This window comes from Albibacterium sp. (genome assembly GCF_035514885.1).
Lineage (GTDB): Bacteria > Bacteroidota > Bacteroidia > Sphingobacteriales > Sphingobacteriaceae > Albibacterium.
On the sequence record NZ_DATJCH010000012.1, the window covers coordinates 173,014 to 288,356 of the forward strand.

A 115,343-nucleotide genomic window follows, 5' to 3' on the forward strand; every position below is an offset into this window, starting at 1 on the left:
TAGCAGGGTTTTTAAACTGTTAGCGGATATTTATAAGCTGTCACCTGTACATATTTTTTTACATAAAAGAATACCAATCGGAGCAGGTTTGGGCGGTGGTTCGTCTGATGCAGCTTTCCTGATTAAATTAATGAATGATTATTTCAATCTGCAGTTAAGTTCTGATCAGATGATCGATTACGCGCGTACTTTGGGTGCAGATTGTGCTTTTTTTATTAATAATAAGAGTGTCTTTGCAGAAGGGATTGGGGATCGGTTTTCAGAACTGGAAATAGACCTTTCAGCTTATCATTTAGTCGTAGTTAAACCTCCTATTCATATTAATACGGCAGAGGCGTATGATGGTGTTTTGTTGACTGAGGGAGGAAGAGGTTTGAAACAGGCAATTCTTAAACCAGTTACTAGCTGGAAAGAGTCTGTGTTCAATGATTTTGAAACTACGATATTCAAAAAATTCCCTGCTATTGGTCAGATAAAGCAAGATTTATATGATGCCGGAGCTGTGTATGCAGCAATGAGCGGAAGTGGCTCTTCGCTTTTTGCTATATTTGAGCATGCTGTTTGTTTGTCGGAATTAGCTAAATCAAACCAAGTGATATATTGTTGATTTTTTAATAATCTTAAAACCAGTCTTTAAAACTAATCTTTGAAATGGAAAATAATTCTTTAAATAATCCTATTTGGGTGATGAGTTCAGCTTTTGATCAGTTAAATCTTGATCAGTTAATTGAAAAGGCTGTGGAGGTAGGTGCACAAGGACTTGACTTATGTGTGTTTAGAAAAGATGGTACCCGGGAGGATCATACTGCTACACATCTTGAATACGAGAATTTTGGGGTTGAAGATGCGAGAAAGCTGATTGATCAGTTTAATCAAAATAAGTTGGGGCTGTCTTTAGGAGCCTTTGAAAATATGATTGGTGGAGATGAAACTGAACGTATTAAAAACCAGAACCATTTATTGAAATTAATTCGAATTGCCTATCTGTTGGGTGGAGATGAGAATAATGTAAAGGTGGGAACCTTTGTTGGTTATAATCATGAGCTGGGAAATCAAGAGAATGGTTTCCAAAAGAATTTGGATGAATATTATCGGGTATTTAAGCCGATCATAAAATATGCAGAGGATTTGGGAGTGACAGTGATGTACGAAAACTGTCCGATGGAGGGTTGGCGTTCACCTGGTTTTACGAATACATTCAATAATTTACCGGGTGTTTTAGCCGCTAGGAAATTAATGTACGCGATGATACCAAGTAAGGCTCATGGAGAGATATATGATCCTTCTCATGATGTTTGGCAAAATACCGATCCAGTTGATGTAATTGCTAATAGTGATATTGATCGTATACATCGTATCCATGTTAAAACAACCCGAAATATTAAGAGTAAGGCGCGCACCGATTGGGGTGGAATGTATCCGATGCAAAATGTTAATGAAGATTTAGCATTGAAAGCTAATGTATCAGTACCTCAAAATAGCTGGGATCGTCATCATTACGAGGCAATGTTGCCTGGTTTTGGTGGATCTGATAGTATGGATTGGCGCGCTTTTGTTGATATATTAAAGGAAAAAGGTTTTGTAGGTGCTTTCGAAATTGAGAATGAAGCGTTGAATTCGAAGGGTACAGGTAATCTTACTGCAATTACGCAAGGATATGAGGCGGCTATCAATTTCTTACGTCCTATGTTATGGGATTTAAGACAAGACGGCTATCAGTTTAATAGCTACCATGCACTTAATCAAACACAAAGAAAGGATATTGCTGTGGCTGATATAAAAGGATTGAAATAAATTTTTATAAAACAAAACCTTTTAAAGCGTGTTGATCTTATTATGAAAAGTGATATAAAAATGAAAACAGCATTAAAAAAATCATTAAATAAAAATAAGATGAGTAAGAATTCAAGTTTATTAGGATTTGCTTTGGCAGGTATGGCGGCTGGTGCTGCTGCATGGTATTTATTTGGTACTAAAGATGGGCGTAAAAACCTGAGTAAAGCGATTGATGGTATTAACGAACTATCTAGCACTCTCAAGGAAAAAGCCAGCGAAGGGTTAGAATGCGCATCTGAATTTGCTGAAAAAGCAAAGGATAAGGCCAAGCGAAAGTTTGAAGAAGGTAAAAGTAAATTTTCTGATATCTCCGATCAGGTATCTGATGTTGCTGATGAAGCTAAGAAAAAGGGAAATCGTTTAAAGGATGATGCGGAAGATCTTAGTAGAAGAGCTGCTCGGGGTGCAGAAGATTTGGCAACTGATGCAAAGAGTAAGTTCAAAGACAATTTATAATATTATTCTTTAATTCATTAGTCACTAAAGAGACCGAATCGTATCTTTGATGTTAATGAGTTTTTTAGAACAGGTACGATATTTAGTCTATAAAGAAATGCTGTTGGAGTGGCGTTCAAAATACGCCTTCAACAGCATTTTACTTTATGTAGTTTCAACAGTTTTTGTTTGTTACCAAGCTTTTCGAAGTGTTGATGGGGCTGTGTGGAATGCGTTATTCTGGATTATACTGCTTTTTGCCTCTATTAATGCTATTTCAAAAAGCTTTGTGCAGGAAAGTAGAGGAAGGCAGCTATACTACTATACGTTAGTTAGTCCGAATGCGGTTATTTTTTCTAAAATAATTTATAACATCGCTTTGATGTTAGTGCTTTCCCTGATAGCCTTACTTACTTATTCTGTAATCTTTAGAAATCCAATTGGAGATCCTTTTCTTTACTTAGTTTCGGTGGTGTTAGGCAGCATCAGTTTTGCTACCGTCTTTACAATGATTTCAGGAATTAGTGCAAAAGCTAATAATAACGGTACATTAATGGCCATATTGAGTTTCCCTGTTATTATCCCTTTGTTGATTGTTTTAATTAAATTATCAAAGAATGCAATGGATGGATTAGACAGGAGTGTCAGCTACGATGAAATCTTTGTATTATTAGCTATAAATGCGATTGTAATTTCCGTTTCTTTATTGTTATTTCCTTACATTTGGAGGGATTGATGAATCTCCCTTTTAAAGGGTAATTCTGTAGAAACGATTATTGATCTCTTAAATATTAATTGATGAAATCCTATTGGTGGAAATTTCTGGGTGCAGCCATCGTGATATATACGATCATAGCTGGTCTATTGGGTGAAGTTCCTGCTTTACCAATCCTACATGAGAGTATTCGTACCGTTTATTTTCATGTTCCGATGTGGTTTGCAATGCTTCTTATGTATTTAATATCGGTTGTTTACAGTATTAAATATTTAGGTTCAGGAAAGCCAGAAGATGATTTTATTGCAGTTGAAAGTGTGAACGTGGGTTTGATATTCTGTCTATTTGGTTTATTGAGCGGAATGTTATGGGCGAATATAACATGGGGAGATCCTTGGCCAAACGATCCTAAATTAAATAGTTCAGCCATAGCTTCCTTAATGTACTTAGCCTATGTTGTTTTGCGGAATTCGCTTGACGAAGAACAAAAGCGCGGTAAAATATCAGCTATCTACAATGTTTTTGCTTTTCCTATTATGATTGTTTTGCTATTTGTTTTACCGAGGCTTACGGATTCTTTACATCCTGGCAATGGAGGCAACCCTGGTTTCAGTGGTTATGATATGACAGGAAGCATGAAATGGGTATTTAGACCTGCTGTTTTGGGATGGATGTTGATCGGTTGTTGGATAATGACGTTAAGATATCGGATAAGAAAATTGGAGTATCATACGGATGAAACTGGTAATTAATTATTGGTTTTAGTTTAATAACTGATTTAATAGATTCAAAATGAAAAAAATATTTCTTTTAATAATAATGAGCTGCTTTAACTTCTTGGTTACGTTTGCTCAATCAAATAACGGCGTTGAAATGGCTACAGGTTTACGTAGTTCAGGAAAAATTTACGTTGTTGTAATTGTGTTGTTGATTATTTTCATAGGTTTTATTATTTATTTATTTACAATAGATAGAAGAATCGGTAAGCTGGAAAATAAAGACAAGAATATCAAATAAGAGTATAATCTAAATTTTTTAATTTTATTATTATGGCTAATCCAATAGCTTTGTCTGACAGCGCGCCTCATTTTTTCAAAGATATATGTGAATTCTTTGATCAGGCTGCTCAATTTACAAAACATGATGCTGGTTTATTAAACCAGATTAAGGCATGTAATAGTGTATATCGTTTTCAATTTCCTGTTCGGCGTGAGAGTGGTAAAATTGAAGTTGTTGATGCCTGGAGGGTACAACATTCTCATCATAAATCGCCTACCAAGGGTGGTATCCGTTATAGCGATATGGTGAATGAGGACGAAGTAATGGCATTGGCAGCATTGATGAGTTATAAATGCGCAGTTGTTAATGTTCCTTTTGGAGGAGCAAAAGGAGGGATCAAAATTAATACAAAGGATTATACGGTTGGTGAGCTTGAGAATATAACCCGTAGGTATACTGTTGAACTAATTAAGAAGAATTTTATTGGTCCTGGTATCGACGTGCCTGCACCTGACTATGGTACAGGTGAGCGGGAAATGAGTTGGATTGCGGATACGTATATAACTATGAATCCGGGTCAATTAGATGCATTGGGTTGTGTAACTGGAAAGCCTTTATCATTAGATGGTATCGCAGGGCGTAAGGGTGCAACCGGACGCGGAGTAGCTATTGCAATTCGCGAGTGTGTAAGTTTTGCTGAGGATATGAAAGCTCTGGGCTTAACACCGGGTATAAAGGGCAAGAAAATTATTGTGCAAGGCTTAGGAAATGTAGGTTATTTCTCATCGAAAGTATTAATGGAATTTGGTGCAATAATCGTTGGAGTTTGTGAATATGATGGAGCACTTTATAATGAGGATGGCTTAGATCCTGATGAGATTTTAGAGCATCGTAAAAATACAGGTAGTATATTGGGATTCCCAGGTGCAAAGGCTGAATTTAAGTCATCTGCTGAAGGATTGGAACAACCTTGTGATATATTAATCCCTGCCGCTTTAGAAAATCAGGTTACTGAAGCGAATATTCAGCGTATTCAGGCGAAAATAATTGCAGAGGGTGCCAACGGACCTACTACTCCGGGAGCTGCTGCAGCATTTATTAAGAATGGTGGTTTAATTATTCCGGATATGTATTGTAATGCTGGAGGTGTTACTGTATCGTATTTTGAATGGCTAAAGAATCTTTCTCATATTGCTTTTGGACGTATGGACAGAAGATACACAGAGACTGCTAATCTGAATATTGTAAATATGGTAGAGGCAGTGACTGGTGGTTCATTAACTGAGGCACAAAGAAAGATTATTGTGAAAGGACCATCGGAAGCAGAATTGGTTAATTCTGGATTGGAGGATACGATGATTCGTTCTTACCATGAAATCCGGGAAGTATTTGTTAGTAATCCGGATATTAAGAGCTTGAGGACATCTGCTTTGGTGAGCTCTATAGATAAAATTGCTGTAGCTTATCAGAATATGGGCATTTGGCCGTAATCTTTATTATCTTTAAAAGGGAAGGCCGGTTTAAGAATTCTTAAACCGGCCTTCCCTTTTAAACTTATTTATTTCTTAGAATTTATTTCTTTTGGACTAAGATCCAGAGGTTTGTTAACCTTTTCCTTTAACAAGGCTAATTGAATCACTTCATTCATCTCTGAAACATAATGGAAGGTCAGGTCTTTTATATAACTTTCCTTAATTTCTAAGATGTCTTTCTTATTAGACTTGGATAAAATGATTTCTTTGATATTAGCTCGTTTTGCTGCAAGTATTTTTTCTTTAATTCCTCCAACGGGTAGAACTTTTCCTCTCAAAGTAATTTCTCCGGTCATTGCAAGATTATTTTTGACTTTTCGTTGAGTAAATAGAGATGTTAATGCCGTTAACATAGTTACACCCGCTGATGGTCCATCTTTGGGAGTTGCACCAGCTGGAACGTGAATGTGTACATCCCATTCATCGAAAACGTGAGGGTCAATACCAATTGTGCTAGAATGAGCCCGAAGATAGGCCATAGCTATTGATGCAGATTCTTTCATTACATCACCAAGGTTTCCTGTAAGAGTTAGTTTTCCTTTACCGGGACTCAGACTGGATTCGATGAAAAGGATGTCGCCACCTACCTGTGTCCAGGCTAATCCGGTTACCACTCCTGCTACTTCATTATTTTCATATAAATCTTTGTCATAAATAGGAGGGCCTAGAATTTCTTCTACATCTTTATTTGAAAGGGATGGGCCGATCGGTTCTTCCATAACAATATGAGTGGCTACTCCTCGGATTACCGAACCTATTCTTTTTTCTAGTCCACGCACTCCTGATTCACGTGTATAGTCTTCAATTATTTTCTCAATTACAGAAGGTTTAAGCGTTACTTCTTTTGATTTTACACCATGCTGTTCTTTCTGTTTTGGTAAAAGGTGAGTTTTAGCTATCTCTATTTTCTCTTCAATCGTGTATCCGTTTACCTCAATAATCTCCATACGATCTAATAATGCGGGTTGGATGTTATTTAAGGAATTTGCAGTTGCGATAAACATTACATTAGAGAGGTCGAAGTCTACTTCTACATAATGATCATAAAATGCGTTGTTTTGTTCCGGATCAAGCACTTCTAAAAGAGCAGAAGACGGGTCGCCTCGGAAATCGCTTCCAACTTTGTCAATTTCGTCCAATACAAATACCGGGTTAGCAGTATTTGCTTTTTTTAATGATTGAATAATTCTACCAGGCATTGCACCTATATACGTTTTCCTGTGACCCCGGATGTCTGCTTCATCATGAATTCCACCTAAAGCAATTCTAACATATTTTCTTCCTAAAGCTGAGGCAATTGATTTACCAAGCGATGTCTTTCCTACACCCGGAGGCCCTACTAAGCAAAGAATAGGAGCTTTCATGTCTTGTTTTAATTTTAAAACAGCTAAGTACTCTATAATCCGTTTCTTTACTTTGTCTAAACCATAATGATCTCGGTCAAGAACCTTCTTGGCTCTCTTGAGATCAAACTTATCTTTGGTAAAGGAGTTCCAAGGAAGATCTAGCAATACTTCCAAATAGTTTAATTGTATTGAGTAATCTGCTGCAGCCGGGTTGATTCTAGCAAGTTTATCTAACTCCTTTTTGAAATGGCCTGCAACCTCTTCACTCCATTTTTTACCTTTAGCTCTTTTCTGTAGTTCCTCAATTTCAAGATCAGGAGTATTACCTCCAAGTTCTTCTTGAATTGTTTTTAACTGTTGATTTAGAAAATACTCGCGTTGCTGTTTATCTAAATCTCCTCTTACTTTATTTTGGATTTGATTTTTTAGTTCAAGCAACTGTAGCTCAACCATTAACTGTTCAAGAACTTTTTGCGCCCGCTCTTTTAATCCGGGAAGCTCTAACAAGGCTTGTTTAAAATCTAAATCAGCATTCATGTTCGAAGAAATGAAGTTGATTAGAAAGCCTGGACTTTCAATGTTCTTAATAGCTATTCCTGCTTCACTTGGCAGATTAGGAGAGAGCTTTATTATATCAAGCGCTAATTCTTTTATAGATGCTAATAAAGCATTGAATTCTTTATTGTTTCTATGTTTTGGTTCTTTGAAACGTTCAACCGTAGCACGAATGTAAGGTTTAGTTTGTACGGCCTCTTTTAGAATAACTCTTTGTTTTCCTTGAATAATAACGGTTGTGTTACCATCAGGCATTTGAAGAATTTTGATGATGCTGGCTATTGTTCCCACTTTATTCAACTCATCAAAGGTGGGATCTTCTATGCTCATGTTTAATTGAGACACAACACCAATTATCTTATCACCTTTATAGGCATCTTTAACTAATTTGATTGACTTATCACGCCCTACCGTTATAGGAATAACAACACCTGGAAATAATACTGTATTTCTTAAAGGTAGTATAGACAGTACTTCTGGCATCTCAGCAGCGCTCATTTCGTCTTCATCATGTTGTGATAGTAAAGGAAAAAATTCTGTCTCCTCATTTATAATGGGTAGAACTTGACTGAAATCAAAAGGATTGTAATTGCTCATTTATTTTAGTTTGTTCCTAAATGTTATGCGCCATATTGACAGCAGAAACATCGGATTTTATTCAATTCATATAGTAGACGTAATATGTGCAAGGCGTATGCCAATCTCTGCAGATGGTTAAGTAGCGACAGAATTTCTGTTTAATTGTATTTTCGGTATCGTTTTTGTATTAACCCATAATAAAAAGAGAAGAAATGAGTTTAAGTATTGTTAACAAGATTTCTTAACTTTATATTTATTATCCGAAATTAGAAATGTATATGAGAATCAAATTGAATAGAATGCACCTAAGTGTAAAAAAAGTTGTAATAGCAGGATTGTTTATTGTTGGAAGTATTCCTGCGTTTGCGCAGAGTGCGGATAATAATGTAAATCCTTATGTTAGGCTTGGCCAAAAAGCATTAATTGATGGGGATTTTAAGGTTGCTGTTACGAATCTTGAAAAAGCGCTTCCTTCAGATCCGCAAAATTTAGATATCCTTTATATGTTGGGTTATTCGCAGTATCAATCAAATGATTATACGGGAGCTGCTAAGTCATTTTCTACTGTTATTAAAGGTAGACCAACAGACGTATCTGCATACTACTATCGTGCAAAAGCTCAAAATACACTTGCAGTTGATCCTGATTCAAAGTTAAACGATGGTCAACGGAGTGATTTGTTACAGGCAAGCATTAGCGACTATACTAAAGCTATTGAAATGAATGATAGCGATGCTAAACTTTATCAGAATAGAGCGATGGCTTACAGAGATCTTGGGAATTTAATTGGTACAACTTCTTCTAAGAATTATAATAAAACTTCAGCGATTGAATCATATGACAATTGTATTAAGGATTTAGAAACTGTGTTGAAGAGAAATCCAAATAGAAAGGATCTTGATTTAGAACTGAAGAAAGTTAAGGTTTATAGAAGCAGTTTATAAGAAATCATTATAAATAAAGAAAGGGCCTGATAGCATAGTTATCAGGCCCTTTCTTTATTTATAATTTCCTAATCGGTAAAAATTCCTGTTACGCTATATTTATTCTCGCTTAGAAAGCGTACATACTGTTCTTTTTTAATTATATAAATTGAATCTGGGTAATAGAAAAGAGTTTCGTGACTTTTGTAAAGTTTGTTCAGTGATTTGTTGCTAATTGATATTGACTTTATATTCTTACCCTCTTCTTTAATTATCTGAATTAATCGAGTTCGTAAATCGGGGGTTAAGGCTCGATAAAAGGTAGTATCCCCGTTAGTCTCTACTTTATAGCTCGAAGTCCAAGATGGTTTATTAATATCAGATTCGATAAAAAGATCAAACTCCTTTGTCCAATCATTTATTAGGATGACCTTGCTCTCCTTCTCGCCGTTCCTACTGACCTCTTTACGAACAGATTGTTGCATCGAGGTTAATCTGGCTGCTTCATTTGAAAAATAACCTTTAAGGTCAAAATAAACGAGATCAACTGATGTCGTATTTTTAACCTCTGAACAGGAGCTAAATAGAAATAGAATTAGGTAAAAGCTATATAATAAAGTTTTTAACATTAGTTTAGCTACTTCTTGATTAAACTAATGTCAGTCCTGTCATTTTTTCGGGTATTGGAACATTCATAAGTTTTAATATTGTCGGTGCAATATCACCTAACTTTCCATCAGCTATTGATTTGTAATCTTTATCTATTAGAATACAAGGTACCAAGTTAGTAGTATGAGCAGTATTAACCGTTCCGTCGTCGTTAATCATATATTCTGCATTTCCATGATCTGCAAGAATAATAAAGGAGTAATCATTTTTCAGACCGCACTCAATAACTTGTTTACTGCAACGATCAACTGTTTCGACAGCTTTAACTACTGCTTCGAATACTCCGGTATGACCAACCATATCAGGATTTGCAAAGTTAAGACAGATAAAGTCTGGTTTATTAGAATTTATGTCTTCACAGATTTTATCTGCAATTGTATTAGCACTCATTTCCGGCTGCAAATCGTATGTAGCAACTTTTGGTGAAGGAACTAGTAGGCGGCGCTCATTAATGAATTCTTTCTCTCTGCCTCCTGAGAAGAAAAATGTTACGTGAGGATATTTTTCTGTTTCTGCTATTCTAACCTGAGTTTTTCCATTCTGCTCTAAAACTTCCCCAAGTGTTTGTGCGATATCATCTTTTCTAAAAATAACATTCACATTTTTAAATGTCTCATCATATGAAGTCATGGTCACATAATGAAGATTTAGTGGGTGCATTCCGAATTCCGGCAGTGGTTTTTGTGTTAAGGCTGTTGTGATTTCTCGGGCACGGTCTGTTCTGAAGTTATAGCATATAACAACATCTCCATCTTTTATAGTTGCTATTGGCTCGCCATTACTATTTACTTTTACTATTGGTTCTATGAACTCGTCTGTTGTTCCGGCATCATAAGAATCTTGAACAGACTCAATAATATTCTTTGTTGTATGACCTTTCCCATTCACTAATAAATCATAGGCCTTCTTTACTCTTTCCCAACGATTATCACGATCCATTGCATAATATCTGCCAACTGCTGATACTATTTCACCCACCCCACTCGAAATCTTTTCTTCTACGATTTGAAGAAACTCTTTTCCTGAATGTGGATCTGTATCTCGTCCATCAAGAAATGCATGAACATATACTTTCTTTAAGCCTGCATTTTTAGCTATATCACATAAGCCTATAAGATGATTGTAATGTGAATGGACTCCTCCATTAGATAATAATCCAATAAAGTGGATATTAGCATTGTTTTTCAATGCATAATCAAATGAATCTATTAAAACCTGATTGTCTTTTAATTCATTATCAGTAATGGCTTTGTTTATTCTTCCTAATTCTTGGTAAACAATTCTTCCTGCACCTAAATTCATATGGCCAACTTCTGAATTACCCATTTGTCCATCCGGAAGCCCAACAAATTCACCAGAGGCCTGTAAGCGAGAATTTGGATATTCTTTTAATAGAGAATTGAAGAATGGGGTAGATGATGCCTCTACAGCATTGCTTTTATCATGCTTGCCAAATCCCCAACCATCAAGAATCATTAACATTACTTTTTTATCTTTTTGCATTAAAGTCGTATTTTTTTTTGTCTAAGAATTATGCTTATATCCAAGTGCTGGATATATCAATTATACAAATTTAATAATAATTAGAAGACTATTATAATGGTACATTTTGAATCTTATAAAAAATATATCTTTCTTTAAATGGGCTTTATATTCTATATTTGATTTCTCGGCATCCTTTTAGTTATGATTATGATATATTAAAACTGAGATCAAATAATTAAATGAAGAGTTATATTCTTTCAATAGCGTTTATATTTATCTGCATTTCGAATTCGTTGGGAAAGGATCTGATAGCAGAATTATCTGGTCAATTTCGACAAGGAAATGCCAAGGAAATATCTAAATATTTTTCTCCAACTGTTAATTTGTCGATTTTAAATGACAATAATGTATATTCCAAAGTACAGGCAGAAATTATTCTTGAATCATTCTTTAAAACAAATTCACCTACAGGCTCTAAGATTGTTCATCGTTTAGATAGTAATCCTAACTATCAATATGCAGTAATTGAGCTAAATACAATAAAGGGATATTTCCGGGTTTCATATTCTATTAAAATCAATGACAATCAAGCTCAGATTGTTGAAATCAGGATAGAGAAAGCTATTAATTAGTTAACGAGTTTTTGAAAATATTTAAGGTATTTCAGGGCAAATTCTTACTTTTGGAGGGAAAATTAACGGTATGGATCAAATACAGAAAAGTGCTTTGCATCAATTTATTCAATTAGCAATTCGAGAGGATGTGGGTGATGGAGACCATACTTCATTGTCTACTATTCCAAAGGGTGAAAAGGGTAAAGCACATATTCTGATAAAAGAACATGGGATCTTGGCTGGGATAGATGTAGCAGTAGCTATATTTAAAGAATTAGATCAAAACCTAGAATTAACTCAATTTTTTGAAGATGGCCAAGAAGTAAATCCGAGTGATGTAGTTATTGAGATTTATGGGAGTATACATAGTATTTTATTAGCTGAACGATTAGTTCTGAATGTTATGCAACGTATGAGTGGTATAGCAACCGTGACAAACAAAGTGGTGAAGCTGCTTTCAGTAACCGGCACAAGAGTTTTGGATACACGGAAAACAACTCCCGGAATGCGTTTCTTAGAGAAAGAGGCAGTTCGAATAGGTGGGGGTGTTAATCATCGATTTGGTTTGTATGATATGATTCTTATCAAAGATAACCATGTGGATTTTGCTGGTGGTATAAAGAATGCCTTGGATGCAGCAAATACATACTTAGAAGAACATAAGAAAGATATTGATATTGAAATAGAAGTTAGAAGTATTCAAGAGTTGAATGAGGTGTTAGAACATGGCGGTATACAGCGTATACTTCTGGATAATTTTGATATTAAAACATTGAAGGAAGCTGTTCAGATAGTTGGAAATCGATTTGTAACTGAAGCATCAGGGGGAATTACCTTCGAAAATGCTTTAGAATATGCTTTATGTGGAGTTGATTTTATTTCTATGGGGGCATTAACACATTCCGTGAAAAGTTTAGATATAAGTCTTAAAAGTGATTTGACAAAGAACCTTTCGAAAAAGTAGTATTAATGATATCTATTTCTTCTATTTTAGCTTTGATAGCGGCTTATTTATTTGGTTCAATACCTACTGCGGTTTGGTTGGGACAATCTTTTTATCGGATTGATGTAAGAGAATTTGGTAGTGGAAATGCCGGTGCAACCAATACTTTTAGAGTTTTAGGGGCTAAAGCAGGAACTGCCGTCATGGTGATTGATATATTGAAGGGATGGACTGCCACTAACCTTGCTTATTTTATTGGTATATCGGTTACCGGTCCGCAAAGTTCTATTCAATTTATAAATTATCAACTTATTTTAGGTGTTATCGCAGTATTGGGTCATTTGTTTCCAATATTCGCTGGCTTTAGAGGGGGTAAAGGAGTAGCAACTCTATTTGGAATGATACTGGCTATTCATTTTGAAGCAGCAATGGTTTGTGTTGCGGTATTCGTCATATTATTACTGCTTTTTAAGTATGTTTCGTTAAGCTCAATTTGTGCAGGCTTTGCGTTTCCTTTTAGTGTTTCGGTTGTATTTCATACGCCCATAAAGTCTATTCTGCTCTATGGCATATGTATCTGTATATTAGTTTTGATAACACATCAGAAAAATATTGAACGTTTATTAAAAGGGAAAGAATCAAAGGTTCATCTATTTAAACAAAAATGATACAGCAATTTGTTGTACTGGCATGTTAATTGCTTTTTTGAAAGTAATAAATAGATGACCAGATGAAAAATTTACATAAGATAATTTTCGGCTTACTTTTAATAAGTTTCGTAACAGCATGCTCTACTGTGCCTTTTACTGGTAGAAAGCAATTGAGTTTGATAGATGACAGCAGTTTGAGACAAGATGCCGCACTTGCTTATACTCAATTTTTGAAGAGTCCGGAAACTACTGTTATTACAGGAACCGCAGATGCAAATGAAGTTCAGAGGGTTGGACAAAGAATTTCACGTGCCATCACCACTTATTTTAATAATAATGGATTGGGTAATCAATATAATTTCGCTTGGCAGTTTGCGTTGATAAAGGATAAAAATATAAATGCTTGGTGTATGCCTGGAGGGAAAGTTGCTGTATTTTCTGGTATTTTGCCCGTTACAGCGAATGAAAGTGGATTAGCTGCAGTTATGGGTCATGAGATTGCCCATGCTATTGCTAAGCATTCAGCAGAAAGAGCTTCTCAAATGGCTTTAGCACAAGGAGGGGGTTCTCTTATCGGTGCTGCTTCATCGGGACAATCTCAAGCTGCTCAAACAGTTATTAATCAACTTTATGGCATAGGAGGTCAATTAGCTATTTTAAATTATTCACGCAATCAAGAGTCTGAAGCTGATAGAATGGGTCTCATCTTTATGGCAATGGCTGGATATAATCCAAATGAGGCTGTTAATTTCTGGACCAGAATGATGAATGCAAAAGAGGGTTCTGGAACTCCTCCTGAATTTTTGAGTTCACATCCAAGTGATGCTCGTCGAATAAACGATATTAAGAAGTTAATTCCGGAAGCGATGAAATATTATAAAGCTAATTAATGCATTTGTTGAGGTGATAACATCAGGATAGCAATTTATTTATTGCAGAAGCTTTTAATAAACATTCTTGATATTCATCATTTTCATTTGCATAGGCTGTAATGGCACCGCCAACATGGAAAGATAAGTAGCCGGTCTTAGAGTTATATATTATTGTTCGAATAACAACATTAAAGTCGAAATTGTCTTTTCCATGAAAGTATCCGATAGATCCAGCATATAAACCACGATTCCCCTTTTCGTATTGATTTATTAAATTTATTGCACTAATTTTCGGTGCTCCAGTCATTGAACCAGGAGGGAAGGTATTCTGAATTGCAGTTGTTGCGTCTATGTCCGGTTTAATGATGCAGCTGATTGTTGATATTAATTGATGAACTTGTTTGAAACTGTATACACCAAGTAATTCTTCGACCTTAACTGTTCCCTCTTTAGCGCTTCTGGTTAGGTCATTTCTGACTAGATCAACAATCATAATATTCTCGCTGATTTCTTTTGGATTATTTCTGAGTTTGTTTCTTATTTCATTATCCTCGTCTTGTGTTTTTCCTCTTGGTGCAGTTCCTTTAATAGGTTGAGATATTAGTTTTTTACCTCTCTTAGAAAGGAAACGTTCTGGTGATGCAGATATAATATAAGTATCTCCATGTTTTAAAAAGCAGGAAAACGGGGTGGGAGATATAGTGTTTAATTCTTTATAAGCAGCGAAGCAATTTAGCTTTGCATTCTCAGAATAGAACTCTTGGCATAAATTAACTTCGTATATATCTCCTTTAAAGATATGTTCTTGAAGTTTTTGAAATGCAGATTTATATTCTTGGCGGGACATCCGACTTTTTATTTTGCCCTGAAAATTAATGGCTTCGTTCTTGATTTCTACTAATTCTATTGCCTTAATGATGGCATGTGGATTATCAGCTTTTATTTGTACGCTATTTTTGTCAAAAGATAAAAGATAATCAGGTACAAAGAAGAATGCATTAAAGTCATACGTTAAATAGCCGGGAATGATTTCTTCCGGATATTTATTCAGGAAGCTCTGTAAGTCTTTGAAGTTCTGTAAGCTGTCGGATTCAAATTTGGATTTTTCTCCAACCGCAATCATTAGAGATATTGAACCAAATGGATCGTAATAATTATTTGAATTTAATATACAAAGGGTAGAAAAAGAAGAAGCCCATAACTGGGCTTTTTCTTTAAATAGATCGATATTTATAGGTTCGTAAATCACGAAACTGTATTTATTTGTTGAATTATTTTAATATCAAAGTTTGTACACGATCAGGACCTACTGAAAGGTATTTTATAGGTACATTTAATTTTTCTTCTAAATAACTAATATAATTTTTCAGCGCCTCTGGAATTTCCTCTGTTGAAGTTATTTTAGTTATATCTTCTTTCCACCCAGGTAGATTTTCAATTACAGGTTCTGGTTTAATAGAAATAATATCATAAGGCATGTAATCAATTTTTTCTCCATCCTGGATATAATGTGTGCAAACACTTATTTCATCAAATCCACTCAATACATCAGCTTTAGTCATTACTAATTCAGTAACTCCATTCAACATAATGGCATATTTTAAAGCAGGAATATCGATCCAGCCTGTACGTCTGGCTCTACCAGTAGTAGCACCAAACTCATGGCCGATTTGTCTTAGGTTTTCACCGATTTCATTGTCTAGTTCTGTAGGAAATGGTCCACTTCCTACACGTGTACAGTATGCTTTAAAGATTCCAATTACGTTGCCAATCTTTTGAGGTGATACTCCCAAGCCAATGCAAGCTCCGGCAGAGGTTGTATTAGATGACGTAACGAATGGGTAGGATCCAAAATCTATATCAAGCAAAGTGCCTTGAGCACCTTCTGCCAAGACTTTTTTACCATCTTGTAGTGCTTTGTTTATTAAATGTTCACTATCCACATGTGGAATTGTTTTTAGGAATTCTATAGCTTCGAAGAACTGTTTTTCTTTTTCACTAAAATCAGGGATATCTCCATAATGAGATAAAATAGATTTATGTTTTTCTACAAGCTTGTTATAGCGTGCTTGAAAATCAGGTAATGTAGTATCTCCAATACGTAAACCGTTTCTGCCGGTTTTATCCATATAAGTAGGACCTATACCTTTTAATGTTGAACCAATTTTTGCATCTCCCATTTTAGATTCTGAGGCTGCATCTAATAGTTGATGAGTAGGCAGAATAAGATGTGCTTTTCTAGCAATTACCAATTTACCTTTAGATACAGGATCGAATCCATTCTTTTTTAGACTGTCGATCTCTCTTTTTAAGATAATTGGATCAATTACTACTCCGTTGCCAATTACGTTTAGGATTTTGTCATTAAATATTCCAGACGGGATGGTGTTTAATACGTATTTCTGTTGGTCGAATTCCAACGTATGGCCCGCATTTGGACCGCCTTGAAAACGTGCTATCAGGTCATATTGTGGACATAGAACGTCAACAATTTTTCCCTTACCTTCGTCGCCCCATTGAAGACCCAAAAGTATATCAACTTGCATAATTTTTTTTATAGAAAGTGAAATTAATTATTTAATAGTATTTGCTAATCATTTTAATGATTAAAGAGAACCTTTACTTAGAAGTGATTGTTCTTCTTTATTACGTTTTGAAGCACAAGCACTACAAATACCATATAGGTTTAATGAGTGATGCTTAATATCGAAATTTAATAGTTCACCAATCATAGATTGGATTTGATGGATTCGGGGATCACAGAATTCTACAACTTTACTGCATTCGATACAAATAACATGATCATGCTGTTTAAAACCATATGACTTCTCAAATTGAGCCATATTCTTCCCGAATTGATGTTTTTTTACTAAATCACATGAAACCAAGAGCTCAAGAGTATTATATACAGTAGCACGACTAACTCTGTATTTTTTATTTTTCATGTGGATATATAATGATTCCACATCAAAATGATCGTTTCTTGAATAAATTTCTTCAAGTATGGCAAAACGTTCGGGCGTTTTCCTTAAGCTTTTATTTTCAAGGTAAGCCTCGAAAATTTTCTTTACGACTTGAAATGAGTCTTGTACAGTCATTTGTTTTTCTTAAAGGAACAAATTTACCCAAAAAAATTGAAATGCGGAAAATTCAATGAATTGATATCTTTTTAGATAAATGATCTATAATTAGCAGTTTACGATACTATTTCTGATTCAAAACGGTTGACCCCAGTAATTCCTTTTATTTGTTTTAGTCTTTTAATTAGTCTTTCCAGATGATCAGTGCTATTAACATAAACCATAATACAGCCTTCGAAAATGCCTTCATTGCTAGAGATTGTAATTGATCGGATATTGATTTTGAAATCCTCTGAGATTACCTTTGTAATTCGGTTTACTAAACCAACATCGTCGATTCCTAGTATAGATAAGCCTGTTAAAAAAGCAAGTTCTTTTTGTGATGTCCACTTCGCTTTAACAACTCTATAGGCATAGTTTGCCATTAATGAAGCTGCATTTGGACAGTTGTTCCGATGAATTTTAATACCGTCATTTATAGTTACAAACCCGAATACATCATCACCTGGAATTGGGTTGCAGCAAGGAGAAAGGGTATAATCTATCTTTTGAAGGTCGTCTCCGATTAACAATGTTTCTTGATCCCTTTTGTTAATCTTTCTAACTAATCCTTCAACATGAGAATCGAAATGATTGGAACTAACAGCATCTGTAGATTTCTCGGCTAAGGCAAACTCTCGTAAATCTTTTAGATCAATCTCTCCTTTAGCTATGTTGTAAAATAGATCTTGGGTAGAAAAGAGTTTAAAGAACTGAGTGAGTTTATTTAAATTGTCTGTGTTATAAGTTACTTTTAAGGATTTTAATTTGCGCTCTAGAATTTCCTTGCCATCTTCGGCTACTTTTCTTTTTTCTTCTTTTAAGGAAGACTTTATTTTAGATTTAGCTTTCGCTGTTACTACAAAATTCAACCAATCTTCTTTTGGAGACTGTTTTGTTGATGTGATAATTTCTACCTGATCTCCATTTTGAAGAATATGGGAGATTGGAACAAGCTTGTGATTTACTTTTGCTCCAATACAGCTCGCCCCCAGGTCGGAGTGGATTTCAAAAGCAAAATCAAGAGCTGTCGCACCTTGTGGTAGCTGAATTAAAGAACCCTTTGGTGTGAAGATAAATATTTCATCAGAGAATAGATTCATTTTAAAATCAGCAACAAAATCAAGCGCATTGCTCTCCGGGCTGCTTAAGATATCCCGTACTTTTTGTATCCACTGATCTAAGCCACTATCCGGGTTGGACTCTTTATATTTCCAGTGAGCAGCAAATCCTTTTTCAGCGATTTCATTCATTCGTGTTGTGCGGATTTGAACTTCTACCCACTGCCCCTTAGGTCCCATTACGGTAGTATGTAAGGATTCGTATCCGTTTCCTTTCGGAGAAGATATCCAGTCTCTTAATCGGTCTGGATTCGGCCTGTATAAATCAGTAACAATTGAATAGGCTTTCCAACAATCTGCTTTTTCAAACTCGGGTTGAGCGTCTATGATGATACGAATAGCAAATAGATCATAAACTTCTTCGAAGGGAGTTGACTTTTTGCGCATCTTATTCCAAATGGAATGAATAGATTTGGAACGTCCAAATACTTTAGCATCTATGCCTTGTTCAGCTAATATTTCCTTTATAGGTTCAACAAACTCAGTAACATAACGTTCACGTTCTGCCTTTTTCTCATTTAATTTTCGAGCTATAAATTTATAAGTATCCGGATCGGTATACTTCATGGAAAGATCTTCCAGTTCAGATTTGATGGCATACAGTCCTAATCTATGTGCAAGTGGAGCATATAGGTAGCTAGTCTCTGACGCTATCTTTAATTGCTTATCTCTGGGCATAAACTCCATGGTTCGCATATTATGCAAGCGATCAGCCAGTTTAATCAAAATAACCCGAACGTCATCTGCCAGCGTAAGCAGCATTTTTCTAAAATTCTCGGCTTGTATTGAGCTATTAGGGTCAAATATCCCTGATATTTTTGTTAGTCCGTCGATGATTTTACTAACCTTCTTTCCAAATACAAGCTCAATATCTAATAAGGACATATCGGTGTCCTCTACTACATCATGTAATAAAGCACACACGATGGATGTAGTTCCCAATCCAATTTCCTCTGCAGCAATTTGAGCTACTGCAATTGGATGATAAATGTATGGTTCGCCAGATTTTCTTCGCATATCGCTATGACTCTCTAAAGCTATATCAAATGCTTTCCGAATCATTTGCTTATCGCCTTTCTGCATAGTTGGCTTACAAGCTCTTAATAATGCGCGATATCGCTTTAGAATCTCTTTTTTTTCGGACTCTAAATCGATTACAATTTCTTTCATAAGTTATTCTCTCTTTCTATCCCTTCAACGATTAATATTATTTATTGAAACAAATTTTTCATAAATTAGTCGTGAGTTTAGCATAGTTAAATATATGAATTTTTTAGCATTTTATTTAACATTTCCGTTACTTTTTTGTGGACTTGTGCTGCACGCACAAGAAAATCAAGAACGTTTTGAAATGCCAGCGGTAGCTATTAATGTTCCAACAACATTGTTAGATGGCGAGCGTGTGCCTTGGATTCTGCTTAGGGAAGTGAATATTTATGGACGACGTACTTTTAAGACTGAAGCAGATCGATTGGCATATAATAGATTGAGATATAATGTACTAAAGGTATTACCTTATGCAAGGATTGCTCAACAAAAGTACGATCAATTATACCGGGATTTAGCTTTGACTGGTAATAGGAAAGAGAAGAAAAGATTAATAAAACAATGTGAACAAGATATTAAAAACATGTTCTATAAGGAGGTTAAAAATATGACAATATCTCAGGGAGAAATATTGTTAAAATTAATTGACCGTCAAACAGGGAATACGAGTTATGAGTTGGTTAAGGAATTAAAAGGAGGTGTCCCGGCGTTTTTCTACCAATCCTTAGCGCGAGTTTTCGGACATAACTTAAAGAATGAATACAATCGTGAAACTGATCGTGATATTGAAAATATTATCCGGAACTCTGACAGTATGTATCGATTTTATTAATTTAGACTTTCTTAATAATCGAATTCGCTTCGATACCTTACTTTAATACTATATGAATTTAGAAAACTTAAATCTTAAATTGGATTTATTAGTCATTACTGTGCATCCAGATGATGCTGAATTAGGATGTGCTGGTACAATCCTTAAACATATTGCAGCAGGCAAAAAAGTTGGAATTATTGATCTAACACAAGGCGAGTTGGGAACGCGGGGGACAGCCGAAACCCGTCGTGAAGAAGCAGCTAAAGCAACAGAATTACTGGGCATAAGTATTCGTGAGAATTTGAAAATGAGAGATGGCTTTTTTCGTAATGATGAAGAACATCAATTACAGGTGATTTCAGCAATTCGGAAATATAAACCAGAAATAATCATTTCGAATGCATTACGTGATCGACATCCAGACCATGGGCGAGCGGGTGATCTGGTAAATGATGCTGTTTTTTTAGCTGGTTTGCGTAAAATAACAACTCAAGACAATGGTGAAGAACAGGATATCCATCGTCCCAGGTTATTGTTGCAACTCATACAAGATTATTATATAAAGCCAGATATTGTTGTTGATATAAGTGATTATTGGGAGAAGAAAATAGAAGTAATACAAGCGTATAAAACTCAGTTTTTTAATCCGGAGTATAAAGAGAATGAACCTCAAACGTATATCTCTAGACCCGAATTTTTAGAAGTTATAGAAAGCAGGGCACTTGAATTTGGGAAAAACATTCAAGCAAGATATGCAGAAGGTTTTACATGTCGAAGATTACTGGGAGTAAACAATTTGTTTGATCTCCTATAAATAAATGGACCATCACAAATAATACCCTAATTATGGCTACTGCTTTTTCTAAAATTAAAAGTGCTTTTAAGTTGTTAAAGCAAATTGATTTTGATCAATTGAATAAACTGTCAGAAAAGGTAGATCTTCCTAAAGCATTGGAGGGTTTTTCGAAATTAGACGACAGTCAGATATCCGGATTGATGAAAATGCTTTACGCAAATAAAGGAAATCGCGAACTGCCAACTATTAACGGTGATTTTTATGAGGTTCACCTTCGTTTAACCGAGGAAGAGCGAGCTATTCAACTTAAGGTTAGAAGTTTTATGGAGACTGAAATCAAACCTATCGTAAATAAGTACTGGTTAAATGATGAATTCCCTTTTGAAATACTACCTAAGTTTGCTGAATTAAACCTGTGTGGTGTTACTTATGAAGGTTATGGTTGTCCCAATCTATCTTTTCTAATGGAAGGTATCATTGCTATGGAAATGGCGAGGATTGATTCTTCTATAGCGACTTTTTTTGGTGTTCAAAGTGGACTAGTTATGGGCTCCATCTATCTGTGTGGCTCTGAAGAACAAAAAAATGAATGGTTGCCTCAATTGCAACAATTGAAGAAAATTGGAGCATTCGGTCTCACTGAGCCGGAAGTAGGATCAGGAGCAGCAGGAGGGTTAACAACAACAGCGAAGAAAACAGACGAGGGCTGGGTTTTGAATGGCCAAAAGAAGTGGATTGGCAATGCCCCTTTTTCAGATGTAACTATTATTTGGGCAAGAGATTTAGATGATAATCAAGTAAAAGGGTTTTTAGTGAGAAAAGGTTCTCCCGGATATAACGTTGAGAAAATAAAGGGAAAATTATCTTTGCGCATTGTGCAAAACGGATTAATAACTCTTAAAAATTGCATTGTTCAAGAAGCGGATAGATTACCTTATGCTAATTCTTTTAAGGATACTGCTAATATATTGAGGATGACTAGGGCCGGAGTTGCCTGGATGGCTGTTGGCTGTGCGCGAGGAGCATACGAAAATGCATTAGATTATACGCGGAAGCGTGAACAATTTGGTAAGCCGATTGCATCCTTTCAGTTGATTCAGAACCATTTGGTTGAAATGTTATCTAATCTTACTGCTATGCAGACACTGGTCTATCGATTATCGGAGCTGCAAGATAATGATCTCTTAAAAGATGAACATGCTTCATTAGCAAAAGTATTTTGCACTCTAAGAATGCGAGATATCGTTAGTAGGGCACGTGAAGTTATGGGCGGAAATGGTATTTTAATGGAATACAATGTAGCCCGTTTCGTTGCAGATGCAGAGGCTATTTATTCATATGAAGGAACGAAGGAAATTAACTCTTTAATTGTTGGTAGGGCTATAACTGGCTATAGTGCTTTCGTTTAACTATTTATCCTCAGTCACTCGGCCAACAGCATTTTTTTGAAATACCCATATGGTTTTATATAATGTAGTGTCATAGTGGGGAGAGTTCATTGTTAGTTTGTCGGGTGCACCTGCTTTAGCATCGAAGAAAAATATTTTCGTTAGACCGTGTTCCGTATGTGGCATTGAGTTTCCATAAGAATCATAATCGGCAACTAAAGGACTATCTACTTTTACTGCATATACACGAATTACCGGACCTGAATTGTTTTCGTTTCTGTAAAATGCAGTTTCTGTGAACCCTCCTCGTATTTTTTGCGAATTTGTTAATAATGAAGAATCGCTAATAACAACAATCAGGATCAATACAGCCACAAAACCAAACCAAATCCATCGTTTTTTATTTACTTTACTCATCTCAAATTTAAATTAGGCTCAAAAGTACTGAAATTTTGCTTGCTGGCCTAGAAATCCCGTTAGTCCCCCGCTATGTAAAATTAAAACCCGATCCCCTTTTTTAAAGTAATCTTTTGAGATCAAGTCCATTACAGCAAAAAATAATTTCCCTGTATAAACCGGCTCAATTAGTATACCTGTTTCTGCGCAGAAGCTCTTTATAAACTCAATTAACGCGGGTTTACTTTTAGCATAACCACCAAAATGATAATTAGTATGGAGGCATATTTTTGCCTGAGGATAGAGAGCATGAACAGCCGTTTCAATAAAATCCCCTCCTTTTAATACAGGAATTCCATGGACCCGAATATCAGGCTGGTATTTGCTTGCACCTTTTGCTAAGCCAGCTAGGGTTGCACCTGTTCCACAGGCAGCAAAAACATAATCATAATTTTCTGTTAATTCAGATATAATTTCTTCGCAACCTTTGGTGGCTTCCAGAGAATATCCTCCCTCATTAATAAAAAAGGAAGATGAATCATTTTGGTGATATTTTTGAAAGAGTTCTTCTTTGTTTTTGTAGTCTTCTCGTGTAACAAAATGAATATTCATTCCAAATAGCTTACATAGATTTAAAACTGGATTATCTACTTTATCTCCTCGGACATAAGCTGTACTTTTAAATTTAAACTGTGCAGCTGCTGCAGCTGTTGCTAATATATGATTAGACCAGGTGCCGCCAAATGTTACTAGATGATCCTTATTTTCATCACCGGCTTTAATGATAAGATACTTAAGCTTTCTCCATTTGTTGCCAGAAATATAGGGGTGAATCATATCGTCCCGTTTGATAGATATTTTAATTCCTTTTTCTTCACTTAATGGTAAGGTTACGTTTTGTTCAGGGCTAGAAAAATCAAAATTAAATTCCATTCAGTCAGTATGATGTTTTTTTATAAAATTAAGTATTTCTAAGAGCGTTTGCATAACATATGCTATTTTTGCAAAATATGATAGATGAACTCAATCCACAGGATAGTAGCGATCAGGATTTATTTGAGCACTTAAGAATAATAGTGGATAAGGGTCAGACACTTCTCCGCATTGATAAGTTTTTAATGAATCGTGTTGAAAATGCTTCAAGAAATCGAATTCAAAATGCCATTGATGCAGGGAATGTGTTAGTTAATGAGAGAGAAGTTAAGGCTAGTTATAAAATAAAACCTGAAGATGTAATTTCTGTAGTGTTTCCTCATCCTCCAAGAGATACAGAAGTTTATCCAGAGGATATTCCATTAGATATTATTTATGAAGATAATGATTTGTTAATTGTTAACAAGTCGGCAGGAATGGTTGTTCATCCTGGATATAATAATTATACCGGTACACTTGTTAATGCGTTAACATATCATTTCAATTCATTGCCTCAAATGCCTGGTAATGATGGCAGACCTGGTTTGGTACATCGTATTGATAAAGATACGAGTGGTTTGTTGGTTATTGCAAAGAATGAGTGGACAATGACGAATTTGGCTAAACAGTTTTTCGATCATAGTATAGAAAGAAAATATGTGGCTTTAGTTTGGGGAGATATTACGGAAGATGGAACCATTACAGGATATATAGGTAGAAGTTTAAAAGACCGTAGAGTAATGTCTATGTACGACTCTGAAGATCAAGGAAAGTGGTCGGTTACTCATTATAAAGTTCTTGAGCGTCTTGGATATGTTACCCTGATAGAATGTCAGTTGGAAACTGGTAGGACCCATCAAATCCGTACCCATTTGAAGTCTATAGGTCATCCTTTATTTAATGATGCAATGTATGGAGGTGATAGAATAGTTAAAGGAACTGTGTTTTCTAAGTATAAGCAATTTATTGATAATTGCTTTACTCTATTGCCCAGACAGGCTTTACATGCTCAGGTAATTGGCTTCGTTCATCCATCAAGTAAAAAAAAGGTGGTCTTTGATAAACCATTACCAGAGGATTTTCGTTTATGTTTGGAGAAATGGAGGTCATATGTTCAATATGACCATGAAGGAAATAAATAGAAAATTGTTTTTTTATCAGTTATATAGAGCCAATGAATCATAGCCGTTTTTTAGATTTTAATGGTCGTTTTTATCATACAGAAGAAGCTATATTTCGTGTAACTAATCGAAGCTACCGCTATGGAGATGGTTTGTTTGAAACTATGCGATGGGAGAATAGAGAGATTCAGCTTTTGAACTATCATGTCGATCGTTTACAAAAAAGTATGGATGCTCTCAAAATGGAAGGTGGAAAATTATTTAATAGTTCCTTTATACATCAGAAGGTTACATCATTACTCGAAAAGAATCAACTAATTGAAAGTGAATGCAGAATCCGTTTTTCTGTATTTCGTGATGGAGAAGGTTTGTATACTCCACAGACTAATCAATCAGCCTATGTAATTGAAGTAAATAAGCTAGATAAGAAAGTCAATGTTAATAATCAGTCAGGCTTGATTGTTGATATTTTTCAAGATCATCGTAAGCCTCAAAATTCACTTTCTAATATAAAGTCAAGCAATGCAATATTGTATGTATTAGCAGGAATTTATCGTAAAAAGCATGGTTTGGATGATGTTTTGCTAATAAACGAAAGTGGATTCTTAGTTGAATCTTCCAGTTCAAATTTCTTTGTGTGGTACAATGGCATGCTTTATACACCTGCTTTAAGCGAAGGCTGTGTAGACGGAGTAATGCGTCGTTCTATTCTTGAATTTGCCAGAGAAAATGAAATAGAAATTATTGAAGCCCAAATCAATCCGCACATTTTAAATGAAGCCGATGAGATTTTTTTAACTAATGCGATTCATGGTATGCAGTGCGTTCTAGGCTATAAGAAAAAAAGATATTTCAACCATTTATCGAAAGATCTTTGGCAAAGATACGAACAATGGCAAAGAAAGATTGCAGAAGAATCTAACTCACTTTAATCGGAAGCCTCTTAGAAAATCAGAGATACCCATTCTTTTTTTATCTTGAATTTGTAGATCCTGAATGTGGATATATCCATTCTTACAAGCAAATTTCAAGTAGGTTTTTCCATCGCTTAGTGGTGTTCCGGGAATCTCATTAACTTGAGTAAATTCCGGCTTCGCTTTATATATTTTTAGAATTTTGTTATCAAGAAGCGTAAATGCAGTTGGATATGGACTTAGCCCTCTAATTAAATTGTAAACTTCTTGAACAGAGCGGTCCCAATTGATCCGACAGTCTTCTTTATGGATTTTTGGTGCTGTTTTTAATTGCTCGTTATTTTCGGATTGAGGTATTCCTTCAACTTGACCTCTATAAATAGAACTAACTGTTTTAACTAGTAATTGCGCACCAATGTTCATTAATTTATCATGCAGATCTTCTGCAGTATCATTTGGTAAAATAGAGGTTTTCTCACTAAATAAGACATTTCCTGTATCTATTTCATGCTGTAGTAGAAATGTACTTACACCAGTTTCTGTCTCACCATTTATAATGGCATGGTTTATTGGTGCAGCGCCACGATATTGGGGTAAAAGAGAGGCATGTAAGTTAATAGTTCCTTTCGGAGGCATATTCCATACTATTTCAGGTAACATCCTGAAAGCAACCACAACTTGTAAATCTGCTTTAAAGTTTTCTAATTGCTTAATAAAATCCGGGTCTTTTAAGTTTGTTGGCTGTAATACAGGTAAATGATTTGCTAAAGCAAATTTTTTCACTGCAGATTCATGAATCTTTTGTCCCCGGCCTGCTGGTTTATCAGGGGCAGTAACGACAGCAACAATCTTTTCTCCTGCATCCAGTAAAGCTTGCAAAGAAGCAACTGCAAATTCAGGAGTACCCATAAAAATAATTGACATAAAATAGAATTCAGAAAATTTTGGAATACATTCTTTACCTTTGCGAAGGTAAAAATAATATATCGAATTTGAATTTTCCTTTATTTCTTGCAAAGCGAATAACCACTAAAAGCAACCGTACTTTTTCAAAACTGATCGTCCGTGTTGCTATTGCTGGAATTATGTTGGGGCTTACCATCATGATTTTGGCTATTGCTGTTCTTCGTGGTTTTAAGTCAGAAGTAATTGAGAAACAACGCGGCTTTTCAGGAGATATAGTTCTTTTTCAATTTGATTTAAATCCTGCTTATGATAACACTCCTCTTTCATTAAGTGATTCAACGAAAGAGAAATTAATAACAGTTCCGTCTGTTAGAGCCATCCAACCTTTTGCTACTAAACCTGGAATTATCAAAGCCAATGATGAAATTGAAGGTGTTGTATTAAAAGGCATCGATGCCAGCTACAATCAAGAATTTATTTCCAGTATTCTATCTGAAGGGAGATCAATTGATTTCTCAGATCCGGACAATGTAAATAGTCAAATATTGATATCTAATTATCTGGCCAATCGTTTAAATCTAAAGCTCGGAGATGATTTTTTAATGTATTTTATTCAAGAGCCTTTAAGAAAGAGAAAATTTACAATAGTTGGTATCTTTAATCAGGGTGCGGAAGAAATAGACAAAACATTTGTAATTGGTAATTTAGGACTCATCCAACGATTAAATAATTGGGGTGCTGATACTGTAGGTGGATATGAAGTAATGCTAAATTCATTTAATAGCTTGAATGAAAGTAAGGTGCAAATAGACGAGGTATTGCCCCTTGAAATTAGATCGCTAAGTATTGTAGAATACTATCCGGAAGTATTTCAATGGTTAGACTTATTAGATGTCAATACAGAAGTAATATTGTTTTTAATGGTTCTTGTTGCAGTAATCAATATGATTTCAGCACTCTTGATCATCATTCTTGAACGAACTCAAATGATTGGGATTTTAAAAACACTAGGCTTTTCGAATGGTGGTATTCGACGGGTATTCCTTTATAATGCTACTTATTTAATTGGCTATGGCTTGTTATTAGGAAATTTAATGGGACTTGGATTTTGTTTTATACAAAGTCAGACAAAGTTTATTAAACTGGATCCGGCATCCTATTATGTTGATCATGTGCCTATATCTATTGGTCTATCCGATATAATTTTTTTGAACCTGGGAACTTTGGTAGTTTGTGTATTGGTTCTTTTAATTCCTTCCGGATTAGTAAGTCGTATCAGCCCGATAAAAGCAATCGGATTTAAATAATATTATTGGCAGCTATTCCAGTTTTTTGGCTTCGTTCCAATAAATATCCATTTCTGTTAAGGTCATATCTTTTAGGTTCTTCCCGTCTTCTTTAGCTTTGTTTTCTAAGTAAGAGAAACGTTGAATAAATTTCTTATTCGTTCGCTCTAAGGCATTTTCGGGATTTATATTTAGAAACCGAGCATAATTTATTAATGAAAATAATAGATCACCAAATTCGCTCTCCGCCTTTTCTGGATCAATTAAAGAAGGGTCTTGGATGTTGAATTCATCTTTAAACTCCTGAAGCTCCTCCTCAACTTTCTCCCAAACTTGACTTTTATCTTCCCAATCAAAACCAACACCTTTTACCTTGTCTTGAATTCTGTAAGCTTTAACTAATGCCGGGAGCGATTTAGGCACGCCAGATAGAACTGATTTATTTCCTTCCTTTAGTTTTAATTGCTCCCAGTTTTGTTTAACCTCTTCTTCTGAGGCTACTATAATATCTCCATAGATATGTGGGTGTCTGTTGATTAGCTTTTCACAGGCAGCATTGAGAACATCAGTAATATCAAAAGCTTTTTGCTCATCAGCAATCTTGGCATAAAATGTTAAATGTAATAGAATATCGCCCAATTCTTTTTTAATTTCAGGAAGATCGTTTTCTAAAATGGCATCACCCAGCTCGTACATTTCTTCAATAGATAGATGTCTTAAACTGAGCATGGTTTGTTTTTTATCCCAAGGACAATCAGTTCGCAAGGTATTCAGTATGGTTAATAACCGTTCAAAGGCTGCTCCTGGTGTGTGTTCAGCAGGAGGTGGTGTTTTTGACATTTTTTTTATTTAGATAGATAATGTTTTAGAAGCTAACCAAGCTTTTTCATCTTCGTTTAAAAATGGAGATAGCTTATTAAAAACTTCACTGTGATATTGATTTAACCAGTTTATATGACGCTTTTCTAAAAGCTCTTTATCAATAATAGATGTTTCAATATAACACATTGTCAGAGTTTCGAAAGTCATAAACTGTCCGAAATCAGAACCTTTACCCAAGCAACTTGCCACAAGGTTTTCGATTCTAATACCATAATAGCCTTCACGATAAAGTCCTGGTTCAATAGAAGTGATTGTATGAGGTTCAATAGCAATATCTGTGTTTGATGCATTAAATACGTGTGGACCTTCATGAACATTCAAAAAGAAACCTACACCATGGCCTGTTCCGTGCCCATAGTTTCTATATTCGTCCCAAAGTGGTTTTCTTGTTATTGCATCAATTTGATAACCTCTGGTTCCAACAGGGAAAACAGTAGTACTTCCTTCAATCATGGCCTTTAAAACCAAAGTGTAATCTTTTTTCTGATCATCTGTTAGGTTTCCTAAGCTGATTACACGAGTAATATCAGTTGTTCCAGTAATATATTGTCCGCCAGAGTCAATCAAAAGCAATCCATCCAATTCTAAGTTAACATTACTGTCAGGAGTAGCTTTATAATGGGGGAGCGCCCCATGTTCTTTATATCCGGCGATAGTATCGAAGCTTTCACCAACAAAATCCTTTTGTTCAGCTCTATATTCCTTTAATTTTTCAGCAACTGTGATTTCAGAAATAGTTATCTTTCCTAAGTTTTGCTCTAGCCAATAGAAAAAACGGCTTAATGCTATTCCATCCCTAATCATGGTTTCTCGAGTATGAGCTAATTCTGTCTCGTTCTTTATCGATTTTAAAAATGTACTAGGGTTAGTATCTTCAATTTTATTACAAGATGAAGGAATTAAAGCATAATACGAATAACAGTTCCTTTTCGGATCAATAAAAATGCTAGCGTTAGCTGGAATGTATCTTATGGCATTTTCAATTTCTTCGTACGGATGGATAGAAATTTTGGCGTTCTCTAATTCTGTTATAGCCTCGCTGTTGAGCTTTTTCGAGTCAATAAATAATTGAACTCCGTCTAAAGTGAACAATGCAAAACTAAGGACGACCGGATTGCATTTTATATCTTCACCTCGAATATTAAATATCCATGAAATGTCATCTAAAGAAGAAATTAAATGAAAGGATGCTCCTCTTTGGCTTAAAATTTCTTGAACCTCTCTAATTTTTTCAGAAATGCTTTTTCCGGTAATATTTTTATCCAGTAAATATGCACTTCCATTTGGTAGAGAAGGACGGTCGGTCCAAATTGTCTCAATCAGATCAGTATTGGTTCTGATATTAATCCCTTTCGGTTTTAGGGCAGATATTAATTGTTTTGCAACTGAAATGGAAGTTAGCTTTCCATCAAAAGCAAGCGTGTTTCCTGCAGAAAGGTCTTTAGAAAGCCAAGTTATATATTCAGCTGCTCCTTGAGTTTTTAATTTTACTAATTGAAAACCAGAGTCGTTTAATTGATCTGTTGCTTGAACAAAGTAGCGACTATCGGTCCATAATCCTGCAAAATTGGCTGTAATTACTAATGTTCCTGCCGAACCTGTGAAGTTTGAGATCCATTCTATATTTTTATATCGGTCGGGAAGATATTCACTAATATGAGGGTCTGCCATCGTAATAATATAGGCATCTATATTTTCGTTTCTCATCTTCTCTCGAAGTGCTGAAAGCTTATCTGAAGGTGTCATTTTTACTAATATTTAGTTCTGCAAGTTAGCAAAAAGGGATGAGGTTATAAATACATCTCTTATTCAACAACTAGGAATGGATTTATTATTTTGAATACAAAACAGTACATTTATTCTAAATATGGCAAATCAATTAAAATTTGAATCATCTCCATATCTCAAGCAACACCAGAACAATCCTGTTCATTGGTATCCCTGGGGTGATGAAGCCTTGCAAAAAGCCCGAAAAGAGAATAAGTTAATTATTGTAAGTATTGGTTATGCAGCCTGCCACTGGTGTCATGTTATGGAACGTGAAAGTTTCGAAAATGAATCAGTCGCACAAGTAATGAATGATCACTTTATTGCGATTAAGGTAGACCGTGAAGAGAGACCGGATATCGACCAAGTATATATGACTGCCGTACAGCTAATGAAAGGGCAGGGTGGATGGCCGCTTAATGCAATTTGTTTGCCAGATACACGTCCCATTTATGGAGGTACTTATTTTCAGCCTGAAGATTGGAAGAACGTGTTGCTACAATTGGTACACACTTGGAATGAGAAACCTGAAGTCGCTTTTGATTATGCTCAACGTCTAACACAAGGTATTCATGAGTCGGATACTATGCCAGTCCATCAGCTCGATGCACCCTTTCAGTTATCAATGTTGCATGAAATTGTAGATGCATGGAAAGTTGGTTTTGATAAAAAGGAGGGAGGCTATAAACGAGTTCCAAAGTTTCCAATACCAAATAATTGGTTATTTTTTTTACGTTACGGTTTTCTAACAAAGGATGAGGAGTTATTAGATCATACGCACTTTACACTCAAAAGGATTGCATCTGGAGGAATTTATGATCAAATAGGTGGTGGTTTTGCACGTTACTCCGTTGATGCTGAGTGGCACATTCCTCATTTTGAGAAAATGCTCTATGATAATGCCTTGTTAGTCAGCCTTTACTGCGAAGCATATATGCAAAGGCCCTCTCCACATTATAAGAGAGTAATATTCGAAACTTTGGCTTGGATTAAAAGAGAAATGACAAGCCCTGAAGGAGCATTTTACAGTTCTTTGGATGCAGATAGCGATGGTGTAGAAGGTAAGTATTATACATTTACTCAACAAGAAATTGAAGATGTATTGGGTGAGGACGCTCCGTTGTTTATTAATTACTTTCAAATAACTGAAAAAGGAAATTGGGGAGAGGAGAATACAAATGTATTGAAGCTGGTTGAAGATGCTGACAGTTTGGCGCGAGAAGCAGGCTATTCGGAATCTGAGTGGAACAATTATTTGAACGAAATTAAATCTAAGCTTTATCAATATAGGGAGAAACGGACTCGTCCGCCATTGGATAATAAAATCTTGTGTTCTTGGAACTCAATGATGATTAAAGCCTACGTAGATGCTTACCGGGTGTTTCGGGAAGAGGAGTATTTAGCTGCGGCAAAAACCGCTGCCAGCTTTATTGAAAGGGAACTTTTTAATAAAGACGGTGATTTATTACGTCAGCCCCTTTATAAAGGGAAAGAGATAATAGGTTTTCTAGATGACTATGCATTCTACATTGAAGCATTGATTGCTTTATATGAAACTACTTTTCAGATTCATTATTTGAAGCAATCCAAAGCGCTTGTAGATAAGGTATTAACTGATTTTAAACATGAAAATGATACTGCATTCAATTTTACTTCTCATAGGGCGGAAAGATTGATTGCAAATAAGAAAGACATAATGGATGATGTCATTCCATCTTCAAACTCTGTGTTAATACGTCAGTTGTTCAAACTAGGCTTATTTTTTGATGTAGATTCATATCGTTCAACTGCGATGCAGGTATTGGTTAATGTTTTTCCACAGATTAAAACGTACCCTTCTGCTTTCTCAAATTGGTCGATACAGCTATTAGAAGAAGTCTTTGGCTTAAATGAAATTGCTATAACGGGACCTGATTATCAACAGAATCAAGAAGAGCTGGATAAACATTATCTTCCTAATAAAATAACAATGGGAGGCGAAGATGAAAATCTTCCCTTATTGATGGGTCGGATAGACTCGACCAACAAAATATATGTTTGTAAAAACAAAACATGCAGTTTACCGGTAATTAATATATCGGAATTATTAAAATTAATTTTTAAACAGGAGAATGAACAGAATCCTCCAAAATTTTAACAAGATGACTATACAACCCAATAGCGTAGTTGCGCTAACTTACAAATTACACACTGTAAATAATGGTTCAAAAGAATTTGTAGAAGAAGCTGATCAAGCTAACCCATTGGTATTTTTATCAGGAGTAGGTATGATGTTGCCTAAATTTGAAGAAAATATACAAGGGTTAAAAAAAGGGGATAAAATTGATTTTGAACTCCAAGCCGTTGATGCTTATGGGGATTTAGATGAAAGTGCTGTAGCACAATTGCCTGCAGATATGTTTAAAGAATCAGGAATCCCTCCTGTAGGAGAAATTATCCCTTTGCAAGATAATCAAGGAAATCAATTTAGAGCTAGAGTAACAGAAGTGAGCCCTGAAGCTGTTGTAGTAGATTTAAACCACCCAATGGCAGGTCAAAATTTACATTTCGATATTGAAGTTTTAGATGTTCGGGAAGCTACCGAAGATGAATTAGCACATGGTCATGCACATGGTGCAGATGGTCATTCAGGTCACTAAATTTAAATTTTATTATATTCGAAGAGATTTAGGAATAATTCCTAAATCTCTTTTTTATTGAGTCTATGAATTATTTTTTAGTTAAATCTGAACCCTTTAAATACAGCTGGGAACAATTCCTTAAAGACAAGCAAACCTTTTGGGATGGCGTGCGTAATTATCAGGCACGTAATAATTTGAAAGATATGAAAAAGGGTGATCTAGTTCTTTTTTATCATAGTAATGAAGGGAAAGAGGTAGTAGGAATTGCCCAGGTAATTAAGGAATTTTATCAAGACCCAACCACTAGTGATGATCGTTGGGTTGTAGTTGATCTTGCACCTCTAGAAGCATTGAAACAACCGGTTAGTTTGTTGACTATTAAAGAGGATGAGCTTTTAAAAGATACTGCTTTAGTAAAGCAGAGCCGGCTATCAGTGATGCCTTTGAAAGCAGCAGAATTTGATCGGATTATTGCTTTAGGAAATGCTGACTAATTATTTACTTAATAGAGTTTGAGGAATCAAACACATGCATCAATTCATGAGCATCAGAAGCCCTCATCTTACCAGCTAATACAAGTCGTAACTGTCGGCGTTGAATAGCTTCCGTATAATATCTTTTTTCACTTTCAGTTTCTGGGATTAATTCGGGTACTTTAAGTGTATTGGAATTTTCATCAATAGCAACAAAGGTATAGAAGGCTTCATTGGATTTGATCTTGGTGCCTGAAGGGATGTTTTGTGCCCAGACGGTAAGCTGTACCTCCATGGAAGTATTAAAAGCGCGACTAACCTGAGCTTCGATGGTCACTACATCGCCCAGTTTAATGGGGTGATGAAAAGATACAGTATCTACAGAAGCAGTTACAACAATACGATTACAGTGCTTTTGAGCAGAAATTGCTGCTGCAATATCCATCCAATGTAATAAACGGCCCCCCATTAAACTATTTAGAGGGTTGGTATCATTTGGTAATACCAGTTCGTTCATAACTGTAAAGGATTCCTTTGCAAATTTTTTATCCATGACCTTATTGTATTACTCTTCTAGTTCTAATATCTTATCTGCTAGCTCTTCCCATTTATTTTTATAATCATGCAGTTGGCTCTTTGCTGCTTGATATAATTTTGTTAGTTCAGCTAACTTATCGGTTGAATTGTATATCTCGGGATCCGCTAATTGAAGTTCAAAATCCTTAATCTTGTTCTCTGTTTCAAGAATCTCAGCTTCTAAGCGTTCTAAATCTTTGTTCAAACTTGAAGAAGAACTCTTTCCAGTGGTCTTTTTTGTCTCAGGTTTAACTTCCTTTTTCTCTTTCTTTACCTTAGGCTCTTTAGCAGTATTTTTATTGGCTTCTTTTCGGCTGGCTTGCCAATCTTCGTATTCCTGATAGGTTCCAGGATATTGTTTGATCTTCTGGTCTTCAATATACCAAATCTTATTGGCGACATTGTCTAATAAATACCTATCGTGAGATACAACAATAAAGGTTCCCTCATATTGTTTAAGAGCCTGAATTAGAATGTTGATTGATTGAATATCTAAGTGATTGGTCGGCTCATCCAGAAGCAGGAAGTTAGCGTCTGCTGTTAAAGCTTTTGCCAATGCTACACGGGATTTCTCTCCTCCGGAAAGAACTTTAATCTTCTTAAAAGCATCATCACCTGTAAATAAAAAAGACCCTAGAATTGTTCGTAATTCCGTTTCTGTATGTTTAGGAGCAAAAGCTTGTAACTCTTGCAGAACCTCGTTTTCCAGATGAAGAGCCTCTAATTGATGTTGTGCAAAAAACGTTTGGGAAACATTATGACCCGATTCACAAGTACCTTCAAAATCAGAATCTACACCAGCGATGATTCTTAATAACGTAGATTTACCTCGACCATTCGCACCAATAAGCGCAATCTTATCACCTTTTTCAATAAGTCCATCTGTGTTGTTCAAAATAGGAACATTTGGATAGGATTTACTGATGTTTTTTAAAGTTTTAACATGACGGCCTGAAGGCTTGCTAAATCGAAAGCTGAAATTAACAGTTGGATTGTCATCATCTACCGCATCCACTTTATCCATTCTGTCTAAAGCTTTGATACGAGACTGAACCATTTTAGCTTTACTTGCTTTTGCTCTAAAACGCTCAATTAATTTTTCTTCTTGTTTTATTTTAGCTTGTTGATTTTTAAACTGATTGCCTTGAATTTCCTCTCTTAAAGACTTCTCCTCCTGATAAAAGCTGTAGTTCCCAGCGTACACATTTAGTTTGCCTTTTCTTGACTCAACTGTTTTATTGATAACACGGTCTAAGAAATATCTATCGTGAGAAACAATTACCACAGCTCCTTCAAACGCTTGTAGATAACTTTCAAGCCATTGGATGGAAGGTAAGTCCAAGTGGTTAGTCGGCTCATCCAGCAATAAGATATCGGGCGCTTGCAATAATATTCTCGCGAGCATAACCCGCATTCTCCATCCTCCCGAAAACTGAGAAAGTTTCCGTTGTTGCTGCTCTTCATTAAAACCCAAACCTGCCAATATGCCTGCAGCTCGATATTCTATATTATAACCATCAAGAGCTTCGAATTCGGCCTGCTTATCACTTAATTTATGTAAGATATCATCGCTATAATCTGTTTCTAACTTCTTAAGAAGTTCTTCGATTTGATCATGTAACTCATTCTGCCTTTCGAAAGCTTCCATGGAAACATGTAAAATGCTTTTATCAGATTGATAAGATAGTAGATCTTGATTAAGGTAACCTATTTTTAGATCCTTAGCCATAGAAATAGTACCCGATGTAGGTTTCATTTCTCCTACGATCAACTTTAATAGAGTTGTTTTACCAGTCCCGTTTGCACCGATTAATCCGGCTTTTTCTCCTGGTTTTATATGCCAGTTTGCTTCATCGTAAAGTGCACGGGCACCTATTTCGAAAGTTAAATTGTTGATTGATATCATTTCGCTGCAAAAGTACGGATTTTTAAATTAAATTGTTTTCTATCTTTGCTCTTATGTATAAATTGGTAAAACCTTTATTCTTTTCGATGGAGCCCGAAACGGCTCATTATACGGTAACTAGCGGACTTAAAAGCTTTTTGAAAGTTTGGGGCGCAAAGAAGATTATGGAGGCAGCGTTTTCCTATGCAGACCCTTCTTTAGAAAGAGAGGTGTTTGGATTAAAGTTTAAGAACCCTGTAGGGTTAGCAGCTGGCTTTGATAAGAATGCAGAATACATTCATGAAATGGCGGCTTTAGGTTTTGGCTTTGTCGAAATAGGAACGGTAACACCCAGGCCCCAGCCGGGTAATGACAAACCAAGAATGTTCCGTCTGACAAAAGATGAGGCTTTGATCAATCGGATGGGCTTCAATAATCAAGGAGTGGACGTGGCAGCTTTACGCCTGAAATATTTTACGGATAGAAACGGACTTATTGTTGGAGGAAATATTGGTAAAAATAAAACAACACCTAATGAGAATGCCGTAAATGATTACATTATTTGTTTTGATAAGCTTTTTGATGTAGTCGACTATTTCGTTGTTAATGTAAGTTCTCCAAATACACCGGGACTTCGCGATCTGCAGGAAAAAGAACCTCTTAAGCATATTTTAAATATACTTCAAAAGCGAAATGAAGGCCATGAAAGGCCAAAACCGATTTTATTAAAAATAGCCCCTGATTTAACCGATAGCCAATTGGATGATATTATAGAAATTGTTATCGATACCAAGATTGCCGGGGTTATTGCCACGAATACTACTATAAGTAGGGAAGGACTGAAAAGTGGATCTTCCTTGTTAAAGGAAAGCGGCGGCTTAAGCGGTAAACCTTTATCAGTTCGTTCAACCGAAGTAATCCGATATCTGTCGGAAAAGTCAGGCAAAGCATTTCCTATCATTGGTGTTGGTGGCATTCACTCTTCAGCTGATGCCTTATCTAAGTTACAAGCAGGAGCAAGTTTAGTTCAGGTGTATACAGGGATGATCTACGAAGGTCCTCAATTAATTAAAACAATTTGCAAGCGATTAATTAATAAAGAATAGATTAAATAATAAAAATGGCAAAGAAAAAGGAGGATATTCAATATGAATATCCTCCTTTTTTCAATCTATCGAAATAGATTATTTCTTTAAATCAGCAGATAACTGATCTAAGATCGCGTTGTTCTTAACAACCTGGTGCGTAGCTGGCAATTCAGAACGACTTCCGGTTTCAATGTTGCGACCTAATTTTAGAAATTGAACATCAAGTTTAGCAGTAACTTTGTTCTTTCTATCTTTTCTTTTTAAGCGAGTAACTCCCATTTTGTATATTTTTTATTTTAATAACGAGGTCGGAAGCGGATTCGAACCGCTGTAAAAGGTTTTGCAGACCTCTGCCTAGCCACTCGGCCATCCGACCATTCCCATTAAGGAATGCAAAAATAGTAAATTAATCTATCTTGCCTAAGTTTTTTTGATTTTTCTATTTAATTCTGAGCAAATGATTGCTGATGAGATAGCAACATTCAGCGATTCTGCTCTGCCAAATCGAGGGATTGTGATTCTTTCAGAGATAAGTGGCATCAAATCAGCCTGAATTCCACTTCCTTCATTCCCCATTAAGATAATTCCTTCATTGCCGAAATCGCTTTCATAGATAGATTCTCCATCCAGAACTGCTCCGTATATTTTAAGACTACATTTAGGGAGCCACTCTTTCAAGTCGCAATAAAATACTTTTATTCTTGCCAGGGAACCCATAGTTGCTTGTATAACTTTCGGGTTGTAAATATCAGCTGTATCCATAGAACAGATTATTGTATCCATTCCAAACCAATCAGCCGTACGAATGATTGTTCCCAAGTTGCCCGGATCCTGAATAAAATCTAAGGCGAGAGAAAACTTATTTTGTAAATCTTCCACCTTTAGATTATGATGTGGTATTCTGAAGACAGCTAAAACTCCCTGAGGGTTTGTTAAAGTGCTTATTTTGTTTAATTCATCCGAACTTATCTCGTTTCCTTTTAAAATTCGCAGAAAATTAACCACTTTTGAAGACATTTCGGGAAGATAATATATACTATGAAGAACATACTCTTCATTGATAAATTCCGTTATGGATTTGATGCCTTCTACAATAAAAAGATTATGGGTCTTCCGGAACTTTTTTAAGTGGAGAGATTTGATTAAACTTATTTGAGACTTTGAGAGCATTTACTTCTAAACTTATATCTTTTACAATAATAGCGCTTTTGCTGCTATTTATTACATCTTGTAGATCAGTTCGTTTATTAGAAGATACCGAAACTTTAGTAACAAAAGTAAAATTAAAAGGTATTGATAATGCTTACGAGGAAGATGCATCAGAATATATTCAGAAAGATATACGTCCGAATTCTATTATAAATTTGTTTATCTACAATTTTGCCAATAAACAAGGAAGCCATTACCGAACAGATAAAATTCGAAACGTTGGAGAGGCGCCCAGATTATTGGATAGCTCTTTAATTGAGATTTCGCGGAATCAAATAGAACGGTTTTTAGAGAGCAAAGGTTACTTCAATGCGAAAGTTAAAGATTCTATCAGTATAAAAAAACAAAAAGCAAGTATTACCTTTCTCGTAGAGCAAGGAGATCCCTTTTTTATTCGGAATTTGGAATATCAGATTTCAGATACTGCACTTGATAGCCTATATCGGGAAATAAGCCCTGAATTTAGTCGCCTTCATGCCACAATGCGCTATGATAGTGATTCATTGGTCTATGAACGAGAGAGCATCTATAGCTTGGCAAGACGTTATGGATATTTTGATTTTCTTCGTCAGTATGTTCGTTTTGAGGTAGATTCTGCTATGGAAGGTAACTTGGTAGATTTAAAATTAATTATTGATAATCCCGAGAATCAATCAAGTCATCCGATCTCTTATATCGATAGCAGTTTTATAGAAATAGCAAAAAGTGATGGGACAATAAATGGAGTGTCAAAGAAAGATACATTAGACCAAGCCATGTATTATACAGATTATACTGGGAAATTTAAGGCGGTACCTTTGAATCGGTATATCTTTCAAAAGCAGGGAGATCGCTATAATTATGACTATGAAAATCTCACCTACGATCGTTTATATGAATTAAACACATTCAAGAGTATCAAGGTAAATTATAGTAAGTCAGATTCGTCACATATTAATGCGCATTATGCACTCATCCCTTTAAAAAGAATGGCTAATCGCTTAGAAGGGGAATATACTTTTAATTCGGGTAGAAGCGGTTTCAATATAGGTAATACTTATACGAATAGAAATTTATTTGGCGGCTCTGAACAGTTAGAAGTGAAAGGTCAGTTTGGGATTCTTTTTGATTCTCAACTTTCAGGAAGTTTATTTAACCGTGTCTATAACCGCGACTTTCAATTTGGTGCCACGTTAACTATTCCGAGATTAATTGTTCCTTTTGGGATTCCTATTATCGGCAAGAACGGAATGCCACGAACTGTATTTTCTACAAATTGGCAAATATTCGATCAGTTAGATACCTATTCAAATCGATATTTTATTAATTCCATATCCTATATCTGGAATGAAACTCGCTATAAAGTTCATCAACTTACCCCTATATTACTTGAATATCGCATCGGGCGATTAGATGCTTCATTTAAGGAACAACTTGATAAGGAAGGTTATCGCTTATATATTGAGAGCAATGACAGAGCTTATATCGGATTGGGGAGTCAATATTCTTACACATTTAATACTTTGCGCCTGAATACCCTAGAAGATTTCTTTTATTTTAGGGGTACATTAGATGTAAGTGGGAATACATTGGGTTTAATCAGTTCAGTAGTAGATTTTAATAAGAACGAGAGTGGAGAAAAGACCCTTTTAGGAGTCCCTTATTTACAATATTCGAAAATAGAAACTGACTTCAGAATTTATAAGCATTTGGGTGGAGAGCGTCAACTGGTGTTGCGTATTAATCCCGGTGTAGCAGTTCCTTATGGGAATAATCAAAACTTGTTGATTTTTGAAAAGAACTTCTTTTCAGGAGGTATGAATGGTATTCGTGCATGGCAAGCCCGAACATTGGGTCCTGGAGGTTATAATCGTTCTGTGTTGCCAGATACATTGAGATTAAACTTACGAAACCTCGACCAGTTAGGAGAGATAAAGTTGGAAGCAAATGCGGAATACCGTTTTAAAATAATGAATAACTTCTTTGGAGCTAAATTGAAAGGTGCAACCTTTGTTGATGCCGGAAATATATGGCGGATAAAGGATGATGGTTTAAATCCTAAGGGGCAATTTAAGTGGGATAGATTTATGGATCAAATAGCAATTGGTGCAGGTGTAGGCTTTCGCTTTGATCTGGAATACTTTGTTTTCCGTTTTGATATCGCTGCAAAAATAAGAGATCCTCAATTCGAAGGTACAGATCGATGGGTGATATCGGAGATATTAAATTCAAAAGATTTTCAGGAACGCTATAATGAAACCAATTATCCCGATCGTTACAACTTCGTTCAGTATAACTTTGGGATTGGTATGCCTTTCTAATTCTTAAAAAACTCCTTTAATGCCATGTACCATTGTTTCAAAAAATGTAGTCAGATCCATCCCATGCTTATAGTTAAAGTATAGGAATATAAGGATGGCAATAACGGCGAGGCTTAGAAGCTTGCGGAACATCATTCCAATAAGTACCAATATAGCTGGAACAATAAGTAACACAACCCAGCTGATTTTTACAGGATTAAGTCCAGAGTCGCTTTTTAGTACATAAAACAACTGCCCGTGTGATCCACTCTCGTTTACGTGCTTAATAAAAACAAAGGTTGATTTTTCCACCTTATTAGGTGTAATAGCAACTCCATCATGAAATTCAAGCGGATAGTTAAAGTTATTTAAAGAAAATTGAAATGTTCCATTAATACTTTCCAATGGCTGATCAAGCGAATCAGTGGCGATAATAGCCAGTTTGTCGTTTTTTAGCAGGTTCTCTTCTACAATAAAATGATTGATTCTATTTGTAGAACTTTGTGCGAAACTTAGACCTGGTATTAAAATAAGTGCAGCAAAAATAAAAAAACGATAAATTGACTTGAGCATCCGATCCTATTATTAGACTTACAATATTAAGGAATTCTTTATAATCAAGCACATAAAAAAAGAGGGACAATAAATCCCTCTTTTAATTTAATATGGTTTAGGTGTTTTTAAAGTGCAAACCCAACTGAGAATGAAAGTACGCGGTTATTTTGTTTGTAATCGGCAATATCAGGAGCGATATCTGACAATCCCATACCGTAACCTGCACCTAGTGTTAAACCGCTTGATAACTGATAACCAGCCATTAGGTTTACACCAAACTCAGTTCCTTTTTGAGTAGCATCTTTACCAAAATCGAAATCGGTTTCATCTTCGCCCCAATCACCTTTATACGAGTTCTTGCCTGATATACCGAAAGCGGCATACGGTCCTGCTCCTAAAAAGAAATTACCACCACCTGCAGGGAATTTTACTACTGCATTCACTGGAATCTCAATCCACATAGTGTTTTGGGTCAAAGTTCCTAAATCATTATCCATTAGTTTTGCTCCTTTTCCTTGAAGAGAAATTCCAGGTTGGATAGAAAACATAGGTGATATAGGAGCGTCCATGAATCCGGTTATATGGAAATTAGTAGAAGCTTCCGTGTCGTCCGAATAATTACCATCGCTGAAATGGTAAGTAGGTAAATTCACACCAGCTTTAATACCATATCCTATTCCTTGTGTTTGAGCAAAAGCCCCAACTGTAAATAATACTGCTACTGCAGATAAGATTAACTTTTTCATAGTTTCTAAATTTGTGTTCTTTTTGTATGTGTTCTTTTAATTGTTAAACACATACTGCTTTGCAACTGTTAAGCCAAAAATTCATTTTGCTTTGTAAGGGTATGGTAATCAGCTATATATTTATTTTATATGCAAAGTTATGATTGTACTTAAACTTATACACATGAGGATATAAATCCCCAAAATCTAATTACTTTTGATGCTTATACAAATGAAAAATATGGGCGGACAAAACAGAAAGGACATATATCCGGGTTTATTGGTAGCAATTATCCTTAAAAAGGATCAACGTTCGGGCAATTTAACAGAAGGTATTGTTAAAGATATCTTGACTTCCTCAGCCTATCATTCCAGAGGTATAAAAGTACGGCTGGAGGATGGGCAGGTCGGCAGAGTAGCTGAGATTTTAGAAGAAGAGTAGATTTTATGTTTCTAATATAAATTCTTATTCAGATAATAAGAATTTAACACTATGCTAATACGAATAGACAATATTTGCCATCGTATTAAAATAGACGATTAGAAATGAAAAGAAGATCCTTTTTTAAGAAAGCATCCTTGGCAGTTGCTAGTGCGAGTGTGCTTTCTCCATTTGATTTATTGGCTTCAGAACAGAATCGAAGCATCTTAAAAAACAATGTTGGTTCTGTAAAAAATATAATTTTCATGGTAAGTGATGGGATGAGCATTGGTACACTTACCATGGCAGATTTGCTGTTGCAAAGAAGAGAAGGGCGTAGAAGTAAATGGTTGTCACTTTATGATGAAGGCAAAGTGACACGCGCATTAATGGATACGGCTTCAGCTAATGCGCTAGTTACTGACTCCGCAGCTGCCAGCTCTGCATGGGGAGGTGGTAAGCGTGTAAATAACGGTTCTTTGAATGTCAATCCAGATGGATCTTTCAATAAACCGATCCTTCAGAAATTCAAATCGGCAGGTAAATCTGTAGGCTGCGTTACGTCAGTTCCGGTAACACATGCAACACCGGCAGGCTTCTGTGTAAATAGTGCAAGCCGCGATAACCAATCTGATATTGCAGTTCAGTATTTAAAATTAGAGTTTGATGTTCTGTTAGGTGGAGGTACAGAGTTTTTTAGTGCCGATAAAAGAATGGATAAAGCCAATTTGTTTGGCCAGTTTTCTCAAAAAGGTTACCACGTAGTTCAAGATAGAAATAGTCTGCTCCAAACTTCTACTAGCAAACCCTTATTAGGTGTATTTCACGAAGACGGATTGCCTTATACCCTTGATGTACAGTTTAATAGAAAATTAAAAGCTGAAATACCGTCTTTGTCGGAGATGACTAGACAAGCCATCAACCGTTTGAAGCAAAATAAGAACGGTTTTGTTTTGCAAGTAGAAGGTGGAAGCGTTGATTGGGCTGCACACGCTAACGACGCCAGTGCATTATTATACGAGCAAATCGCATTTGATGAAGCTTTGGCAGAAGCAATATCGTTTGCAGAGCAAGACGGTGAGACACTTGTAATTATAACAACCGATCATGGAAATGCCAACCCCGGGCTTTTTTCCAGCAATGATAAGTTTGATAAAATCCAACATTTCCAGCAAACGAATAACAAGGTATTAAATAGCATTACCAGGAACTTTAATGCAAAGCAAGTAATAGATTATATTGAATCGGCTCAGGGAATTGTTATAAAAAATGAAGAAGCGAAAGATATTTTAAAACACTATAATCAACTGGATAGTGAAGGTTTATATAACCCAAATCATTTGCCCTTTAAAACTTATGCTGAGATTCAATCCAATTATACAGGTATTTCGTTTGCGTCTACCAACCATTCAGCAGACCTAGTTGAACTAGCCATGTTCGGTCCTGGCAGTGAAAGCTTACCGCAATTTGTAAAGAATATAGACCTACATAATTTCATGCTGCAAGCTGCGGAGTTAGATCGTTAAGCCAAGATTTAAGGTATATCAGTTTCTATCTGCTGTACTATTCACAAAGAAAAGTTTCTAGGAGAAGTATTAATAATCTCTATAAGAATATAAACACCAAAATTTTATAAAAAAACGCTATGAATAAAATTACAAATCCGACTAAATATGGGCTGTCGGTTATACTATTAACTGTCCTGTTAACTTCCTTTCTTGCCACTCATGCCTATGCAGGTTTAGGGAAAGTTATGATGTCCGATGATTTTAATAAACGGTCTTTACAGCAAAATGTAGTGGGTACCGTGCGAGATTCTTTAGGTAATAATATGCCGGGAGTAACCGTGCAATTAAAAGGTACAAACCAGGGTACTGCTACTGATATGGATGGTAAATATAGCATATCTGTTCCTGCAAACTCAACACTAGTATTTAGCATGATGGGTTATACCAAACAAGAAATAGCTCTAAATGGAAGAAGTATACTTGATGTTGTATTAAATGAAGATGCCTCATCATTAGAAGAGGTAGTTGTAACAGCAATCGGTATCCGTCAGCAGAAACGTAGAATTGGTTATGCCACTCAGGAGGTTAAATCTGAAGTGCTGGCAGAAGCAAAAACCATGAACCTGGGTAGTGCATTAACCGGACAGGTAGCTGGTCTTACAGTAACGAATCCAACAGGTATTTTTCAAAAGCCTTCTTTCTCGCTGCGTGGTAAAAATCCATTGATCGTATTAGATGGTATTCCTATCGAGACAGATTTTTATGATATTTCAAGCGAAGATATTGAGAATATAAATGTTCTTAAAGGAACAGCTGCTTCTGCACTTTACGGAGCTAGAGGAAAGAATGGAGCAATCTTAATTACAAGTAAAAGTGCGAAGAGTGATAAGCTGGAGATAAACATTAACACAAATAACATGGCTACTGCCGGCTTTACCGTTTTCCCTGAAACGCAAACAGAATATGGTAATGGCTCTAACGGTCAATATGAGTTTTGGGATGGTGCTGATGGTGGTATCTCAGATGGAGACATGATATGGGGTCCAAAATTTGGTACAGAAGTTAAAGTCCCTCAATGGAATAGTCCGATTAAGGATAAACAAACAGGTGAAATAATACCTTGGTGGGGAGATGTTTCAGGTACAATGTACGATGATAAATCACGTTATGAGCGTATACCAACAAATTGGGTAAGACATGATAATTTAAATGATTTCTTAGGAACCGGGCTTGTTACAGATAATTCATTATCGGTAGCATTTAAAGGGGAGAAGGCAAGTTTTTATGCTTCCGGAAAATATGCTCATCAAAAAGGGCAAGTGCCTAATACATCATTAACTACTGGGGGACTTAACTTCAATTCATCTTTTTATTTAAGAGATAACCTGCAATTGGATGCAGCTCTTTCATATAATAAAGTTACTTCTCCTAATTATCCGCGTTATGGATATGGTCCTAAAAACCATATGTATACTATTTTGATATGGATGGGAGATGATGTAAGTGGTAAGGATTTAAAAAACCATATGTATGTACCCGGTCAAGAGGGATACAGACAAGCTAATTATAATTACGCATGGTACAATAACCCTTATTTCGCTGCTTATGAACTTGAGCAAAAACTGAATAGGGATGTAATAACAGGCCGTACTACATTAAATTGGCATGTATTGCCAAACTTGAATCTTCAGGGCCGTGCCTCACTTCGTGAAAATAGAAGCTTTGAAGATATGCAGAGCCCTAAATCATATATGAATTATGGCGATTCAAGAAACGGCGATTATAAGTTGTGGAATAAAGCACAGGCAAATATTGACTTAGATTTTTTAGCTTCATTTAATCAGCGCCTGTCTTCTAATGTTGATTTAACATTAAATGCCGGAGCTTCCACACTCGATCGCACGGTTAGAGAAGATTATGAGTCTAGCGATGGACTGATTGTTCCCTATGTTTATAGTTTAAATAATACACAAGGTCCGGTACAGGCAACGAATTATTTTCAGGAAAAAGCTGTACGAAGCGTATATGGTACTGCTAACTTAGATTTATTCAGTTCGGTATTTTTAAATTTCTCCGCTAGAAATGATTGGTCTTCAACATTACCTACGGGTGGAAATTCATACTTCTATCCCGGGGCATCCATCAGTACCATTCTGTCTGATTTTATAAGAATGCCTCAGTCAGTAGATTTTGTGAAACTATATTCATCATGGGCGCAGGTTTCAAGTGATTTAGAACCTTACAGTATTTACTCTACCTACAATAAAAATGTAACATATGGTTCTATACCATCTGTTGGGTATCCATCAGGAATTATTAATCCCTATATCCAGCCAGAGAAGTCTACTTCTTATGAGCTTGGTTTAGCTACTTCATTTGCTAATAATCGTTTGTCTCTTGATGTCGCTTATTATAATATTATTGATGAAAACCAGATTATTGATTTAAGCATTTCACAAGCTTCCGGTTTCTCGAGCCGTAAGGTAAACGGAAACGTTTATAATACCAACGGCTTTGAAGTTATGGCAGGTGCCAAACCAATTGTCGGAGATCGGTTCTCTTGGGATATTGGATTGAACTGGACAAGTTATGCAAAGAAGATCAATGAAATATACGACAATCAAAAGAAATTTGGTAACCTAAAGGTAGGCGATCGTGTAGATAGCTACTATGCTACAGTTTGGCAAAAAAGTGCTTCTGGTGATCTCATCCTTAATCCAAATAGTGGTTTGCCAATCAGGGATCCGTATCCAACTTATATTGGCAATACTGAGCCTGAATGGAGGTTTGGTTTTCAAAATACATTTAAGATAAAGAACTTCACCGTTAACCTGGATTTAGATGGAGCATGGGGTGGTTTAATGAGATCAGTAACGATTGAAAAAATGTGGTGGGGAGGTAAACACCCTGAATCAGTTGAATATAGAGATCAGGAATATGCTGCAGGCCATCCGGTATATGTGCCACAGGGGGTAGTTATAACAGGTGGTGAGATTACAAGAGATGTAGATGGTAATATTTTGTCTGATACGCGTACCTACGCACCAAGTACAACAGCTGTTAACTGGCAGACATGGAGTCAGATTTATCCTTACCAGGCACAGGTAACAGAAGAGGAGAGCGAGAAATTTGCAAACGTATACGACAGAACGTATGTTAAACTGCGCCGCCTGTCGATAGGTTACGACCTAGCCAACATCATGAAAATCGGTAATGCAAAAAGTGTTAATGTGTCAATGTTTGGATATAATCTTTTCATGTGGAAGAAAATTCCTTACGTAGATCCGGATTATGGTAATGATACTGATTTACAAGATCCTTCTGCAAGATACTTGGGCTTTTCGGTAAACCTAAAGTTCTAATATTAGATTCAATAGAAGCATTAACCAATAGATTTTATAGAAAATTGTAAAAACCATGAAAAGAATAATTTATAGTGCTATCGCAATACTCTTTTGTTTAACGTCCTGTGAGCGCTTAGAAGATATAAATATAGATCCAAATCGTCCTACAGTAACACACCCGCAGTTACAGCTTACCAAAATTCAATGGGATGCTTTTCGATCTTTCCAAGGCACAGGCTCACTTTATGCTATCAAGATGCTGGTTCAAACAGATGGTGAAAATAGTAATCAATATTATCAATGGAATCGGGGAAGTTTTGATCCTTATTACAATATGCGTGATGTTACAAAAATGGCAGAAGAAGCAGCACGAATAAATGATAATAGTTATATTGCCTTAGCAAAATTTTTTAAAGCTTATTATTTTTATAACCTAACGCTTACTTTCGGAGATATACCATATTCAGCTGCTCTAAAAGGTGAATCTTCAGATGGCTATGTACCCCCGGTATACGATAATCAAAAGCAAGTCTTTATGGGGATTTTAGCAGACTTGGCAGAAGCAGATGAATTGCTGAAAGATCAGAATGAACTTATTGCCGGCGATATCATTTATAAAGGAGACAGTAATAAATGGAGAAAGCTTATTAATGCTTTTCGTCTTAAAGTATTAATAACACTTTCTCATAAAGAAAATGATCCTGATTTGAATATTAAAACAGCCTTTGCACAAATAGTTCAAAATGGCCCATTATTAGATGCTGGCGGAGTAGACGATGGTCAATTGGTTTTTTTAAATCAGGAAGGTAACCGTTATCCGGAGTTTAATTCAAGTGGTTATGGATCAGGTATGTATATCGACGAAACATTTATCAATCGTTTACAGGAACGCGAAGATCCACGACTCTTTGTATTTTTCACTCAAACAAGGCTTGCTCAGGAAGCAGGAAAAGCTATTGATGATTTTAGCTCCTACGATGGGGGTGATCCCGCTGCACCTTATGCAGAGGTAAACTTAAAAGCTGCAGCAGGTAAAACATCTAAAGTATTAGAGCGCTATCATCAGGATCCAACCAACGAACCCTTAGTTTTAATGGGTTATTCAGAACAGCAATTAATCTTAGCTGAGGCTGCAGTAAGAGGTTGGATTACCGGAGATGCTAAACAATATTACGATACAGGAATAAAGGCCTCCTTTAAGTTTTATGAGACATATGCAAAAGGGTTAGGTAATTATGTAAATGCTGATAAAGCTATAGAATACTTAGCTAATCCACTGATTGATTTATCGAAAGGGAATACCCTAGAAGAGAAAATTGAACGTATCATTATGCAGAAATATATTCGGTCCTTTTTGCAAAACGGATGGTCGGCATTTTACGATCATTTACGCACAGGCTATCCATCATTTCGCCGACCTGCGGGGGTAACTGTTCCATATCGTTGGATGTACCCACAATCAGAATATAATTACAATGCAGAGAATGTTTCAGAAGCCATCCGGACTCAGTTTGGTGAAGGAAATGATAATATTCACCAAAAAACATGGTGGGTTAAATAATATTAAAGATTAATAACATGAATACAAGACGTGACTTTATTAAACAAGCTGCCTTGATAGCAGGTTCATCCGGAGTATGGAATGCACTACCTGATTCATTGAAAAAAGCGATTGCGATTAACCCCGAGTTAGGAAGTACATTTTATGATGCTGAGCATGTAGTGATATTAATGCAGGAAAATCGCTCTTTTGATCATTGCTTTGGCAGCCTTCAAGGTGTCAGAGGTTTCAATGATCCACGTGCAATTAAACAACCCAATGGAAATAAGGTATGGTTGCAATCAGATAAAAAAGGACAAACTTACGCACCTTTCCGCTTAAATATAAAAGATACCCGTGCTACCTGGATGGGTAGTTTACCACATTCATGGTCGGATATGGTAGATGCTCACAATAAAGGAAAGATGGATAGTTGGCTAGAAGCAAAACGAGCCGGTAATAAGGAATACGTGCATATGCCTTTAACTATGGGTTACTATAACCGTGAAGATATTCCTTTTTATTATGCAATGGCAGATACTTTTACCGTTGGAGATCAGCACTTTTGTTCTTCATTAACAGGCACTACTCCAAACAGATTATATCTTTGGAGTGGTACTGTTCGTGATCCCAGAAAGCAAAATGCAGTTGGAAATGTTAGAAACTCGGATGTAACCTATCGGAGAAATGTAGACTGGCGTACATTTCCTGAACTGTTGGAAATGAATGATATATCCTGGAGAATCTATCAGAATGAACTGAGTTTGGATACTGGGTTCTCAGATGAGGAAGAGCCATGGTTAGCTAATTTTACGAATAACCCAATCGAGTGGTTTGAACAGTTTCATGTTTGGTATTCAGAAACTTACCTGGAAGAATTAAAGAGAAAGGTTAGATTATTAGAAGAAGAAATAGCGACTATTACAAGCGATACTCCAGAAAAAAAAGAAAAACAGGATAGATTAAAAACTTATCAGGAGAGTTTGCAGAAATGGACTCCCGAGAACTTCAGTAAGCTGCCTGAAATAGAGAAGAGCATCCATGCTAAAGCATTTACGACCAATAAAAACCATTCGCTTTATCGTCAGGTTGTAGATAGCACATACAATGATAACGGAGTTTCCCGCACCATGAAAGTACCTGCCGGAGATGTACTTTACCAGTTCCGCCATGATGTTGATAATGGTACTTTGCCTACCGTTTCATGGTTGGTACCACCACAGCATTTTTCTGATCATCCAGGTTCACCCTGGTATGGTGCATGGTGTGTTTCTGAAGTAATGAATATACTTACTAAGAATCCTGATTTCTGGAAAAAGACCATCTTTATTGTGACTTACGATGAGAATGATGGTTATTTTGATCATGTTCCTCCCTTTGTTCCACCTTCTCCAAATGAAGAAGGTTTACCGGGAAAGGTTTCCGAAGGAATTTCTATGGATGCTGAATTTGTGAATCTGAATGAAGAATTAAACGTAAAGAAAATCTCTAAAGAAGATGCCAGAGCAAGCTCTATTGGTTTGGGTTTCCGTGTTCCTTTGCTTATTGCATCACCTTGGAGCAGAGGAGGAAAGGTTAATTCAGAAGTATTAGATCATACCTCAATCATTCAATTTTTAGAGAACTTCTTAAGCAAAAAAACAGGAAAAGAAATTAAAGAAACCAATATCAGCGAATGGCGACGTACAGTTTGTGGCGATTTAACTTCTGCCTTTAGCACATATAATGGTGAAGAAATTCAATATCCTCAACCCGTTGATAAAGAAAAGTTTATCCAGAGTATTTACAATGCTAAATTTAAAGAGTTGCCTAGTGGTTATAAACTCTTAAACGCTGCCGAAATCAATACAATAAATCAAGATAAAGCAGTTCCTGAGGAACATATGCCAAGTCAGGAATCGGGTATTCGAGATTCTTGCGCACTTCCTTATCAGATGCATGCGAGTGGCAGTTTAAGTAAGGACAGAAAGTCATTTGCTATTAACTTTAAAGCAGGTAATCCTTTTGGGAAAAAATCTGCCGGAGTTCCTTTTCTGGCTTATGCGATTGGGAATTACAAAGGAGAGGACTTAAATGGTAGTATAGAACAGGGTAAATCATGGGCTTATGCAGTTAAAGCAGGTGATACATTATCGGAGAGCTGGGCATTGAATAAGTTCGAGACTGGTTATTACGCTCTTTTGGTTTATGGACCCAATGGTTTCTTCCGTTCTTTTGAAGGAAATTCCAAGGATCCTGCTTTGCAGATCAGCGATGCTTACCGTACAGCTTTAAGTATTTCAAAAGCCGTTGAAGATAAACTGATATTGAGAATCGCTAGTAACGAAACAGATAAGAAGTTGAAGGTTACGATTCGGGACAAAAGCTACGGCTCACCGGTAATTGTTAAGGAGATCTTAAACGGCCAAGTTATTGAAGTGGATATAGATACTGCTAAAAACTACGGATGGTATGATATTATAGTGCAAGTTGATGGTTATGAAAGCTTTAGTCAACAATTTTCCGGAAGGGTAGAGACTGGTGAGATTAGAAAGACTGACCCGCTAATGGGGAAGGTACTTAAATATGTATAACTAAGTCAGTAATTATTAATAAATATGTATAGCTATGATAGGGTAAGACACTATAAGGGATCTTCTCGGGACATTCTAGGGACTTCCTAGGGACATTGTAGGGGCAAATCCCTATAATATCCCTAGGAAGTCCTTTGTGTATTTGAAGCATATTCGAGTTATCATACTACTTGAACAATATTAGTTAGTAGGTGGGGTAAGATTACCGGCACGATTAGATTCTTCCGAGACTTTAGAAATATTTCTGAACTTTCTTTTCGTTTCAAAAAGTTCTTTAGCAGCATCAATTGAGTGAGATTTATGAATGTTGCCTTCGCTTTTAGCTAATACAGCTAATTCGCCATAAAATTTGTGAAGACTATCTAATTCTTCTTCTGTAAGATCTTCAATATCTACCATTCGGTTGCTAGTATATCGATTGGCAGCAATTAACTCATTCAATTTTAATTGAATAGCTTTAGAATCTTTATTCTGAGATTTCTGGATTAAGAAAACCATTAAGAAGGTAATAATGGTTGTCCCTGTATTTATTACCAGTTGCCAAGTTGCCGAATAATTAAATAGGGGACCACTGATAGCCCACGCAATTACAATAAAGGCTGCTAAAGTAAAAGCTGTAGAACTACCTGACCAGTTTGTGATTTTGTTCGCAAATTTCTCGAAGAAATTATGTTTCTTTTTTTCAATTTCTCTATTATCGTTTGGTATGGTTTTCATAAATTCTAAGTTTAAATTTTTTATTTGATTAAATATTAGCTATTATGAATGTTTAAAAGTTTAAGAAGTTGTTTTTCAGCCTTTTCCATATCGGATAGCTTGCCACCTTTACGCAATGCCTTTTTGAAGTAGGGATATATACTTTGATCTTCATAAGCTTTTATTAATTTGTCTGAAACATAGTATTTCTTGCATACACTGCGTGTATTTCCGAGTTTGGAGGCTACGAAATCATACATTTCAAGGATGTTATTTTTGTATTGTGTTTTATTTTCAAAAGCCCCTAATTCGCATAGCTTTCGAAATGCCCAAACCGTACCGTACCATGTTCTGAAATCTTTAGATGTAAAATCTTGTTTGGTACAGTGTTGAATGTATTCATTGAGATCTCCTGAGTCAAGTATACAAATGGATCCATCTTTATCTAAATATTGAAATAATGATTGACCCCGAATTTCCATTACGTTCTTAAGTTGTTTGGCAAGCGACCGATCACTGACCTTAATCTTATGTAACACACCTTTCTTCCCTCTGAAATTGAAAAATATTGCAGAACCGTTGATTTGAACATGCTTGTTTGTGAGAGTAGTTAATCCATAGCTTTTATTTTGTTCGCGGTAGTAACTGTTTCCGGCACGGATCAACGTTTCTTCCATTAATTGGAGCGCAATGGCAATTATTTTTTCTTTGGTGTTTTTTCTTTTACGAATATCTTTCCGAATGTTTTTTCGAATACAAGGTAATGACTTTCCAAATTCAATAATCCGTGCAAATTTATTTTCATGCTGCATCTGCTGCCATTCCGGGTGATAAATGTATTGTTTCCTGCCTTTAACATCGATACCGGTTGCTTGAAGATGACCGTTTTTTGATGGACTAATCCAAACGTTTTTCCATGCCGGAGGAATAACGAGTGAGTGGAAGCGTTTTATAAGATTTTCATCTTTAACGAGTTCTCCCTTAAAATAATAAGCAAATCTTTTGCCCTTCGATGTTCTGGTATAACCTTCTATGGTATCAGGAAGATATTTTAACGTAGAAGATAGTTTGTTTGTTGATTCTGTTTTCGCTTCCATCTTGATTATATGTCAATAACTTATATTAAAGTCGATTTGTTTGTAACCTTTATGAAATTCATTCACTCTATTATTTTATAAACAAAAATTAAAGACATGATATATATATCGATCGCATTATTTGCACTGACAGCCGTCTTAGGCTTGGGTATTTTGATTAAATGGCTTACAAATAAAGATGCTCCGCGCTCAGTAATTTATTCGCATGGTATTTTTGCTGTAATAGCACTTTTATTACTGGTGATATATTCAGTTCAGAATCCGGATAATTTTCCCAAGGTGAGTATTGTGCTTTTTATTTTAGCAGCTATCGGCGGACTGTATATGTTTGCTCTTGATCTTAAAAAGAAAAATAGCCCACTTATTATTACCTTTATACATGCGCTCATAGCATTGGGTGGCTTTGTTACGTTGCTTCTGTTTGTATTTGCTTAATAATTGAAGGAATGAAAGTATTCGGACACCCAATCCACATCATGCTAATTCATTTTCCAACGGCATTGCTTCCAATGGAACTTGTCTTTTCTGCTATTAATCATTTTAATAAGGACGCATCATTCTTAGACGCATCTTTCTATACGATGAGTGCTGGTGTGATCTTAGGTTGGCTAGCTATTGTGTTTGGGACCTTTGACTTGCTAAATATCTTTGAAAATAAACCAGAAGTAATGAACAAGGCACTGGTACATGGAGGGATTAATACGGCTGTAATAACGGCTTACACAATATTAGCGTATATTCAATATAAGAATTATCCTTCTTTGGAAGCGGATAGTATATTAATATTGATTATAAAGGTGTTAACTAATGCTTTTTTAATTCTTGGTAATTTCTTTGGGGGTGATTTAATATTAAAACATAGAGTTGCTGTTAGAGATGAATAATATAAAACAATTTGATCAATATGATGATCTGGAGATTGTATCCCGAGTTTTATTGGGGGAAGTTGCCTTGTATGAAATAATTATCAGGCGATATAATTCTTATTTATTCAGAATAGGGAGAACCTATGCCTATAATCATGCTGATACGGAAGATTTGATGCAAGAAACTTATCTCAGTGCTTATTCCAACCTTAGTAAATTTGAGAACCGTTCTTCTTTTAAAACCTGGTTAGTGAAAATAATGCTTAATCACTGCTATCATAGAAAACAGAAGTTTAGTTTTCAGAAGGAGGTTATGACGGAAAGTTTTGAACAAGAAACAGCTATACCCATGTTTGTTAACCAAAATAACGATACAGATAGAACAATTGTCAATAAGGAATTAGGACGGGTTCTGGAGAATGCGTTACAGCAAATCCCAGAAGATTATAGAATAGTTTTTTCGCTTCGTGAACTTAATGGCATGAGTACCAATGAAACATCAGAAGCGTTGAGTATTTCAGAAAGCAATGTAAAAGTACGTTTAAGTCGAGCTAAAAGTATGTTGCGTTTTGAGGTAGAAAAGATGTATTCGCCTGCAGATATTTTTGAATTTAATTTGATATACTGTGATAAGATTGTTGAAAATGTAATGAGAAGAATTGGGGAGATGCTTTAGGAAGGCCTATATTAGCAGACGATTAATATGGGTTATCGTTTGTTTATTTATATTACCGATAGACAAGGCAAGGGTAGCTACTGTCAACATTCCTTTTTATATGAAAGATTAAGAATGATAAGTGCTTGACTGCGTCGCAGATGTTTGGAAAGGCATATGGAGCTCTGATATTATAGAGACTACATATGCGATTTTGAATAAATTATTTCTGTTTTTTAACACGAACAGCATTTAGTCCCTTTTGACCCTTTTCGGTTTCAAAAGTAACTTTATCGTTTTCACCTACTTCTTCTTCTAGACTATTTACGTGTACAAAGATACTCTCTTGTGATACCTGGTCTTTTATGAAACCGTATCCTTTAGACTCGTTGAAAAATGTAATGATTCCTTTTCTAATCAGATCAGCCGGATCTGGAGCTTCTTGTTTAGAAACACCAATTTCAATATCTTCATGATTGATAATCTTTTTCTTCTTTGGATCAGGTGGGGTAAAAGTTAAGTCGCCATTCTCATCCACATAAACATACATTTCTTCAAGGCTTTTACCTTTAGATGAATTGTTTTTGCGTTCTTCTCTTTTTTGTTCCTTATCTTGTTTCTTTTTTAATCTCTTTTTTTCTTTTTCTTTTTTGTTAAATGTTTCTTGTGATTTAGCCATATTTTATTTTAGAGTTATTGTTTTGTTTTAAAAATAATGATCTGTTTTGGAGAAGATAAATGAGCGCACTTATGCGTAGAATGCAAATATACAGCTAATTATTGCTAATTACTAATGCTAATATAATTATTGTTATAAAGGATAGGGAATGATGAAAATAGTTGCTTTATTTTCGTTTTATCAATTCAGTATCTAAAACAATGGATTCAAATTCAGTTACCGGATGTTTACTTTCTATTAGTTGAACCAGCATATTCATAGCTACTCTGCCCATTTCGAATGCTGGCTGACGGACACATGAAAATCCGGGTTGAAGTAAATCTAATATATCAGAATTTGAAAATCCGGTTACTGCTGGATGTATTTGATTCGGAGAAAGTTTTTTAAGTGCAGTTAAGCAGCCAATACTGAGACGGTCACTAGCTACAAAGATTGCATCAGGCTTTTCATCCAGACTGATAAAGTATTTGATGGCATCCTCTACCTCTTGCTGTAAACGACCACCATGATGACAGTAACGTATGAGAGAATCGTCAGCCTCCATATTGTTGTCGCGTAAAGCTTCCTTATACCCGTCTAACCTTTCTTTTGTAATTGATAAATGCGGAGCATTTGCTAGATGAGCTATCCTTTTAAAGCCTTTGTCAATTAAAGCCTGGGTTGCATTTTTGGTTCCTTGCTTGTTGTTTGAGGTTACTGTGTGGGTGTCGAATACAGAAATAACCCGATCAAAGAATACAATAGGTAAACCCTGCTTATGAAGTTTTAAAATATGTGTAAAGTCTTTGGTTTCTGCAGACATGGATACAAGCAAACCATCAACTGACCGGTTTGCTAAATGTTGTATATTAATAACCTCTCGTTCATAAGAATCATGACTTTGGGAAATGATTACGTGATAACCTTTACTATATGCAATAGATTCAATCCCATCAATCACTTGTGAAAAAAAATTATTGGCAACTTCGCAAACGATAATCCCTACGGAATAGCTTCTGCGTTGTCTTAAGCTTAAAGCAATTGGGTTCTTTTTATAATTGTGTTCTTCAGCATAATTAAGAACTCTTTTTTTTGTTTCTGTATTAATTTCATAGCTGTCACTTAGTGCCCTGGATACAGTAGAAGGCGAGAGGTCTAAAGCAATAGCGATGTCTTTAATTGTAATTGGTTTGAACACTTTAATTATAATTGATTTGAGTACTTTTATGTACGTGTTATATCAAAGATAAAAAAATGATTAGTTAGTCCAACCTTTATTTTTTTTATTACAATTGCAAATATTATTGGCATCGTTTGCGTACTTTTTTATCTTAAGAAAGTCGCTTTTTAATCTGTTATGTATTAAACTTGTTTATGATATGACATAGTTCAATGTCCAAACCATTATTAATCGTTACTTATTATGGAAAAAAACAATTCAGAAAATTCAAGAAGGGATTTTATCAAGAAGGCTTCACTAGGTGCCGGTGTTCTTGGTTTATCAGCAATGGGGGTTAATGCTAAAAGCTACAGCCGTGTTATGGGAGCTAATGACCGGGTTCAAGTAGGTATCATTGGTTTCTCTAATCGTTTTCGTGGTTCCTTAGTTCCTTGTTTTATGAATCATTCAAAAGAGCTTAATTTCGAATTCGTGGCTGTTTCAGATATCTGGAATCGGCGTCGCGATGAAGCAGAAGCTTTCATAAAAGATAAAACGGGGAATACAATTAAAAAATATCGTAATAATGACGAGTTACATGCTGCTCAAGGTATTGATGCAGTAATTATTAGTACAGCAGATTTTCAACATGCTTTAATGGCGGCAGAAGCTGTTCGTAATGGCAAAGATGTCTATGTAGAAAAACCAATGGCTGAAACATTGGAAGATGCGAAGGTTCTTTTGAAAGCTGTTCAAGAAACTGGAAAAATATTGCAAGTAGGATCGCAACGTAGAAGCGCACCTAATTACATAGCTGCCAACGAATATATTAAATCAGGTAAGTTCGGTGATATTAATATGGTAGAAATGACCTGGAATGTAAATCAGCCGGGACGATGGCGTTTACCGAAATTGGTAAGTGAAATTCGTCAGGAAGATACAGATTGGGATCGCTTTTTAATGAATAGACCTAAAGTAGCCTGGGATCCACGTAAATATTTAGAGTTTCGTTTATTCTGGCCTTATTCTTCTGGTATTTGGGGACAGTGGATGGCTCATCAAATTGATACGGTACATTGGTTTTCAGGATTGAATCACCCAAGAAGTGTAGTTGCAAATGGAGGTATTTATACCTGGAAAGATGGTCGCCAAAATCCGGATACTGCAACAGCGGTAATGGACTATGGGCCGGCCGATGATATGAGCAAAGGGTTCCAGGTTCTATATTCTTCTCGTTTTACTAACTCTGCGGGAGATGTCAAAGAGTTGTATTACTCGAATGGCGGTATGCTGAATCTGGATACGAATGAAGTAACATCAACTGGTGGATTGACAGCTAGGTCGGCAGCAGAAATGGGAATGCAGGCTAACTTATTGACTCCTTTTACACTTGCTAATGCTGCAAAAATGGAGACATCAGCAAACACAGGAGGCGATCCCATGACTTCCCTTCATATGCGTAATTGGATGGAATGTGTTCGTAGTAGAAAAACACCGAATGCTTCAGTTCAAGCTGGATACAATCATTCAGTTGCAAATATTATGGCAAGAACAGCGATGGAAACTGGTAAGAAAGTGACGTTTGATGATGCGAGACAAGAAGTTATTACTAGTTAAATACACAGATTTTTATAAGCAAAAGAAATGATCAAAAATAATAAAATGATCAAACCCCTGATCTTTGGGGGCTTGATATTGTTTAATTCGTGCTCTGCACAGACGCCTAACGATGCCACTCGCTTTAATATAGTGGAGAATCAGGCAGATAAACGAGTTGATATTACAGTAGATGGTGAGCCATTTACTTCGTATATTTATCCGGATGAATTGATGAAACCTGTATTGTATCCATTGCGTACTTCAAAAGGTACATTGGTGACCAGGGGTTGGCCTATGGATCCTCGTCCGGGAGAACGTGTAGATCACCCTCATCATGTTGGTATGTGGTTCAATTATGGTGATGTTAATGGGCTGGATTTCTGGAATAATTCAACAGCTATACCTGCTGAGAAGAAAGATGGTTTTGGCACCATTAAGCATGTTTCGGTTAACAATATGACTGCCGATAATAATAAAGCAGAGTTAGAAGTAACTATGGATTGGCAAAAACCGGATGGTACTAGCCTTTTAAAAGAAGAGACCAAATATATTTTTACACAGGAAGGTGATGAACGCGCTATTGAGCTGGTTACCAAGCTGACTGCTTTAGATGAAGACGTTTCATTTATGGATAATAAAGAAGGTTTATTGGGAATTCGAGTAGCACGTGAGCTGGAACATCCTTCAGATAAGCCTGAGAAATTTACCGATGCAAATGGAATAGCTACTGATGTGGCACAGATGAATAATGAAGGCGTAACAGGCTTGTATCGCAGTAGTGAAGGAATTGAAGGTGATAGTGTTTGGGCTACCCGTGGAAAGTGGGTTAATCTGAATGGAAAAATAGGAGAAGAGCCTGTTTCATTGGTTATTCTTGATAATCCTGAAAATGTAGGGTATCCTACCTACTGGCATGCTCGTGGTTATGGACTATTTGCTGCTAACCCTTTGGGACAAAAAGAGTTTAGCAAAGGTAAAGAAGTATTAGATTATAAACTGAAAGCGGGTGAATCAGTAGTGTTTAAATATAAAGTACTTATTAATTCAGGAAGTAACCTTTCTGATGATCAGGTGAATGCAGCGTTTGATACATTTGCCACTTCTAATAACTAATTAATGAAAAAACTGAATAAAGCTTTCTTACAAGAAAATAAACTGTCGGAAGAATTAGCAAGCCCCGCTCCAGGCTGGGATCAATTACCTGAAAAGGTTTTACAGTTCGGTACCGGTGTTTTGCTTCGAGGACTTCCAGATTATTTTATAGATAAAGCTAATCAACAAGGCGTATTTAACGGGCGCGTTGTTGTAGTAAAATCCACTAATAAGGGTGGAATAAGCGATTTTGAAGATCAAGATAGCCTGTATACTATGTATATTAAGGGGATAGAGAATGGGATTGAGGTTCAAAAGTCGAAGGTGATTTCTTCTATTAGTAGGGTGCTTACTGCTACTGCTGATTGGAAAGAAATACTTGATGTTGCCATAAAAGATGAGTTGGAGGTTGTTATTTCGAATACAACCGAAGTCGGCATTGTTTTGGATACAAAAGATGATCTGAAGGCAGGACCTCCAAATTCATTCCCTGCTAAACTAACCGCATTATTATACAAACGCTTCCTACATTTCAGAGGCGATAGCAGTAAAGGTTTGGTTATATTACCCACAGAATTGATTAGTGATAATGGAACTAAGCTGAAAGAGATCATAATTGAACTATCGCGAATCCATAATCTTGGTGAAGATTTTATTGCATGGATTAATCAGGCGAATCACATCTGTAATACACTTGTTGATCGTATTGTGCCCGGAAAACTATCAAAGGAGGATCAGGAAAAAGAAGAACAGCGTTTGGGATATATTGATGATTTAGCAATATTGGTTGAGCCTTTTAGACTTTGGGCTATTGAGTCAAATAGTGACGAAGTGAAAAAGATACTTTCTTTTGCAAGTGTTGATAAGGGGATCGTTATCGTTCCCGATATTGGAAAGCTAAAAGAACTTAAATTACGTTTGTTGAATGGTAGCCATACCTTTTCTTGTGGCTTAGCCTTGTTGTGTGGCTTTCCGACTGTAAAGGAGGCTATGAAAGATAAAGACTTTGTGCGTTATATACAGCAGTTGTTGCAGGAGGAAATTATACCTGCCATTACTGGTGAAGAGATTTCTGTAGCTGAAGCACAGGATTTTGCAGGTCATGTGGTTGATAGATTTAGCAACCCCTTCCTCGACCATTCATGGAAGAGCATTTGCTTTAATTATACTTCGAAACTACAAATGCGTACGGTAGCTTTAATTGAGAAGTATACAAATAAACATCAAAGCCCTCCTCAGTATATGGCATTGGGCTTTGCTGCTTACTTGCTTTTTATGAAAGACTCTGAAGGGGATGAATCATCTTTGAATTCTTTATGGAAAGAATATACGCCAAGTGAATTGGTAAATAAGGTATTAAGTAATCAGAAACTGTGGAATGTAGATTTAAGCCAAATTCCTGGGTTTGCAGATGCAGTGAAAACGAAATTGCAGCTCTTGTTGAACTATCCGGCGCTAGATGTAATCAGACAGATGAATGATAGCCAGAATAAATAATAATCAGATTTTTTCAAATTAATTAAAAGATGTTATATCGAGTATTAAAGGTACATGCCAATGACAATGTACTAGTCGCTTTGCAAGATTTAAAAGCAGGGGAGACAGTTGAGTATAAAGGGATATCTTACCTCTTGAAGGAGGCAATTCCAGCTAAGCATAAGTTTTTTATGGAAGATATGAAGGATGGTGATCCCATTATAATGTATGGTACACTGGTAGGCAAAACACAATACGATGTAAAAACAGGTTCACGTATGAATACTGACAACGTGAAACATGCAGCCGCAAAATATCAATACCGACCTTATAGTTACCAGTGGACTGCTCCTGATGTTCATAAATTTGAGGGAAGAACCTTCAATGGATATCATCGAAGCGATGGTACGGTTGGTACAGCGAATCACTGGTTGTTTATACCCATGGTGTTTTGTGAAAATAGAAACCTGGATGTAATTCGGGAGGCACTTCATAATGAATTAGGTTATGCGGTTACAGATAAATATAAAGCTAAAGTTCATCTTCTCCGGGAACTATATGAAACCGGTAAAGAAATAGAAAAACAGGAGTTAAATATCAAAGAATCTCTTGTACCTGTTGATCGTTTATTTAAAAATGTTGATGGTATTAAGTTCCTAAATCATCAGGGAGGTTGTGGGGGGACCAGACAAGATGCTGCGGTTTTAAGCAAATTGTTAGCGGCATACGCTGACCATCCGAATGTTGCAGGAGTAACTGTAATGAGTTTAGGATGCCAGAATTTACAGGTTAAAGACTTTTTAACTGATCTGAAATTAAGAAATCCGAATTTTGATAAACCTATCCATGTTTTTGAACAACAAGGATCACTGAGTGAGGAGCAATTAATTACAGATGCTATTAAAAAGACTTTCGTAAGTCTGATTGAAGCAAATAAAATAACCAGACAAGCCGCACCTTTAAGTAAATTAACGATTGGGGTAAAATGTGGAGGGAGCGATGGCTTTAGTGGGATATCTGCTAATCCTGCTGTTGGTTATTGTTCTGATTTATTGGTTGCATTGGGAGGAAAGATTTTGCTAGCTGAGTTTCCTGAACTTTGTGGAACTGAACAGAATATAATTGATCGTACAATAGATGAGACTGCTGCCCGAAAATTCATTTCATTGATGGAAGCTTATAATGATTCTGCTGAAAGTGTGGGTTCTGGATTTCATATGAATCCTTCGCCGGGTAATATTAGAGATGGATTGATTACTGATGCTATTAAAAGTAATGGAGCTGTTAAAAAAGGTGGAACGGCACCTATTGTTGACGTTTTAGACTATACTGAGCTTGCTGTTAAGCCAGGGTTAAATTTGGTTTGCACGCCAGGAAACGATGTAGAAGCAACAACCGGTAAAGCTGCGAGCGGGGCAACACTTATTTTATTTACTACTGGTTTAGGTACACCTACAGGTAATCCAATTTGTCCGGTTATAAAAGTGTCTTCAAATAGTAAACTAACTAAACGGATGGGAGATATCATTGATATTGACTGCGGTCCGATTATTTCTGGGGATAAAACTATTGAAGAAATGGGTGAAGAAATACTTGAATATTGTATCAGAGCAGCATCAGGAGAAGTTCTTCCTAAAGCAGTACAGCTTAATCAAGATGATTTTATTCCTTGGAAACGTGGTATTTCATTATAATAGCAGTATAGCATTTCTAAAATAATAATAGATACTTTTTCAAAACCAATAACGATGAAACAATTCGTAGATGAAAACTTCTTGTTGAGTACTAAAACTGCGCAAACACTTTTTCATGATTATGCAGCTAAAATGCCAATCATCGATTACCATTGTCATTTGCCTCAACAACAGATTGCAGAAAATACTCAGTTTGAGAATATCAGTCAGGTATGGCTTAATGGAGACCATTATAAATGGCGAGCACTTCGTGCTAATGGGGTGGATGAGAGTTATATTACAGGAGATAAGTCTGATAGGGAGAAATTTCGTAAATGGGCTGAAACAGTTCCTTATACATTGAGAAACCCTTTGCATCATTGGACACACTTAGAATTGCAACGTTATTTTGATATTCATGAAGTTTTGAGTGGAAAAAATGCTGATAAGATTTATGATCAATGCCAGGAAAAACTACAAACCGAAGATTTTAGAGTTAGGGGATTGCTGAAAAAAATGAACGTGAAAACGGTTTGTACTACCGATGATCCAACAGATTCTCTTAATTTTCATCAACAATTAAAAGATGAAGGCTATGAGATTCCTGTTTTACCAGCTTTTCGACCAGATAACGCAATGAATTTGGATGATCTTAATAAATTTAATTTGTATGTAAAGAAACTTGAGTCTGTTTCAGATGTGTCAATTTCAAACTATACAGACTTTTTAAATGCATTGAAGAATAGGCATAATTTTTTTGCCAAGATGGGTTGCACAGTGTCTGACCATGGGTTAGAAGAGATTTATTGTGACGATTATACTCCAGAGGAAATTAAGGGCATTTTTGAAAAAGCAATTTCCCATAAAGAAATATCACCTTTAGAGCATCGCAAATTTAAATCAGCGATGTTAGTAGAGTTTGCCCAATGGGATGCTGAAAAAGGATGGGTACAGCAGTATCACTTAGGAGCTTTAAGAAATAATAATACCCGGATGTTGAGCCAATTGGGGGCAGATACAGGATGGGATTCAATTGGAGACTTCTCGCAAGCCAGAACATTATCTAGGTTTCTAAATAAACTAGACAGAGACAATAAGTTGACTAAAACCATATTATACAATCTTAATCCGAGTGATAATGAATTATTTGCTACAATGATCGGGAACTTTAACGACGGATCTGTAGCCGGGAAAATCCAATATGGTTCAGCTTGGTGGTTCCTTGATCAGAAAGATGGGATGACCAGACAAATTAATGCCTTATCGAATATGGGGTTGCTTAGTCATTTTGTTGGAATGCTGACAGATTCAAGAAGTTTCTTATCTTTCCCTCGTCATGAGTATTTCAGACGTCTCTTATGTGACTTGTTTGGTACTGAAATAGAAAACGGTGAGATACCAAATGATATTGAGTGGGTAGGTAAAATTATAGAGGATATTTCTTACAACAATGCTAATAAATACTTTGGATGGAACATATAAACGCTACTAAAGCCGCAGGCAATTATAGATGGACAATATGTGCTTTACTATTTGCAGCTACGACGATCAATTATTTAGATAGACAAGTTTTAAGTCTGCTTCATCCTATGTTGGAGGAAGAATTTAACTGGACAAATACTGATTATGCAAATATTACATCTGCATTTCAATTTGTGTATGCATTCTCAATGCTTTTTGCGGGACGTTTTATTGACCGCTTGGGAACAAAGTGGGGTTTTGCGATAGCAATTATTGTTTGGTCTTTTGCTGCAATTCTTCATGCGTATGCAATTCCATTAGGTGAAGGAATCGTATCTATTTTGGGTATTTTAGGAATAAGCGGTCTCTCGGTTTCTGTAATTGGATTTATTGCTGCTCGTTCTTTTTTGGGTATGGGAGAGTCTGGTAATTTTCCGGCAGCAATTAAAGCTACTGCCGAGTATTTTCCAAAGAAGGATCGCTCTTTGGCAACGGGTATATTTAATTCCGGATCGACCGTTGGAGCTATTATAGCTCCGCTAACTGTTCCATGGATGGCATTACATTGGGGATGGCAGAGTACATTTTTTGGTGTTGGTGCCGTTGGTTTTCTATGGTTAATTTTATGGTTTTGGTTCTATGAAAGACCAGAACGGCAGAAAAGGTTATCAGCTTCAGAATTAGCCTACATTCAAAGTGATACCGAAGTTGTTGAAGTATCTATAGCGGAGGAAGAAGATAAGGCTAAAAAAGTTCGTTGGACGAAGTTATTAACCTATCGGCAAACATGGGCATTTACGATCGGTAAATTTATGACCGATGGTGTATGGTGGTTTTTTCTGTTTTGGTTACCGTCTTATCTGAAGGCAGAGTATGGTATGATTGGCACCGACATTATGATTCCATTAGGAGTATTATATGGATTAACGATGTTTGGTAGTATTGGTGGTGGTTGGTTTCCAATGTATTATATCAAAAAAGGGTATAATGCATACGATGGCCGGATGAAAGCAATGCTTATTATCGCCTTCATTCCTTTATTGGTCTTATTAGCACAACCTTTAGGTCATATTAGCTATTGGGTTCCTGTAATTTTAATAGGAATTGGCGCTTCAGCACACCAGGCATGGTCTGCAAATATTTTTACTACTGTATCAGATATGTTCCCAAATATTACAGTTGGTTCAGTAGTTGGAATAGGTGGAATGGCGGGTGGTATAGGAGGGGTGGTAATGAGCAAAATGGCTGGGGCAATTTTTGACCATTATGCTGCAATAGATAATATTCATATGGGGTATTCCATTATGTTTGCAATATGTGCAGTTTCATATCTGTTTGCGTGGTTAATAATGAAAGCGTTAGTTCCAAAAATGAAGCTGGTTAATCTTGATGATTAAGTGAGATTGATGATAGGGCAGAATTGAAAGTTAGTCTGTAATAAACAATTTAGAAGTAGTAAGTTGACAATCCATTATTTTGTTTGCGTACTCTTCATTGCGTTTCCTTTTTATTCCGCCTTCTGCAAAATAATCCCATACTCCGGAATGATGCCATATATCCAAATGATCCCAATCTGGTCGGTCGATAATAGGATAGATGCATATACCCCAGAATGGGATATTTTTATCTAATACAATGTTACATTGCTCAGAAACGAAATGTATCCAGTTGGAGCGATGCTCTCCGCTATGGCTGGTTTCAGCTAGTATTATCGGGGAGTGATAACGTTGATAAACTTCTTCAATCAACGAATGTAAAGGCCGCCATCTCGGATCAGAATTCTCATTGGCCCATGGTAGAAAAATACCTTCAATGCTATTGTTGACCCATTGGTTATTATAATAAAAGTTTAAGCCAATAATGTCCACAAATTCAGGTGCACCACCTAGCTCCGGACAAATCTTTCCAGTTAACATGTCAAGTACTTGAAATTGATTCTCATGCGTGGCCTGTGCTAATTTAATTTGCTCTTCAGTTGCATTTAAATCTGGAACTATACTAACTAAAGGTTCAGTACTGAGTATTTTGAAATTAGGGTTTATATTTTTTAAACACTTAATGCCTTCGATATAAGCGTGCATAAGTTTATATTTCACGTTCCAGCCTTCTGTTTTGCAGAATGGAACGGTTCCAGCAGCTTCTCCTCCTAACCAGGATATGAAACTTACCTCATTGATGGGCGTTATGATAAGCTCCTTCTTTCCATAGTTTTCAATAAAAAAGTTAGCGAAAGCAGCACATAATCCTACAAATCGTTGAGTAAATTGAGGATGTAGGGGTGAAAGGTCGTCAGGATAACCGAAATGACATAAATCCCATAGTTGTTGAATGCCAAGTTGGTTACCTATGTCCATCATGTGTTGTACTGTATCAAAATTATAACAGAAAGGCTTTGTTTCTACAACGCTCCAACGAATCCCTTCTCTGACAGTATTAATATTTATCTGTTGAAGCATTGTGTAGTCAGATTTTAATTGGCCGATGTGATCTGTCTCCTTTAGCAAATCTACCCGGTTGCCGAAGCAATTAATTTTATCACTGCATTCAAAACCTCCCATCCAATAAGATAGAAATGGATTTTCCTTATAGCTCATAATTAGATTTTCGTTTTTATTTAGAACTGTTTTATTGACAAATTGTTTAAATCAAAAATCTTATATGGGAATTTTAAATACCGCTCTCGATTCTGCTTTTAGTAAAGGACCTATAATATCAGATTCAAATAGTTTAATTATCGGTAATTCGTTAATTTTAGTGCCTCATCCAGATGATGAGTCTTTAGCTTGCGGAGGTACGATTGCTCTATTAAGAAAAAATGGTTTTTTAGTATATCTGATCTTTATTACAGATGGTACGATGTCTCATCCCAACTCTAAAAAATATCCTGCAGAAAGATTGAGAGATTTACGTGAAGAAGAGGCAAGAAAAGCTTTAAATATATTAAATGTAAATGCAGAGGCGATTCAGTTTTTACGATTGCCAGATTCTAATATGAATAAATTAAATCCTGTCAATTTTGAGTATACTTCACGGCTACTTCAAGAATATATAATAAAAATACGGCCCACAACTATTTTTCTTCCATGGAGGAAAGATCCGCACCCAGATCATATAGCGACTTGGAATCTTGCAGTTAATGCCATAAAAGGTATTAATAAAGGTGTCTTTCAATCCAGAGTATTAGAATACCCAGTGTGGTTTTGGGAACGGACGGATGCTTCTCAATTAGCTCAGGAAAATGAAGTGAATTTATGGAAGGTGCAAATTAATGATGTGCTAATAAAGAAAAAGCATGCCATTTTACAGCATGCTTCTCAGTTAGGTCAAATTATTAATGATGATCCAACTGGTTTCACTTTATCAAATAAAATGTTAGAACATTTTTATCATAAGGAAGAGCTATTTTTTGAATATTACGATATGATCAGGAAGATTTAGAATGGATTGGCATTTCTATATTAGCAACATAAGATGTCAAATCTTTTAAGGCCTTTTCTATATCAACAGGTTCCCATTGTTGAAACCATTTTTTTCTTTCAAGTTCTTCCTCAGCTTTATCCCATAATTCCCCAAAATATTCAGAATCATCCAGCCATTTTTTAAGAATTGCCTCTTCAAAATGATACCGTAAAGCGTTCAAAGTATGTAAATAGTTTGATTTTTGCCCTTTCCAGTAGTTAAAAAGCAGCTTTTTGATTTCTATTCGCGAGATAATTGACTCAGCACATTCCACCGATTGTATCAGTTGCATGCTTCCTAAAGACTCAAACCAAGCTAATTGTTGAGATAAGCCTTTTTCTACTCTTCCTATTTTTCGAGCTGAGGTAATTACCTTTATATTTGGGCTTCTTCTGATTTTTGCATCTTTTAATTCCAGTGACTTTAAAAAAGCAACATCTTCTAGGCAAGAGACCCGAGGTAACCGTCCGGCTTTTTCATACATATGACATTTAATGGCAAAGTTTGCTCCAAAACATTGGAAGTGTGAAGGCCATGGGTTCCATGGTTTGGGATCAATAAGAGACTCCAATCGTACAATAAGGTTTTGATATTTTATATCGTTCAGGTGATACTGCCTGGTTATTGAGTCTTCTAAATTAGTAATAATTTCTCCACCAACAACATCACAGCCTTTCTTCATTTCTATTTCTATTTCATTGATCCAATGTTCATCAACCTGCGTATCACCATCAGTTGATGCTATGATTCCATTTCTATTTAATAAGGCAAATCGTGAATAAGCTATATCCATCAGGAAACGCCTTGCCGTTCCAATATTCGCGTCTTCTTTTGGAAAAGTAACTTCTTCTACCAGCAAATGAAATTCAGGATAGGTGCTTTGATATTCTTTTATATGAGAATAAGTATGATCCAGGCAATTATTAGCTAATATCAAGACTTCAAATAAATTTAAATTTAGAGGGTTGTTATCTCTGTTTTTTTGAAGCCTTAATGCCTCCAGACATTGAATAATTGTATCTTCTTCATCTTTAACAGGAATGATGACACAGATATTCAAATTAGGAGAAGGCTTAGTTCTAAATGACATGATCATTGAAATAAATCAAATAGATAACTCTATTAATGATTGAAGGTTTATCGATTAGGGTAAAAGACGTATATTTTTTTGCAGATAAGTATTTATACATGTGCTTGTGTTAAATACCCATTTTTACTAAATAGCGAAACGTTACATAGATATCGTTGTTGTCTTTTCAGTTAGAAATTAAAATAATGTTAATTTAAAAAATTATAAAATGGCAGCTGAAAAAAAAACATCGACCTCAAAAACAACAGGTTCGAAAGCAACAAATTCTAAAACAACCAATTCGAAAGCATCAGGCACAAAGTCTGACAGTAAACAATCATCAATTTCGCAACAGATGAAAGATTCAGAATTTCATCAGTTCTTTTTAGATGAATTAAAGGATATCTATTGGGCTGAAAAACACTTGGCAAAAGCGTTGCCTAAATTACAAAAGGCTGCAACAAGTAAAGAGTTGGCTCAGGCCTTTGAGAAACATACCCAAGAAACAGAAACTCATATTAAAACCATTGAAAAGGTTTTTGAACTTTTAGGAGAGAAAGCAACCGCTAAAAAATGCGATGCCATGGAGGGTCTAATTGAAGAGGCTAACTCTGTTATATCAGATACAGACAAAGGAACTGCAGTAAGAGATGCAGGTTTGATTCTTTCAGCTCAAAAAGCAGAGCATTACGAGATTGCTACCTATGGTACTTTGCGAACTTTTGCTGAAAAGATGGGACATGAGGAGGTGACTTCTTTATTGCAGCAAACATTAGATAATGAGAAGGAAACTGATGTTGCCTTAACAGAAATTGCTGTGAACTTTGTGAATGAAGAGGCCTCTGAAGAATAAGCAACTGCTTTTCTGATAGTAATTTAATTAAACACTAAATTTTAAAAATTATGTCTATTGCAACAAATACAGCTGAAGTGCTGAACGATCTTATTCAAATAAACAATGATCGAATAGAAGGGTATCAAAAAGCTATTGAACAGTTAGAAGTAACCGATACTGATCTTAGAAACCTTTTTACAAGTTTTATAACACAAAGTCAGGAACTGAAGTCTGCTTTACAGAATGAAGTTTCAACTTTAGGAGAAGAGGTGGAAATGGGCACAACAACTTCTGGTAAAATATATCGTGCCTGGATGGATATCAAGGCTGTTTTTACCGGTAACGACCGTCAAACTGCTTTGAATAACTGCGAGTTTGGAGAGGATGCTGCTCAAAAGGCTTACCGCACAGCTGAAGCAAGTGAAGAACTTCTTCCCAATGCCCGAATTTTAATCACCAACCAAAAAATGGAATTAAAATCGGCACATGATAAGGTTAAACTCTTAAGAGATAGTGAAAAAATTTAAGAGCTAGTTTTTTATTTTTAAAAAGGGGTAGTTAACATTTGTTAACTACCCCTTTTTTTGTTTATGGTAAAGAAGTAACAGTTTTATCAGGTATTTTTCTCATTACAAAATGGCTATTTATCTTGATTAAATGGCGTATATATCTCGAAACATTCATTCCTTTCAGCTGGTTGATCTTGCAGGCAGTTCATTCTGTTTGATCATAACTAAAATCAAAAATAAAATATGGAAAGTTTAACCGAAATATCACTCAAACACATTCTTTGCTTCTCGCATTTACGTTGGGACTTTGTATTTCAACGACCTCAGCATCTATTGAGCCGTTTTGCTAAAGATACAATGGTTTATTTTTTTGAAGAACCTGTTTTTGATGCTCCGAAAGAAAACTATCTTTCAATCTCAAAGAGGAGTGAAGGAATAAATGTTGTAGTGCCACATTTGATAGAAGGAGCAGTTCCACAGGCTGTTAATACAGCATTGACAATGTTGCTCGATAAATTTTTACTTGACGTGAAAATGGACGAATGGGCCTTTTGGTACTATACTCCAATGGCATACGCCTTCACTAATAAATATAAACCGAAAGTAATCATTTATGATTGCATGGATGAGCTTTCCGCTTTTAAGTTTGCTCCACCCGAATTAATAACTTTAGAAAGGATGCTGATAGAAAAGGCCGATTTAGTATTTACAGGAGGACATTCATTATACGCAGCTAAAAAACAATTACATTCAGCTATTTTTCCATTCCCAAGCAGTATCGAGAAAGAACATTTTGCGAAAGCTAAACAACAACAAGAACAACCAGCTGATCAGGCTAATATACCGGGTCCGAGAATTGGTTTCTTTGGAGTAATAGATGAACGATTTGATATCGAACTAATTAGAAATATAGCTCAAGAACGTCCCAACTGGCAACTAATTTTGATAGGCCCAGTAGTTAAAATTTCTGAAGATACTTTACCGAAAAATAGTAACATTTATTATTTAGGACAAAAGACATACAATGAGTTACCAGCATATTTGTCGGGTTGGGATATAGCCTTAATTCCTTTCGCACTTAATGAATCGACACGATATATCAGTCCGACTAAAACTCTTGAATATTTAGCTGCAGGAGTGCCGGTCGTTTCAACTCCGATCTTCGATGTTATTAATCCTTATGGTACCTCTAATCTGGTTCATATAAGTGGCAACTCTGAAGGCTTTATAAAAACCATTGAAAGTGAATTAGATAAACAGGATAAAGGTGAGTGGATAAGAAAGGTAGATGAATATATGAAAGATCTCTCCTGGGATAATACATATATGAGCATGTTAACTGAGATTAAAAAAGTTTTTCAAAATAAGAATTCTACATCAACCGTGAATAAAGAAGCTTATGTATGATTATATGATAGTAGGTGCCGGATTCGCAGGAAGCGTATTGGCGGAGCGTTTAGCACGAGTGGAAAATAAAAAAGTACTTATCATTGATAGAAGAAATCATATTGCCGGAAATGCTTATGATTATTACGATGAAGCCGGAATTTTGGTTCATAAATATGGGCCGCATATTTTTCATACAAATAGTAAAGATGTATTTGATTATCTATCACAGTTTACAGAATGGAGGAATTATCAGCATCGAGTGTTAGCTAGTGTTGATGGTCAATTACTGCCGATCCCAATCAATTTAAACACCATTAATAAAATGTATGGGTTGAATCTTAATAGTGATGAACTGACAGATTTTTTTAAGGAGCGTGCAGAGAAGAAGAAGGAGGTCTTGACTTCAGAAGATGTGGTTATAAATAGTATTGGACGTGAGTTATATGAGAAATTCTTTAAAGGGTATACTAAAAAGCAATGGAATCTCGATCCTTCCCAACTTAGTGCCTCTGTAATAGCCCGTATTCCTACGCGAACCAATAAAGATGATCGATATTTTACCGATACCTTTCAGGTAATGCCTCTGCATGGATATACCAAAATGTTTGAGAAAATGTTAGACCATCCGAATATCCATGTCATGTTGAATACAGATTATAAGGATGTTATGGGAGTGATCCCTTATAAAAAGCTAATATTTACTGGCCCTATTGATGAGTATTTTGATTTCCGCTTTGGAAAATTACCTTATCGCTCTATTGAATTTAAATTTGAAACTTTAGATCAGGAAAAATTTCAAGAAACTGGAACTATTAACTATCCCAACGATTACGGCTTTACAAGGATAACAGAGTTTAAGCATTTAAGTGGGCAGAAACATCATAAAACATCCATCGTTTATGAGTTTCCAAAGACAGATGGAGATCCTTATTATCCTATTCCAAGGCCTGAAAATGCAAGTATATACAAGCAATATCATCAACTGGCTCTGCAAATGAAAAACACTTATTTCGTGGGACGCTTGGCAACTTATAAATATTATAATATGGATCAGGTTGTGGCACAAGCCTTAGCTACTTTTAAACAAATTAGGGATAATGAAAGAGATGGTTCTAAGCCTTTAACAAATCATAGTGTTGTTTTAAACGGTAAAGATCTTTCAGCGATTTAAGGATAAGACTTGGCAAGTATCTGAGATTGTCATTGTATAAAACAAGAACGTGTTAAAATCGGGTAAAACGAGGTTCAAACAGGGGTCAAACAGGGACAATATGCGAGTCTTGCCCCTGTTTGGTCCCTGTTTGACCCCTATTTGGTCCCTGTTTAAGTAAATCGTGATAAAAACGATTCTCGGGTGATTTATTTCCAATTATTCAGACATTAACTACCAGGGAATTTCTCCTGTTTCGGAGTTCGTTTCTTCACTAATAAACTTTCCTGTCGGACCATCGGCATCGAGTACGGCGTATTTTACGATACGTTTGCCGGCATCCTCTACTGTTCCGGTTCCCCGGTGATCGTTAAAATCAGTTGCAATAAAGCCAGGGTCAACGGCATTGATTTTAAACGGAGTGCCTTTAAATTCGTAAGCCAGGTTAACAGTATACATATTAAGCGCTGTTTTTGAGGGGAGATAAGCAGCGCCTTTATGATTATAGTACAACCAGCTAGGGTCGCTATTCAATGTGAGTGATGCCATACTTGAACTTACATTTACGATGCATGGCTGTGGAGAATTGCTCAGCAAATCAATAAAGGCTTGGGTTACTCTTACGACTCCAAACAAATTAATATCGAACACATTTTTGAAAATAGAAACAGCTGTTTCGGTTGCTGTTTGCGGAAGGCCACCGCTGATACCGGCATTGTTAATTAATACATCGAGTACGTCGGTTTTTCTACCTATTTCTTTACGAGCAGCATTTACAGATTCTTGATCGCTTACATCTAATTGTATAGCTTCTACTTCGTTTAAGCCTTCAGCCTTCAGCTTTTCTACTGCTTTCTGGCCATTTTGAAAATTACGACTACCTAAATAAATATAATATCCCTTTTGTAATAGTTGACGAGCCGTTTCGAAGCCAATACTTTTATTGGCACCGGTAATTAATACTTTTTTCATGATTCTTTGTTTAATAATTTAAGTGTAGAGCAGTCTTCATGACCATTCTGCTAATTTTTATTAATACAAAGTTCTGACTAAACAGGATGTATAGTTAATGAGAATCAAACTAAAAAGTATGATTTTCAAACTTTTTGGATCCTGAAAGATTTAGGAACAAGACCGGTTAATCGTTTGAAGTAGTTGTTAAAGTAGGTAGGGTATTCAAAACCCAGGCTGTAGGCAATATCTGCAATACTCCAATCGGTATATTGCAAAAGGGCTTTTGCTTCTGCGGCGATGCGTTCGGCAATGTGTACAGAGGTGGGTTTACCTGTAATCTCCTTCACCGAGCGATTAAGATAGTTTACGTGTACGGAAAGTTTTTGTGCAAAGTCTTGGGCGGTTCTCAGCTTTAGCGGATAGTTGATGCTTTCTATTGGAAATTGTCGTTCCAATACATCCATAAATAAGGTGGTGATTTTTGTAGCTGCATTTTTTTGTTTCAACTCAATTTGTGATGGTTGAATTCTCAGTGCCTCATGAATAATGAGTTCTATGCAGCCTCTCAGTAACTCGTCTTTATAAGTATAATCGCCCTTATGCACAGATAACATCTTTTGATAAAGACCCGTTATAAACGTTGCCTGTTCACTGTTAAGAGGAATTGCAGGTATTTCGCCGTAGCGAAATAGTGGTGATTTTTGTAAAATTTCAGTGCGTTCCCTGCCTGTTATAAAGGTTTCTGTAAAAAGACAAGCATAACCTTTCTTTTTAGAATGCTGAACAACAGAGTGGGGTAGATGTGGGTTGGCGAAGAATAAGAAGGTGTCATTCATTTCAATTGTTTGATCACCGTAGCTAATTGTCATATTGCCTGTAACCAGAACTATTTTATAAAAGTCTCGTCTGCCGTGAGTATGCGGCGGACTCTCGATTTCTGAGATTTTATAGACTTTAAAGCCGTTCAATTTTAAAGCCGGATTAAGGGCTGGAACCGCAGATATAGTTTTGTTAGACATTTAGCAAATTAATCAAATCAAACTTTAAATACAAAACATAATTTGACAGTTTACTAATTAAGGGTATAATTTCTTAACAGAAGAGCATTTCATTTTGTATTTTGTAAGAATATAATGTGAGAAGAAAAATAATGGTGGAACATGATTTACGGAACATAAAATTATTTTAATGAAATCTGATAAAGACATTGAAAATGCTGATACTTTAGAAGAAAGCACTCTTCATCCTGATATTTTTTATAAAGTTGATATCGTGGTTATAGGGGCAGGACAGGCAGGATTGTCGGCAGCATATCATCTGAAAAGAGAGGGCGTAGAACCGGGAAAAGGTTTTGTGATATTAGATGATGAGTTTAGTCCGGGTGGAGCTTGGCAACATCGATGGGATTCGTTAACCTTAAGCAATGTAAATGGTATAAATGATTTGCCGGGAATGGGTTTTGCAGATGCCGTAAATATGGATGACAAGGAATTGCAAGCAAATATTGCAATACCGAGGTATTATGAAAAGTATGAAAACGCTTTTGAACTTCCTGTTATCCGTCCGATCAGGGTAAGTGAAGTTACGGAAAGAAATGGCCGATTTATTATTCGAACAAATGGAGTTCAATTCAGTGCTCGGGGGATAATCAATGCTACAGGTACATGGAAAACACCCCATTGTCCAAAATATCCCGGATGGGAAAAATTTAAGGGCATACAGCTTCATACGGGTGAGTATAAGCATGCTGAAGAATTTACCGGAAAACATGTTATCATTGTGGGAGGAGGGATTTCAGCAGTTCAACTGTTGGGTGAGATATCAAAGGTAACTCAAACCACTTGGGTGACTCGAACGGCTCCTGATTTTAGAAGGTATAAATTTACTCTGGAACTGGGGAGGGAGGCTGTTGCGATGGTGGAAAAAAGAGTACGGGAAGGTTTACCGCCAAAATCTGTAGTATCAGTTACCGGACTGCCAATCACTCCGGCTATTGAAGAAATGTTGATCAGTGGAGTAATGAATCGAAAGCCTATGTTCCAAGAAATTACCGAAACAGGTGTTCAATGGGAAGATGGAACAACACTTAGTGCCGATGTTATTTTTTGGAATACCGGTTTTCGGCATTCTTTGGACCATCTTGCTCCATTAAAGCTGATGAATGACAAGAATGGAATTACAATGTCCGGATCATTGGCGACACAGGTAGCAAGCGACCCAAGGATACATTTAACTGGATATGGCCCGTCAGCTTCTACTATTGGAGCTAATCGTGCCGGTCGGACAGCTGCCAGAGAGTTGATTGAGTTCCTTGAGTTGTAATAATACACTTATTTGCTAATATTGTTAGTGTAGTTGACGGAAGAGGGTTGATTATGAAAAGGATAACTACTTTTATGATATGGAAGAAAATTTAGATAATGTTGAAAACGAATTTGCATTTATTCTGTATCAACAACAACTACAGACTGCAGCAGCTACTGAAAGTTTAGCGGCTATGCTCTTAGACGATGAACAATTTAGAGCGTATAAAATGAAAAAACTTGAATTCATGCAGGAGAAAGCATTAAAAATTCAAGAGATTATAAAAAGTGATATAGAGGAATATTACAACAATTAGTTGGTTTATCATTTCTGAAGATGGTTTTATTCGAGAAATGAAACAATATAAAACAGAAAAGCGCTGTAATTTTTAATTACAGCGCTTTTTATGATTGTAAAGTTAGATGGGCCTTATAATTGTGGATATTTATTTGCACAATCAATGCACTGCAAAACTTCAATTTCTTCTATTGTGATACCTGTAAAATAGCCATCTTGACAACCGTCTTCAACATAACCGCAAGTAGAAATCATTCCGCTATTCTTGTTCTTCTCATATTGCATGTCGCTTTTATTACAAGACGCAATCAGTGATCCTGTTAGGATAGATAAAGACCCATAAAGTTTTTTTCATAAAAAAGTAATTTAAAGGTTAGTTCAAATAAGAACGCTGAGGTGTCAAGAATGCTACAAAAAACGGTACTTAAAAGCGAGAGCTTGGGATGGGGTTACTATTATCTTTCAGTAAGTGGACGGTTTTTTAATTAATGGCAAATTAAATAAAAATTTATTTTAATATTTAATTCATTCATCGTAATATTGCGATATAATTATGGGAATTACAAAGACAGAAATCTTCACTGAAGAGCAGAATCAACTTGCAACTTTGTTAAAAGCGATTGCGCATCCTGCACGAATTGCAATTCTGCAACAGATTATTTCTGCAAATGCTTGCATTTGTGGAGAACTAGTTGATGAATTAGGGCTTGCACAGGCCACAATCTCGCAGCATTTGAAAGAATTAAAGAATGCAGGCATTATTCAGGGTACGATTGAAGGAGTAAAAGTCTGTTATTGCATAGAACCAAAAACTTGGACATTATTGGAATCGTTGCTTGGCAGTTTTCTTGCCTCGTATAAAAACCCGGAAAGCTGTTGTTAGTTTTTTGAGGCAATTCATCATCGCAATAGTATTATTAATATCAATTATGAAGTTATCAGAAATTAAAACAATACTGGGAAAGGCTGAGACCGTAAATTTTCAGTTGGAGAACGGGACAAAAGTTCCTGAACATTTCCATGTTACTGAAGTAGGAATTATTACAAAAGACTTTATCGACTGTGGAGGTAAGGTTCGCCATGAAAAGGTGGCCAATTTCCAACTATGGAATGCAGACGATTATGAGCATCGTTTAAAAGCAGGAAAGTTATTGCACATCATTTCCTTATCAGAAAGAGTGTTGGGTATGGATGATTTGGAGATTGAAGTGGAATACCAATCGGGAACAGTTGGTAAATATGATCTTGGTTATGACGGTAATAGTTTTCTATTGATTGCTAAGCAGACTGCATGTTTGGCAAACGAAGCCTGTGGGGTTGAAGAAGCTCCAAGAAGAGCAATGGTAAATTTAGTGGCTTCAGCGAATAGTTGTACTCCGGATGGTGGATGTTGCTAGTTATGAAAAGAAGAATATTAGTACTCTGCACAGGAAACAGTTGCAGAAGCCAGATTGCTGAAGGTTACCTTCGATATTTTGCAGGAGATGAAGCAGAAGTTTTCAGTGCAGGAATAGAGACTCATGAGGTCAACCCAAGGGCTATAGAGATTATGAAACGGGATGGAATTGATATTTCTAAGCACACTTCGAATAATATAGATGATTATAGGGGTATTGACTTCGATTATGTGCTAACTGTTTGTGATAATGCTAAAGAGAATTGTCCGTATTTTCCGACTAGTGCCATAAAACTGCATTGTAATTTTCCTGATCCTGCGAAGGCACTAGGTTCTGATGAAGAAATTATGGAACAGTTTCGGCAGGTGAGGGAGTTGATACGAAAATATGCACAGAACTTTGTTAATGAGAATCTAAGACCTTAATATGAGTGCAAACAATTGTTCGCCAGTAATAGAAAGGAAAAAGCTCCGTTTTCTAGACCACTACCTTACTCTTTGGATATTTATAGCGATGATTATTGGTGTTGGCATAGGTTATTTTAATCCTTCTTCAGCGGTCTTTATTAATTCTTTCTCAAGTGGAACAACCAATATACCGCTTGCAATCGGGTTGATTTTGATGATGTATCCACCACTTGCAAAAGTCAAATATGAAAAGATGGGTGAGGTATTCAAGAATACCAAAGTGCTTGGAATATCATTGATACTAAATTGGGTAATCGGCCCACTGCTTATGTTCTTTTTGGCCATTATCTTTTTGAGAGATTATCCTGAATATATGGTAGGCTTGATTTTGATCGGACTTGCTCGTTGTATCGCAATGGTGGTGGTATGGAACGAACTGGCCGAAGGCAACCGTGAATACGCAGCCGGGCTAATAGCCTTGAACAGTATCTTTCAGGTACTTTTGTATAGTGTTTTTGCATACGTTTTTATTACCGTTTTGCCCCCATATTTCGGACTGAATAGTTTGGAAGTAAATATTACTATTGGCGAGATAGCAAAGAGTGTTGGGATTTATCTAGGTCTGCCTTTTGCGATGGGTATAATTTCCAGGTATCTCTTAATCAAACTAAAGGGTGAAGAATGGTTTCAGCATAGGTTTGTACCATTCATATCGCCGATTACTTTGATTGCTTTGCTTTTTACTATTGTAATTATGTTCAGCCTTAAAGGTAACTTGATTGTTCAGATTCCAACGGATGCAATACGAATTGCGATACCACTTTTCCTATATTTCTCCATTATGTTCTTAATCAGCTTTTTTGCTGGAAAATACTTTGGTGCCGATTATTCAAGAAGCACTTCTATAGCATTTACTGCAACTGGAAACAATTTTGAGCTCGCTATTGCAGTAGCTATTGGTGTTTTTGGTATCAATTCAGGTCAGGCATTTGCCGGTGTGATTGGTCCGTTAGTGGAAGTTCCTGCTTTAATAGCATTGGTCAACCTCGCTTTCTGGTTTCGGAAGAGATATTTTTCCGAGGATGGAGCTTTAGTAAAAAAACTTTGATCGGTCTGACTATTAAGCAGAACGATCAAAGTTTAAATAGGCTTTTTTATCTCTTATAATCGCCATTAAATAATCTCATAATCCCTAAAGGATTATCAGTTTTTAATTCATCTGGTAATAGATTCTCAGGGAAATTCTGATAACATACCGGACGTGTAAAACGATGAATAGCTGCTGTTCCAACTGATGTTGAACGGCTGTTGGTAGTCGCCGGAAATGGTCCACCATGCACCATAGCATGGCATACTTCAACACCAGTAGGGAAATCATTTATAATTAATCTGCCAACCTTTTGTTCTAAAACATCTATTAGGTCGGTATAATTATTTAAATCATTTTCGGTTCCAAAAAGCGTTGCTGTTAAATGACCTTTCATTTTCTTTGCCGACGTTAATAGTTCTTCTTTAGAATCTGCAACAACACTGATAGTTGATGGTCCGAAGTTTTCTTCTTCAAAATAATCTTTAGAAATAAAGCTTTTAGCCGTAGTTTCAAATAAATGGGCACTTCCTTTAAATCCCTCTGAGCTGAATTTTCCTTTGGCTACCAATTTTACGTCAAGCTTATTACTGGCTAAACTCTCAATTCCGTTATCAAATGCAGATTTAATGCCTTTGTTTAACATGACACCAGCTTCTGCTTCTTCAAAGTGTTTTGCTGTCAGTTTCTGAAAGTTTTGTAGGTTTTCGTCATTATTCAAAAACACCAAACCTGGATTTGTACAAAACTGCCCTGTCCCTAATGTTACGGAGTTTGTTAATCCTTTAGCAATCTCTTCTGAACGTGCTTTCAAAGCTTCAGGGAGAATAAAAACAGGATTTGTACTACCCATTTCTGAATACACAGGAATAGGTTCATCCCGGTTATTAGCTGCCTGAAAAATAGCTATGCCTCCTTTGGTAGATCCCGTAAAACCAATTGCTTTAATATGAGGATGGTTTACAATAGCCATACCCACTTCTATAGAACCGTGTACCATTGAAAAAACACCCTTTGGCATACCAGTTTTTTCCGCAGCTTTATTAATAGCCATAGCTATCATCTCACAAGTTCCCGGATGTGAAGGATGACCTTTTACAACAACGGGGCAACCACTTGCTAAGGCTGATGCAGTGTCTCCTCCGGCTACTGAAAAAGCGAGTGGAAAATTACTAGCTCCGAAAACGCCTACTGCGCCTAATGGCTTTTGCATATATCTGATATCAGCTCTAGGTAATGGTTGTCTATCTGGTAATGCAGGGTCTATTCTGGCATCAACCCAAGAGCCTTCACGCAGAACAGTTGCAAATAATTTTAATTGTCCCATGGTTCTGCCACGTTCACCGGTTATTCTTCCTATTGGTAAACCTGATTCTGCAGAGCAATATGTTATTAATTCATCTCCAAGATTTAGAATTTCATCAGCAATGGCGTCTAAAAACAACGCTTTTTCCTCTCCACTTTTCTTACGATATATAGCAAATGCTTCATGAGCTTTTAATGCTGCTTCATTTGTTTCATCTATGGTTGCTTCATAAAATGTTGTTTCTAATTCTGTAGCATCAGATGGGTTGATACCTTTGAATGTTGTTCTCCCATTTGATGAAAGCGATCCGGCTATATAATTTTTTCCTGTTAATATCATTTTGTAATTTTTATAATTTCTATTCTGTTTTATAATCCGACCATAACCATTTTAGTGCTTCTGGAAGTACACTTCCACCATGTTTTCCATTGTGGCCACCCGTTCCTGTTACAAATATATAATTATAAGATTTATACGCTAGGGATGAGGCCATTTGTTGGTTGGCAAGCCACCAATTTCCATGCTCATTATTTAGATCATTAGAACCATCCTGAAGATACACCTTGATATTCTTTTTCGGAGTTTTCCTAATCATGGCTTCGTAGTTGTGACCTCCGCGGATGTTTGTGAAACTTCCAAAATGGCTCATGACTTTAGAGAAATAATCGGGACGTTCCCAAGCCACCGTAAAGGCACAAATACCTCCGGAAGATAATCCGGCAATGGCTCTCATTTGCGGATTGGTGGTTATGTTATATGTTTTGCTTATTTCTGGTATTAGTTCTTCAATAAGGAACCGTGCATACGTATCATTTAAACTATCATATTCAATACTTCGGTTGCTAGCATCAAATGGATTTCCGGGTAACTCAGAACTTTTATGACCGGGGTTTATAAATAGTCCTATAGTAATGGGCATTTCTTTTTTATATATGAGGTTGTCAAATACGATAGGAACCCGAAAGTCACCTGTTTCATTAACGTAGGCAATGCCGTCTTGAAAAACCATTAAAGCGGCAGCTTCATTTGGATCATATTGTTCGGGAACATACAGATAATACTCCCTGATCGTGCCTTCCAATAGATTGCTTTTCCATACGAATTTGGTTACTGTCCCTCTAGGAACACCTTCATGCCGTTTAGAATCTTCACCAAGGCTGTATGTCTCAGTTTGTCCAAAACTTGCGTGAAAAGTTAGTATGCTCAAAAAGAAAAAAGCAACCTTTACTAGTGTCATTTTACATAATTAACTAAGGTACCTATAGAGTTTATTGAGATGTTAATTTCATCGCCACTTTTCAATGTAAAAGCGGTTGTTGGGACAATACCCGTACCGGTCATTAAGAAACTACCGTATTTAAAAGAACATTCTTTATAGAGGTATGAAACCAAATCTTCGAACTTACGTTTAATCTTATTTATTTCGATAACGCCTTCAAAAACCGTTTGTCCATTTCTATTGATTTTCATGGCGATTTCAGTATCTAAAGGAAGGGCTTCTTTTGTTAGATATATACATGGTCCTAAACCAGCACAGGCATCATATGTTTTAGCTTGTGGCAGGTATAAAGGGTTTTCTCCCTCGATACTTCTTGAACTCATGTCATTACCAATTGTATAACCAATTATTTTGCCAGAAGAGGTAATAGCTAATGTTAATTCCGGTTCTGGCACATCCCATGTAGAGTCTTTCCTAATGTTTACCTTTCCCCCGGATGGTACCGTTCTATTGACAGTTGCTTTAAAAAACAATTCTGGTCTGTCTGCATTGTAAACGCGCTCATAATAGTCGCCTCCGCCTGCATCTTTACTTTCTTCTTGTCTTCCTAATTTACTATTGAAATAGGTAACTCCACTTGCCCATAGTTCTTGGCTTTGCATAGGCACTAATAAATGAGCTGCTATAATATCTTCGGCATTATCAATGGTTGAACCTTGCTTAACAATATCTTGAACTTTGTCGTATAGATTGTCATTATTAAAGAAATCATCCCAATTGTCATTTACCAAATAAAATGATTTGTCGGATTGAATTAAGATCCCTTTCGTTGTATTGTAAATTCTCATTTACCCTAAGATTAAATATGTTAAAAATAATAAAATTGCTGCTGATACTCCTAAAACAGCAGTACCTAATGTATGAAATCGATAACCCGTTTTGACATCCATGCCCGAAAATTGGGTAACCACCCAAAAGAAACTATCATTGGCATGTGAAACTACAGCGGATCCAGCACCAATAGCAATAACAACCATGGCTTTGTGCATTTCAGTTTCAAAACCTAAGGTTCCCATCATGGGGGCTAATATGGAAGCTGTTGTTATCAAGGCTACTGTTGAGGAGCCTTGGGCCGTTTTTATAGAGGCTGCTAATAGGAAAGGTAACCAAATGTTGATATTGATTTGAGATAATGTATCTCCTAGGGTGACTGCTATTCCTGAATCGCGTAATACCTGACCAAAAATACCTCCTGCACCTGTAATTAATATAATTGAAGATGCTGATACTAATGCTTTTCCAATCCATCCATCTGTAGAAAACATTTCTGAGCTTAATTTCTTGGGGAGTATTAATGATAGAAAAGCTCCAATTAATAAAGCCATAAAAGGTTCTCCTAGAAATGCTAAAATTTTGATTCCCAGTGGGAATGTTTCAAAGTCTTCTGCTTTATAACCAAAAGTCGAGGACAATAATGATGCAATAACTATTAAAATAATGGGAACAAAAATGGGGATGACCGATTTGATTACACTGGGTTTAGATTTAAATTGGATGGCTATTTCTTCTTCAGAAATTTCGGGGTTGGGATCAATATAGGTTTTTGAAACATATTTCTTAATAAAAATAAGAGATATGGCCAATGCACCTAAACTGATGGGGATTCCCAATAGCATTACTAAGCCTAAATCTGCGCTTAAATAATAAGCTGCCGCTACGGGCCCAGGTGTTGGAGGAATTAAAACATGTGATGCTGTTAGGCCAAGTGCTAAAGCAATGGCAGCTCCAGCTAAAGAAATCCCTGCTTTTTTCGATAAACTTTTATTTAATGGTGACAGTAACATAAAGCCACTATCAGCAAAAACTGGTATAGAAACGAACCACCCAATTAGACCCATGGCTAAGGGGATCTTTTTCTTTCCGGTGAATTTCAATACTTTTTCTGCCAGGGTATAGGCACCTCCAGAATTCTCTAAAAAAGCTCCTATAATAACACCCAGAATGATAATCATTCCAATACCACCTAATGTATTTCCAAAGCCGCTATTTACAGACTTAATAATTTGATTTAACGGCATTCCTACAACGACACCATACAGAATAGCTACTAAAAGTAGTACTACAAATGGGTGGATTTTTAGCTTAGAGGTAAGGTATACAATCAGTAATACGCTGATTAATAAATAGATGATTTCCATGTGTTATTTCAGTAGTTTATAATTGGTTAGCTTTTAGATTAATGCAGATCTCTATCAACTTTAGAGCCCGAACCCCCTACAAGGACATCTAAGTCAGCCCCTAATTCGGCACCTTCCACATGATCTAAATAGATACGTACATAACCTCTAGTAGCCATGGGTTCGGGTGCTTTCCAAGCTAGTTTTCGTTTTGCTATTTCTTCATCAGAAATGTTAAGTTGTAATAATCTTTTTTCAACATCTAAGGTAATCGTGTCGCCATTTTGTACAATAGCAAGAGTTCCTCCAATCGAAGATTCTGGTGATATATGAAGAACTACAGTTCCGTAGGCTGTTCCACTCATTCGGCCATCAGAGATACGGACCATATCTTTCACTCCTTTCATAATCAGTTTTTCTGGTAAATCCACGTTACCAACTTCTGGCATTCCCGGATAACCTTTTGGTCCTACGCCTTTTAGTACTATGACACTATTCTCGTCAATGTCTAAATTAGGGTCATCAATTCTATGATGATAGTCTTCCATACTTTCAAAAACGACCGCTTTACCCGTATGGCTCAATAAATGCTTTGTTGCAGCAGAAGGTTTAATGACGGCGCCATTTTCGCATAAATTTCCTTTTAAAACAGCAATCCCCGCATGCTCTTGTAAAGGTTTATCTATTTTGGCAATAACTTCATCATTATAACATATAGCCTTAGCATAATTCTCTCTGAAAGTTTTTCCATTAGCAGTTTGAATATCCTGATGTAATAAATCACCTAATTCTTTCATGACCACAGGTAAGCCTCCGGCATAAAAGAAATCTTCCATCAAGTATTTTCCGGAAGGCATTAGATTTACTAATAATGGGATTTGGCTTCCAATGCTATCAAAATCTTCCAGTTTAAGATCAACACCTATTCGGCGGGCGATGGCAATTAAATGAATGATTAGATTGGTAGAACCACCAACGGCTGCATTGGTTACTATGGCATTTTCAAATGCTTTTCTGGTAAGAATTTTAGACATGGTTAAATCTTCTTTTACCATATCAACTATGCGACGACCAGATAATTGTTGCATTACCTTTTTACGGGAATCCGCTGCAGGAATGGATGAAAAACCTGGTAAGGTAAGTCCTAAAGCTTCACACATGGTTGCCATGGTTGAAGCTGTTCCCATCGTGTTACAATGTCCTATACTTCTGGCTGCACAAATCTCGGCCTCTTGCATCGCTTCGGCGTCAAAATCTTGCGTTTTTTGTTTTTCTTTAATCATCCAGTTAAAGGATCCGGAACCAATGGTTTCGCCTCTAAACCTTCCATTTAACATAGGACCTCCGGGTACGACAATGGTTGGTAAATCAACACTGCATGCACCCATAACTGTTGATGGCGTTGTTTTATCACAACCGGTTAAAAGAACAATACCATCCAGTGGGTTAGCTCTAATCGACTCCTCTGTGTCCATACTTGCGAGGTTGCGAAACAGCATCGTTGTTGGTCGCATGATAGTTTCTCCCAATGACATTACAGGAAACTCCATAGGGAAACCACCCGCTTCAAGAATGCCGCGTTTTACCACCTCAGCTACATCACGTAAATGACCATTACAGGGTGTTAGATCGGACCATGTATTACAAATACCAATTACCGGTTTGCCCTCAAAGTAATCATTTGGATAGCCTTGGTTTCTTAACCAAGACCTGTGTACAAAGCCCATTTTATCATTTCCACCAAACCATTCTTGGCTTCTCAGTTTTTTATCTTTACTCATTGTTGTTATAAATTGTGATATTATTAATGCTAACGTTGGCACTAAATTAATGATAAATATTTGGAATATTTAAAACAGCTTCTAAAGCTAGTTTTGGTTGTTTATTTCTATCGTATAATAAAGGATAGTTCGTTCGTCCGGAAAGAGGGTAATTGTTTTTCCAAGACATTCCATCGTGTAAGCCCCATAGTGTAACTCTATCTATCTTATCTCTTTTTCTATAGAAAATTTCAAATAATTCTGCGTATCTATTTGCTAAAGCTTTTTGTTGCTCTAGAGGAAGCCCGTCTGCATAAGGATCTAGGAATGTTTTAAATTCCTCTAATTGATATTGTGGATGTGCTAACCCGGTACCAATAATTTGTCCTTCTTTAGTTAATGGCAGAACATCTACATCCAGTTCGGTTATCATAACCTTTAACCCTAGCGAAGAAAAGGAATCTATGGCGGCCTCAATGTATTCTGTTTTAGGGTAATTCAAGCCCCAATGTCCTTGAATTCCTATACCATCAATTCTAATATTTTCTTTCTGTAGGAGTCTTACAAAGCGCATAATGCCATCTCTTTTTTCTGGTCTCCACGCATTGAAATCGTTATAGTACAATTCGGTATTTGGCGCATATTCACTAGCGAATTTAAAAGCATTCCTGACTAATTCGTCCCCGTCTCCAATGCTTTTTACCCAAGCTGTTTCGCTTCGGTAAGAGCCATCATTGTCAATAATTTCATTTACGACATCCCAGGCATCAACTTTGCCAGCATATCTGCCTGCAACTGTTTCAATATGTTTACGCATTTGTTCGATTTGCGCTTCCGGTGAATTAGGATTTCCAGCTTCATCTTTAAAAAACCAATCCGGAGTTTGGTTGTGCCAAATCAAGGTATGTCCTATAATAAAAAGATTGTTTTTTTGACCAAAAGCGACAAATTCATCAGCTGCTTTAAAATTATATACACCAGGTTCTGGATTTACAACTTCAGCTTTCATGGAGTTCTCCGGTGTAATGCTATTAAATTGTTGAAGAATGATGCTTTGAGACAAAGAATCAGCGCCTGATGGAACTTGTGTATTAACTGCAACACCTACTAAAAAAGCATCTTTATAGACCTCTTTTAAACTTGATTGAACTTCCTTTTTCTTTTCAGGAGAAGAACAGCTCATTAACATTGAAAATGAAATAGCCATTCCTAATCCTAACACGGATGTAGAGATTTTCATATTATTTACATGGTTGGTTTTATAAAATTTAATTGGTTCGTAAATATATAAAAATAAAAATTTAAACAAAGAGGGGGGGCGTTCTGTAATAATATTCAGTAGGTGTAGCGAGACTTTTACCTTTATAAGGTTTTCTTTTCTTTCTTCTAGGAATAGAAAGATGAAATGAAAAAAGCACTGAAACCAGTGCTTTTTTATGGTGGAGTGTCAAGGATAGAGATCGAACACTTAGTACCAATTTTGAGGTTCTTAGAAAATATAAAATTATTAAGTAACCGACTTAATCCATATCAAAATTTCGGTTAAAGCTATCGGAGAAAATGTTTGCTCAATAATTCCATATTCATCTGTGAGGCCGGTTTTGCATTCTTGGAACAAATGATTCATCCCTGATAGTTCTTTAATGGTAACATTTTTATTGCCACCTTTTCGCAAAGCGTCTTTAATAGCCGTTAGGTTTTGTGTGGAAGGAACTTGCGAATCTTTGTCACCATTAATTGCTAAAACAGGGCATTTTACTTTTTCTAATACGGCAGCCGGGTTGTATTTTAAAAAATACTGCATCCATGGGTTGGCAATCTGCCCATATATTATTTTAGCAAACTCTTCATTACTCATTCCTTCTGGTTTTGGACCATTTGGATTTTCTTTTAATGACTTGGTAACGAAAACTTTTAAATCTGTTTTAAGCTGCTCCTGATCATATGCTGCTTTAACGATGTCGAAGGCACCTTTCCTAAAATCTGCTTCTTTGCTATGCTCAGCTTCACTCTGGCCGGTTGCTTTCCCTAATAATTGAAGCTGTAGAATAATCAACTCATCTCCAGGAAGGCCAGGACTAGCCAATAGCGTAATGAAAGAAATATCTTTACATTTGCTTGCTACCAGTTGTGCAATGATGCCACCTTCACTATGACCAATTAAGCCAATTTTCTTTTTATTGATTTCTTTCCGGGTTTGTAAATACTTTACCCCTGCTTCCACATCCGAAGCAAAATCTAAAGATGTTGCCGAGCCAAAATCGCCTTTCGATGCAGCAACCCCACGATCATCAAAACGCAGAACGGCTATACCATTCTTAGTTAAATAATCAGATAGGACAAGAAAGGGCTTGTGGTCAAGTATTTCTCCATTTCTATTATGAGGACCGGAATCGGAAATTAGCACTACAACCGGAAAGTTCCCTTCTTTTTCAGGCAATGTAAGCGTACCGGCAAGTGTAATTCCGGCTTGATTGTTTTCAAAAATAACCTCTTCCGAATAATATGGAAACGGTTGTAAAGGTTCCTGAGGACGTAGAGGTTTTTCCGTCTTGATCGCACTTTCTGATAAATCTAATGGAAATGACTGGCCACCTTGTCTAAAATTACCAGTAATCAAACGGTCTTTCCCTAAAGTTCCTTCGTATTCTATAGATGCATTGGCAATAGTCAATTTTAGAACTGAATCCTCAAAGCTAACGGTGGTTACCGGAATATCTTTTGCTCCCTGGTTTGGGCTGTCCATTGTGGCAACTAAGCCCTTTTCTGTTTTTGTAATATTAAAAACTAGTTTTAATTGTGTTCCCTGAACTTTTAAAAGTCCGTTCCAATTTCCTGTGATTTCCTGGGAGAATGAAACCATAGAAAAAACCATAGAAATTAGACAGCTCAAAAGTGTTACTATTACTTTTTTCATAAAATTGAGGTTGGTTTTTATAGATTAAAATTAAAAGTGATGTTTCAAAGAGAGGACGTTAACAATCCCGCGATTGTTAAACAAACCGATAGAAACGAGAGGGTCGGGTTTCCCGTTGCAATCCCTCTCGCAAATCCTAATTCATATAACTATTAGCTTAGTAATTGATATTTAAATTTCAAGCATGTCTTCAGAATCAGCTTTTTGTGGCTGATACTCAAGGATATCACCAGGTTGGCATTTAAGTACCTCGCAAATAAGTTCGAGAGTTGAAAATCGAATCGCCTTAGCCTTTCCTTGTTTTAAAACAGAAAGATTAGATATTGTGATTCCTACTTTTTCGGATAATGTATTTAATGACATCTTACGTTTGGCCATCATCACGTCCAGATTTATAATAATTGCCATAATTATATTGTTAAACTGTTTTCTTCCTCTAATGAGGCACCCATTTCAAATATTTTCGAAACAATTAGCAGTACTATGCCTATTAAAAAATAGTTTACATTAAAGCTGTGAGTTAATTGAGTTTCGTTTCCCCATTTAAAATTTTGAATCAGATACTGGTTTAGTACCAAACTATAAAGCCATTGAGCTATATTGGCGATGATTAGTATAACGCCAATATATTTTATTCTTGGGAAATTGAGTTTATTTAAAGGCTCGTTCTTCTTGAAGTTTAAAAATATTTTTTTAAGCTGATAAGTTATTAGAAATACCACAGTCAGCGATAAAAGTAGTGCTGTCAGTACTAGCATTATTTCTTGTAAATTTGCCGGAGAAAATGAAAAATTCCCACTAGTTACCTTAAGAGTAGCTGGATTCCCATTTGGAATCAAAGTATCAACCTTTTCTAGAATCCCTTCAGAAAAGGTTATTCCAAGAACAATATCAAGTGGTTTTCTCATAAATGCCATGGTTAGTAGATAAGTTATTAAGCCTAGGCCGACTAACCATTCAAACCACCAAATTGTGTTGATTATGCCATACATCCCGGATGACAATGATCTGTTTCCAAACGTTTTCATTTTTCTGTTTTTTTGTAAATGTAAATAAAAATTTATTGATAAACAATAAAAATTTATTGAAATAATTTATTGAAATAATTTTTGTGATTTTTGACGGCCAATTTCTATAGATAGAAAAATGCTAGTCGACGCCTCTCCTAACTCAAAAGATATCTTATTTTACTTATATCGATCATATCTTAACTCTTACTACATCAATAAAAAGATATATCGAACATTACTATGCCTTTCTTGAAAAGTGTAAAAAGCACGAGGAAGGCATAGTTGAAAATCTTCCCGTTGGTGCCCGGTTTATATGTTTGGGTATACAATTAGATCTTTCGAGCGGTTTCCGTGTAGATCTTTGAAGTGGAGAATGGGAAGCGAAAAGTCAAAAATGGAATAACAAATAAACCGATACAATCTGCAAGCGATATAAATACATCACTTCTTAAAATGGAAGAGCTGTTATAATATAGCCGCGAATTATCAATCCATCTTCTCTATTTCAATTTCACCCGAAGGACGAAGCATTTCACCGGAACCCTGAGCTGCACCGATGTATGGATCTCCATTTTCGTCGAAATTGAATTTCTGCAAAAATATATAGCGGTTCGACCAGCCACCTTGCAAACCTAATTTAGAATGATAGTATATCCAATGTTCCTTATCATCGGGAGATGTTGTAACACTGGCATGTCCAACCCCGAACACCTTCGCATTTCCCTGGAATAGCGGTGTTGTAAACTTAACCCATGAATCCGGATCTAAGGGGTCATGGTCACCGGATTTTAGACGAAGCTGCCCCATTTTATAATGCTCGGTCCAGGAACCCCTAGTTGAATATAAAATAAAAACATCATCGTTATGTTCTAAAATCTGGGGTCCTTCCAACAGGGCGATGTGATCACCTTTTTCCCATTCCAATTCGGGCTTGGAGAGCAATACCCGTTTTCCCAAAGTCCAGGGATTAATCATCTCAGCAATGTAAAGATATTGATCTACATCATGATGATCGTGCAAGGCATCCCAGCCTGACCAGATGGCATAATACTTTCCTTTCAATTGAAGTACGGTCATATCGATCGACCAATAATTATCCTTTTTCGTTTGGGGATCATTTCCGGTATAAAACATTCCTTTATCCTCATAGGGTCCAAAGGGAGTTTCAGCTTCAAGCACCCCAGCCCGCTGTGCGAAGTAGGGAGCCCCCTTGTGTACAGAGGCAGCATAATAGATATACCATTTGCCGTTAATGGGATGGATTTCGGGAGCCCAATGGTTAAAACTATTCCACGCGTTTGCAGGTGGTGTCCAAACCGCCTCTTCTTTTTCAAACTTCGTAAGAAATCTTGATTCCGTTACTGTAAAGCCATTCCCATTGCTCCATATCGTATAATATTTTCCCTCGTGTTTAATCACGAAAGGATCTGCGCCTCGGCGAAGAGGGTTTGTAAAGGTTTTGCTGACGACCTGTTTCTGTTGGGCCTGAATGATTGGAGGTTCAAAAAAAAGAAGGAAGCTTATGGAAAGTAGGAATAAGATTTTTTTCATATCTCGGGTAGTTCGAATACGTTATATAATTCGAAATTAAGATAACAATATTTCTCGGAATGATTGCATTTATTGGATCCAAGAGGAGAAATTAAGTCAATATTTAAAGTTTTTATAAAACTTTCTACTGCATAAACGAAATTAATGGTATAAAAGAAGGGTAGCTTATTATAATACAAACACCCAAAAATACTGGATTGTAATTTCGGGTGTTTGTATTATGTAACTGATTGATAGTCAGTTTGATTGGTGGAGTCGGAGGCTCTTTTGTTTAAGATTCATTAAGATCATTACAGCGTTTAGTGAAACCATACTTATCTGTTAATCAGTATATATAGATGTTTATAGCTTGTTGAAGTTTTTTATGTATTCTTAAAAATTGGGTGTAAATTTGGGTGTAGTTTAAAACTTGCACCCATAAATGAATATCAAAAGAAATATTATATTTTCTCTTGAAAAGCGCAAAAAGCACGGGGAAGACATAACCGAAAATCTTCCCATACGTGTCCGAATCATATATTCGGGTACCCGATTAGACCTTTCGAGCGGTTTTCGTGTAGACCTTTCGAAGTGGGATGACGGGAAGCAAAAAGTCAAAAATGGAACAACAAATAAACTGAAACAATCTGCAAGCGATATCAATGCATCACTTCTTAAAATCGAAAGTATCATTCAAGATACATTCAAAACTTACGAAATAGAAGGGGTGGTGCCAACAACCATTACGTTACGAGAAAAAATAAATAGCCAAATTAAGCTAAAAAATAAGGATGAACAATCATCGGATAAAGGGGCGAGTTTTTTCGAATACTTTGATCGGTTTATTTCTGAAAACAGTAAAATTAATAATTGGACAACTAGTACATTAAAAAAATTAAATACGGTACGAAATCACCTAGGTCAATTTCGTAAGAGTATTGACATTAACAGTTTCAATCATGAAATTCTAGACCAGTACAAAGACTTCTTACTGACAAAGCGAGATTTCAAAAACTCCACTCTAGAAAGGCATATAAAATTTCTAAAATGGTTTCTTCGTTGGGGTCATAAAAACGGATTGGTTACTAATACTGATTTTATGACTTACACCCCCAAGATCAAGAAAGTCAACAAAAAAGTCATTTTCCTAACAAAACAAGAGATCGATCTTATCAAGAATTTTCCAATTCCAGAAGATAAAGCTTATTTGCATAGAGTACGGGATGTGCTTGTTTTTACCTGTTATTGCGGTCTTCGTCATTCAGATGCCTATAGCCTAACAAAAGACGATATTAAAAAGGATTACCTCGAAATCGTTACCATCAAGACCGATGACAAGCTGATTGTAGACCTGAATAACCACACACGAACTATACTCGAAAAATATAAAGGACAGAAACTGCCCGGTAATAAAGCTCTGCCAGTTATATCCAATCAAAAATATAACGATTATCTAAAAGAGCTCGGGGAATTAGTAAAATTGAATGAACCGATAAAAAACACGTATTACAAAGGAAATAAACGCATCGAAGAGGTTGTTCCAAAATATAATTTACTCACCTCACATATTGGTCGCCGATCTTTTATTTGTAATGGATTATTTCTTGGAATTCCGGTTCATATCATGATGAAATGGACGGGCCATTCGGATTACAAATCAATGCAGCCCTATATTGATACTGTGGACGAGATGCGTAGTCAAGCAATGGAAAGATTTAACGAAATGTAAGGAATATGCAAAAAGAAGAACAGGAGCTAATATCTTTTCTCACCTTATTGCGTCAGTATGATGCGGTGATACGCCAACAGATAAACAATGAGACCCTTGACTGGAATGAGTTAGCCGAAGTAAAGCGAACTCTGTTGACGCGTTTAGATTCCCCATCCGTTGAAGAAGTTGTAAATTATCTTCTTGTCAATTCCAGTCGTGAAAAAATTATACAGTTAACGAGAAATTTTGATGCAGTTTATAATGCACTAACTGAACTAGGTAATGCCAGAAGTTTTGAGATAGAGGCTAATTCGTCCACAGAATCATTTCGTAGAGAACACGAACTTTTTGAACTTGATGTTAAAGCATATACAGGAAAATTTACGGAGGTTAGAAAGAAGAAAGAAGCGCTTGAAAGATCATTAGATAGTTATTTCTATGGAGGTGATGATGCCAGTAGGATAAAGGCCGAATTGGAAATTGACCAGATTGAACCAATTTTTCAATCTAAATTACGGGACTATGAAGCCAAAATTCTTGAATCGAAACAATTCTTCGATAGTAATTTTCAATTAACCAAATCTATCCTTGAAGAAGTGATTAATGCTTTGACTGTAAGAATAAAGTCCCTCTTTGATATATACAGGGAAAATTCCCAAAGAGGAGAATTTCATGAATATTTTCCAATGTCTTTGGTGGGAGCCGTTTATGAAACATTAAAAGAAAATAAAATTATCGAAGCAGATGCTCATGCGTTCTATGCAGTGATCAACTTGAATAAGGATACAAATTTGAAAATTTCACCAAAATTTATATTGTACTACCTTATAGATTCGTTTTCCAGAAGTCTTGATGACAGTGCCAAAAATAAATGGGTTGAAGAGATCCATATTATGCAAAATATTAAGCAATCATCGTATATCGCACACTATCGAGATATCCAAGATAGTAGAAAATGGAAAAAGCTTTATGAATGTTTAGAGGGGTTATTCAACCAGCCGAATAAAGAATAATCAACTGAAACGAATTTTGAATACTTTTTAAGATTCAATTTACATTCGTACCACAAAGAAAATGACCTTGATTTTGTTAAGTGGTTGATATTCAATTATATTAAATTGAATATACTTGATTTCACCACATATTAACCACGGTATTATCCTCCTACCTTAGTCCTGTTCGAGAACAACAACAGCCGATGCGCACGGCCATGGTTTAATTTCAATTAGTAAGAACATGGACATTCATGAGTTATTATCAAAGCCAGTCGCTATGATGACTGGAGAGGAATTGTTAGCTATTCAAAGAGAGGCAATCTCAGAAATACCAAAAGAAGAAGCTGCAAGCACACTGCCGGAATTTGTATATGGAATTCCCGGTATTATGCAATTGTTTAATTGTAGTAAATCAAAAGCACAGAAGATTAAGAACAGTGGCGTAATTGCCGGTGCAATTCAACAAGACAAACGGACAATTATTATCGACACTCGGCTTGCCTTGAAATTGTTTAAGGAATATGCTAGCCAAAAGAGAAGGAGGTTCGTATGATTCCGTTTAACCAGGAGGTGATTGAAGCTCTCGGTAAATCGACAGTCAAAATCACAGATGAATTTTTAGAACCCCCTATCATGATCAAGATTAGTAATTCCGATTCTGTCATCGGGACATTGGGCAACTTCAGCGCATCCACCGGAAAAGCAAAAAGCAGGAAGACCTTTAATGTAATTTCTTTGGTTTCGGCAGCTCTTAGTGGTAAACAAGTCCTACAATACAAGGTTGATATGCCTGCCAATCGACCGATGGTACTCTATTGCGATACAGAGCAAAGCAAATTCCACTGCCATAGGTTACTTTCAAGAATCTATCATTTAGTTGATTACCCTCAGTCGGATGTCCATCCTCATCTTCATTTCATTGCCTTAAGGGAGTATCCAACGAAAGTCCGTATCGAGCTGATCGAATATGCATTGTTCAAGTACGGACATCAGGTCGGTCTGGTTATCATCGATGGTATACGCGATCTGGTTTACGATATCAATAACGCAACCGAGGCAACCGAGATCACCAACAAACTGATGAAGTGGTCGCAGGAACTCAATGTACATATTCATACCGTACTCCATTTGAACAAGGGCGATGACAATACAAGGGGGCATTTAGGAACGGAACTCAACAACAAGGCAGAGTCGATACTTCAAATCTCCAAGAACGATCTAGATGCGAATTACAGCATTGTATCGGCCAAGTTCATTCGGGATATTGAATTCGAACCTTTCGCCTTCTACATCGATGAAGGGCTTCCAAAACTCGAGGAGAATTTCGAGATAAAAAGTGTCCAGACCAGAAAAGGGTTTGATTATCACGAACTGTCCGAGGGAAATCATCGAGAGGCGTTAGAAATACTTTTTGCCAATGGGGCGATTACCTGTGGGTACGAAGAGTTCGTTCTCAGGTTAAAAGAGGCTTACACTTCGAAAGGGCACAACTTCGGAACTAATAAAGCAAAGCAGCTCAAGACCTTTTTGGAGAACAAGCGAATGATCCTCAAGGAGGAAGGCTCCTATTCGTTTAACCCTGATTTTTACTACTAAGATCAAGTTTAGTTTAGTTTACCCCTTATATATATAAACTAAACTAAACTTCTAAAGATTATTATTATGACTTGTACAGAATTAAAAAGCATACCCTTGATATCGATTGTTCATTATCTGGATCTCCCAGTTTCGAAAGTAAACCACAGGGAAGCATGGCTGAAAAACCCTTTCAATGGAGGTCTTGAAAATACCGCCTCAACAAAGATCGATCTAAGACGAAATGTGTGGTATTCTCACTCCGAAGGCTTCGGTGGCAATAATATCGATTTTCTATCTAAATTGCTGGGTACCAATGATATTTTCCAAATTTTAAAATGGGCTGATGAAAGAAAAAATAATTTCTCTTTTCAACAGCGATCCACTTTGGGCAATACGACAGCTCGAGAGATAAAAAAGGAAACATCTTACTTCATCCAGCATGTCGGTCAATTAAGGAGCGGAAGCCTCTTCGAGTATCTAATGAAAAGAAAAATTGACCTGACGATTGCCAATGAACATTGTCAAGAGATCCGGTATACAGCGTCCAACGGAAAGAGCTATTACGCCATTTGTTTCGCGAACGACAGCAATGGTTATGAGCTCCGCAATCCATATGATAAACGATCATTGCTGATCAAAGATATTACCACGGTAAGCCATGATCAAAAAGAAGCTTTTTTATTTGAAGGATTTATGGATCTTTTGTCTTGGCTCACCATACGGAAACAAGCGGGTATGCCTTTTCAGAAAGTAGATTACTGTGTACTTAACACGACCGCGAACTTAACGAGATCGTTTCCGTTCCTTGAGCGGTATAAAAAGATTACATCTTTTTTAGACGCTGATCCGACCGGACGCTTGTGTTTTCTTCAACTCCAGCAAGTGCTCGACCAGGGGGAATTGATCAATGGAACCAGCGATTTCAAAATGATTAATCCCAATATCAAGGACGTAAATGACTACTTGATTTATCTGTCCACAGGAATCTCTGTTCCCCTGGATCCTGTCTTGACGACCGATCAGCTAGGTCAGAGGTTAAGTAGGTAGCAAGATGTGGTAATGTATTACGAATAAAGAACTTTTGGGTTCTCTATTCCAAATACATGACCGAAAGAAAGCTCCTGATAGTCGCATTTCTAAATTAAAAAAAGCCAATAAAATGAAATACAATATTCAACAAAATATAAAAAAAGGAAGACCCCGTATTACTGATAAAAAGCTCCATCTGAAAAGTGTCCGGTACAACGAAAAGCAGTACAGAATCGTACTGGACAATGCCAAAAATGCAGGGATGAAACCCTCGGAATGGATTCGCGAGAGTTCCATTAAGACCCGGGTCAAACCGCGCTTTAGCACAGAAGATCGGAAGGTGCTCCATGTTCTGGCAGGGGTATCGAATAACCTGAATCAATTAACCGCCCTATCCCATCAGGCTGGAATGGATTCTTTTAAGGAAAAGTGCCAGAAGGTTATCGACGAGATCAGCAACTATTTAAAACTTCTGAGCGATGATCGGTAAAGTTATAGAAGGAAAGTCCTTTGGTGGCTGCGTCGCCTATCTTCTGGATCGGGAAAAAGCCAAGATCCTGTATGCTGAGGGGATCCGTACCGATGACTCCAAAACCATCACGATGGATTTCAATGCGCAAAGGAAAATGAACCCAAACCTCACAAAGGCAGTTGGTCATTATATCCTCTCATGGAGTGAACAGGATAGCAAAAACCTGACGGAAGAGGTCATCCTAAAAGCTACACGTGCGTATCTTGATCGAATGAACATCAAGGATACCCAGATCCTGATCGTCCAGCATACCGACCGTGCACATCCCCACGCTCATGTTGTGTTTAACAGAGTAGGTAATGGGGGACGAACGATCACGAACAGTTTTGTTAGAAAGCGAAATATGGAGGCTACCCAGGCGATTACCAAAGAATGGGGATTCCAACCAGCCGATGAAAAAAGAGGGGTCAATCGCGGTCGGTTAAAAGGCACGGACAAAGTTAAGTACGAGATCTATGATGCCGTAAAATCGGCACTCAAAACCGCGAACAATTGGAATGATCTTAAAACCCAATTGCAGTACCGGGGTATTGGGATCCAGTTCAAAACCCGTCGTGGCTCAGATGCCATCCAAGGGGTTTGTTTTTCAAAGAACGGTATCCAATTAAAAGGCAGTTATGTTGATCGGTCGTTTTCTTACAGCAAGCTTGATCAGCTACTAACTGCGAACAGCCAACAGCTACAAAACACCGATCCATTTGCAAAAGGTGCTGCTACTGAAAAACGATCCCTGAACCATGAGCAACCGATTCAGGAAGTGAAAAACGAGAAACACATACAGAGAGCTGTTACTGTTGGCACAGGGTTATTGGAAATTTTGATGGACGCGCCTTCGGGTATCCAACAAGACGTAGATGATGAATTTAAAAAACGGAAGCGGAAACGCAAAAAACTAAAAAGATAATGATGAACAATCAAACAGAAAACCAGATCGAAAATCTAAATCAACGTGTGGAAGTGATCGAAGAGTCATTGACCATCACCATTAAAAAACTAGCTGTCGAACATAAGCGAATTGTGGACAAATTAGTGGAACATCAGCAAAAACTAGATGATGAGCATGAGCATACCGAAAAGATCCTCTTGCAGCTTGAGAAGAACCGGAATGAACTCATCAATATCGTAGAGGTCAATGACGCCCATTTTAATGCGAGGAACCATGTAGATGAAAGTGTGGTCAAGGTGAAAAGATACATGGAGCAGGCTGCAGGATACTTTTCCGAAGCGTTCCAACAGCTTGATAAAAAAATAAACGAGCTACCATCTAAATATCAGGTCAAACACCACCATCACCTGACCCCAAAATCAATGGGGTTAATTGCCACATGGATGGTACTGATCCTGGGCTTTATCTCAAGTTTTAGCTGGGGATTATCGAACGAATACCGGATCAATGAGATGAAGGACGATCAGGTGAGATTGAAATTGATGAAAATCGACGAACCGGGTCTTTATTCGACCGTCGATAGTCTCCTTCAGGTAAAACCCGAAGAGGCAAGGGAATTGGCAGAGGAAATAGACTTGTAACCAGTGCCACTAAGTATAGTGAAAAGCTCCCTGTTTACCAAAACACAGCTTTATCACTATACTTTTAAAATAAACCCTTTACGGATAGTGTCATGATACCAATTCAGCATCGACGGTTCAGACTCTATCGACTTCCATTGATGATCGTTATACTCGAATACATAGATTTTCTCTCCTTGGTATTTTCTCTCCCTGTTAAAGGATAAAACGAGTTGATCCTTTTTCTGAAATTCAGTTTCAAAGTCGAAGCAGTTCCCCGCATTGATCATAGCCGTTAACTTGTTGATATTGTAGTTTTCAATCTCAGGATCAACATCAAAAGGTAACATGGACTGCCCGATCATTATTTCCTCCTTACCATTCCGGAAACGGTTAAGCATCCAGTGGCTATCGTGGAAATCTAGGTCTGAATTGCAGCTACATAAGATAAGTTTATCGGATATTCGGCACATTGAGCGTTTATATTTTTATATAAATGTATAAATTCCTAGTAGGCTTATCATCGTCTAGTCTGTTGTCGTCTCGTATTCCTTCTTTCATAGATTTTACGCTTCTTCTTAAGTGTTGTTTTAGAGAGGATGCTGATAAAAAGAGCTTGGGTTAATTCGGTAAGGATAGCAAGTACATTTCCCAGATTCTCCATGCAACAAAACTAAAGACAGCTAAATAGAAGCTTATATTTTGATATGACAGCCAGCGACTTGATGATCGTTGTTTTGCAGATACTGCTTCCATAATACCACTAATTGCGTGATGCTTTGCGCTCTCACCATATGGTAAATTCAATTCTGATAAAGCCTTTCTTAATTGCTCACTTCGATCAGATGATATTTGTTTAATTTCAATATCGAGAGCGATACCAGTAATAATAAAACTGATAAATTTTAATCCAGAATAGATACTTAATCCAAAAAATAAGATCGCAATCCCAAGCGGCCACATGCTAAGTTCCAGCTGTCTACCCATGGTTTGAGATGCAGAAAACCCGATTCCGGTTACGCATAATGCTACGATGTAATATGTATATTTAGATTGTTCTGCTCTGTACGATTGTACGGCATTTTCAATATCGTTCATTTTGTTTAATAAGTATATAAGACATCGCCGAATTTACAACGACTTTTTTAGATTAGTTTACAGCGAGAGTGCTGATTCAGTGTTTATTCTATTGGTACCTTAGATGATAAGACCTAACCCCCTAATAGAGTTTTGGCAATTATAGGCACGGTAGCTTTTAATGTCTCAAAAGTCAATGGAATCCCTTTTTCTGAAGTGTATTTTTTAACCTTTTCGAAAAACCCTTTGTCGCGGATATTATCAAGTAGATCATGACCTTTATATGTGATATCTTTGAGCATATACAATGCTTTCCCTCGACGGGTCGCCTCTATAAATTGGTTCTTAATAAGTAGATCTATATTGTAATCTACATCGTCAGATGAATACCCATCTATTTCAATCATTCTATACATTGGTCGCCTCCTGTCTGAAGCTTCGATTTTCAGCAGAACTTCTCTAATTACATCAAAATCTCTTTTCATAGCACTAAAGTTATGACTACGGATCCAAATTGACGAATTAATTTAAAATAAAAAAGGAGCTTAAAGCTTTAGATAAACATTTCAACGATTCTTTGAGAGGAGTTGGTTGTCAATGGTTTTAAGGTCTTCTGGTTTTTATCATTCAGATTAATACCATTTCAACTTTATCTATTTTATTAGGTGCCGTTTTTAGTATCTTTAGCCACCTTTCAGAGCATAAACAAGTATGAAGAAATCAGAAATTAAGGAGAAGCTAGATGACCTTGCGCAGCATATAGATGAAAATAATTTCATATACGACTTTTTGTCTTGTTTCGGTTTGGCTAAAACGACCATTGCGCGGCTGCGAAAGGGGGATTATAACCTTTCAAAGGTAGAAGGTGAACTGTTTTACAAGGGCAAGATTTTCTTTAAGGTTGGAGCGTCAGATGAACTCATGCAAAGTATTGATGAGCTGAGCAAAGACGAAAGGATTCTCAAGCAAAAACCACGCTTTATCGTTCTGACAGATTTTAAGCAAGTCTTCGCTACAGATACCAAGCTTAAAACCAATAAGGAATTTTCGATCAAGGAGCTCAGTGAACAGGTTGATTTTTTCCTCCCTTTGTCAGGCTCAGAGATTTATCGGGTCAGCTCGGATGATAAAGCAGACCGAGATGCTGCCTATAAGCTTGGAGAACTCTATGACTTGCTGATAGTCGACAATCCTGAATGGGGAGCCCAAGGGAGCCACCAACTTAATTTATTCTTGTCTAGGCTCCTGTTTTGTTATTTCGCGGAGGATACCGGGATCTTTTCGATCAAGAGTGTTTTTACAGAAGCTATAGCAAACAACACCAAAAAGGATGGATCAGATGTTCATGACTTTTTATCGTTACTATTTAAAAAGCTGAATAGGGAACAAGGTAGAGGCGAATTTCCGAGTTATCTCAGCAACTTCCCTTATGTAAATGGTGGATTGTTTCGCGACGAAATTGAATGTCCCAGTTTCTCCAAAAAGTCCCGCCAAATATTACTGGATTCAGGAGAACTGGACTGGTCAGAGATCAATCCAGATATTTTTGGATCGATGATACAGGCAGTAGCCGATCCATCGGAGCGTACCAATCTTGGTATGCATTATACCTCAGTACAAAATATCCTAAAACTGATCAAACCCCTGTTCTTGGATGAGTTGTATGACGAATTTGAAAAATACAGAGCGAATGCCCGAGCATTGGAAAAGCTACTTGTACGAATATCCAAGATCAAGTTTTTTGACCCTGCATGTGGTAGCGGTAATTTCCTGATTATTACCTACAAAGAATTGCGTAATCTGGAAATAGAGATTATCAAACAGCTGATTGATATTAATACCGGACAGCAAAAAAATTACTTTACTGGGATCTCACTTAAACAGTTTTACGGGATTGAAATTAAGGATTTTGCACATGAAATGGCTATTCTGTCGCTATGGTTAGCGGAGCATCAAATGAATCAGGTTTTCGAAATTGAATTAATAGGATACGGGAAGTCTAAGCCTTATTTACCTCTCAAAGAGGCTGGCAATATTGTGCAAGGAAATGCTGCTCGAATTAGTTGGGAAGATGTATGCCCGAAGAAAGCTGATGATGAAATCTATATTATAGGTAATCCGCCTTATTTGGGGGCGAGAGTTCAGGACGCTGATCAAAAATCAGATATGGACTATGTATTTGCTTCATTTGCCAAATATCGTGACTTAGATTATATAGCTATTTGGTTTTATAAAGGGTCAAAATATATTGATTCAATCAATGGGAAATTAGCATTTGTTTCTACTAATTCAATCACGCAAGGGCAACAAGTAGCTCTTCTTTGGGACAAAGTATTACGGAATAGAATCGAAATATTTTTTGCACACCATTCCTTTAAATGGACGAACAATGCAAAAGGAAACGCTGGCGTCACTGTAATCATTGTAGGTTTACGAAATATAGATAATAGCTCCAAATTCTTGTTTGTCGATAATGTGAAACGAGATACAAAAAATATTAATGCGTATCTTTTGGATGCTCCCAATGCCGTTGTAGCTGAAAGAATGAAGTCAATATCTAACTTTCCCCGAATGAATTTTGGAAATATGCCAAACGATGGTGGAGGGCTTATATTAGATGAGCAGGAAAGGAACACGCTATTGGCTCAGCATCCAATGGCTTCTCAATATATTAGAAAGCTCGTTGGTTCGAGGGAGTTTATCAATGGAATTAATCGGTATTGTCTATGGATTGAAGATAATGAGTTGGATGAAGCTCTTCAAATCGAAGCGATAAAAAACAAAATCGATGCAAGCAGGAAGCACCGCGTAAATAGTAAAGATAAAGGAACTAATAGATTGTCCTTACGTGCTCATCAATTTAGAGATCGCAATACGGCGGTTGACAGCGCAATAATTGTACCTTCAACATCCTCAGAAAGGAGAGAATACATTCCTCTAGGTTTCTTACCTAAAGATACTATTATTTTAAACTCTGCCTTGGCCATCTACGATGCCCAACCTTGGCTTTTCGGCGTCTTACACTCCAAAATGCATATGATCTGGGTAGATGCTGTTGGTGGAAAATTAAAAACAGACTATCGCTATTCAGCAAAGTTGTGTTACAACACCTTTCCGTTTCCCAAGATCAACGAGAAGCAAAAAGAAATGATCACGCAATACGTCTTTGATATTCTAGATGAGCGTGCGAAATACAGTGAGAAAACCATGGCGTGGATGTACAATCCGGAGACAATGCCGTCGGGATTGAAACAAGCACATCACGCGCTAGATCTGGCTATTGAGCGTATTTATCGAATAGCCCCTTTCCGTTCGGATGAAGAACGACTTGAATTTTTGTTTAAGCTGTATGATGAAATGATCAAACAAGATACATTGTTTGCAAAGCAGAAAAAAACGAGAAAGAAGAAATGACGTTTCATTTTATGTATTATTACAAGAAATAGGGCTTTTATGTAATCAAATAGTTTTGTTTACACAATTTGTAACCAAATATTCTTGTTTACAGTTTTTACTGGTTTGTTGTAAACAACGAACGTAGGGTTCAGGAATTGTAAACAAACATTGTTGATGATCAGAAAGCGCATTTTCATGTAACCAAAGAATGTAGTTAACAATTTTTGCTTTATATTTGTAAACAACGCAAATTGCTATGGATTATAAACTAGAAAAAGCAGTTGATTATCATTATGGGTCCTTTCCACCTGAAAGCATTCATTATCCTTCTTTTATACAAGAACTCGTAAGAGCAACCGATGCATTGGCTCGGTTTGACCAAATGCTTAAAAATCTGCACAATACTGAAATTTTATTAGCACCCTTAAGGAATCAAGAAGCCCTTATATCTTCGAGAATTGAAGGCACCATTAGTACGATGGATGAAATTCTTAAATATGAAGCGGATTATGAAGGCGAAGATGTTCATACCGCAAAGGCAGATGTAATAGAAACCATATTGTATCAGAGGGCGTTGAAAAACGCACAAAGCGCATTGGAAGATGGTTATGACCTTTCCTTAAGTTTTATCAAACAGATGCATCAGCAACTGCTCTATCTTGGTCGAGGGGCCAATAAAACGCCAGGAGATTTCAAAAAGGAACAAAACTATTTAGCAGACAAACAGCGGAGAGAAATACAATTTATTCCGATCAGACCGGAAAATTTGGAGGAAGGTTTGGAGCGACTTTTTGGGTTTTTGGAAGATAGTGAATTACCTCCATTGATAAAGACGGCTATTATGCACCTAGAGTTCGAAGCGCTGCACCCGTTTAAAGATGGAAATGGAAGAATTGGCAGAATGCTTATTACGCTTAATTTATGGCGGGAAAAACTTCTTTCGCAACCTCATTTTTATATCAGTGGTTACTTCGAGGAAAACAAAGATGAGTATATCGAGCAGATGAGAGATGTTTCCAGAACTAAAGACTGGAACCAATGGATTAAGTTTTTTCTAAATGCCGTCGAAAGTCAGGCCATAAGGAACTTAGAAATAGCAGAAAACATCAAAAATCTGTACGAAAACACAAAGATTGAATTCTCTGATTTGCTTTCATCAAAATGGAATATGGAAATTCTTGATTTCATCTTTACATATCCGGTATTTAGAAATAATAAGTTTGTTAATACAACCAAAATTCCGAATGCCACCGCCGTACTTATTATTAGGAAATTAATCGAAAACGGATATCTGGTATTAAGAGAAGAAGCTGCTGGACGAAGAGCTGCGATGTACTCATTTGAACCTTTAATGCGATTGGTACGAGTCTAATACAATAATAGTTTTTGTTTCAATCAGATAATGAACCCGAAAATGGAAAGAAATACTCATACAGACTATGTAAAACCCATCAACTTGGTGAATGTTACTTATGCGCAAACAGGCAAGAGCAAATCAACCAATGACTTTGGTATGCGTGAAATGCAATCGAAAGCTTATGAAGTGCGATCTGCACAATATATTTTGCTGAAAGCGCCACCGGCTTCTGGTAAATCTCGCGCTTTGATGTTTTTAGCTTTGGATAAACTAGTGAATCAGGGAATAAAAAAAGTGATCGTCGCCGTACCGGAGCGTTCAATAGGGAATTCATTTGCGCCAACGGAACTGACTAAATACGGATTTTATACTAATTGGGAACCTAACCAACGGTTTAATCTCTGCACGGTTGGTAGTGACAAAAGTAAGGTAAAAGCTTTTTGCGAATTTTTAGAGTCTGATGAGCGCATTTTGATCTGTACACATGCTACTTTGCGCTTCGCTTTTGAGGGATTAAAAGAGACGGATTTTAACGATTGTCTATTGGCGATCGATGAGTTTCATCATGTTTCTGCCGATGGTGAGAATATTCTAGGTAATGTCTTGCGTAATATTATGTCTAAATCCAACGCACATATTGTGGCGATGACGGGTTCTTATTTTAGGGGCGATAGTGTTCCTGTACTATTGCCAGAAGACGAGGCAAAGTTTACCGCTGTTACCTACAATTACTATGATCAACTAAACGGTTATGATTATCTCAAGTCGTTAGGGATAGGTTACCATTTCTATCGGGGGCGGTACTATAAATACGATCCAGAGAAAGGAACTTCTGCATTGGAAGAGATATTGGATGAAAATCTTAAAACAATTATCCATATCCCAAGTGTCAACTCTGCCGAGTCCTCTAAGGAAAAACAGCAAGAAGTTGATCACATTATCGATTGTATCGGAGATCTAGAATATCAAGATACAGAGACAGGCGTTTTGTACGTAAAAAGCAAGCGGTCGGGACGGATATTGAAGATTGCTGACTTGGTCAATGATAACCAGAAGGAACGTGATAAAATTGTAGCTTACCTTCGTGGTGTCAGCTCTCCAGAGGATATTGATATGATTATTGCATTGGGAATGGCCAAGGAGGGTTTCGACTGGCCGTATTGCCAACATGCATTAACGATAGGCTATCGTGGGTCGCTTACCGAAATTATCCAAATTATTGGACGTGCCACGCGCGACAGTAACAACAAATCACACGCCCAATTTACCAACCTAATTGCACAGCCCGACGCCGTCGATGATGATGTGAAATTGGCTGTCAATAATATGTTGAAGGCGATTACTGCTTCCTTACTGATGGAACAGGTGTTGGCTCCGAATTTTAAGTTCAAGCCGATGGACGATGATGATGATCCGGATGATGATGAAAATACTATTAAAATTCGAGGCTTTAAGAAACCATCCTCACAACGTGCCAAAGATATCATCGAAAGCGATCTAAATGATTTGAAGGCCAAGATTTTGCAAGACGACACGATGTTGAAGGCGATGCCTGGCAACATAGAGCCGGAGGTCATCAATACCGTCATCATTCCTAGGATCATTCGTGAAGTATATCCTGATCTGAGTGCTGAAGATGTCGAAGCTGTAAGACAATACGTTGTGGTCGGCTCTGTTGTTAAAAACGGAGAGGTAGAAGACCACGGTTCAAAGAAGTTTATCCGTATGGCTGGCTCATTTGTCAATATTGATGATATTCATATTGATTTGATTGATACGATTAATCCCTTCCAAAAGGCTTTTGAAATTTTATCCAAGAATGTAACAAAATCTGTTTTGAGATCCATTCAGGATGCCATTAACATTACCAGAATTGAAATGACAGAGGAGGAAGCTGTTGCTTCTTGGGATGCAATTAAAAGATGGAAGTTGAATACGGGAAAAGCCCCTGACATCAATTCTTATGATCCCAAAGAGCAACGATTAGCCCAGGCTTTATTATTTTTGCAGGACGCTAAACGGAAAAAGGCACAGCATGGCTAAGACATTAGATGATATTTTTAATGATGATGATTTCGGTTTGTTAAATGCGAAGGAACCTCATCATAACTATATACGCACAGATGAGGATCGTTTAGTTGACTCTTTTGAAGAGTTGAATATCTTTTTTGAAAAGAATAATCGTGAGCCAGCTAGAACATCGATGTCAGAATATGCATTGTTTGCCCGTTTGAAAGAATGGCGGTCGAACCCAGCAAAAAGAAGTTTGTTAAAACCGTTTGACCGTTATAATTTATTGGGGGAAGAGGAAATTGTTGAAGTCGAATCGATCGATGATATATTGGAAAATGATGATCTAGGCTTACTTGATTTGGAGGGAGATAGCTCAATCTTTGACTTTGTCCATACACCGAAAAGTGGAAGTAGAGCGGAGGCAGAGTATATCGCGCAACGCAAATCTTTACCAGAAAAAGAGTTTCAGCGATATGATATGATGTTTAAACAAGTGCATCGGGAATTGAAAGAAGGAAAACGACGATTACTTCCGTTTTCTGATGCCGAAAGAAACTTAAAGGAGGAGAATTTTTACCTTGTAGACGGATTGCTTGCTTATCTGGAAGTCTCCGATGCTGAAAAAGTATTGAAGGAAAACCAATCAGGTGACAGAATACGGTTAGAAGGCAGGACCGTGACTGTATTTGAAAATGGCACGATTAGCAATATGCTATTTAGATCATTAGCAAAAGCCATTCAAAAGAATGGTAAGATGATCACCAATACGGATAATGATATTGAAAAGCAATTGATGGACAATGCCAACCTAGCATGTGAAGAAGCTTTGCAATCGGGTTGGATATATGTGTTACGATCAAAATCGTCTAATCCTGAAATCAACGCTGTCAAAAACTTATATAAAGTAGGATTCTCCAAGCTACCCGTAAAGGATAGGATTAAAAATGCGGCTAAAGAAGCTACTTACCTGTTTGCTGACGTAGAAGTAGTCGCTAGTTATAACTGTTATGGGATTGAGGTGCAAGCCTTAGAGAACCTTTTGCATCGTTTCTTCGGTGCAGTATGCCTAAATCTTGATATTTACGACCCGAGTGGTAATCGTTTTGTTCCAAGAGAGTGGTTTTGTGTCCCGATCCATGTTATAGACGAAGCCATTCAACTGGTTTTAAACAATACCATATTCAATTATAGATACGATAATAGGGAGGAGAAGATAGTACTGAAATAAATGCACGAAAGAACACTTTTAGATTAAAAACTATGAACATTTGGAGATTTCTCGCTCGAACTTTTTCGGTTTAGCACCTAAACCCCAGTTGCTCATGGCCGATGTTGTGCAAAGTTTTTTTAATAATATCTTTTTGTCCATTCAGGACGATTAGTTTTTGCAAGTTCAATTTCTTTTTCGGTCGGTGGATTACTCAAGTCAATATCTTTACATTGAAGTATTTCCTCAACAGATTCGTTTATACTTAAAGAAGTTCGCATTCCATTCATAATTGAACTATTTCCGAACGGTCTGTTCATTACTAAGATATTTTTATCTAAAAGTCCAGAAACGGAAGGGTTATCAATTGGCATTTCTACAGATTTCTGTCCGTTTAAAATGAATTCACGTAAAATTGATTTTTCAAATCGGTCGAGTGTTTTTACTCTGTCAGAAAACTTTTTCTTCCATTTTTTAATCAATATTCTTCTTTGAATTGACTTAAAAATCCAGATTACAAAATTCACTAAAACGAGTCCGGTCGTAAGGATAAAAACAATTCCTAAAATCCAACCATATTTCTCTTTTACATTGTCCAAGAATAACTTTTTGTTTAAAAATTCTTGGTCAACAAAAAGGACAAAGCCTGAAACTACAGACAATAGGAAAAAGAACCTCGTTGGTACTTTCGTTAAATCAAATATGGCTTTTAAATATTTCTCCAATTTTCAGTTTCTAAATTATACACAATGTTTCGGGGCTGGCGACAGTGGTGGAAATAAAAGCACAAACTTTCAATTTAGCACCAACGTAAGCATAAGCCATTTACTAAATTAAGAAAAAAGGATTTACAAATGACTTATGCGATAATAGAATTACAGACCTTAAATTTTGGACTTAACCCGCCATTTTGCTAAACCCATGTTGTAGTCAGTTATTTATGTGCCCCAAATTTCTACATTCCCATTACTTCCAACAATTCTCTCAAACATGGGTATGACCAGTTCATAAACATTATTATTCGCTCTGTTCTTATCAGAAACCTGCGACATTCTGAACCCTGGTTGTACCAAAATAATATTGAACTTCCAATTATTCACTCTATAGTTTTCACTAATTGTTTCTAATAATTCATCAGAACCATATACTATTTTAGAGTTCTGCGCATTTGCCAATCTGCTATTTATTCGATCTAAAAGTATAGGCGATGAAATCCAGTGAATACTTCTCATTGCTTGAGCGAATAGCTCATCACAATCGGATTTCCTACAACCTGCATTGTTTTTTCCAGAGTATTTACAATGAATAAAGTGAATCATAGAATTTGCGCTGTTAAAATAGATTAAATCTGCTATCTCGTGTGCACCATCATCTAGAAATATAAGGTCAGCGTTCTGAATGAGTGAAGGCTTTAATAATTCAATTGTCTGATTTATGACCGGTATATCACCATTTGGATTTTCAACGTAGGCTTCGCTTCGAATATTACAACCGTTCCAATCCTTTTCCTTCCAGATTTCACTGGGTAAATCTTCAATATCGGTATTTGGTACAATTCTGTTTCTACCAACTATAATACTTCCATCAGGAAGAGCTAATGATGGCGGATATTCATTTAGTACGTCTTCTATTCTTTTGTCAACTATGGTGTCATCTCTTCTTTCCGCATAAACGGTAACATCATTTGCTTCGTCAATTGACCATAATCTTTCGCTATTTAAATCAAATGTAAAATCAAAACTCAAATCATCCAATTGTAGTGTACCAAGCAATCTAGTGTTATTTTCTTGTAGTGAAACTCCATTAAGAATTGGGGTGAAGTTTCTAATTGGATCATGATTTGGACTGCTAATCGTTACACTGTATGCTTTAAAGAAAAGCGCATCAGGTATTATGGCCACAGGAATTTCTTCAATAATTGTGGCTTGTTCTGTTTTCGCTAAAAATGATAATCCAGGAAGATTTGAAATAATAGGTCCGTCAACTATAAGCGTACATAATTGATCACACCATTCTTTAAACTCAATAGCAGTGCCTCTTTTCATTGCCCAAACGCGGCCTTTACGTGTGGATATCCCCCAAGTGTTCTCTTCATCCAATCTGAGTACCGCATGCCCTGCTCCAAAGACTCTACCTTCACTTGATCTAATCGCTGCTTGAACTGAAGTACCTATTAGTGTTTTATAGGAAGGGTGTGATGATCCAGTTAGAGCTGAATTTTTCATTCCAACCATTATGTAGTCGCTTTTCGAGAACTGTGATAAAGTCTTAAATAACCTGCCATGAGTAATTGATAGTAATTCTATATTTATAATACTTTCCTTAACGGAATACAAAGCAAGTTCACTCGTAGTTAGTTCAAAAAGCAAGTTGTGCTCGGAAGAATGATATAAAACATGAACATCAAGTAAATCTTCAATGTATATTTCTCTTGATGCCCAATCTATCGGCTTGTTATGAGCGGTTACTATTATTAAAGGGGATTCATCATCAGCTTGTTCATAATGAATGATTTCGAATTTACTAGAATTGCTAGATATTTGATCTTGGAATTGGAAATTAGCCGGAGTTGAATAAATTAATGCACTGAAGTAAACATTTAATTCAGGCATTTGAAAGTCTTCTTCTTTTGCTTGAGAAGATCTATAATGTCTGGCTAACTGCATTTGCTGATCTACAATTTGAGGAATTATAAGACTCCAAGAAGAGTCCGATTTGTATAATCTTCGAACTTCACCGCGTACGGCATCTGTATTTGCAATTAATATAGCAGGCCCTTCTTGATCAAGTGGAGTACGAGAAATTCTTCCCAGAAACTGTATTGTATATGGTATTGATCTAGGAGTTGCGTGAAGCACAGCAACTTTTAAATTAGGAATGTCTAATCCTTCACTTGCAATTCCAACACAAACCAAGCCGTCCAATTCGCCATTTTTAACTTTTTCAATTAGGCTTTCATTTACAGCCGAAGATCTTTTTGAATGAATCACATCAACATTAAAACCATTATTGTTATATAATGTTACAAGATTTTGAGCATGCTCAATGCGATCTGTTCTAATTAATATTGAGCATGTTGGGTTTGCAACTCTTTCTTCATCAAATACATCTATTGCAGTTTCCAACAAAGCTTCGTTTGAATCAGGTGGGTGGTTACCAATTCTCTCACCGCGAAACTCAATTGGCCTTAAGATTTCTTTTTCCAACGCTCGTTCTAATGAGTAATGATATATGAGTTTTGCACGCATCCTTTTCCTGTCTCTTCTGAAAGGTGTGGCAGTAAAGAAAACTTTGAGTTGTTGCTTGTAGAAGCTATTTAATGACTGCCAAGTTGGAGCTGGTTCATGATGTGCTTCATCCATAAATATTGCATCTATCAAGTCAATTGGAATTGGTTCTAGACCTTGATAGTAAGGAGAAATACTATTTGGATGAGAAACGATTACGTCATGGGAATTCAGAATTGCTTCCCACTCTTCTCTGCTGTTTCTACGATTTGTAACCTCATACACAGATACTAGAGGGGCGGTTTCATCTAAGCAATTTTTATTTTTTAAAATTTGAAGCTCCCTAAACTGACTTGAAATCTGTCTTCTCAAAATTTTAGAAGGCACAACAATGAGGATTTTACTTAACCCTAATTCGAAACAAGCAGCCATCATGATTGCGGTTTTCCCAGAACCTGTCGGCATGCTAATTAAAGATGCAACTTCATTTGTTCCATTTGTTTTATAGCTCTTTAAAGCCCATATTGCACCGAGTTGACAGTCTCTCAAGCCATCCCCATTTTGGGGTTCTAAATTAAAAAGATGTTTATTGTCTATAAAGTATGGCATATGGTTTCTAATAATTGGCTACAACAACATAGTTAGCGAAACGGAATTTCGCTAAACAGCCCCTATATTGGCACTGCGTAATATTACCTATAAAATTAGTAATATTTTTGTTAATAAGCAGGATAACTATTTTACATTTATTTGATAGCGAAATAAATCACATAGATCCTTTGTTACTAAAGAATGGATAACGAAGCTTTGATATTAGTGATGACTGAGCGTATGGCTTTGCAACGTTATTCGCCGAACACTGTTTAAGACATACAAACAATATGCTCAGATTTACCCGCAAGCGAAGTCAGATATACTAGTTTAAAGAAAACACCAGGGTCAGAAATTGAAGGGTTTATCAATTTTGTGGTTTACGGACAATGGCAAAAAAAGGTTTCAAAACTATTCATGAAACAGATTACTTCCCTATTTTATGCTAACCTTCCCTAATTTAACACCTGTCCGAAAAAAGCTTGTATTCTGTCCGAAATTTGTCCGAAAAACAAGAAAGCCACTGATAATCAGTGGCTTTCGTCGGGGTGGCAGGATCCGAAGCACAATAGATCCATGAATTCAATATTCTGTCAAAAAAATAGTTCTTTCTATGCGCAAAATATATCCTGATTGCATCCGAAAGAGGATTCCTTTAAGTGTTATTAGCTGACTTAGCAATAGTAGATAAAAATAAGACACCCGGAATTATTGGGTGTAATTCCGGGTGTTGGTCTTGTAAAACCTTGATATTCAACATTGTTTGTGGAGTCGGAGGGATTCGAACCCTCGTCCAAACATGGTACTGTGTATGCTTTCTACATGCTTAGCTTCCATTAGATTTTCGAGATTTGGAAGGTTGGTTGCTTACCTATACCAAATCCTTATCTGCTTTATCTTGTCACTTCATCACAGCGTTGAAGCAACCAGTTCCATAATTCGATGCCCGTGTGTCTAGGCTACAGAACAAAACCCAGACTGGACAAAAGCTATTCTAATTCTAAATTAGGCAGCTAAGGCGTAGTTATTTTCGCCATTTGAAAAGTTGAAAGTTCAGATTAAAGCGCTAGACTAACAACGCGCTGCATGCTTACATAACCGTCTCCATCCTGTCAATTCCGGTCGACCCCATATAATATGCAAATATACGAAAAAATCCGATCACAATATTTATGTGACCGGATTGAAAATTGAATGAATTGAATATTATTAATCCTTTACTAATGTAAACTCGTCGATGATATGGCTTGCACCTGCAAATTTGTCGATAAGGAATAATACGTAGCGAATATCAACGCTAATGGTTCTTTGAAGTTGAGGGTCGAAGATAACATCTCCTGCCATCGCTTCAATGTTTCCATCAAATGCAAGTCCTAGTAATTCTCCTTTGCCATTTAATACGGGAGAGCCTGAATTTCCTCCTGTGATATCATTATCTGATAAGAAATTTACTGGCATATAACCAGCTTTATCAGCATACTGTCCGAAATCTTTAGCTTCATATAGATCAATTAGTTTTTGAGGTAAATCAAATTCCGGATCATTGGGCTTGTATTTATTAATGGTGCCCTTTAGTGTTGTATAATTATTAATAGTGGCATCGTTTCTTGAATCAGCAGGTAAGGCGCGGATTTTTCCATAGGATAAACGAAGTGTACTGTTTGCATCCGGGTAGTATTTTACTTTTGGATTTGCTATTCGCATACCCTGAACCATTAAACGGAAGGCACGGTTAAAGTCGGCTTGCTTTGACTTCATTGTATCTGATTCATAGCGATAACGAGCTACGATATCATTTGATAATTTGAAAAGTAAATCGTTGGACAACACTTCCAGATCAGGATTGTTAATGAATGCAATTAGTTTTTCTTGATTTGCAAATACGCTGGTTTCAAAGGCTTTGTTTATGTATGGGGTAACGTCACCATTGTTCCCTTTTGATATTTCAGCAACATAGGGAGCGATTAAATCTTTACCACCTTTTTCAACATATAAATTAAGAAGAGCTATCAGTAGATCTTTTTCTACCGGCATTGATAGATTTTCATATGAAGAATTAACCTGACTAATTAATTGAGGTAAGAGCTCGGCTTTTTTAGCATCATTTTGTTGAAAGTAAAAATTAACTGCATTGCCAATGGTGTAAGGCAGTGGAGCTAAGGAACTGCTGCGAAGGATACCGCCAGAGATATAATTGTCGTGACGTGCCTCTTCGTTTGTTAAGGCATAGTATTCGTTAATGGTAGTCATTACAGAACCATATTTATCTTTGTTCTTAGATTTATTGGCCCACTTGTTGAATTTCTTTTCGGATGCTTCTTTGGTTTTTGCAGTTTGATGTTGTGTTAATGCATCAATCATACCTTGACGATTTTTCCAATAATTGGCAACACCTGCATATTTTGATGCATATTTTAGACGGATAGCCTGGTCTTGATCCATATACTTCTTCATCACATCCATACCTGTCTTTGAGGCTTCAACCCATGCGGGGTATGCATAGTTGACATTTTGTGAGATTCCTGCGGAGGGCATCCAACGGTTTGTACGACCCGGATAGCCAAGAATCATAGCAAAATCTCCTTCTTTGAAACCGTTTAGACTGATAGATAGATGGTATTTTGGAACTAATGGTACATTGTTTTCTGAGTATTCAGCAGGATTACCATCTTTGTCTGCATACACACGGAATAAAGAAAAATCACCTGTGTGACGTGGCCATTCCCAATTATCGGTGTCGCCACCAAATTTTCCAATATTGTCCGGAGGGGTTCCTACTAAGCGAACATCCGTATAATCTTGGTATACGAAGTAATAAAACTCATTGCCTTCATAAAATGATTTTACCGATACGGTGTATTTACCACCTTCGTTATTCTCCTTTTCAATAAGAGCAATTTCGCGGTTGATAGTACCTTCGCGTTCAGCTTCTGTCATACCATCATTTAGTTTACCTAAGATACGTTCTGAAACATCGTCCATACGAACAAAGAATCTTACAGATAGTGATTTTGGTTTTAGTTCATCGGCTTTAGTTTTTGCCCAGAAACCATTTGTTAAATGATCATTTTCCGGAGTTGATAGTTCTGCAATTGCGCCATAACCACAATGATGATTGGTCATTACCAAACCTGTATTAGATACTATTTCTGCAGTGCAGCCTCCTCCAAATTGAACAATAGCATCTTTTAAACTGGAATTATTGATACTATAGATTTCTTCAGCGGTTAACTGTAAGCCCATCTTCTGCATATCTCGCTCATTTAAACGCTCGATATTCATTAAAAACCACATTCCTTCATCGGCTTTGACCGAAAAAGTAGATGCGGCTAATAAAATAAATAAAAGGATTCTTTTCATGTTGTGGTGTATTTAAATATTATTTGAACCGGCAAAGTTGCATCTTTTTAAATAAAGTGACAAGAAAGATATTTTTTGTGATGCTTATATGGCTATACGATTTGACTATTAAATTTATCTCTGATCAAATAAAAACCAATGGTACTGATTAGGGCTAATATGGCTGTTGATAGCCATAAAGTATTAAATCCGAAAGTAGCAGCAATCTGTGTTCCGATTGATGGGGACAGGATATGTGCTGCCGAAAAGGCTAACCCATTTAATCCCATATAAGCTCCTTGATTACTTTGATGAGCACGTTTTATGGTTACTGTGGAAGTAAAAGGTAGAACGAGGATTTCGGAGATACTTAGAAAAAACATAGCTAAGAAAAGTATCCATATACCCGCATTACTTATTAATAATATAAAGGATATGCTTAATAAAGCTGCTCCAAGTGTAATAGTTTGAAAGGTTGTGAGTCTTCTTTCCGCGATGTTAACTAAAAACATTTCTAATAGAAAAACTACTAAGCCGTTAAAAGCGAGTATAATACCTACAGCACTATCTTTTAGTACATATACCTGTTTGTAATACAGTGGCAAGGTGCTTAGTAATTGAAAAAAACAGATACTATAAAAAGCACATAATACATTGAAAATAATAAAAGCTTTGTCTTTATATGGAGATTTTACCGGATTTTGGCTTTGGACTTTTTGATCTTTAATCTGTTTTATCAGGTTTTTGTTTCCTTCCCTTCTTTTGAAGTATGTATAAAAGACGAAGCCTGCTATTGCCGCTGTAACTCCATTACCATAAAAAAGCCAGTTATAAGAAAAGGCGGCAAGTAGCCCTCCCAATGCAGGACCTATTGAAAAACCCAGGTTTAATGCCATTCTGTTTAATGAAAGTGCACGGGTTAGATTTTTAGGTTTAGCATAATGGGCAATGGAAACTGAATTTGCAGGCCTAAAGGTCTCAGCTATTAAACTTAAAATGAAAATTCCAAAACTTAAAAAAAAAGGTGTCTTTAAAATAGGAAGAACAAAGAATAGGGGTACAGTTAAAAAAAGGCTTAAGAGCTGAATTTTAAAATGACCATGGATGTCGGTTAATCTTCCTCCAATATATGAGCCTGAAATTGCACCTAATCCGAAA

At 36.5% G+C, this 115,343-nt stretch carries 104 protein-coding genes, 1 tRNA gene and 1 other RNA gene (2 of these 106 only partly in view); 60 read left to right on the forward strand and 46 right to left on the reverse strand.

What is annotated here, in order from left to right:
* From ispE to VL047_RS04625, 7 genes are all read left to right on the forward strand, one after another.
* Window positions 1-607: the 3' portion of a 4-(cytidine 5'-diphospho)-2-C-methyl-D-erythritol kinase gene (gene ispE, locus VL047_RS04595; protein ID WP_325358922.1), read on the forward strand. It extends 191 nt beyond the left edge of the window; the window shows 607 of its 798 coding nt (coding positions 192-798); the start codon falls outside the window, past its left edge; it ends in the stop codon at window positions 605-607.
* Between the two features lie 44 nt (window positions 608-651).
* Window positions 652-1,794 (forward strand): sugar phosphate isomerase/epimerase family protein, encoded by a 1,143-nt coding sequence (locus tag VL047_RS04600; protein ID WP_325358923.1) that lies wholly within the window; start codon window positions 652-654, stop codon window positions 1,792-1,794.
* 99 nt (window positions 1,795-1,893) lie between these two features.
* Window positions 1,894-2,292: a hypothetical protein gene (locus VL047_RS04605; RefSeq protein WP_325358924.1), complete on the forward strand. Its 399-nt coding sequence runs from the start codon at window positions 1,894-1,896 to the stop codon at window positions 2,290-2,292.
* A 55-nt stretch (window positions 2,293-2,347) separates the two neighbouring features.
* Window positions 2,348-3,007 carry a heme exporter protein CcmB gene (locus VL047_RS04610; RefSeq protein ID WP_325358925.1) on the forward strand — a complete coding sequence of 220 codons (660 nt, stop codon included), beginning with the start codon at window positions 2,348-2,350 and terminating at the stop codon, window positions 3,005-3,007.
* A gap of 62 nt (window positions 3,008-3,069) precedes the next feature.
* Window positions 3,070-3,738 carry a cytochrome c biogenesis protein gene (locus VL047_RS04615; protein ID WP_325358926.1) on the forward strand — a complete coding sequence of 223 codons (669 nt, stop codon included), beginning with the start codon at window positions 3,070-3,072 and terminating at the stop codon, window positions 3,736-3,738.
* 40 nt (window positions 3,739-3,778) lie between these two features.
* A complete protein-coding gene (locus VL047_RS04620; RefSeq protein WP_325358927.1) occupies window positions 3,779-4,003 on the forward strand; it encodes a CcmD family protein in 225 nt (74 codons plus the stop codon).
* Window positions 4,004-4,035: 32 nt separating this feature from the next.
* Window positions 4,036-5,475, forward strand: a complete 1,440-nt coding sequence (locus VL047_RS04625) for a Glu/Leu/Phe/Val dehydrogenase (protein WP_325358928.1) — start codon at window positions 4,036-4,038, stop codon at window positions 5,473-5,475.
* Between the two features lie 68 nt (window positions 5,476-5,543).
* On the opposite strand, the gene lon is transcribed toward VL047_RS04625, so the two are convergent.
* On the reverse strand, window positions 5,544-8,015 hold the full coding sequence (lon, locus tag VL047_RS04630) for an endopeptidase La (RefSeq protein ID WP_325358929.1): 2,472 nt from the start codon (window positions 8,013-8,015) through the stop codon (window positions 5,544-5,546).
* A gap of 281 nt (window positions 8,016-8,296) precedes the next feature.
* On the opposite strand from lon, the gene VL047_RS04635 reads away from it, so the two are divergent.
* A complete protein-coding gene (locus VL047_RS04635; RefSeq protein ID WP_325358930.1) occupies window positions 8,297-8,941 on the forward strand; it encodes a tetratricopeptide repeat protein in 645 nt (214 codons plus the stop codon).
* A 68-nt stretch (window positions 8,942-9,009) separates the two neighbouring features.
* Here VL047_RS04635 and VL047_RS04640 read toward each other — a convergent pair whose 3' ends face one another.
* Both VL047_RS04640 and gpmI read right to left on the reverse strand, forming a co-directional pair.
* Window positions 9,010-9,549: a hypothetical protein gene (locus tag VL047_RS04640; RefSeq protein ID WP_325358931.1), complete on the reverse strand. Its 540-nt coding sequence runs from the start codon at window positions 9,547-9,549 to the stop codon at window positions 9,010-9,012.
* 19 nt (window positions 9,550-9,568) lie between these two features.
* Window positions 9,569-11,092: a 2,3-bisphosphoglycerate-independent phosphoglycerate mutase gene (gene gpmI / locus VL047_RS04645; protein ID WP_325358932.1), complete on the reverse strand. Its 1,524-nt coding sequence runs from the start codon at window positions 11,090-11,092 to the stop codon at window positions 9,569-9,571.
* Between the two features lie 221 nt (window positions 11,093-11,313).
* On the opposite strand from gpmI, the gene VL047_RS04650 reads away from it, so the two are divergent.
* From VL047_RS04650 to VL047_RS04665, 4 genes are all read left to right on the forward strand, one after another.
* Window positions 11,314-11,706: a DUF4783 domain-containing protein gene (locus VL047_RS04650; protein WP_325358933.1), complete on the forward strand. Its 393-nt coding sequence runs from the start codon at window positions 11,314-11,316 to the stop codon at window positions 11,704-11,706.
* A gap of 70 nt (window positions 11,707-11,776) precedes the next feature.
* Window positions 11,777-12,652, forward strand: a complete 876-nt coding sequence (nadC, locus tag VL047_RS04655) for a carboxylating nicotinate-nucleotide diphosphorylase (RefSeq protein ID WP_325358934.1) — start codon at window positions 11,777-11,779, stop codon at window positions 12,650-12,652.
* 5 nt (window positions 12,653-12,657) lie between these two features.
* Window positions 12,658-13,299 (forward strand): glycerol-3-phosphate 1-O-acyltransferase PlsY, encoded by a 642-nt coding sequence (gene plsY, locus VL047_RS04660; RefSeq protein WP_325358935.1) that lies wholly within the window; start codon window positions 12,658-12,660, stop codon window positions 13,297-13,299.
* Between the two features lie 62 nt (window positions 13,300-13,361).
* Window positions 13,362-14,171 carry a M48 family metallopeptidase gene (locus VL047_RS04665; protein WP_325358936.1) on the forward strand — a complete coding sequence of 270 codons (810 nt, stop codon included), beginning with the start codon at window positions 13,362-13,364 and terminating at the stop codon, window positions 14,169-14,171.
* Between the two features lie 22 nt (window positions 14,172-14,193).
* Here VL047_RS04665 and VL047_RS04670 read toward each other — a convergent pair whose 3' ends face one another.
* From VL047_RS04670 to VL047_RS04685, 4 genes are all read right to left on the reverse strand, one after another.
* Complete coding sequence (locus VL047_RS04670; RefSeq protein ID WP_325358937.1) at window positions 14,194-15,402, reverse strand: anthranilate synthase component I family protein; 1,209 nt, start codon at window positions 15,400-15,402, stop codon at window positions 14,194-14,196.
* A 22-nt stretch (window positions 15,403-15,424) separates the two neighbouring features.
* A complete protein-coding gene (locus VL047_RS04675) occupies window positions 15,425-16,699 on the reverse strand; it encodes an adenylosuccinate synthase (protein ID WP_325358938.1) in 1,275 nt (424 codons plus the stop codon).
* Window positions 16,700-16,759: 60 nt separating this feature from the next.
* On the reverse strand, window positions 16,760-17,251 hold the full coding sequence (locus VL047_RS04680; RefSeq protein WP_325358939.1) for a transcriptional repressor: 492 nt from the start codon (window positions 17,249-17,251) through the stop codon (window positions 16,760-16,762).
* A gap of 98 nt (window positions 17,252-17,349) precedes the next feature.
* Window positions 17,350-19,563, reverse strand: coding sequence for a bifunctional (p)ppGpp synthetase/guanosine-3',5'-bis(diphosphate) 3'-pyrophosphohydrolase (locus tag VL047_RS04685; RefSeq protein WP_325358940.1), 2,214 nt, complete (start codon window positions 19,561-19,563; stop codon window positions 17,350-17,352).
* 94 nt (window positions 19,564-19,657) lie between these two features.
* Between VL047_RS04685 and VL047_RS04690 the strand changes: the two genes are divergently transcribed.
* The 3 genes from VL047_RS04690 to VL047_RS04700 are packed head-to-tail and all read left to right on the forward strand — an operon-like array spanning window position 19,658 to window position 22,459.
* The gene (locus tag VL047_RS04690; protein WP_325358941.1) at window positions 19,658-20,272 is read left to right on the forward strand and encodes a DUF4294 domain-containing protein; all 615 of its coding nucleotides are present in this window, start codon (window positions 19,658-19,660) and stop codon (window positions 20,270-20,272) included.
* Window positions 20,273-20,324: 52 nt separating this feature from the next.
* The gene (gene bshB1, locus VL047_RS04695; protein WP_325358942.1) at window positions 20,325-21,068 is read left to right on the forward strand and encodes a bacillithiol biosynthesis deacetylase BshB1; all 744 of its coding nucleotides are present in this window, start codon (window positions 20,325-20,327) and stop codon (window positions 21,066-21,068) included.
* A 32-nt stretch (window positions 21,069-21,100) separates the two neighbouring features.
* A complete protein-coding gene (locus VL047_RS04700; protein WP_325358943.1) occupies window positions 21,101-22,459 on the forward strand; it encodes an acyl-CoA dehydrogenase family protein in 1,359 nt (452 codons plus the stop codon).
* Here the strand turns inward: VL047_RS04700 and VL047_RS04705 are convergent, their stop codons facing one another.
* Both VL047_RS04705 and VL047_RS04710 read right to left on the reverse strand, forming a co-directional pair.
* A complete protein-coding gene (locus tag VL047_RS04705; protein ID WP_325358944.1) occupies window positions 22,460-22,855 on the reverse strand; it encodes a hypothetical protein in 396 nt (131 codons plus the stop codon).
* 18 nt (window positions 22,856-22,873) lie between these two features.
* Window positions 22,874-23,767 carry a 1-aminocyclopropane-1-carboxylate deaminase/D-cysteine desulfhydrase gene (locus VL047_RS04710; protein WP_325358945.1) on the reverse strand — a complete coding sequence of 298 codons (894 nt, stop codon included), beginning with the start codon at window positions 23,765-23,767 and terminating at the stop codon, window positions 22,874-22,876.
* Between the two features lie 77 nt (window positions 23,768-23,844).
* On the opposite strand from VL047_RS04710, the gene VL047_RS04715 reads away from it, so the two are divergent.
* Together VL047_RS04715 and VL047_RS04720 are read left to right on the forward strand one after the other, a co-directional pair.
* Complete coding sequence (locus tag VL047_RS04715) at window positions 23,845-24,888, forward strand: RluA family pseudouridine synthase (RefSeq protein ID WP_325358946.1); 1,044 nt, start codon at window positions 23,845-23,847, stop codon at window positions 24,886-24,888.
* 32 nt (window positions 24,889-24,920) lie between these two features.
* Window positions 24,921-25,799, forward strand: coding sequence for an aminotransferase class IV (locus VL047_RS04720; RefSeq protein WP_325358947.1), 879 nt, complete (start codon window positions 24,921-24,923; stop codon window positions 25,797-25,799).
* Here VL047_RS04720 and fmt read toward each other — a convergent pair.
* A complete protein-coding gene (gene fmt / locus VL047_RS04725) occupies window positions 25,791-26,705 on the reverse strand; it encodes a methionyl-tRNA formyltransferase (RefSeq protein ID WP_325358948.1) in 915 nt (304 codons plus the stop codon). The genes VL047_RS04720 and fmt overlap by 9 nt on opposite strands.
* Before the next feature lie 68 nt (window positions 26,706-26,773).
* Between fmt and VL047_RS04730 the strand changes: the two genes are divergently transcribed.
* Window positions 26,774-27,994 (forward strand): ABC transporter permease, encoded by a 1,221-nt coding sequence (locus VL047_RS04730; RefSeq protein WP_325358949.1) that lies wholly within the window; start codon window positions 26,774-26,776, stop codon window positions 27,992-27,994.
* 12 nt (window positions 27,995-28,006) lie between these two features.
* Here VL047_RS04730 and mazG read toward each other — a convergent pair whose 3' ends face one another.
* The gene (gene mazG, locus VL047_RS04735) at window positions 28,007-28,813 is read right to left on the reverse strand and encodes a nucleoside triphosphate pyrophosphohydrolase (RefSeq protein WP_325358950.1); all 807 of its coding nucleotides are present in this window, start codon (window positions 28,811-28,813) and stop codon (window positions 28,007-28,009) included.
* Window positions 28,814-28,822: 9 nt separating this feature from the next.
* Window positions 28,823-30,601 carry an aminopeptidase P family protein gene (locus VL047_RS04740; RefSeq protein WP_325358951.1) on the reverse strand — a complete coding sequence of 593 codons (1,779 nt, stop codon included), beginning with the start codon at window positions 30,599-30,601 and terminating at the stop codon, window positions 28,823-28,825.
* 121 nt (window positions 30,602-30,722) lie between these two features.
* Between VL047_RS04740 and VL047_RS04745 the strand changes: the two genes are divergently transcribed.
* From VL047_RS04745 to VL047_RS04755, 3 genes are all read left to right on the forward strand, one after another.
* A complete protein-coding gene (locus VL047_RS04745; protein WP_325358952.1) occupies window positions 30,723-32,759 on the forward strand; it encodes a thioredoxin domain-containing protein in 2,037 nt (678 codons plus the stop codon).
* 4 nt (window positions 32,760-32,763) lie between these two features.
* On the forward strand, window positions 32,764-33,261 hold the full coding sequence (locus tag VL047_RS04750) for a peptidylprolyl isomerase (protein WP_325358953.1): 498 nt from the start codon (window positions 32,764-32,766) through the stop codon (window positions 33,259-33,261).
* Between the two features lie 65 nt (window positions 33,262-33,326).
* On the forward strand, window positions 33,327-33,737 hold the full coding sequence (locus tag VL047_RS04755; protein WP_325358954.1) for an EVE domain-containing protein: 411 nt from the start codon (window positions 33,327-33,329) through the stop codon (window positions 33,735-33,737).
* Between the two features lie 4 nt (window positions 33,738-33,741).
* On the opposite strand, the gene VL047_RS04760 is transcribed toward VL047_RS04755, so the two are convergent.
* A complete protein-coding gene (locus VL047_RS04760; protein WP_325358955.1) occupies window positions 33,742-34,269 on the reverse strand; it encodes an acyl-CoA thioesterase in 528 nt (175 codons plus the stop codon).
* A gap of 12 nt (window positions 34,270-34,281) precedes the next feature.
* Window positions 34,282-36,198, reverse strand: a complete 1,917-nt coding sequence (locus VL047_RS04765; protein ID WP_325358956.1) for an ABC-F family ATP-binding cassette domain-containing protein — start codon at window positions 36,196-36,198, stop codon at window positions 34,282-34,284.
* A gap of 53 nt (window positions 36,199-36,251) precedes the next feature.
* Here VL047_RS04765 and VL047_RS04770 point away from each other — a divergent pair, with 53 nt between their 5' ends.
* Complete coding sequence (locus VL047_RS04770) at window positions 36,252-37,283, forward strand: quinone-dependent dihydroorotate dehydrogenase (RefSeq protein WP_325358957.1); 1,032 nt, start codon at window positions 36,252-36,254, stop codon at window positions 37,281-37,283.
* Window positions 37,284-37,361: 78 nt separating this feature from the next.
* Here VL047_RS04770 and VL047_RS04775 read toward each other — a convergent pair whose 3' ends face one another.
* From VL047_RS04775 to VL047_RS04785, 3 genes are all read right to left on the reverse strand, one after another.
* On the reverse strand, window positions 37,362-37,544 hold the full coding sequence (locus VL047_RS04775) for a spore protein (RefSeq protein WP_325358958.1): 183 nt from the start codon (window positions 37,542-37,544) through the stop codon (window positions 37,362-37,364).
* A 26-nt stretch (window positions 37,545-37,570) separates the two neighbouring features.
* Window positions 37,571-37,641, reverse strand: a tRNA-Cys gene (locus tag VL047_RS04780).
* A gap of 44 nt (window positions 37,642-37,685) precedes the next feature.
* Window positions 37,686-38,435, reverse strand: coding sequence for an RNA methyltransferase (locus VL047_RS04785; RefSeq protein WP_325358959.1), 750 nt, complete (start codon window positions 38,433-38,435; stop codon window positions 37,686-37,688).
* Between VL047_RS04785 and VL047_RS04790 the strand changes: the two genes are divergently transcribed.
* Window positions 38,426-40,774: a BamA/TamA family outer membrane protein gene (locus VL047_RS04790; RefSeq protein ID WP_325358960.1), complete on the forward strand. Its 2,349-nt coding sequence runs from the start codon at window positions 38,426-38,428 to the stop codon at window positions 40,772-40,774. The two genes, VL047_RS04785 and VL047_RS04790, sit on opposite strands and share 10 nt — an antisense overlap.
* 3 nt (window positions 40,775-40,777) lie before the next feature.
* On the opposite strand, the gene VL047_RS04795 is transcribed toward VL047_RS04790, so the two are convergent.
* Both VL047_RS04795 and VL047_RS04800 read right to left on the reverse strand, forming a co-directional pair.
* The gene (locus tag VL047_RS04795) at window positions 40,778-41,326 is read right to left on the reverse strand and encodes a hypothetical protein (RefSeq protein ID WP_325358961.1); all 549 of its coding nucleotides are present in this window, start codon (window positions 41,324-41,326) and stop codon (window positions 40,778-40,780) included.
* 107 nt (window positions 41,327-41,433) lie between these two features.
* Entirely contained in the window at window positions 41,434-42,054 is a 621-nt protein-coding gene (locus VL047_RS04800) for a porin family protein (protein WP_325358962.1), read from the reverse strand.
* Between the two features lie 220 nt (window positions 42,055-42,274).
* Here VL047_RS04800 and VL047_RS04805 point away from each other — a divergent pair, with 220 nt between their 5' ends.
* The 5 genes from VL047_RS04805 to VL047_RS04825 all read left to right on the forward strand — a co-directional run bounded on the left by VL047_RS04805 (window position 42,275) and on the right by VL047_RS04825 (window position 51,419).
* Entirely contained in the window at window positions 42,275-42,475 is a 201-nt protein-coding gene (locus VL047_RS04805; RefSeq protein ID WP_325359542.1) for a YwbE family protein, read from the forward strand.
* Window positions 42,476-42,579: 104 nt separating this feature from the next.
* Complete coding sequence (locus tag VL047_RS04810; RefSeq protein WP_325358963.1) at window positions 42,580-43,980, forward strand: alkaline phosphatase; 1,401 nt, start codon at window positions 42,580-42,582, stop codon at window positions 43,978-43,980.
* Window positions 43,981-44,099: 119 nt separating this feature from the next.
* Window positions 44,100-47,324 (forward strand): SusC/RagA family TonB-linked outer membrane protein, encoded by a 3,225-nt coding sequence (locus tag VL047_RS04815; protein ID WP_325358964.1) that lies wholly within the window; start codon window positions 44,100-44,102, stop codon window positions 47,322-47,324.
* 55 nt (window positions 47,325-47,379) lie between these two features.
* Window positions 47,380-48,867 carry a SusD/RagB family nutrient-binding outer membrane lipoprotein gene (locus tag VL047_RS04820; protein WP_325358965.1) on the forward strand — a complete coding sequence of 496 codons (1,488 nt, stop codon included), beginning with the start codon at window positions 47,380-47,382 and terminating at the stop codon, window positions 48,865-48,867.
* A 17-nt stretch (window positions 48,868-48,884) separates the two neighbouring features.
* On the forward strand, window positions 48,885-51,419 hold the full coding sequence (locus VL047_RS04825) for a phosphocholine-specific phospholipase C (protein WP_325358966.1): 2,535 nt from the start codon (window positions 48,885-48,887) through the stop codon (window positions 51,417-51,419).
* Window positions 51,420-51,599: 180 nt separating this feature from the next.
* Here the strand turns inward: VL047_RS04825 and VL047_RS04830 are convergent, their stop codons facing one another.
* The gene (locus VL047_RS04830; protein WP_325358967.1) at window positions 51,600-52,136 is read right to left on the reverse strand and encodes a low affinity iron permease family protein; all 537 of its coding nucleotides are present in this window, start codon (window positions 52,134-52,136) and stop codon (window positions 51,600-51,602) included.
* A gap of 35 nt (window positions 52,137-52,171) precedes the next feature.
* Window positions 52,172-53,212: a DNA topoisomerase IB gene (locus VL047_RS04835; protein WP_325358968.1), complete on the reverse strand. Its 1,041-nt coding sequence runs from the start codon at window positions 53,210-53,212 to the stop codon at window positions 52,172-52,174.
* Between the two features lie 96 nt (window positions 53,213-53,308).
* On the opposite strand from VL047_RS04835, the gene VL047_RS04840 reads away from it, so the two are divergent.
* Genes VL047_RS04840 through VL047_RS04850 form a run of 3 tightly spaced genes read left to right on the forward strand, consistent with a single transcriptional unit; the run spans window position 53,309 to window position 54,754 of the window.
* Entirely contained in the window at window positions 53,309-53,647 is a 339-nt protein-coding gene (locus VL047_RS04840; protein WP_325358969.1) for a hypothetical protein, read from the forward strand.
* A gap of 11 nt (window positions 53,648-53,658) precedes the next feature.
* Window positions 53,659-54,096: a DUF2231 domain-containing protein gene (locus VL047_RS04845; RefSeq protein WP_325358970.1), complete on the forward strand. Its 438-nt coding sequence runs from the start codon at window positions 53,659-53,661 to the stop codon at window positions 54,094-54,096.
* The gene (locus VL047_RS04850) at window positions 54,089-54,754 is read left to right on the forward strand and encodes a sigma-70 family RNA polymerase sigma factor (RefSeq protein ID WP_325358971.1); all 666 of its coding nucleotides are present in this window, start codon (window positions 54,089-54,091) and stop codon (window positions 54,752-54,754) included. The genes VL047_RS04845 and VL047_RS04850 overlap by 8 nt, the downstream gene beginning before the upstream one ends.
* Before the next feature lie 202 nt (window positions 54,755-54,956).
* On the opposite strand, the gene VL047_RS04855 is transcribed toward VL047_RS04850, so the two are convergent.
* Entirely contained in the window at window positions 54,957-55,412 is a 456-nt protein-coding gene (locus VL047_RS04855) for a cold shock domain-containing protein (protein ID WP_325358972.1), read from the reverse strand.
* Between the two features lie 166 nt (window positions 55,413-55,578).
* A complete protein-coding gene (locus tag VL047_RS04860; RefSeq protein WP_325358973.1) occupies window positions 55,579-56,589 on the reverse strand; it encodes a LacI family DNA-binding transcriptional regulator in 1,011 nt (336 codons plus the stop codon).
* A 225-nt stretch (window positions 56,590-56,814) separates the two neighbouring features.
* Between VL047_RS04860 and VL047_RS04865 the strand changes: the two genes are divergently transcribed.
* From VL047_RS04865 to VL047_RS04890, 6 genes are read left to right on the forward strand one after another with little or no spacing between them, the layout of a single operon-like run.
* On the forward strand, window positions 56,815-58,167 hold the full coding sequence (locus VL047_RS04865) for a Gfo/Idh/MocA family oxidoreductase (protein WP_325358974.1): 1,353 nt from the start codon (window positions 56,815-56,817) through the stop codon (window positions 58,165-58,167).
* 45 nt (window positions 58,168-58,212) lie between these two features.
* Window positions 58,213-59,262 (forward strand): PmoA family protein, encoded by a 1,050-nt coding sequence (locus tag VL047_RS04870; RefSeq protein ID WP_325358975.1) that lies wholly within the window; start codon window positions 58,213-58,215, stop codon window positions 59,260-59,262.
* A gap of 3 nt (window positions 59,263-59,265) precedes the next feature.
* The gene (locus VL047_RS04875) at window positions 59,266-60,738 is read left to right on the forward strand and encodes a tagaturonate reductase (RefSeq protein ID WP_325358976.1); all 1,473 of its coding nucleotides are present in this window, start codon (window positions 59,266-59,268) and stop codon (window positions 60,736-60,738) included.
* A gap of 29 nt (window positions 60,739-60,767) precedes the next feature.
* Window positions 60,768-62,411 carry an altronate dehydratase family protein gene (locus VL047_RS04880; RefSeq protein ID WP_325358977.1) on the forward strand — a complete coding sequence of 548 codons (1,644 nt, stop codon included), beginning with the start codon at window positions 60,768-60,770 and terminating at the stop codon, window positions 62,409-62,411.
* Window positions 62,412-62,465: 54 nt separating this feature from the next.
* Window positions 62,466-63,872, forward strand: a complete 1,407-nt coding sequence (uxaC, locus tag VL047_RS04885) for a glucuronate isomerase (RefSeq protein ID WP_325358978.1) — start codon at window positions 62,466-62,468, stop codon at window positions 63,870-63,872.
* Entirely contained in the window at window positions 63,860-65,248 is a 1,389-nt protein-coding gene (locus tag VL047_RS04890; RefSeq protein ID WP_325358979.1) for an MFS transporter, read from the forward strand. The genes uxaC and VL047_RS04890 overlap by 13 nt, the downstream gene beginning before the upstream one ends.
* A gap of 30 nt (window positions 65,249-65,278) precedes the next feature.
* Here the strand turns inward: VL047_RS04890 and VL047_RS04895 are convergent, their stop codons facing one another.
* Entirely contained in the window at window positions 65,279-66,445 is a 1,167-nt protein-coding gene (locus VL047_RS04895) for a family 1 glycosylhydrolase (protein WP_325358980.1), read from the reverse strand.
* A gap of 64 nt (window positions 66,446-66,509) precedes the next feature.
* Here VL047_RS04895 and VL047_RS04900 point away from each other — a divergent pair, with 64 nt between their 5' ends.
* Window positions 66,510-67,289: a PIG-L family deacetylase gene (locus tag VL047_RS04900; RefSeq protein ID WP_325358981.1), complete on the forward strand. Its 780-nt coding sequence runs from the start codon at window positions 66,510-66,512 to the stop codon at window positions 67,287-67,289.
* On the opposite strand, the gene VL047_RS04905 is transcribed toward VL047_RS04900, so the two are convergent.
* On the reverse strand, window positions 67,276-68,400 hold the full coding sequence (locus VL047_RS04905) for a glycosyltransferase family A protein (protein ID WP_325358982.1): 1,125 nt from the start codon (window positions 68,398-68,400) through the stop codon (window positions 67,276-67,278). The two genes, VL047_RS04900 and VL047_RS04905, sit on opposite strands and share 14 nt — an antisense overlap.
* 334 nt (window positions 68,401-68,734) lie before the next feature.
* Here VL047_RS04905 and VL047_RS04910 point away from each other — a divergent pair, with 334 nt between their 5' ends.
* The 4 genes from VL047_RS04910 (at window position 68,735) to glf (ending at window position 72,283) form a co-directional block, all read left to right on the forward strand.
* Complete coding sequence (locus VL047_RS04910; protein ID WP_325359543.1) at window positions 68,735-69,232, forward strand: ferritin-like domain-containing protein; 498 nt, start codon at window positions 68,735-68,737, stop codon at window positions 69,230-69,232.
* Window positions 69,233-69,282: 50 nt separating this feature from the next.
* Window positions 69,283-69,741, forward strand: a complete 459-nt coding sequence (locus VL047_RS04915) for a PA2169 family four-helix-bundle protein (RefSeq protein WP_325358983.1) — start codon at window positions 69,283-69,285, stop codon at window positions 69,739-69,741.
* Window positions 69,742-69,966: 225 nt separating this feature from the next.
* Window positions 69,967-71,130 carry a glycosyltransferase family 1 protein gene (locus VL047_RS04920; RefSeq protein ID WP_325358984.1) on the forward strand — a complete coding sequence of 388 codons (1,164 nt, stop codon included), beginning with the start codon at window positions 69,967-69,969 and terminating at the stop codon, window positions 71,128-71,130.
* Window positions 71,123-72,283 carry a UDP-galactopyranose mutase gene (gene glf, locus VL047_RS04925; RefSeq protein ID WP_325358985.1) on the forward strand — a complete coding sequence of 387 codons (1,161 nt, stop codon included), beginning with the start codon at window positions 71,123-71,125 and terminating at the stop codon, window positions 72,281-72,283. The genes VL047_RS04920 and glf overlap by 8 nt, the downstream gene beginning before the upstream one ends.
* Window positions 72,284-72,496: 213 nt before the next feature.
* On the opposite strand, the gene VL047_RS04930 is transcribed toward glf, so the two are convergent.
* Together VL047_RS04930 and VL047_RS04935 are read right to left on the reverse strand one after the other, a co-directional pair.
* Window positions 72,497-73,234, reverse strand: coding sequence for an SDR family oxidoreductase (locus tag VL047_RS04930; RefSeq protein WP_325358986.1), 738 nt, complete (start codon window positions 73,232-73,234; stop codon window positions 72,497-72,499).
* A gap of 125 nt (window positions 73,235-73,359) precedes the next feature.
* On the reverse strand, window positions 73,360-74,235 hold the full coding sequence (locus VL047_RS04935; protein WP_325358987.1) for a helix-turn-helix transcriptional regulator: 876 nt from the start codon (window positions 74,233-74,235) through the stop codon (window positions 73,360-73,362).
* Between the two features lie 169 nt (window positions 74,236-74,404).
* Between VL047_RS04935 and VL047_RS04940 the strand changes: the two genes are divergently transcribed.
* Both VL047_RS04940 and VL047_RS04945 read left to right on the forward strand, forming a co-directional pair.
* Window positions 74,405-75,538 carry an NAD(P)-binding domain-containing protein gene (locus VL047_RS04940; RefSeq protein ID WP_325358988.1) on the forward strand — a complete coding sequence of 378 codons (1,134 nt, stop codon included), beginning with the start codon at window positions 74,405-74,407 and terminating at the stop codon, window positions 75,536-75,538.
* Between the two features lie 79 nt (window positions 75,539-75,617).
* The gene (locus VL047_RS04945; RefSeq protein ID WP_325358989.1) at window positions 75,618-75,836 is read left to right on the forward strand and encodes a hypothetical protein; all 219 of its coding nucleotides are present in this window, start codon (window positions 75,618-75,620) and stop codon (window positions 75,834-75,836) included.
* A 113-nt stretch (window positions 75,837-75,949) separates the two neighbouring features.
* On the opposite strand, the gene VL047_RS04950 is transcribed toward VL047_RS04945, so the two are convergent.
* Window positions 75,950-76,102 (reverse strand): hypothetical protein, encoded by a 153-nt coding sequence (locus tag VL047_RS04950; protein WP_325358990.1) that lies wholly within the window; start codon window positions 76,100-76,102, stop codon window positions 75,950-75,952.
* A gap of 268 nt (window positions 76,103-76,370) precedes the next feature.
* Here VL047_RS04950 and VL047_RS04955 point away from each other — a divergent pair, with 268 nt between their 5' ends.
* The 4 genes from VL047_RS04955 to arsB are packed head-to-tail and all read left to right on the forward strand — an operon-like array spanning window position 76,371 to window position 78,729.
* Window positions 76,371-76,700 carry a metalloregulator ArsR/SmtB family transcription factor gene (locus VL047_RS04955; RefSeq protein ID WP_325358991.1) on the forward strand — a complete coding sequence of 110 codons (330 nt, stop codon included), beginning with the start codon at window positions 76,371-76,373 and terminating at the stop codon, window positions 76,698-76,700.
* Window positions 76,701-76,746: 46 nt separating this feature from the next.
* On the forward strand, window positions 76,747-77,214 hold the full coding sequence (locus VL047_RS04960; RefSeq protein ID WP_325358992.1) for a DUF6428 family protein: 468 nt from the start codon (window positions 76,747-76,749) through the stop codon (window positions 77,212-77,214).
* A 2-nt stretch (window positions 77,215-77,216) separates the two neighbouring features.
* The gene (locus tag VL047_RS04965) at window positions 77,217-77,639 is read left to right on the forward strand and encodes an arsenate reductase ArsC (RefSeq protein WP_325358993.1); all 423 of its coding nucleotides are present in this window, start codon (window positions 77,217-77,219) and stop codon (window positions 77,637-77,639) included.
* 1 nt (window position 77,640) lies between these two features.
* Window positions 77,641-78,729 carry an ACR3 family arsenite efflux transporter gene (gene arsB / locus VL047_RS04970; RefSeq protein WP_325358994.1) on the forward strand — a complete coding sequence of 363 codons (1,089 nt, stop codon included), beginning with the start codon at window positions 77,641-77,643 and terminating at the stop codon, window positions 78,727-78,729.
* Between the two features lie 46 nt (window positions 78,730-78,775).
* Here arsB and VL047_RS04975 read toward each other — a convergent pair whose 3' ends face one another.
* The 10 genes from VL047_RS04975 to VL047_RS05020 all read right to left on the reverse strand — a co-directional run bounded on the left by VL047_RS04975 (window position 78,776) and on the right by VL047_RS05020 (window position 90,648).
* Window positions 78,776-80,353 (reverse strand): aldehyde dehydrogenase (NADP(+)), encoded by a 1,578-nt coding sequence (locus VL047_RS04975; protein WP_325358995.1) that lies wholly within the window; start codon window positions 80,351-80,353, stop codon window positions 78,776-78,778.
* A gap of 19 nt (window positions 80,354-80,372) precedes the next feature.
* Entirely contained in the window at window positions 80,373-81,251 is an 879-nt protein-coding gene (locus VL047_RS04980; RefSeq protein ID WP_325358996.1) for an alpha/beta hydrolase, read from the reverse strand.
* Entirely contained in the window at window positions 81,248-82,081 is an 834-nt protein-coding gene (locus VL047_RS04985; RefSeq protein WP_325358997.1) for a fumarylacetoacetate hydrolase family protein, read from the reverse strand. Before VL047_RS04985 ends, VL047_RS04980 begins: the two co-directional genes overlap by 4 nt.
* The gene (locus VL047_RS04990) at window positions 82,082-83,431 is read right to left on the reverse strand and encodes a GntP family permease (RefSeq protein ID WP_325358998.1); all 1,350 of its coding nucleotides are present in this window, start codon (window positions 83,429-83,431) and stop codon (window positions 82,082-82,084) included.
* 38 nt (window positions 83,432-83,469) lie between these two features.
* Window positions 83,470-85,191 (reverse strand): IlvD/Edd family dehydratase, encoded by a 1,722-nt coding sequence (locus tag VL047_RS04995; RefSeq protein ID WP_325358999.1) that lies wholly within the window; start codon window positions 85,189-85,191, stop codon window positions 83,470-83,472.
* 46 nt (window positions 85,192-85,237) lie between these two features.
* Window positions 85,238-86,410 carry an endo-1,4-beta-xylanase gene (locus VL047_RS05000; RefSeq protein ID WP_325359000.1) on the reverse strand — a complete coding sequence of 391 codons (1,173 nt, stop codon included), beginning with the start codon at window positions 86,408-86,410 and terminating at the stop codon, window positions 85,238-85,240.
* A gap of 267 nt (window positions 86,411-86,677) precedes the next feature.
* Window positions 86,678-88,087: an alpha/beta hydrolase family protein gene (locus VL047_RS05005; protein ID WP_325359001.1), complete on the reverse strand. Its 1,410-nt coding sequence runs from the start codon at window positions 88,085-88,087 to the stop codon at window positions 86,678-86,680.
* 171 nt (window positions 88,088-88,258) lie between these two features.
* A complete protein-coding gene (locus VL047_RS05010) occupies window positions 88,259-88,495 on the reverse strand; it encodes a helix-turn-helix transcriptional regulator (RefSeq protein WP_325359002.1) in 237 nt (78 codons plus the stop codon).
* A gap of 2 nt (window positions 88,496-88,497) precedes the next feature.
* On the reverse strand, window positions 88,498-89,115 hold the full coding sequence (locus VL047_RS05015) for a DUF2975 domain-containing protein (RefSeq protein WP_325359003.1): 618 nt from the start codon (window positions 89,113-89,115) through the stop codon (window positions 88,498-88,500).
* Between the two features lie 468 nt (window positions 89,116-89,583).
* Entirely contained in the window at window positions 89,584-90,648 is a 1,065-nt protein-coding gene (locus VL047_RS05020; protein WP_325359004.1) for a glycoside hydrolase family 43 protein, read from the reverse strand.
* A gap of 421 nt (window positions 90,649-91,069) precedes the next feature.
* Between VL047_RS05020 and VL047_RS05025 the strand changes: the two genes are divergently transcribed.
* The 8 genes from VL047_RS05025 to VL047_RS05060 all read left to right on the forward strand — a co-directional run bounded on the left by VL047_RS05025 (window position 91,070) and on the right by VL047_RS05060 (window position 97,999).
* Window positions 91,070-92,356 carry a site-specific integrase gene (locus VL047_RS05025; RefSeq protein ID WP_325359005.1) on the forward strand — a complete coding sequence of 429 codons (1,287 nt, stop codon included), beginning with the start codon at window positions 91,070-91,072 and terminating at the stop codon, window positions 92,354-92,356.
* A 5-nt stretch (window positions 92,357-92,361) separates the two neighbouring features.
* A complete protein-coding gene (locus VL047_RS05030; protein ID WP_325359006.1) occupies window positions 92,362-93,351 on the forward strand; it encodes a hypothetical protein in 990 nt (329 codons plus the stop codon).
* A gap of 223 nt (window positions 93,352-93,574) precedes the next feature.
* Window positions 93,575-93,886, forward strand: coding sequence for a DUF3853 family protein (locus tag VL047_RS05035; protein ID WP_325359007.1), 312 nt, complete (start codon window positions 93,575-93,577; stop codon window positions 93,884-93,886).
* Window positions 93,883-94,929: an AAA family ATPase gene (locus tag VL047_RS05040; protein ID WP_325359008.1), complete on the forward strand. Its 1,047-nt coding sequence runs from the start codon at window positions 93,883-93,885 to the stop codon at window positions 94,927-94,929. Before VL047_RS05035 ends, VL047_RS05040 begins: the two co-directional genes overlap by 4 nt.
* A gap of 66 nt (window positions 94,930-94,995) precedes the next feature.
* Entirely contained in the window at window positions 94,996-95,958 is a 963-nt protein-coding gene (locus tag VL047_RS05045) for a toprim domain-containing protein (RefSeq protein ID WP_325359009.1), read from the forward strand.
* Window positions 95,959-95,992: 34 nt separating this feature from the next.
* Window positions 95,993-96,430 (forward strand): plasmid mobilization protein, encoded by a 438-nt coding sequence (locus VL047_RS05050; RefSeq protein WP_325359010.1) that lies wholly within the window; start codon window positions 95,993-95,995, stop codon window positions 96,428-96,430.
* Entirely contained in the window at window positions 96,420-97,376 is a 957-nt protein-coding gene (locus VL047_RS05055; RefSeq protein ID WP_325359011.1) for a relaxase/mobilization nuclease domain-containing protein, read from the forward strand. The genes VL047_RS05050 and VL047_RS05055 overlap by 11 nt, the downstream gene beginning before the upstream one ends.
* Entirely contained in the window at window positions 97,376-97,999 is a 624-nt protein-coding gene (locus VL047_RS05060) for a hypothetical protein (RefSeq protein WP_325359012.1), read from the forward strand. The genes VL047_RS05055 and VL047_RS05060 overlap by 1 nt, the downstream gene beginning before the upstream one ends.
* A 56-nt stretch (window positions 98,000-98,055) precedes the next feature.
* Here VL047_RS05060 and VL047_RS05065 read toward each other — a convergent pair whose 3' ends face one another.
* The 3 genes from VL047_RS05065 to VL047_RS05075 form a co-directional block, all read right to left on the reverse strand.
* Window positions 98,056-98,451, reverse strand: coding sequence for a hypothetical protein (locus tag VL047_RS05065; protein WP_325359013.1), 396 nt, complete (start codon window positions 98,449-98,451; stop codon window positions 98,056-98,058).
* Between the two features lie 148 nt (window positions 98,452-98,599).
* Entirely contained in the window at window positions 98,600-99,076 is a 477-nt protein-coding gene (locus tag VL047_RS05070; protein WP_325359014.1) for a hypothetical protein, read from the reverse strand.
* Window positions 99,077-99,189: 113 nt separating this feature from the next.
* A complete protein-coding gene (locus VL047_RS05075; RefSeq protein ID WP_325359015.1) occupies window positions 99,190-99,540 on the reverse strand; it encodes a DUF2513 domain-containing protein in 351 nt (116 codons plus the stop codon).
* A 226-nt stretch (window positions 99,541-99,766) separates the two neighbouring features.
* Here VL047_RS05075 and VL047_RS05080 point away from each other — a divergent pair, with 226 nt between their 5' ends.
* From VL047_RS05080 to VL047_RS05095, 4 genes are all read left to right on the forward strand, one after another.
* Window positions 99,767-102,469, forward strand: a complete 2,703-nt coding sequence (locus tag VL047_RS05080; RefSeq protein WP_325359016.1) for a class I SAM-dependent DNA methyltransferase — start codon at window positions 99,767-99,769, stop codon at window positions 102,467-102,469.
* A gap of 238 nt (window positions 102,470-102,707) precedes the next feature.
* Window positions 102,708-103,823, forward strand: a complete 1,116-nt coding sequence (locus tag VL047_RS05085; RefSeq protein ID WP_325359017.1) for a Fic family protein — start codon at window positions 102,708-102,710, stop codon at window positions 103,821-103,823.
* 42 nt (window positions 103,824-103,865) lie between these two features.
* Entirely contained in the window at window positions 103,866-105,851 is a 1,986-nt protein-coding gene (locus VL047_RS05090) for a DEAD/DEAH box helicase (RefSeq protein ID WP_349255174.1), read from the forward strand.
* Complete coding sequence (locus VL047_RS05095; RefSeq protein ID WP_325359018.1) at window positions 105,844-107,049, forward strand: GIY-YIG nuclease family protein; 1,206 nt, start codon at window positions 105,844-105,846, stop codon at window positions 107,047-107,049. The genes VL047_RS05090 and VL047_RS05095 overlap by 8 nt, the downstream gene beginning before the upstream one ends.
* 119 nt (window positions 107,050-107,168) lie before the next feature.
* Here the strand turns inward: VL047_RS05095 and VL047_RS05100 are convergent, their stop codons facing one another.
* From VL047_RS05100 to VL047_RS05120, 5 genes are all read right to left on the reverse strand, one after another.
* On the reverse strand, window positions 107,169-107,753 hold the full coding sequence (locus VL047_RS05100) for a super-infection exclusion protein B (RefSeq protein ID WP_325359019.1): 585 nt from the start codon (window positions 107,751-107,753) through the stop codon (window positions 107,169-107,171).
* Between the two features lie 213 nt (window positions 107,754-107,966).
* Window positions 107,967-110,864 carry a DEAD/DEAH box helicase gene (locus VL047_RS05105; protein ID WP_325359020.1) on the reverse strand — a complete coding sequence of 966 codons (2,898 nt, stop codon included), beginning with the start codon at window positions 110,862-110,864 and terminating at the stop codon, window positions 107,967-107,969.
* Between the two features lie 745 nt (window positions 110,865-111,609).
* Window positions 111,610-111,976, reverse strand: a transfer-messenger RNA (tmRNA) gene (gene ssrA / locus VL047_RS05110).
* A gap of 79 nt (window positions 111,977-112,055) precedes the next feature.
* Window positions 112,056-114,206 (reverse strand): S46 family peptidase, encoded by a 2,151-nt coding sequence (locus tag VL047_RS05115; protein ID WP_325359021.1) that lies wholly within the window; start codon window positions 114,204-114,206, stop codon window positions 112,056-112,058.
* Between the two features lie 92 nt (window positions 114,207-114,298).
* Window positions 114,299-115,343: the 3' portion of an MFS transporter gene (locus VL047_RS05120; RefSeq protein WP_325359022.1), read on the reverse strand. 179 nt of this gene lie beyond the right edge of the window; only the last 1,045 of its 1,224 coding nucleotides appear in the window; its start codon lies beyond the right edge, outside the window; the stop codon is at window positions 114,299-114,301.

Coding starts and splice junctions, on each gene's coding strand:
- VL047_RS04600 (WP_325358923.1), top strand. CDS start 652: ATGGAAAATAATTCTTTAAATAATCCTATTTGGGTGATGAGTTCAGCT.
- VL047_RS04605 (WP_325358924.1), top strand. CDS start 1,894: ATGAGTAAGAATTCAAGTTTATTAGGATTTGCTTTGGCAGGTATGGCG.
- VL047_RS04610 (WP_325358925.1), top strand. CDS start 2,348: ATGAGTTTTTTAGAACAGGTACGATATTTAGTCTATAAAGAAATGCTG.
- VL047_RS04615 (WP_325358926.1), top strand. CDS start 3,070: ATGAAATCCTATTGGTGGAAATTTCTGGGTGCAGCCATCGTGATATAT.
- VL047_RS04620 (WP_325358927.1), top strand. CDS start 3,779: ATGAAAAAAATATTTCTTTTAATAATAATGAGCTGCTTTAACTTCTTG.
- VL047_RS04625 (WP_325358928.1), top strand. CDS start 4,036: ATGGCTAATCCAATAGCTTTGTCTGACAGCGCGCCTCATTTTTTCAAA.
- lon (WP_325358929.1), bottom strand. CDS start 8,015: ATGAGCAATTACAATCCTTTTGATTTCAGTCAAGTTCTACCCATTATA.
- VL047_RS04635 (WP_325358930.1), top strand. CDS start 8,297: ATGCACCTAAGTGTAAAAAAAGTTGTAATAGCAGGATTGTTTATTGTT.
- VL047_RS04640 (WP_325358931.1), bottom strand. CDS start 9,549: ATGTTAAAAACTTTATTATATAGCTTTTACCTAATTCTATTTCTATTT.
- gpmI (WP_325358932.1), bottom strand. CDS start 11,092: ATGCAAAAAGATAAAAAAGTAATGTTAATGATTCTTGATGGTTGGGGA.
- VL047_RS04650 (WP_325358933.1), top strand. CDS start 11,314: ATGAAGAGTTATATTCTTTCAATAGCGTTTATATTTATCTGCATTTCG.
- nadC (WP_325358934.1), top strand. CDS start 11,777: ATGGATCAAATACAGAAAAGTGCTTTGCATCAATTTATTCAATTAGCA.
- plsY (WP_325358935.1), top strand. CDS start 12,658: ATGATATCTATTTCTTCTATTTTAGCTTTGATAGCGGCTTATTTATTT.
- VL047_RS04665 (WP_325358936.1), top strand. CDS start 13,362: ATGAAAAATTTACATAAGATAATTTTCGGCTTACTTTTAATAAGTTTC.
- VL047_RS04675 (WP_325358938.1), bottom strand. CDS start 16,699: ATGCAAGTTGATATACTTTTGGGTCTTCAATGGGGCGACGAAGGTAAG.
- VL047_RS04680 (WP_325358939.1), bottom strand. CDS start 17,251: ATGACTGTACAAGACTCATTTCAAGTCGTAAAGAAAATTTTCGAGGCT.
- VL047_RS04685 (WP_325358940.1), bottom strand. CDS start 19,563: ATGAAAGAAATTGTAATCGATTTAGAGTCCGAAAAAAAAGAGATTCTA.
- VL047_RS04690 (WP_325358941.1), top strand. CDS start 19,658: ATGAATTTTTTAGCATTTTATTTAACATTTCCGTTACTTTTTTGTGGA.
- bshB1 (WP_325358942.1), top strand. CDS start 20,325: ATGAATTTAGAAAACTTAAATCTTAAATTGGATTTATTAGTCATTACT.
- VL047_RS04700 (WP_325358943.1), top strand. CDS start 21,101: ATGGCTACTGCTTTTTCTAAAATTAAAAGTGCTTTTAAGTTGTTAAAG.
- VL047_RS04705 (WP_325358944.1), bottom strand. CDS start 22,855: ATGAGTAAAGTAAATAAAAAACGATGGATTTGGTTTGGTTTTGTGGCT.
- VL047_RS04710 (WP_325358945.1), bottom strand. CDS start 23,767: ATGGAATTTAATTTTGATTTTTCTAGCCCTGAACAAAACGTAACCTTA.
- VL047_RS04715 (WP_325358946.1), top strand. CDS start 23,845: ATGATAGATGAACTCAATCCACAGGATAGTAGCGATCAGGATTTATTT.
- VL047_RS04720 (WP_325358947.1), top strand. CDS start 24,921: ATGAATCATAGCCGTTTTTTAGATTTTAATGGTCGTTTTTATCATACA.
- fmt (WP_325358948.1), bottom strand. CDS start 26,705: ATGTCAATTATTTTTATGGGTACTCCTGAATTTGCAGTTGCTTCTTTG.
- mazG (WP_325358950.1), bottom strand. CDS start 28,813: ATGTCAAAAACACCACCTCCTGCTGAACACACACCAGGAGCAGCCTTT.
- VL047_RS04740 (WP_325358951.1), bottom strand. CDS start 30,601: ATGACACCTTCAGATAAGCTTTCAGCACTTCGAGAGAAGATGAGAAAC.
- VL047_RS04745 (WP_325358952.1), top strand. CDS start 30,723: ATGGCAAATCAATTAAAATTTGAATCATCTCCATATCTCAAGCAACAC.
- VL047_RS04750 (WP_325358953.1), top strand. CDS start 32,764: ATGACTATACAACCCAATAGCGTAGTTGCGCTAACTTACAAATTACAC.
- VL047_RS04755 (WP_325358954.1), top strand. CDS start 33,327: ATGAATTATTTTTTAGTTAAATCTGAACCCTTTAAATACAGCTGGGAA.
- VL047_RS04760 (WP_325358955.1), bottom strand. CDS start 34,269: ATGGATAAAAAATTTGCAAAGGAATCCTTTACAGTTATGAACGAACTG.
- VL047_RS04765 (WP_325358956.1), bottom strand. CDS start 36,198: ATGATATCAATCAACAATTTAACTTTCGAAATAGGTGCCCGTGCACTT.
- VL047_RS04770 (WP_325358957.1), top strand. CDS start 36,252: ATGTATAAATTGGTAAAACCTTTATTCTTTTCGATGGAGCCCGAAACG.
- VL047_RS04775 (WP_325358958.1), bottom strand. CDS start 37,544: ATGGGAGTTACTCGCTTAAAAAGAAAAGATAGAAAGAACAAAGTTACT.
- VL047_RS04785 (WP_325358959.1), bottom strand. CDS start 38,435: ATGCTCTCAAAGTCTCAAATAAGTTTAATCAAATCTCTCCACTTAAAA.
- VL047_RS04795 (WP_325358961.1), bottom strand. CDS start 41,326: ATGCTCAAGTCAATTTATCGTTTTTTTATTTTTGCTGCACTTATTTTA.
- VL047_RS04800 (WP_325358962.1), bottom strand. CDS start 42,054: ATGAAAAAGTTAATCTTATCTGCAGTAGCAGTATTATTTACAGTTGGG.
- VL047_RS04805 (WP_325359542.1), top strand. CDS start 42,275: ATGGGCGGACAAAACAGAAAGGACATATATCCGGGTTTATTGGTAGCA.
- VL047_RS04810 (WP_325358963.1), top strand. CDS start 42,580: ATGAAAAGAAGATCCTTTTTTAAGAAAGCATCCTTGGCAGTTGCTAGT.
- VL047_RS04815 (WP_325358964.1), top strand. CDS start 44,100: ATGAATAAAATTACAAATCCGACTAAATATGGGCTGTCGGTTATACTA.
- VL047_RS04820 (WP_325358965.1), top strand. CDS start 47,380: ATGAAAAGAATAATTTATAGTGCTATCGCAATACTCTTTTGTTTAACG.
- VL047_RS04825 (WP_325358966.1), top strand. CDS start 48,885: ATGAATACAAGACGTGACTTTATTAAACAAGCTGCCTTGATAGCAGGT.
- VL047_RS04830 (WP_325358967.1), bottom strand. CDS start 52,136: ATGAAAACCATACCAAACGATAATAGAGAAATTGAAAAAAAGAAACAT.
- VL047_RS04835 (WP_325358968.1), bottom strand. CDS start 53,212: ATGGAAGCGAAAACAGAATCAACAAACAAACTATCTTCTACGTTAAAA.
- VL047_RS04840 (WP_325358969.1), top strand. CDS start 53,309: ATGATATATATATCGATCGCATTATTTGCACTGACAGCCGTCTTAGGC.
- VL047_RS04845 (WP_325358970.1), top strand. CDS start 53,659: ATGAAAGTATTCGGACACCCAATCCACATCATGCTAATTCATTTTCCA.
- VL047_RS04850 (WP_325358971.1), top strand. CDS start 54,089: ATGAATAATATAAAACAATTTGATCAATATGATGATCTGGAGATTGTA.
- VL047_RS04855 (WP_325358972.1), bottom strand. CDS start 55,412: ATGGCTAAATCACAAGAAACATTTAACAAAAAAGAAAAAGAAAAAAAG.
- VL047_RS04865 (WP_325358974.1), top strand. CDS start 56,815: ATGGAAAAAAACAATTCAGAAAATTCAAGAAGGGATTTTATCAAGAAG.
- VL047_RS04870 (WP_325358975.1), top strand. CDS start 58,213: ATGATCAAACCCCTGATCTTTGGGGGCTTGATATTGTTTAATTCGTGC.
- VL047_RS04875 (WP_325358976.1), top strand. CDS start 59,266: ATGAAAAAACTGAATAAAGCTTTCTTACAAGAAAATAAACTGTCGGAA.
- VL047_RS04880 (WP_325358977.1), top strand. CDS start 60,768: ATGTTATATCGAGTATTAAAGGTACATGCCAATGACAATGTACTAGTC.
- uxaC (WP_325358978.1), top strand. CDS start 62,466: ATGAAACAATTCGTAGATGAAAACTTCTTGTTGAGTACTAAAACTGCG.
- VL047_RS04890 (WP_325358979.1), top strand. CDS start 63,860: ATGGAACATATAAACGCTACTAAAGCCGCAGGCAATTATAGATGGACA.
- VL047_RS04895 (WP_325358980.1), bottom strand. CDS start 66,445: ATGAGCTATAAGGAAAATCCATTTCTATCTTATTGGATGGGAGGTTTT.
- VL047_RS04900 (WP_325358981.1), top strand. CDS start 66,510: ATGGGAATTTTAAATACCGCTCTCGATTCTGCTTTTAGTAAAGGACCT.
- VL047_RS04905 (WP_325358982.1), bottom strand. CDS start 68,400: ATGTCATTTAGAACTAAGCCTTCTCCTAATTTGAATATCTGTGTCATC.
- VL047_RS04910 (WP_325359543.1), top strand. CDS start 68,735: ATGAAAGATTCAGAATTTCATCAGTTCTTTTTAGATGAATTAAAGGAT.
- VL047_RS04915 (WP_325358983.1), top strand. CDS start 69,283: ATGTCTATTGCAACAAATACAGCTGAAGTGCTGAACGATCTTATTCAA.
- VL047_RS04920 (WP_325358984.1), top strand. CDS start 69,967: ATGGAAAGTTTAACCGAAATATCACTCAAACACATTCTTTGCTTCTCG.
- glf (WP_325358985.1), top strand. CDS start 71,123: ATGTATGATTATATGATAGTAGGTGCCGGATTCGCAGGAAGCGTATTG.
- VL047_RS04930 (WP_325358986.1), bottom strand. CDS start 73,234: ATGAAAAAAGTATTAATTACCGGTGCCAATAAAAGTATTGGCTTCGAA.
- VL047_RS04935 (WP_325358987.1), bottom strand. CDS start 74,235: ATGTCTAACAAAACTATATCTGCGGTTCCAGCCCTTAATCCGGCTTTA.
- VL047_RS04940 (WP_325358988.1), top strand. CDS start 74,405: ATGAAATCTGATAAAGACATTGAAAATGCTGATACTTTAGAAGAAAGC.
- VL047_RS04945 (WP_325358989.1), top strand. CDS start 75,618: ATGGAAGAAAATTTAGATAATGTTGAAAACGAATTTGCATTTATTCTG.
- VL047_RS04950 (WP_325358990.1), bottom strand. CDS start 76,102: ATGCAATATGAGAAGAACAAGAATAGCGGAATGATTTCTACTTGCGGT.
- VL047_RS04955 (WP_325358991.1), top strand. CDS start 76,371: ATGGGAATTACAAAGACAGAAATCTTCACTGAAGAGCAGAATCAACTT.
- VL047_RS04960 (WP_325358992.1), top strand. CDS start 76,747: ATGAAGTTATCAGAAATTAAAACAATACTGGGAAAGGCTGAGACCGTA.
- VL047_RS04965 (WP_325358993.1), top strand. CDS start 77,217: ATGAAAAGAAGAATATTAGTACTCTGCACAGGAAACAGTTGCAGAAGC.
- arsB (WP_325358994.1), top strand. CDS start 77,641: ATGAGTGCAAACAATTGTTCGCCAGTAATAGAAAGGAAAAAGCTCCGT.
- VL047_RS04975 (WP_325358995.1), bottom strand. CDS start 80,353: ATGATATTAACAGGAAAAAATTATATAGCCGGATCGCTTTCATCAAAT.
- VL047_RS04980 (WP_325358996.1), bottom strand. CDS start 81,251: ATGACACTAGTAAAGGTTGCTTTTTTCTTTTTGAGCATACTAACTTTT.
- VL047_RS04985 (WP_325358997.1), bottom strand. CDS start 82,081: ATGAGAATTTACAATACAACGAAAGGGATCTTAATTCAATCCGACAAA.
- VL047_RS04990 (WP_325358998.1), bottom strand. CDS start 83,431: ATGGAAATCATCTATTTATTAATCAGCGTATTACTGATTGTATACCTT.
- VL047_RS04995 (WP_325358999.1), bottom strand. CDS start 85,191: ATGAGTAAAGATAAAAAACTGAGAAGCCAAGAATGGTTTGGTGGAAAT.
- VL047_RS05000 (WP_325359000.1), bottom strand. CDS start 86,410: ATGAAAATCTCTACATCCGTGTTAGGATTAGGAATGGCTATTTCATTT.
- VL047_RS05005 (WP_325359001.1), bottom strand. CDS start 88,087: ATGAAAAAAGTAATAGTAACACTTTTGAGCTGTCTAATTTCTATGGTT.
- VL047_RS05010 (WP_325359002.1), bottom strand. CDS start 88,495: ATGGCAATTATTATAAATCTGGACGTGATGATGGCCAAACGTAAGATG.
- VL047_RS05015 (WP_325359003.1), bottom strand. CDS start 89,115: ATGAAAACGTTTGGAAACAGATCATTGTCATCCGGGATGTATGGCATA.
- VL047_RS05020 (WP_325359004.1), bottom strand. CDS start 90,648: ATGAAAAAAATCTTATTCCTACTTTCCATAAGCTTCCTTCTTTTTTTT.
- VL047_RS05025 (WP_325359005.1), top strand. CDS start 91,070: ATGAATATCAAAAGAAATATTATATTTTCTCTTGAAAAGCGCAAAAAG.
- VL047_RS05030 (WP_325359006.1), top strand. CDS start 92,362: ATGCAAAAAGAAGAACAGGAGCTAATATCTTTTCTCACCTTATTGCGT.
- VL047_RS05035 (WP_325359007.1), top strand. CDS start 93,575: ATGGACATTCATGAGTTATTATCAAAGCCAGTCGCTATGATGACTGGA.
- VL047_RS05040 (WP_325359008.1), top strand. CDS start 93,883: ATGATTCCGTTTAACCAGGAGGTGATTGAAGCTCTCGGTAAATCGACA.
- VL047_RS05045 (WP_325359009.1), top strand. CDS start 94,996: ATGACTTGTACAGAATTAAAAAGCATACCCTTGATATCGATTGTTCAT.
- VL047_RS05055 (WP_325359011.1), top strand. CDS start 96,420: ATGATCGGTAAAGTTATAGAAGGAAAGTCCTTTGGTGGCTGCGTCGCC.
- VL047_RS05060 (WP_325359012.1), top strand. CDS start 97,376: ATGATGAACAATCAAACAGAAAACCAGATCGAAAATCTAAATCAACGT.
- VL047_RS05065 (WP_325359013.1), bottom strand. CDS start 98,451: ATGTGCCGAATATCCGATAAACTTATCTTATGTAGCTGCAATTCAGAC.
- VL047_RS05070 (WP_325359014.1), bottom strand. CDS start 99,076: ATGAACGATATTGAAAATGCCGTACAATCGTACAGAGCAGAACAATCT.
- VL047_RS05075 (WP_325359015.1), bottom strand. CDS start 99,540: ATGAAAAGAGATTTTGATGTAATTAGAGAAGTTCTGCTGAAAATCGAA.
- VL047_RS05080 (WP_325359016.1), top strand. CDS start 99,767: ATGAAGAAATCAGAAATTAAGGAGAAGCTAGATGACCTTGCGCAGCAT.
- VL047_RS05085 (WP_325359017.1), top strand. CDS start 102,708: ATGGATTATAAACTAGAAAAAGCAGTTGATTATCATTATGGGTCCTTT.
- VL047_RS05090 (WP_349255174.1), top strand. CDS start 103,866: ATGGAAAGAAATACTCATACAGACTATGTAAAACCCATCAACTTGGTG.
- VL047_RS05095 (WP_325359018.1), top strand. CDS start 105,844: ATGGCTAAGACATTAGATGATATTTTTAATGATGATGATTTCGGTTTG.
- VL047_RS05105 (WP_325359020.1), bottom strand. CDS start 110,864: ATGCCATACTTTATAGACAATAAACATCTTTTTAATTTAGAACCCCAA.
- VL047_RS05115 (WP_325359021.1), bottom strand. CDS start 114,206: ATGAAAAGAATCCTTTTATTTATTTTATTAGCCGCATCTACTTTTTCG.